The sequence below is a fragment of the Pseudomonas sp. LH1G9 genome (genome assembly GCF_002949975.1).
GTDB lineage: Bacteria > Pseudomonadota > Gammaproteobacteria > Pseudomonadales > Pseudomonadaceae > Aquipseudomonas > Aquipseudomonas veronii.
Genome location: NZ_CP026880.1, coordinates 4,442,723 through 4,554,322, shown reverse-complemented (window position 1 = coordinate 4,554,322; position 111,600 = coordinate 4,442,723). Strand labels below are relative to the sequence as shown.

Here is a 111,600-nt window from a genome sequence, read left to right as displayed (position 1 = left end):
ACCAGCGTCAACACCGCCTGCATGGCAATCGCCGCGTCGATCGCCGAACCGCCCTGGCGCAACATCTCGCGCCCGGCTTCGGCCGCCAGCGGGTTGGCCGCCGCCGCCATATGCTGCGCGGCGTGGCGCGGGCTGAGGTCGGTGCGATAGCCCGAGCCCAACTCCGGCGCTGCTGGCGGTTCGTTGACCGGGGAGTGGCAGGCCACCAGGGCCAGGGCTGCGGCAATGACCGTCAGGTGACGGCGGGCAATCGAAAACACGCGCTGAACTCCGTTCATTTTGCGAATGATCTGTCGTTCTTGGGGAGTGCGTTTTACAGGTAGATCGAGCCCTGCATATACAGCACAGCCTTGCCGGAAATAATCACCCGGTCGCCCTTGAGGGCACAGCGCAACTGGCCCTTGCGCGTGCCGCCCTGCTCGGCGCTCAGGCTTGTCTTGCCCAGGCGCTCGGCCCAGAACGGCGCCAGCGAGGTGTGCGCCGAACCGGTGACAGGGTCTTCATTGACCCCCACATTCGGGCCGAACCAACGGGAAATGAAATCGAACCGCGCACTCTTGGCCGTCACCGCAATCCCGCGTTTGGGCAGGCCCTTGAGCCGGGCGAAATCCGGGGTGAGCGCGGCGACCTGGGCTTCGTCGTCGAGCAACACGATGTAGTCATCGGTGCCGAACACCTCGGCGCGTTCAATCCCCAGCGCGCTCAACATTCCGGCAGGCGGCTCGCACGCCTGTGGCGCTTTCGCCGGGAAATCCATCGCCAGTTCATCGCCCTCGCGGGTTACCCGGAGCTCGCCGCTGCGCGTTGCAAACCGCAGCACGTCAGGCGCATCCGCCAACGCATTGATCAACACCCACGCCGCTGCAAGCGTGGCATGGCCGCACAGGTCGACTTCGACGGTCGGGGTGAACCAGCGCAACTCATAAAAATCGTCACGCGGTACGAAGTAGGCGGTTTCGGACAGGTTGTTTTCGGCGGCGATGTTTTGCAGTTGCGCGTCGCTCAGCCACTCGGTCAGCGGGCACACCGCAGCGGGGTTGCCGCCGAAAGGGTGTTGGCTGAAGGCGTCGACTTGGTAGATGTCCAGTTTCACCGTGGTGTACTCCATGTGCGAGGGGGAGGCTGGACACTAACAGTGGGCTGCGGGGAGCGTCAAAATACAGATGGGCTGTTTTTTTGCGCGCATGCAGGATGCCGCGAGGGAGGCGGCAGGGCTTTTTCGATGTTGCGGAAAAAAATGCCCCGGCAGGCTGGGGCATTTTCAGCTCGCGGTGTTACATGCTCCGAGGTTATTTCTCCGCGCGGTTTTGCTGGCCGCCTGCCCCGCCCCGACCAGGACGGCCAGCAGGGTCAGCTGGTAAAACGCACGTCGGCACCGGTGTCGTCCTGTTGGGCGTACAGGTCGATCCAGCCGGCGAACAGGCTGCCGGTGCTGTAGTACTTGGTGCCGTTGGCGACCGATTGCTCGCCCTGGCGGCTGATGCGGGTAATCACCTGGCCGATCTTCACGTCACCGACTTCGGTCCAGGTATTACCGACCAGTTCCCCGGCCACAAACCGCTCGAACCAGGCATTCTGTGGGCTGAATGCCTGGGCGTTGAGGCGGTGTTCGGGTCAGATACGGAAACTGCCCACCAGATGCTTCAAGCGTGCCGCCTGCTGTTCCAGGTCGGCGCAGGCGCGCAGGGTCGACTGCAGGTTTTCCACGCCTTCCTGATTGAGCGTGTTGATTTCGGTGATGTCCATGTTGATCGACTCCACCACCGAGGTCTGCTCCTCGGTGGCGGTGGCGACTGACTGGTTCATCCCATCGATCTCGCCGATGCGCTGGGTCACGCTGTTCAAGCGTTCGCCGACCTGGTTGGCGATCTCTACGCTGTCGAGGCTGTGGCGCTGGCTTTCGCCCATGGTGTTGACCGAATCCCGGGCGCCGACTTGCAGCTCCTCGATCATCGTTTGCACCTGTTGCGCCGACTCCTGGGTGCGGTGCGCCAGGTTGCGCACTTCATCGGCCACCACGGCAAACCCACGCCCGGCGTCACCCGCCCGGGCGGCTTCGATGGCCGCGTTGAGCGCCAGCAGGTTGGTTTGCTGGGAGATGCTGGTGATTACTTCGAGAATCTGCCCGATATTCACCGTTTTGCTGTTCAGCGACTCGATATTCGTACTCGACGCGCTGAGCATTTCCGACAGCTGATTCATTGCACCGATGTTGCGTTCCACCACTTGCTGACCCTGCTCGGCCATCCCGCGCGCGTCGCTGGCCTGGTGCGAGGCCTCAGCCGCATTACGGGCTATTTCCTGAGCCGCGGCCCCCAGTTCGTTGATGGCGGCGGCCACACTGTTGGTTCGGCTAGCCTGTTCGTCGGAGTTGAGCATGGATGAGTTGGAGGCGCTGACCACGCGCATTGCCACTTCGTTGACGTGCTCGGTCGCCGACGAGACCTCTCGGATCGAGGTGTGGATACGTTCGACAAAACGGTTGAACGCATTGCCCAGCATGCCGAACTCGTCATGCGTGTGGATGACCAGGCGTTTGGTGAGGTCACCTTCGCCTTGGGCAATGTCCTCCATTGCGCGGGTCATCGCGTGCAGCGGTTGGAGCAATACGCGGATCAGCAGGCTCAGCAGGACGATGATGATGACCACCGCAACGATGGTGGCAATCACCGCCGAATAGCGGAACTTACTCAGCGTCGCGTAAGCCTTGTCTTTATCGATAGACAGGCCGATGTACCAGTTGGCCGAAGGGAGACCTTTGATCGGTGCGAAGGTCAGCAAGCGGGCTTGCCCGTTGACCTGGACCTCGGTCAGCTCGCCGGAAAGTTTCGGGGTGTGTGTAGGGTACAAATCCGAAAGCGACTTCATGACCAGCGCTTTGTCCGGATGGACCAGGATCTTGCCCTGATCGTTGACCAGGAACGCATACCCCATGCCGCCAAAGTTCAACGAGTTGATGATTTCCACCAGGCCATCCAGCGCCAGATCGCCGCCGACCACACCGATGTTGCTGGAAACCTTGCTGATGACACCAATGACCATCTTGTTGGTGGCCATATCGATATAAGGCTCAGTCAGCATGGCGCCGCTGGCGTTCATACCGTCCTTGTACCAAGCCCGGGAGCGCGGGTCATAGCCATCGGGCATCTTGGTGTCCGGACGAATACTGAAGCTGCCGTCGACCTTGCCTAGGTAGTCGGTGAGAAAACTTGAGGTCAGGACGCTTTCATCCATCAGCGTCTCGGCATTGGCAGGCTCCCTGGCAATGTTCTGCGCCAGGTTCGTCACCAGATTGATCCGCCCCTCCAGCAGGTTGCGAATATTGGTGGAGGTCGACTCACCCATTTCAGCCAAATAGTTTTCCAGGCTGGTGCGGGTGGCATTGCGCTGTAGATAGTCGTTGTACAGCGTGAACAGGGTGAAGGCGAGCATCACTATCAGCGACACGGCCAAAAGAATTTTATGACTGAAACGAAGGCTTTTATTCATGGCGTATTGAGTTCGCTAGGTCTTTTGCAGGGACTGTGGAAGCGTATCGGCTGGAGCCTGGTAAACCTTGAGATGCGAAGAGCCTGTTTACTGCGACGGAGGAAGGTAAAGGAGGCAAGGAGCGACCGCCAGAAACAACGAAGCCCGCAGGAGGCGGGCTTCTTGAGGGGCGTCATAGACTGCTGCACAGCGGCGGACGATTTCCGCTCATTCGGTCTTTAATCGATGCTCAGGGTCTTTCCAGCGGCTCAGGTATGAAGCCTTGCTCCCTGAGGGACTTGATTACACCTCGAATGAGATAGTTGTTGGAAAAACCGATCGTGTACTGCCTCGCGCCGGCGTTCAGCGGTAGAAGCATCCCTTGGTCCACCAGCTTTTTGATCAGGTAAGTCCGTTGATTGCTCGACTGCTGCGGGAGTACGGCTGCTACATCTGCCGATTTTACGACCTTCAGTTTTATTGCGGCCAACAGCACCGCTTCCTCTACCTCCGTGATCCATTTTCGTTCCCGTGCGAAGGCCACGGCAGGCACGAGTATGCATTTGGTCAGGTATGCGTAGTCTGTGAGGCGATCGACTTTCTCCAGCTCCTCACGAACCCCTTCCAGCACGTAGGTACACCACGCCTCCAGTCCGTCCTTTGTTCCTTTGTCGGCGGTGGCAAGCATTGCGTAATAGCGCTCACGATCGTTGCAGAATACCGCCGTAGGATTCAGGACACGGCCGCCGGCGTTGACGTTGAAACCATACTTGATCAGGAGTGCGTAGGTTAGCAGCCTGACCACGCGGCCATTGCCATTGCCGAATGGATGTATCCATCCAAATCTATGGTGAGCGAGCGCAACCTTCATGAGGTCGTATTTCGGGGGTGCTTCGTGATTCACGAATGCGACAAGTTCCTGCATATACGCTTGAACGTGGATGAAGTCAGGAGGCTGGTGATCAGACTGAGATATTCTGACCCCTCCACTGCGATAGGCTCCGGGCGTTTTGTCGCCCTCACGCACCAGATCGTCGACGGTCATCGCGTGCAGCTCTCGAATCATCTGCTCGGTCAGCGCTGCGCCGGGCGCCATGATCCGCTCAATGTAGTCCATCGCCTTTTCAATATTGGCCACCTCGCGCAACGGGTCCGTGTCCTGGGCCTTACCTTCGACCTTGCTGTCTATATAGTCCGCCAGCGTCGTGTGGTTGCCTTCTATGCGGGCAGAACCGAGGCTTTCCAGTGCATGGAAAAGCGATTTGAGTTGGTAGAACACCTGCGGCGGCGTATCACCTTCAAGCCTTAGGCGACGCAGATGCTCCAGTTCGCTCAGTACATCGACAAGGTCCGAGTCAAAGGATGGATTGAGAAGCTCAAGGTCGTGATGGATAAATGTAGGCATATGGAAAGATATCTCAAACCGGCCGAAAGGTTATCTTGAAAAAAATCAGGGAAGCTACCGTAATTAAGGGTGTTTGCTTGGAGTGCGCTAAACATTATCTTGAATTCAGGCTTAAGCTAACTCAAAAATGAGCAATGATTAAGTGAGAAATCTCGATGGTTAGCGGAGGGCATGGCGAGGATGTGCTTTCGGCAGGTCTGAATGATGGGGCCTTTGAGCGTCATGAATCGCCGCCAGGCCTTCAAGGTCAGCAACAAGGGCTGACCTTGGTATTGCAGGTGCTGGAAACTGCTACGGAAATAGCCGTTAGTTTGACGATGGCGGGAAGTCGATATCGGTAGCGGCGATGTTGTTCAAATAGTTGGTCAGGGTTAACAGCGTGATCTGTGCCACCACCTCCACGATCTTGCTATCGGTAAGACCGGCGTTGTGCGCTGCGGTGATCTGGGCATAACTCAATTGTCCGCGGCTTTCGGTGATTTGATGCGCCAGAGCCGCGACCGCGCTGAGTGTGCCCATGCGTGCTTTGCCAACGGCCTCCTCGCTCAAGCCAGCCTTGGCCCCAAAGAATGCATGTGCGGCCACGCAGTAGTCGCAACCGTTGACCTCTGACGCAGCGAGGGCAACGACCTCACGCTCAACGGCACTCAGTGAGGTTTTACCCAAGGCCTGAGCGAGGCTCTGGTAACCACTCAATGCGGCCGGGGAGTGAGCCAGGGTTTTAAATACGTTGGGAATAAACCCAAGACCTTTTTGGATACCTTCAAGAGCAGCGCGCGAGCCAGCAGGGGCTTGGTCCAGCGAGAGAGCAGCGATACGAGTCATGGTAATTCTCCAGTAGATTGATTAGCCGGCTTGTCGATCAAGCCTGGTGTCAATATTAGGGAGGCAGACTTTCCTTTCGGATTCAGATCGTCGAACTTATGCAACAGATCGTCTAAATTTGAGCGAGCCATGGACCGATTATCGACACTGCTTAAACACTTCAATCTGCACGCGTCCACGTTTCACCAGGGTGGTTTTTGCGGAACAACCAACCTCTATGGGCAGGGTAGTTTCGGACACGCACATTTACTGCGTTCGGGACGCCTGGCCCTAAGGGACAAGCGCGGCCAGCTCATTGAGTTGACGGAACCCAGCCTGATTCTGGCGGTGCGCCCGCAGGAGCATCAGTTGCTGGCGATCGAAGCAGATGAAGCGGAGTTGGTCTGTGCAACCTTGCAATTTGATGGCGGGGCGAACAATCCCCTGACTCTGGCTTTACCGGATTTCATCATCAAGCCACTTCGTGAATTGCAGGGGCTGAGTGGCACCCTCGACTGGCTATTTGAAGAAGCCTTCGGCGACGAGTGTGGCCGTGATGTCATCCTCAACCGTCTGTTCGAGCTGATGGTGATTCAGCTGCTTCGCCACCTCATCGCCAGTCGTAGCATTGCGTCAGGGATGATGGCCGGATTGGCTAATGCTCAGCTGTCCCGCGCGCTTGTAGGCATCCACAACGAACCACAGCGCAATTGGTCCGTGGCGGAGTTGGCGGATCGCTCAGGTATGTCACGCGCCAGCTTTGCTGCGCACTTTCGCGAGACGGTGGGTAGTACCCCTGCAGATTATCTGGCGAACTGGCGAATCAGCTTGACGCAGAAGCGCCTGCGTGAAGGGCGCCCCATCGCGTTGATTGCCGATGAGGTTGGCTATGAAAGTCCGTCTGCGTTAGCCCGTACTTTTCGGCGCAAAGTTGGTGCAAGCCCGAAGGAATGGCTCCAGCACACCAGGGGATGACGTCTAACCGATTGGTGGCGCAATCGCAGGAATGATCACGGTCCTGGGCTCAGTGTGGAAACCCTCACAGGTGTGCCCGGAGAAAATCGATGAACGCCATCGTCCGCGCTGAATGTCGCCGCTCACGACTGAACACGGCACTTACAGGCAGCGCGGTGTTCTGATAATCGTTGAGCACGCTACGAACGTTGCCTTGTTCGACGTCAGCTGCGAACAGCCATTCTGGAGAAAGAGAAATGCCCAGGCCGCAGAGGACCATTTCACGGATGGCATCGCTGCTGTTGCTGGTGACGTTGCCTTTGATAGCCACATCGAACTCTCCTGCACCGTGCTTGAAGTGCCAGGTGTCATAGTGCTCCAGCAACGTGAAACCGATGCAGTTGTGGCCTGTCAGGTCATCGGGCTCGCGTGGCAGACCGTGTAGATCCAGATAGGCGGGCGCGGCATAGACCCGCCGCGTGCTGGTACCCAGAGACATTGCCACCAATCCCTCGCTCTTGACCGTCCCGATCCGGATCGCAAGGTCGATGTTTTCCTTGAGCAGGTCTTCATTGTAATCGCTCAGCCGCAGGTCAATCCGGACCTCGGGATAGCGCTGCAGAAAAGGCCCTACCAGCGGCGCTATGCATAACCTCCCGTAACTGACCGGTGCCGTTACTCTCAGGGGGCCTGCGATCTGCTCCTGGCCGCAGGCAAAGCTAAGCGTGGCGGTTTCGAGGTGGCCGAGAATTTCTTGGCAGTGGCTGTAGAAGCGTTGCCCTTGGTCGGTCAGGGCCAGGTGCCGGGTGCTGCGGGCGAACAATGGCCCGCCCAGATACTGCTCCAGCGCGCGGACCTGCTTGCTCACTGCCGGCTGCCCCATGTTCAGCTCTCGAGCTACCGCAGAAAACGACCCGCGCTCCACGACGCGTACAAAGATGTGCATGTTGTCGAACAGGTCCATCGGCAATTTGGCCTCTTTGTGGAATAAGTCATATGCAAATTCAGTTTCTTATCGGAACAATGAAAGCGCGGCAACCTGTAAGCGTCCATTCAATCATAGGGTTTGCGTCATGAATCACACCATGCTTGCCGCTATCGCCGAATCTGCCCAGGTCCCTCTGACCGTCCGCCACATCGCTCGCCCTGTTCCAGGTAAAGGGCAGGTCCTGATCAGGGTTCACGCCGCGGGGGTCAATCCTCTCGATACCAAGATCGCGATCGGCGCAGGCGCCCACGCCCGTCAGGCGCTGCCGGCAGTACTCGGCCTGGATCTCGCCGGAACGGTCATCGAACTGGGCGAGGCGGTTGAAGGCTTCACCCCTGGCCAGGAAGTCTTCGGTATGGCCGGCGGGATCGGCGGCGCCCAGGGCACTATGGCCGAGTACATTGCTGTGGATGCACGTCTGATCGCGTTAAAGCCGCACAGACTCGACATGCGTGAGGCGGCCGCATTGCCTTTGGTATTCATTACTGCGTGGGAAGGGTTGGTGGATCGCGCCAATGTCCGTGCAGGTCAACGTGTGCTGATTCATGGCGGTGCAGGCGGGGTCGGCCAAGTGGCTGTGCAACTGGCAAAGGCTCGCGGTGCCGAAGTCTATGCCACCGGTTCGGCGGCGAGTCTCGACTTCATTCGCTCACTGGGTGCAAGGGCTATTGACTACCGTGCGCAGAGCGTAGATGACTATGTCGAGCAGCATACGGCGGGGGAAGGTTTCGACATCGTCTACGACACGGTGGGAGGCAGCACCCTGGATGCGGCGTTCAAGGCAGTGAAGCCTTATACCGGGCACGTACTGAGCTGCCTGGGTTGGGGGCAGCACAGCCTCGCGCCGCTGTCGTTTAAAAGCGCAACCTACTCGGGCGTATTTACTCTGACGCCGTTGCTCACAGGCAAGGGGCGCGAAAACCACGGGGCTATCCTGCGCGAGGCCGCCGCGCTGGCAAATGCCGGGCAACTGACGATCCGGATAGATCAGCAGCCATTTGGACTGAATGAAGTCAACGAAGCGTTTCGCCAGGTCGCGGAAGGCCGCGGCAAGGGCAAGACGGTAATCCATTTGGTGAGCGAATAGTCCCCAACGACTTCAACGGTGTGCAGCCCTCCGTGAATGGTTCATACCGCATTACGCACTCACATTTTCCGGTCTTAAAAATGCCTTTATTTTGTCATGTTCCTGCAATGAACTCATGCGAGTTTGGTCGCCGGAAAATAGGACGCAACCGAGTGTTTCAGTGCGCTAATACGCTGTTTTAAATATGGAAAATTGATTTTAATGTCGATGTTTTGTCAGAGCATGGATAAGTCTGAGAGTGGTGGGGGCGGGTGCAAAATCCCATCCAATGTATTGACGAAGATTCTGTCGCAAACAGCCGCGGCCACGCTGCGCATTTCCATCGACGAAGAACCGTGTCAATTGGCGTATGAGCGGTTTCTGGAGGGGATCGCCCAAGCGCTGAAGCGGCCTTCGACTGTCTCGACAACTCACGCTGTGGCCCACGTGTCATGAAGGTGGTGACCTCAGGCTCGGCCTACCTGGACATCGACGCGTATGCCTGTTGCATTGCGTACGCCGAGCTGTTGAATCTGCAGGGCGTTGATGCTCGGGCCGTCAGTAGCGCCCCGCTCAATGCCAGCATCTCCAAGACCGTGCTCGGATGGCAATCCTCTCTGGACGATTATCTGCCGAGGGCGGGTGATGAGTTCGTGTTGGTGGATGTCTCCGACTACCAACATTTCGACCCGGCGGTGGTGCTTGAACAGGTGGTGGAGGTCATTGACCATCACCCAGGCTTTGAAAACTATTGGGCGCAGAAGCTCGGATCTGCGGCGGACATCCTGCCGATCGGCGCAGCGGCGACTCTGATTTTTCAGCGTTGGGAGTCGGCAGAGCTGTTGCCGCTGATCAGCAAAAAAAGTGCGGTGTTGCTGGCCACGGCGATTCTGGACAACACTCTGAATTTCACCGGGCAGTTGACCACCCAATCGGATATTCGGGCTTATGAAGCCCTCGCACAGCGGGCGAAACTGGAAGCGGACTGGCCTGAGCGGTATTTCGCCGAGTGCCAAGCCACTATCGAGTCAGACCTGATTGGCGCATTGGCGGTGGATATGAAGCGGCTGAAAGCCGATAGCAACCTGCCGCAGGTTTTTGCGCAGATGGCGGTGTGGGATGCCAGTTCGCTGATCCGAACGCATCGTTCAACGATCGGTCACTGGTTGGCGGCGCAGGGTGGCGACTGGCTGTTGAACGTCATCAGCATCCGCGAGTGCAGAAGCTACTTTCTGGCTGAGCCCTTGGTCAGTCAACAAAAGTTGAGCCAATTGCTGTCGATCGAATGGCATGCCGGAATGGCTGTGCTTGAGCGCGCGCTGCTACGTAAGGAACTGTTGAAGTTGGGGTTGGAGCGCATCTCGGTTATGAGTAAACCCCCTCTGGTTTTGTAGCCACGTCGAAGGGCTGTTTCTGGCTGTTTTCTACCTGCCGTAACTGCTTGAATCCACCGCCAAAAGACGTCATTCAAAGGTGTTTGGGAACTAGGGGCTATTAGGGGAAGGGGACGGAAGGAGCCACGCTCCTTCCGCGGGTTCAGCTAATCAGTTCGTACCAATGTAGGGGTCCCATTGGATGAAACGTGTCGATGGCCGAAGCCCTCCAGAGGTCACCTTGACCTGGATCTGGTAGGTGGTCTGAGACGATGCGTTGCGAGCCAGGCCCACCCAATAGTTACCCGCGGCACCGACTTGCATCGGGTAGCCATCGCTGCCGAACACACTGCCCTGGGAAATTTGGAAGCCGGTGATGGACACCGTGTCGCCAGCGTTCGGATCGATCGGAACCACCTCGAAGCCGAGGTAGTCCCCGATGTTGCAGTGGGTGCGCAGTTCCAGCGTTCCTTCGCCGCTGCTGTCATTGCTCAGACGATTGTCGAACATGTACACACCGGTGGAAATGTTCCCGCCACCAGTGCCGAGTACATATGCGGTATCGATGGCAATGGTGATTGCGGTTTGCGGATTGGCGATGCCGGCTAGCACCTGCGAATCAGCCGTCCACACCTGGGCAGTACTTTTTTGGCCACTCATTGTCGTGCTCCTTCCTTAGGCAGAGACAGTCACGCTGGGGTTGAGCTTCACGGTGATACCGGAGCCGCCCGCCACCTGTACGTTGAGGGATACCGGGTAGGACGCGGTACCTGCGTTCTGCACGGTGCCGGTGTACGCGCTCGCGTTATCCGAAGCGGTTTGCGGCTGGCCACTGAAGCCCCAGGCGCTCGAGTTACCGAAGGCGGCAATGGAGACCTGCGAGGTCGACTTGGGATTGATCAGGAACACTTGCCAGCAGACATTGCTGCCTTTGGACGCAGCAGTATTCAGGTTGGCGGTGCCTTCGTGGGTGGTGCCAGCAGAGATACGGTTATCGACCAGATAGACCCCAGCGGTGGAGCCATTGGTCACTGCATTGTCGTCGACCCAGATTTGCACCTGGACGTCACAACTGGTGGTAGGAATTGCCATGAGAGAACTCCTTGTAAGGTTTCGACGCAAGCGTCGGGCGTGCCCTATGTCGACCCCACACGCTTACCTGCAGGCGTGGTGCCGAACCACCTTGAGCCTTGTGGTCGCGAGGACCTTGGCAAAGCATCTCGGTCAGGCGAGTGGGAGGATAGACAAAGCAAATAAAGGCAACTTGCCATTACGCTATTGGCAGTAGAGCCATTCGAAATAACTGCCGCGACAGCAGCCGCAAATCGCCTTGGGACGGCTTGGCGAAACCGCGGAATACAAGGTTCTCGAGATTGCAGGCATGGCAACCTCAATGCCGAAACGGCTGGCGATGACCTTGCGCCCGCTCCTCGGCAGGTCAGTGCATGGCTGTCTAGGTTCTGGGTTAGTCACTGGGGATTGATGGCTAACTTCTGTCGGTCGCGACAGGTAGAAATCGGCCGATTGTGTTGAAAAAGACGGTTTTCCCAAAACACTCGAATATTGATGGATGAAACACCTCTGTTGCACGCTGCTACGCGAAATTCGAGTCCTGAACCTTCTGCCAAAAGTTCAGATTTCAATCTCAGGCGCGTACCTTTCTGGCGTGGAATTCGAAGCCGTCTTTTTCAACAGAATCGGTCGAAAGCGGTCACTTGCAAGCGTTCGCTTCTGGCCCAGAGTGTGTAAAAACGCTTCGCCAAAATTGAAGTGTCCGCATCTACGTTAAATCTAAAATTTATCGGCACGTCTGCAGATGTGGATTTCGCGTAGAAACGCGATTTTTAGTCCGGTTTTGAGCACCTGACGCGCTCAAAACCGTTTTTACACAGCCTCGGCCGTTAGCGACCACTGCTCTTGCTAGCCATCCTTATCCTCCCACACGCGGAGGACTTGCCATGAACACCATCGCTACCTGCAGCCGTAAACCCTGGAACAAAGGAAAATTGGTAGGACAGAAAACCCCGCTCCGACTCAGAGATATCTGGGCCATCCGAGTAAGACTTCAAATTGCAGAAAGAACCCGGGATCTGGCTCTCGTCGATCTGGCTATCGACAGCAAGCTTCGAGCCTGCGACTTAACCAAGCTCCGTGTGCGCGACGTTACACATGGCGAGCACGTGTCATCACGAGCCATGGTGATGCAGCAGAAAACGCAGCGGCCAGTGCAGTTTGAGATCACTGAGCAAACACTGTCTGCTCTCGCGGCCTGGATACATCAAGCCCAACTCCGCAACGAGGACTGCCTTTTTCCGAGCCGGTTGCATGCCTCCGACCATCTATCCACTCGTCAATACGCTCGTATCGTCAAAGGCTGGGTAAAAGCCGTAGGCCTTGATCCAGCCATGTATGGCACTCACACAATGAGACGTACGAAGGCATCACTGATCTATCGCAGGATGAAGAACCTGCGGGCGGTTCAACTGTTGCTCGGCCATACGAAGCAGGAGAGCACCGCTCGATATCTAGGGATTGAGGTTGATGACGCTCTGGAGATGGCGGAACAGACCGAGGTTTGACCATGCATAGCGACGGTCGAAGCCAAGCCGTCGCTAACCGGCCATGTGCGGACGCGGCGGACGCAACGGTTTCCGCCCCGTAGAGGAGCCAAATCCAACCGCACTGCCACCACTAGGCGGACGCTATTAGTCGCTGCGCTGACCAACAGCTAACCCAGGCAGTGTGTCGCGCATGATGTACATCAATCTTATTGCAGCAATTACGAGTACGTTGCAGATAACAGTAATCGACGTTAAGCGATGTACCAGCTCCTGTGGAGCGTCGGCGATGGTTGCTCATCGTGCGAAACCATCTATTTGTCGTATGGATTGGGAGCGTGCTCGATGGACCGTGAACTTGTACTTGCGATGGCTGTGCTCGGCTTAGGTTCGATCACGCCAGCCAGCGCGGCTCCTATCAGCGCCACGCTGAAGAAGGCCGACACGCGCGAATTTCCTGGCCTGCCTATCGGCACTTTCGTCGCACTTCCTCAGGTCGTGCTTTCAGCGACCCGCGACGACAACATCTACGCCCAGCGTACCGATGAAACCGAAGACACCATCTTCACCCTGTCACCGTCGCTGCTACTGCAATCGGACTGGGAACGGCACGAACTGAGCGTGGATCTCGGCGCCGACCTCGACCGCTATCAGGACGCCGATTCCGAAGACGTGGAGGACTTCTGGTTGGGCCTCGACGGTACCCGCGAGTTGACCGAGCAAACGCAAGTATTCGGGGGCGTACGCCACACCCGCGATCATGAGGATCGCTATGTCCCCGGCGCTGCCTGGCCGGAGTTGCAACGCGAGCCCACCCGCTACGAGCACGATGAAGCATACCCGGGGGGTGCCAGCGAGATCGGCCGCCTGCGTCCTACGACAGCGACGACTACTACAACGCTCGCACCCTCGCCGGCGGTCGCATCGACAATGCTGATCGCAAGCACAACCTGAGTTCGCTAGCTGCGGTAAGGGACCGAAGTACATGGGCGACCAGCCCAGCGATGAGGAATCATCGCACCACCCCGACGACGAAGAGCACGAGCGTTGATGCGTCGCCGGTAATATTCAGACGAGGAGATACCCATGAAAAGCATCAAATTCGCCATCGGCCTTTCAATGGCCCTACTATCCGGTGCAGCGTTGGCGCAGTCCTCCGACGTCCAGGGCGCGGCCGGTAACAGCGAGCAGGTCTTCGGCTCGCAGATCATGACCCAGCAAGAACGCCTGGAATACCGCAACCGCATGCGCCAAGCCACCACTCAACAGGAGCGCGAGCAGATTCGCGTCCAGCACCATGAACAGATGCGTGAGCGAGCCAAAGAACGGGGTGTGACGTTGCCGGAAGATCCACCCGCGCGCGGCATGGGCGGCGGCATGGGCGGCGGCGCAGGCGGTGGTATGGGTGGCGGCATGGGTAAAGGGGGAAGCTGAATCGACTTACGAAGTTGGGCGCGCTGAGCCACTTACGGGCGCTTTATTACGGGCGGTCCGTGGGTTCTAGTTTCACCGCGCTACGCCCGTGCTCGCAAAGCGACGCCCAATTCGCAGCTTGAAGTAAAGGCAGTACTGGTCGAACGCAGCGCCTTTCAGCGTCTGCTTCTGGCCGAGGCTGTGTAAAAACGTTTTTGAGCGCGGCAGGTACTCAAAACCGGACTGAAAGTCGCGCTTCTACGCGAAATCCACATCTGCTGACGTGCCGATAAATTTCAGATTTAACGTAGATGCGGACACTTCAATTTTGGCGAAGCGTTTTTACACACTCTGGGTCGAAAGTGGCCACGACGCGTCAGGCCTGCGATGTCGGAATCAGCCCCGCTTCCCGGTAGCTGAGGATAAGATCGTCGAATAGGCCAATATCGAGCCGAGTCCGGGCAATCAATTGAGCGCCGGCAACGGAGGTGTAAATGGCGCGGGCACGTCGTTCACAACTTTCTGCGCTGCCCATTCCTGCGTCAGCCAGCACCTGTGTCAACCACATCACATTGATGTCTGCAAACGCCTTGACCTCGCGCCTGACCTCCTCGGGCAAATCTTCGTATTCCGCTGCCATGAAGCTGGACAGACAAAGCCTGTTGCCGTCTTCCAGCGATGTTCGAAAGATCGACGGGTAGATTTCCAGGCAACGAATCGGATCGGGGTTCGACTCGCGAATCGCTTGCAAAACGCTGGCGGTGTCTTGCCAGTAGCGTGCAGCAACTGCAACGCCAAGGTCGGCCTTGCTCGAGAAGTGGTAATAGATACTCGCGTTTTTGATCCCCACCGCGGCACCGATACTTCGAAAATTTATGCCGTTGTATCCATGCCTCTGCGCCGCCGTTTTCGCAGCCGCCAAGATGGCTTCCCGCGCGTTTTCGCTCACGTTTGTGTCCTCAGGTCATCCAATGAGGTGAATTCTACTCGCTGCCTCGAATACCTGCCAACTGGAAGGTAGGGGTTGACGGCGCAAAAACAAGCGCCCAATCTTTACCTACCAACTGACAGGTAGATAGGTGAATACCATGAACTCTTCAGAACCGCAGTTAGACGTATCCATGCTCCCTATGATGAAAATCCACGACTGGTTCGATGGCCCCTACCCCGCTCGCGTGCGCATCGCATTGGCAGAAAAAGGCATGCTTTCCCGAATCGAATTTGTATCGGTCAACCTATGGAAAGGCGAACACAAGAAACCTGAGTTTCTGGCCATCAATTACTCCGGAACGCTTCCCGTGCTGGAGTTGAACGACGGTACGCTCATTGCCGAATGCACGGCCATTACTCAGTACCTGGACGTGCTGGATGGTAGCCCCATCCTTACCGGGCAAACGCCTGTAGAGAAAGGCCTCATCCACATGATGACCAAGCGTGCTGAAATCGAGTTTCTCGATGCGGTCAGCGTGTACTTCCATCACGCTACCCCGGGCCTTGGGCCGCAGGTCGAGCTTTCTCAAAACGCCGAATGGGGCGGTCGCATGCGCGACAAGGCGGTCAGGGGCATGCACTATTTCGATAGCCTTCTCAAACATCAGTCTTTCATTGCCGGTGACACGTTTTCGATGGCCGATATTGCGGTTCTGGGAGGCATGATTTTCGCCTCGCTGGTCAAACTCCACGTGCCTGATGAATGTGAAGCGTTGCGGGAATGGCATGCCAGGATGCAAGAAAGGCCGAGCGTGCAGGAATGGCGAGCGATGGTTGAGCATGGCGCGCCGCAAAGTTGAGGGGGCGCGCGCACCTGCCATCCCTGACCCGGGTGGCGGATGCAGTTCAGCAGGAACTGGTAAGCCGCTTTGGCTACCATTTTGAATGGTTGGGTGACTGGCAGCGATCGACCCAGAGTTGACTGTCGACAAGAGCCCGAATCAGCTCAAGCAAATAGCAATTTTTGATTGCTATGTATTCCTTGCAGGACTACGCCACATAAAATTAATGAATTTTTATTATCGCTGTGTCTGGCGTAGCTTGATTTCAGGACATGGAGAACCGTCTTGAAATCATCCCCTCTCAACTCAGCTGAAAAATTTGATACCTCACGAGCCAATGAGTACGGACGACAGAGCCGTATTGCGCTAGCTGGATATGACGCCTGCCAAGACTTGGCTGCGTGCATGCTGGCGGCGAGCCTGGGCAATACACGTTCGGCAAAAATACTGGTCGTTGGCGCTGGCGGTACGGCGCAGGAGATTATTGCGATGGCCACGCTTGAACCGAGTTGGTGCTTCATGGCCGTTGACCCATCCGAGCCGATGCTGGAGGCAGCGAAGCAGCAGTTAGAGGCAAACAACTTGCTTGAAAGAACGGCCATGCATCTTGGGCAAGTTGAAGACCTGGCAGCAGACGAGTCATACGACGCAGCGACCTTGATCGGTGTGCTCCATCATCTCGAGGGAGATGAAACCAAGCGACAAATTTTACGATCCATTCGGGCTCATCTAAAACCGGGTGCGCCGCTGATTGTCGCGGGGAATCAATACGCTTATGCCAGCCAGCCGTTACTGCTTGCGGCATGGGGGCAGCGGTGGCGGCAGCATGGGGCCAGCGCGGATGAAGTGAAGGTCAAGCTTGGGAAAATCCTTCAAGGCGCTGATCCTCCACATTCCGAGGCGGCAGTTCAAAAACTCTTGCATGACGCCGGGTTTGGAGACGCTACCCGTTTCTTCAGCAGCCTTTTCTGGGGGGCGTGGTTGACGTGCAAAGTGGTCTGAACATGGCCGCGCATGACTGCTTCTGGCCGATTGTGTTGAACAAGTTGATCATCCAAAACTGCGTGACCATTGACCATTGACCATCGAGAACGCCATTTTTGCACGCTGCTGCGTGAAATCCGCGTCTGGAAACCTCTGCCAAAACTAAAGATTTCAATCTCGGACGCGTACTTTTCTGCCGTGGAAACCATGGCCGACTTTTTCAACGGAATCGGCCGATGTCTTCCAGTGAGCATGGGGTGTATCAGTATTCTTATGAGTTACCGGCGCAGCGCTGTGACCGCAGCCGTCACACCCTGCGCAGCGAGGACAAGATCTGCTGCTCGTTCGGCGATGACGACGCACGGCGCCATCGTGTTGCCAACGGTAATTCGCGGCATGATCGAGGCATCAGCAATGCGCAGTTTATCGATGCCATACACGCGCAGTTGATGGTCGACCACCGACATCGTATCTCGGCCCATTTTTGCGGTGCAGGATTGGTGCCAGTAAGTCACGGCAGAGTTGCGGATGAACTGCTCCATAGCGCGATGTTCTTTGGGCCCGGGCACAACTTCGCGTTTGACCAGCCCGTTGAAGGCTTCGCTGTTACCGAGCGCCCTGCACAGGTCGATCGACGCATACGCCGCGGTCATATCCTCGGGCGCGCTCAGCGAGTTCGGCTCAATGAGTGGGACATCCAGTGGCCCGGCACCCGACAGGCGCAAGCGTCCTCGACTGGCAGGCCTGGCCAGCCCAGCGAACATTGTCCAGCCATGTTGTGGCGGCTCAATCGCGACCTCAGGCGGAGAGGGTACCGCAAACGCCAGTTGACACTGCAACAGGTCCGGGACATCCAGGCGAGTGTCGCTTTTCCAGTACAAGGTGGTTTCGCACCCGCCGCTACTGACTGCCTGGGGTTGCAGGTACTCCCACGTACAGCCAAAGGCGAGATGGTCCTGAAGATTCTGGCCCACGCCGGGAAGGTGATGGGTCGGTGCGATGCCGTGGTTTCGCAGTTCATCTTCCGGGCCGATTCCCGATTGCATGAGCACCTTGGGTGTCTGCACCGCGCCCATGGACAGGATGACCTCGGCTGCGGCATAGAAGCACTGCCGTTCGCCGGCGATCACCACTTCGACACCGATAACCCGTGTACCGATAAGCAATAGGCGGGTCACCAATGCCCCTGTCAGCACCGTCAAGTTCGGATAGTGCAACCGTGGCCGGATGTAGGAGTCGTAAACAGATTCGCGCTTGCCCTGGTTAATGCGCAGGTCGGTAATAGCGATCCCGCCCGGGCCTTCCATCATCTCGCCATTGGGACTGTCGAATCGGGGGATACCCAGACGGCTGGCCGCCTCCAACGTTGCCCACGCGAGGGGCTGAGGCGTGGCCGGCTGTTCGACATGCACGGGGCCACCCGAACCACGCCGAGTGGCATCAGGGCTGCCTTGCCAGTTCTCGATCCTGCGGTAGTAATTGAGTACCGAATCGTAGCCCCAGGCCGGGTCGCCGGACTCGGCAGCGAAATGGTCCCAATCGGAGCGGTGCCCGCGCGACCAGACCATCACATTGATGCTGGAGCCGCCGCCGAGTCCCTTACCCATGCTCAGGGATAGCCGTCGACCATTGAGGTGTGGATTGGGTTGCCCCTCGAATGCCCAGTCGCGCTTTGAACCGAGGTTCATCGGCCATTGCGCCGGTTCGGCAACCTCAGGGCCCGAGTACTCCTCGCCAGCTTCAATCAGCAAGACGCGTGCGCTTTGCTGGTCGGCGAGACGAGCTGCGACCACGCAGCCCGACGTACCTGCACCGCACACAATGAAGTCATAGTGTTGATCACGCAGATGATTCATGCACACGCTCCGTATCGATGCAGCGATTGAGTTTGCGGTTATCAGTGGCGTCATTTCCCGGCGATCATTTCTCGCCAACGCTGTGCACTGCCTTGAGAATCACTGCGGCGACCTCGGCCGGCTGTGACTGCTGGGGAACATGGCTGGTATGCACCTCGGCGAGGGTGGCACCGATACGCTTGGCGGCAGAGCGCTGGACGTCGGGGTGGATCATCCGGTCTTCTGTGGCTAGCAGATACCAGGACGGTTTGGCCTTCCAGGACGACACGGTCGTTTTATCGTCGAAGGCCGATGCCTTGATGGGACCTTGCGTGGCGGTCATGACGGCGGTCTGCGCTGCAGGGAGATCCTGGGCGAAGTCCTTGGCCATGCCTTCCGGCGTCAAATAGAGAAAACCGTTGCCGTCTGCCTTGATCTGACTGATGCCAGGGGGCGTGGGCGCGCCTTTACCTTGTTCGCCGCTGGTTTGCCCGGCCTCCGGCGCGAAGGCGGCGACATACACCAGCGCGCTGACCTTCGGGTCGCTACCGGCCTCGGTAATCACGGTGCCGCCCCAAGAGTGCCCGACTAGAACCACCTTGCCCTGCTGGTTGCTCAACACGCGGTGCGTAGCGGCAACATCGTCGGCAAGTGAGGTGAGCGGGTTCTGCACAACCGTAACGGCCACCCCTTGGGCTTGGAGCAGTGGCACCACTTTGGCCCAATCGGAGCCGTCGGCGAACGCGCCGTGTACGATCACCACGGAGGGCGTTGTATCCTGCGCATGACTGGCGCTTGCGATGAAGGTGCCGGCTAGGGCAAAGGCGACGGTAGCGATTTTCGATTTGAATGTTTTCATTGGATGAGCTCCTGTTCGGGAGTTCAAATTCTGCTGACTAGCCTGCGGTGTGGGCATCGGTCAATTATCCGACCCTGGGACATTTCTCATGGATAGTGTGTTGCAACTGGACATCTCCCTGGGCGGGGCGCTGGCGACGATCGCCCAGATCGGTGACCTCAGCATGGGACAACCACTCGGTCATTCCCGGCGTGTTGCCGCACTGGCGCGGATGCTGGCGCGGGCCCGGCACGGCGACGGTGAGCATCTGAGGGTAGCGGAACAGGTTGCCTTGCTGCGCTGGTCCGGTTGCACCGCCAATGCCGAAGGCTTTGCGGATCTGCTGGGCGACGACGTCGATGGCCGCCGCGCGATGCTCGATTTGACGCTGGGCAATGAGCAAATGAACGCGGTGCATCAGGCAACCCCGCTTGCCGTCGTGCACTGTGAGGTGTCGGGAGCAATCGCCAAAACCCTCCAGCTCGGTGCCGCCGTCGAGGCAGGCTTGTGTCGCGTGTTCGAAACCTACGACGGCACTGGCCGGCCGCTGGGCCTGACCCATGAGCACATTCCGGAAGTCGCCTATCAGGTAGTACTTGCAGGTGATCTGGATATTCTCAGTCGTGCACACGGCCTGGACGCGGCGCTACGCTGGATCAGAGAGCAGTCGGATCGGCGCTATCCCGCGTCGCTAGTATCGTTGCTTCTGGGGAACGCAAAGGACTGGCTGGCGGATTTGGAAACGCTTTCGAAAACGGTTGACCACGCGCATGAGCAGCGTTGTGTCTCACTGACGCTGGTGGGAGACATCATCGACTTGAAGCTCCCGTGGTTGGCAGGGCATTCGCGGCAGGTAGCGCATGTCGCCGTGGAAGCTGCACGCCTGTGGGGGCTGCGGGAGCCCACTTTGACAGAAATTGGCAAGTCCGCGCTCATCTACGGTCTCGGCCGGGCAGCCGTTTCGAACCACCTTTGGAATACCGCAGGGACGCTGCCATACGGCGCTGCGGAGCGGGTGCGCCTTGTCCCTTACTGGACACAACAGGCGCTTAGACCTATCACTGAACTGGCCGTGCCCGCAGAGATTGCATCCCATGCTTATGAACGGCTCAACGGCAGTGGCTATTTTCGAGGCGTGGCGGGTGATGCACTGTGTGCCGAGCATCGCCTGTTCGCCACATCGGTCGCCTGGGTCGCGCTAAGGGAAGCCAGGCCATGGCGATCGGCCCACGGCGAAGCGGATGCAGCCAGGTTACTCAAACAGGATGCTGGCAGTGGCTTGTTCGACAACGATATTTGCGAAGCAGTAATTGCCGCCGCAGGTGGTGAGCGTCGGATGCGTCAACCGAAGGCTTCGATACTCACGACTCGCGAGTGCCGCATCCTGCTGGAGATCAGCCGTGGCGCCAGCAACAAGCAGGTGGCGCGGCTGCTGGACATCAGTCCGAGCACGGTTCGCACGCACATGGAAAGCATCTTTCGCAAACTGGAATGCTCGACCCGGGCAGCCGCTACCTTGAAGGGACTGACACTGGGATTGATTGCCTGAGCCTGGTCCAGGTTAAGCCTGGATCATGCGAGCCCGCCCTGGACGGCTTGACTGGCGCGTGCCAGGTCGATGAATGCCTTGGCAGCCGCGCAGGGGTTGCGGCGGTTCGGGTAGTACAGGCACAGCTTGTCTCTGGGCGGTGTCCAGTCTTCCAGAGTCCGCACGAACTGTCCGGCACGGATTTCGTCGTGAACGTCCTGCTCCATGAAAAAGCCGAGCCCCATGCCCTCCTGCACCGCAAGCTTGACCACGCTGGATTCATCCAGCGTAAGCGGCCCGCTCACATCGAGACGAATCACTTCTGCGTCCCGCTCGAAATGCCACGGGAAAATCGCCCCATTCGGAAGTCGAACGCGGATGCATGGATGCTGGAGCAGCTCGGATGGCGTTCGCGGTTTGCCGTGTTTTTCGAAGTACGCCGGCGAACCGACCACAGCGTACCGTTGCGGCTGGCCGAGAGGGATCACAATCATGTCATTCGGAACGAGGTTTGCTGAGCGCACGCCGAAATCGAAGCCGTCAGCAACGATATCCACCAGACGGCCTTCGGTCACGAGGTCGATGTGTACTTTCGGATGATGCTGCAGGAATTTCATCACCAGTGGCAGGAGCGCCGATCGGGCAGCGCTGGCGAACGCATTGATACGCAGCGTGCCCGAGGGTCCGGCGTTATGTGATCGCACTGCATCGAGTGCAGCACGCAAATCCTGCAAGGCTGGCCCCACCTGCTCCAGAAATATCCTGCCCGCTTCGGTGATGGCCACGCTACGGGTAGTGCGATTGAACAGCCGCGATTCGAGGCGGGCTTCCAGTTGGGCAATGGTGTTGCTCAACGCGGTGGTGGAGACGCCGAGATCGATAGCGGCTTGCCGAAACGACCCCCTGCGTGCGACCGCTATAACAGCGTCCAGCTCACTGAGGCCTAAACGATCTTGTGACATTTATTGTCCTGAATTTCGGGATTGGTCATAAAGGTTTGTCCCAGTTGAGCAAACTATCCGTCAGGCAGCAAGATCGCTCCAGGAAATCCATCCAGGAGATCAGCAAATGAGCTTTCAACGTATCAGCGTTGGTGAGACGTACTTTGACATCGGCAGTAGAGGCGGTCTGGTTGCTGCTGAATGCTCGCCACCTCAAGCATGTGATGCATGGCTGAGGCTGGCCGCACACGGCGAGCACCAGGTTCAACCGCCTGGTGGGCTATTACTCACCGGGCGAGAGTGTCGCATCCTCAGGGAGATCAGCGCTGGCGCCAACAACAAGCAAGTGGCGAGGTTGCTGGAAATAAGCCCGAGCACCGTTCGCACGCACGTGGAAAGCATCTTCCGGAAGCTGGAATGCTCGACTCGAGCGGCCGCCACCTTCAAGGCCGCGAAACGGGGGTTGATCTCCTGATGCTCGGCCCGGGTGGATGCCTCATTGCATCAGGCTCACGAACAACAATGCACAAGATCGCTTCATACAGCCAGATTCTGGAGAACGAAAACATGACACCTCAGCTTCCCGACATCGTGCAGACGTACTTTTCGGTCAGCAATGGTGGCGATGCAGCGCAACTTGCGAGCTGCTTCCACTCTGACGCCACGGTTTGCGATGAGAGAAAAACATACGAAGGAACAGCTGCCATCGAAGCCTGGCAACTGGAGGCACGCAGAGCTTTCATCTATCAGGTCCAACCACTGCAAGCCCTGCAAGGGCAGGGCAGACTGACTGTCATTGCGCACCTTGTTGGGAATTTCCCCGGTAGCCCGGTTCAACTGAGTTACGTCTTCACGCTGGAGGGCGGTCGAATCCGTTCCCTGGAGATCACGCCATGCTGAATCTAGGTTTGACAGGCAAGCGGGTCCTGGTCACCGGTGGCACCAAAGGCATCGGCAAGGCTGTCGTCGAGTTGTTACTGGCCGAGGGCTCGAAGGTCATTACCTCGGCCCGGCAGGTGGACGTTGAAATGCCGGGCGCTCTTCTGATTGCGGCTGATCTTTCGACCCGGGAAGGTTGTGACGTGCTGATCGCCGCGATCCAACAGCGGCTGGGGGGCGTGGACATAATGATCCATGTCCTGGGTGGTTCGTCGGCACCCGGCGGCGGTTTTGCTGCGCTGGACGAGGAACAGTGGCAACGAGAGCTCAGCCTGAATCTGTTGCCGGCGGTGCGCCTCGACCGCGCCTTGCTCCCGGGTATGCTGGAGCGCAAGGAGGGGGTCGTCATCCACGTCACCTCCATCCAGAGTCGGCTGCCACTGCCGGAAGCTACAACAGCTTACGCGGCGGCCAAGGCCGCACTTTCGACGTACAGCAAAAGTTTATCGAAAGAGGTTTCGCCCAGAGGCATCCGCGTGGTTCGGGTTTCGCCGGGCTGGGTTGAAACCGAAGCGTCGGTCGCATTAGCCGAGCGACTCGCGCAGGAGGCAGGTACTGACTATCAAGGTGGTAAAGAGATCATCATGAAAGCACTTGGAGGTATCCCGCTCGGCCGCCCGTCGACGCCTTCCGAAGTTGCTGACCTGATCGGTTTCCTGGCTTCGCCGCGAGCAGCATCTATCACGGGAAGTGAGTTTGTGATCGACGGCGGAACGGTACCAACGGTTTAGCCGTCGGTTTGCAGGAAGGCGCAAAATACTGCCACAGCGGCCTCTCGTAAACACTGACACCACGGTCGTCACACCGCCCATTTTGCTCAACGTCAGAAGTTCTCAAGACTGACTTTGAGGCCCGCACGTCCGGCCAGCTCAATGGTTTCTTCCACCCGATCAGCGTCAACAACAAAACCATCGTAATTGTCACTTCCGGAGTCCAAGTGAAGATAACGCTTACCAGACCGAACCAACCATTGGTCGAATTCATCAAGCACCTCTGGCATTGATGAAGCGCTGTTTCGCACGTAGACGTAGGGCTCTTTCAAGCCGTTGGCGCTAACCAGATAGGGAGCCTGATACTCAAACACATCATAACTTTTCCAATCCAGACTCATTAGAACGAGGTGTTCAAGTTTTTGCCCCTTTGAATCATCCAACAATCCATCTGTGAGGGCACTGCATGCGTTATCTCCCATCGCGTATCTACGCATGACGCGCCTGACAAGTCTGGCGCCTTCTTTTTCCGGAACCACAGCCAGCAGCGCTCGGGCAAAAGTCTCGAGTGCCTTTTTCTGTGCGGGATCGGGTGGGCCGGGCCGTAGTTCTTTCATGATCGCTGAAGCGCTGAGGTTAGTTTCCTCGGGTGGAGGCATGGTAAAGCGCCCACCAAACAACCGATCCAAAATGCCCATACCACTCCTTGGAATATCTTGGGGAAAGCGACTTTTCTTTTACCGGCGACAGTCGCTGTTTGTTTTAAGAGTTGTCTTGCAGTTGAGCCTATGTCTCCAGGTGGGGTTTGTCGATAGACCGCCTTTTTGACTGCTGAACTGGACCTGATCCGACCGTCCGCTTCTGGCCGATTTTTGCCGTTTGTGACGGGCAGCCATCGGCCCAGAGTGTGTAAAAACGCTTCGTCAAAATTGAAGTGTGCGCGTCTACGTTAAATCTGAAATTTATCGGCACGTCAGCAGATGTGGATTTCGCGTAGAAGCGCGACTTTCAGTCCGGTTTTGAGTACCTGCCGCGCTCAAAAACGTTTTTACACAGCCTCGGCCAGAAGCAGCCGCTCAATGGTGTTTATCAAAACAGTGGGATGAATCTCCTGACGTCTCGGTTTAGGGCATAGAAGCGTCTACGAAATTCTGAGCGATTCAAAAAACTAAGACCTGATCTCGTAGTTATCGAGTTTTCGGTTGTGACTGTTAGATCAAATTCAGTTGAGCATTGCCTTGACCTGCTAAGACTTTGGTCACACAGAGCATCCAATCCTTCCAAATTGTCGGATCGGCAGTCTCGCCATCGGCAAGATAACTCATACTGCCCAACATTGAGCCCAACTCATCCGACTTCGTTCGCTGATAGATATCCACAAGAAATTCATACATTGCAAGATATGCGAGTTCAGGCGTTAAGTTTTCGGTGATCATTGCTATTTTCCTCTAGACACTCCAGTAGCTGGATTGAAGCTTGAGCGCGTTTAAAGTAGTGCCTCGCCCGCCACGGTTTCGAGCTATTACGATACTTACGACAACGCATGAGTGACCTTCGCAGCCATCTTTTCAGCACTGTTCATCCCGTCAAACCGTAAGACCGTAGCCGTTTGCTCTGTTATCCACGACTCGTGCCACGCTCGGTTGCGTCCTGAAAATTTCGGATTGTCATGCACACGAAGCACCAAAAATGTAAAACCGCAATTTTTCCTCCATGAATACAAGTCGGTTTCGAGGTCAGAACGATATCCCATACCCGCCTGAGTCTCACTTTTTTCTGGGCTGTAAATGACCGCTTCTGGCCGATGGCTGCCCGTTACGAAGGGCAGTAGTCGGCCAAAAGCAGCCTGTGGACACCCTAATGGCGAAACAGTAGCTTATGTTGCTAGCGGGCGAGAAATACTCAACAGCGGATCATCCCGCCCATGCCGCGTTTCACTTTGGACGATGTCGAGAAATGGGACCGAAAACTGAAGAGTTGATCTCCATTCTTGATCAGCTTGCAATCGTGCTCGAAAGCTATGGAGACACCCACTGGAGCTTTTGGATGCGTAAGGCAAGGGCACTATTGCTGGATTCTGATTACTCTGGGATTGAGTATCTACTGTCAGCCTATGGCGGAATGGGCTCATTAAATGATCTCATTCTTGGTCAAAGCTATGTCGATGGCGTCCTTTCTTGGAATCCAGGTCATGTCGAGCTAAACGAAAAATTCATTGAATTGCGGAACAACGCCGAACAGCTCGCCAACGCAATAAAACGCTCTCAAACTTGATCAGGCACCTAAACAACGCCCCCGCAGCCACGTTTGTGCATTCCCTTCGCGTCAAACCTTAGACGGCAATAGATGAACCCAACTCTCGACACGGCAGCCAATGGACATCTGACACTCAGTTTCAACGAGTTGTCAGACGCTTGTTGGCTATCGCTAGCTGAAAACCTGATCAAACGCCGAGGGTTCAAACGATTGGGTTCACCTGTCATATGCGTTGATGAAAAAATTCACCAGAATTTCCAATGTGCTGAGTTCAGCCTCGCAGCTGGCTGGGACAATTGGTCTGGGCATTATTTGCTATCCGACTCAGTGGCGGGCGATGTTTTTCTGCAAAAGCTATTCGACCAGCTCAGCTCCTGACAGGCGACTCAAGTCATTCGCTCCGTTTACTGGGAATGCATGCCTGGGCGTTCGGGAACGTCTGCAATGGGTGGGTTGTAGCCGGTCGCGAAAGACCGGAACCGGCCAAGAGGAGCCATTCGTGAGAATCCGCTCTCGACCCTAAGCGGGTAAATCGCTAGAACGGATGTTCGAATCGATTCGCTGAATTTCCGCCTCGCTCATTACTCGCCAATCATTTGGCAAAATACCGTACTCGAACTCAGCGCTTTCCAGGGCCTCATCCAATCCAAGTATCAAGTGGTCGCCTTCAATCTGGAGTTTTCCGTAGTCCTCAAAACGTATTAGCAGATACACCGGGTCATCGTCTTTTACCTCCAGGCCGAAAAGCACGATAGCGGTAACGTCAGGCCGGAAATCACTGACTGTCCTTACATAAGCGAACAGATGGCTTGTGGGCTGAGGCATGGCGTCGGCTGCATTTAATTGATGATGGGTTACGGCATTCTATATTACCGCTTCTGGCCGATTCTCGCCTGTGATGGTGGGCAGAAATCGGCCAAGGGCTGCCTTTCACCTGTCCACAGAAAGACACTCAATGTACCCTGCTGAAGAGACAACATTGAAAAGGACACAGACTTAAAAACTACTTACCTATCTGGAACGTACTCTTGCCTTTCAACTAATTTTAGCGCACCCAACATATCTCCCAAGAAGTGAGTTAGCTCCTCTTTAGATTCACAAACTGTTAGAGAAGCTATTTCCGAATCACAAAGGCGTTCTTTGATAATGCGCATGCAATCTGCATAAACCATTAGTTCCCCTTCAGACAGGCGCAAATCAAACAACGTTACACTGGCAATACACTCTTTTTTCAGAATATCCATTACTCACCATTTAACAGAGTCAGAAAATTTAGATTGAAATGCCTTAAGCCCGCCTGAATCGCCCCTGATTTCCTGGAGGCATCCGACTGGCTCCTTTTGGCCGATTGCTGCCCGTCACGAACGGCAGAAATCGGCCCAGAGTGTGTAAAAACGCTTCACCAAAATTGAAGTGTGCGCGTCTACGTTAAATCTGAAATTTATCGGCACGTCAGCAGATATGGATTTCGCGTAGAAACGCGATTTTCAGTCCGGTTTTGAGTAGAGGTCGCGCTCAAAACTGTTTTTACACAGCCTCGGCCAAAAGCAGCCGTTTGGAATAGACTGCTTCCGACCAATTTGGACTTAGTACGCCAATTTGCGCTGCTAGGTCCGCAGCCAATAGTAGAGTTCGTACTTCGACTTCATGTGTTGAGGATGCTGGTTGTCGGAGTCGGGATCTGGAATGGCGACTCGGCGAGTCCAGAGTGGGAACTACTCACCATCCCGCATATCGCTATCGCTAACCATTCGCACATTCTTCAACATGGTTCGCTCGCAGGCACCGAATTGGACGAAATTGACCTGCGCCTCGGCCAAGCTACATCTATTCGGTCCATCCACCTGGTGAGGGTAATAGAGTTGGAACACGTCATCCTCCCAGAAGCAAATTGGGCAAATGTCGTATGACCCTGGGTGTTCCTCGAAGACTGCATATCCGCAGCATGGGCAGGTAAACATCAGTTTTCACTTATGGGCGGCAGTCTATTCTTGGTCGATTTTAGCCAAATGCTGAACGGTTGCAATGGGTCGGTGGCTGCCCTTCATGACAGGCCGCAACCGGCCAGGAGCAGACATTCGAGACAGGCTAGCTATGGGCCATTTTCGGAGTTTGTTGATGGGGCTGGGGGGCTCCCTTGTCTCATTCTCCAAGGTCCCTCTCTAGGAGCCCTCATACGCCAGTCGTCGCTTCGGCGTAGCTAGGCTGGCTGATAACGCCCTTTTTTCAGCGCAAAAGGGCCAGCGTGAAAGTGGCTGCACAAACAGCAGCCATCCTATACCAGGCCCGGTCGGCTTATTGCCCGGCCTGGCTGACAGGGGTAACGCTGCGGGTGTGATAATCGCCCGACGAGTCCTGGATGCAGTAATTCGGGGACATCGGTTTTTCCTCGCCGGCTTTCAACTCAACCACCTCATTGCGGCACGTTGTCTGGAATGTTTGCGACTGGAATGCCTGCCGGACTTCATAGTCGGCGCCTGCGCGTGGCACGAAACTGACGGGTGCTGATGAGCAACTGGACCCGGACGTGACGAACGCCACAAACACGATCAGCGGCTGCCCGGCCGGGACCACACGTTCATCGAAGTACCTGCGCGTCTCATCGATCTTCGCGCTGACCGGGGAGGCCGGCATGCCGATGACATTGTTCTGGTAGTCGGAAGGCCACATGCCGAAGATATCCGTGCTCTGACCGCTGGGCACGATACGCGAAGGATTCCATCCTTGCGGCCGCTCGCGGGCGGCCAGCGCTTTTCTGTAAGTGTCGTTGAAATACTGCTCGCAACTTTGGCCGGATACGAAACCTGCGTATGCCCCTTGCCCGCTGATCAGGCGGATGCGCGCCGTACTGGCGGGGTCGTACTTGGCCATCTCGGCCGGGTTCTGGACATCGGTTTTCTTGAAGGTGCAGCCGCCGACAGCCAACGGCACGATGAGCAACAGCCCCAGGCGTGCGATGACAGTGCCCAAGCCGGTATGAATTGATGAGCGCTTGCTGGCGTCCTGCTTCATTATTTTCTCCCTGTTAGTGGCGCAACCTTGGTGATGGCGGGGTTTGGGCAGGCGTTTGCTTTCAAAGTTCGCGGGTTCGCATTGGATTGGATTGGGGCAAAGAAAGTATGGCGGCGGCCTTCTCTCTCCCCCGAAGTGTCGCGCGTACAGTCTACCCTGTTATGCTGATTCAGCAATCCGGCGTGTAGATAAGATGCTATACGGCATTAAGTGACAGGAATGTCGGCTAATTGATAGTTAGGGAAAACTGAGTATGCGTCGCTTAATAGCCAATGGGTTTGTGTTTTTCAGCATTGCGATACTCTGTTCCGGCTGCACATCTTATTCGTCCCAGCCGACAATCAACGAACCCGCTGAACCCGAAACACAAGAAATCATCTCCAGCTTCAGTTACGCAATAAACTCCCCATGGAAAGACAGTCGCTTCGGCAAGGACGCATACGCAGCGACACTCAAAGTTATTCCCGATGCACAGGATACGGGCTCCAGCCTTGCCGCCCCGACCCTACCGGCATTAGAAATAAAGATCTCGGAGTTCTCATCTGGCGGCGCTTGCGGACAAGATTACTTGACGGGCCTGAGTCTGGGTTTGATCCCCAGTTGGTGTACGCGGACAAACCTTTTCAAGTTTGATTTTATATTGAATAAGGATCAGCGCTTTTGCAGGCAGAAAACCTACTCGATAAACGCCACGTCGTTTTCACATCTCACGATGATTCCGTTTGCACTATTCAATACGGACAATCAGCCCTTGACGCTCTATCAGGCGGCGCTTAAAGATTTTCTTCGGATAGGTCAATGTGCGACGCGTTGAGATGCATGTTAACAGGCTTTGTTTTGCGGCTACGAGGGGCTCACTCCAGGCGTTGGGACGTTCGAAATTTATCTCTGGTGAGCGGCAGCTTTTGGCCGATATTTGCCCGTGGCGTCAAGCCAAAGTCGTCGCTTTACCCATGAGTCAGCCAAAAACCTAGCAGTCCAGAATAGAAGCGCACCGTACTTTCGGGCCAATCCCGTGCCGCATGCTACGGTCATACTTCTACAGGATGGGTGTCAGCCTGTTACCGGCACCCTGCCGGCCTCTTGGTAAGGTCAGGTGCGATGAAATTTCCTCGGACCCGTTGGGTTCATAGGCGTTTGCCGGTAACTGGTTATACTCACATGCTGCGGCCATCGTTGATGTGCGATCAAACTAAGTAGCGGAGCTTCTGTGAACGAATACGATTTTTCGCGGCTAAATGACAAAGAATTCGAAGTTTTTTGTACTGATTTGCTCAGCGCACGCGAAGGCGTCCGCTTCGAACGGTTCAAGCCTGGACGCGACTCTGGGGTGGATGGCCGCTATTTCAAATCTGACGGTAACGAGTGGGTTCTTCAATGCAAGCATTGGGTCGCTACGCCTCTGGAAAAGCTGGTTAAGAACATTGAAGATACGGAATATTTGAAAATTAAGAAGCTATCTCCCGCCCGATATATTTTAGTGTTATCGCATCCACTATCTCGGAACGATAAGACTATATTGATGCAAAAATTAGCGCCATTTGTGTTGACGCCAGATGATATTTTAGGTCGGGAAGATTTGAATGATCTGTTGGCTAAGTATCCTGATGTGGAGCGGAGGCATTACAAGCTCTGGATCAGCAGTTCAAATGTGTTGCGCTATCTTCTGAGTAAGCCAATACATGACAGGAGTGATTTTGCATTTAATGAGATAGTGGAGGACGCCAAGCTATACGTTCCTACTGCCAATCATGCGGACGCCATAGACAAGTTAGAATCTATGAATGTGGTAATCATCACCGGACCGGCTGGAATCGGTAAAACCACGCTTGCGGGGCAGTTAATCTTACATTATGTGTCGCAAGATTTCACGCTTGCTGTAGTGGCGGATGATATTAAGGAAGCAGAGGGTGTCTACGATCAAGAGGCTAGACAAATATTCTATTTCGATGACTTCTTGGGGCGTAACTATCTCGAAGCTCTTTCAGGACACGAGGGTGGGCAGATAGTTAATTTTATTAAGCGCATTGTTAAAGACCCTAATAAGCGTTTTGTCTTAACGTCAAGGACTACGATTCTGAATCAGGGCAAGATACTTAACGATGTATTTGAAAATCAAAACATTGCGAGAAATGAATTCGAAGTCACACTTTCATCTATGAAAGTCATGGATAAGGCTCGGATCCTTTATAACCATATCTGGCACTCAGAGCTAGAGGGCGATTATGTAGATGAACTTTATGCGCAGAAACGGTATCGCGATTTAATCGATCATCCTAACTTCAACCCTAGATTAATTCGTTTTATTACCGATGTCCAACGCTTAGAAGGCGTAGCCCCAAAGCTATACTGGTCTCACGCTATTAATTTGTTAAACAATCCCTCTCAGGTATGGGATAACCCATACCAAGCACAGTTAGACGACTGTGGGCGTGCAATGGTCTTACTCGTGACTATGAATGGTCGTCAAATTTCTGAGGTAGACCTTGCTGAAGCGTTTGCGAGATACCTTGGTGCTCCGGGGCTGGGAAGTCTGACAGGGAAGAAGGATTTTTTGTTAAATCTTCGTCACCTTTCGGGTTCTATGCTGACCCGATTTATAGTGGGTGACACGCAGCCATTCATTCGTCTCTTCAATCCATCGCTTGGTGATTTCGTACTAAATCGCTACGCGACCAACAAGCCGGCGCTGCGAATTTGTTTCAGCAGCCTGCAAACTCTATCTTCTTTGAATACACTCAAGGATATGGTAGCTAACAAAATCATTCCTGCGAGCACTGCTGTCGATGTGGCTGATTATATATTTAGATGTATATGTGAATTAAGATTCTTGAGTTGTGAGTCCGAATTCGTTGCGCGACTATGCATGATGAGGGCTGAGTTAGGTTTGGTTTTCAGTACTTCAGATCAAAGCTTTTTGGATGCGATAGAATTCATTATTTCTTCTGATTGCGCCGGGTTATTTTTATCTTCTGCTAATGTAGTGTTATGGGCTCTCGAAAATGAGTGCGTAGGTATGGGCCCCGTTGAAAGATTTTTAGAGACTGCATGCTCCAGCAATCCCTCCTATGATGAACTATTAGTGCTAGGTGAAATAATTTCTCATTTTGGTGCTTCTGAATATGAAGCACTCACTGTGACTTACGATGAGGCAGTCACCACTTACTTGATTGAGTCTGTCGAGGATGAGTTTCCAGAGTCAGCTGTATTCAACGATTGCAGCTCGGAGTCTCAGGCGCGCAGGAATTTTAGAGAGCTGATGGAGGAGCAAGCTGGTCAGCTGGGTGCAACTGATTTGTCCGCAGTGGTAGACAGTGTCGAAGAATCAATCAATGTTGAAAAACATTATGACACTTACTTTTACGGGGGAGAGCCTGAGCCTGACTATGAGTACCGTCGAGACCAACGCATGATCTGGCCCGGCCCGTTACGCGATGAAGTCGACCCTGTCGACGATTTATTCTCGCGGGACTAAGATTTACAGTTTTTCTTCGACATTAGGTATCACCCATCAGCTTTCTTTAAGTTGCATAACTCCTGAGTTATGCAACGACTCATTCGGGCCTGATAGCAAAGGCATTGCGATGCCGCGTGAGTCTGTCGCAGGTACTCAATTACCTGCGACATGACGTGTGACAAATGTGGCATTGAGACGGAGTGATGTACCGATACCGGTCACGACTGACAGAAAATGGCCGACTTCTGCCTGTCACGAAGGGCTGAAGTCGGCCAGAAGCAGTTGCTCATGAGCCTAGAAATATATAAAAATGCTAACCTCGCATGGGCGAAGTAGCCTCAAAAGGTCATAAAAAACTCGGGGAATCGAAATGGAGGAAACGTTTTTCGGTGCTCAATTTAATGCTTTACAGAAAGGAATCGTGATGAAGTATTCCGCCATTTTTTTGTGGATTCCCGTTATAACACTTGCAGTCACATTGCCGGCCGCGGCCGTAGAACCCTCCCAGCGTCTTCAGCGCGCCTCAGGTTTGTGGAAGGTAACACCGTCCACCTCGCCGTTTTCCTGGGAGATTTGCGTCGATCAGCCAAAGGACAGGCTGATCGACGACGACTTATGGTCCGACTTCGAACAGGAATGCAAGATCGAATCGGAAAGCGGCAAAGGCGACGGCTACAATTTTAAATCAAGCTGCCCAGACGCGAAGCTGGCAGGCTCGTTCAGCGGCGATCTTGCGAAATCGTACGTACTGACGGCCGATACTTCGTTTGACTTAAACGGGAAAATCAAAACGCAGCACACCGTCATCAATGGCATCTTTCAAGGCGCATGCCCTGCGGACATGGAACCGGGGGTCAAAAAAATGCGCGGCGGTATGAAGATGAAGAGCCTGTACATTAACCGATAAGCGGTTAAAGGTTGTACATCGCATCAGCAAATTGACTGTTGCCGTCAGCATGAGAATGACCCATTTAGTAAAAAGTTGGTGATCCAAGCTCAGATAACTTGCTGGTAGCTGGCATGCATTTAGGAGCGCTCGGCTTTGCTCATATCAAGCGCTCAGGGAGCACCTACGCCATTGCTTACGAAAGGTGAGTCAAGTACGGGCAGCAAACTGTCTTTCGATAGTTTTCTTCGCGAATGAAAACTTGCCAGGAACGCTAAAGGGGGCACATTTTTCTGAACGACTCTGACGTCCGCTTCTGGCCGAGTCCCGCCTGTCCTGACCGGCAGTTGTGCGTCGATTCTGCCACCGTAATGTAAGCGTCCAGTCAAGTCATCTACCGATCCAGCTATCAGCACGAGGATGACTGCTTGCCGCCCATGCCGTAAGGTTCGCTACCAAAATCGCCACAGCCTTCCAGTGGTGGTAATACAGCAAGGAGAGCGAACAATGAACATCTTCAAATCATCAGTTCAAAACGTAGCTGCGGCCATAGGCCTCATCGCAGCAGTGACAGTCGGTGGATGCGTGATGATCCCTTACGACACGCCGGAATCAAAAGCCCAAATCCAGCGCGATCTGAAAATTGCACCATCGGATATTCAAGCCGTGTCGGAAACGAACTGGTGCTTGTTCCCATATGGAAGCGAAGGCAGCTGCAGAGCCACTCAAGGCTTGGGAGTGTTGACCAGCAAAGGCCTGATCCTCAGCCTCTACAACAACCACACCTACACTGAAACCGCACGCATCCTCCCAGAACAAGTGCAGTGCGTGAAGACAGTTGGTGGTCGCACTGGAGTCGAACCGTTCGTTGTATTCACCAAAGACCGAGCGATCATGCTCGCCGTCATTACGCCGGGTGGGCAAATGAATGCACCTGTGAAAGTCAGTTTCTTTGATTATCTGACGAAGCCAGGGCAGCACGTCTTCACTGGGACGGATGGCGGATATGTGCGCAAGTCGGGTCGACAGCAAACCGTAGGCGGAATGGTGTCAGGCACTGCCGTCCCGTGGCATACAACACTCGACGTAACCGAGGTTTTTAACCCTTGCCCGCAGGTTACAGATTAACGAGGAGTGGTGCGTTCCCTCGCAAGCGGTGCGCGCATGTCGAAGCCCGTAGGGTGAAGGATGAATGCCCGAAGGGCCGAGACGCCCCGGCGGCTCGGCTCGCGACAGCCGCCCTTGAAGAGGCACACCTTGAAACAGTCAGTACAGGGCTTTTAGCATCCGCTCAAGCGTTTGATGTCCCCAAGTCGACAGCAGCGCTACCCATTGACAATAATTGGTGCGGGAACCAGATCCGACCCTGGGCGTTGGGTCGCAAGAACTGGCTCTTTACAGGGTCGCTACGAGCGTTGCTGGGCTCGTTGAAGCATCCGCTGATCTTGGTCGATTGGTCTCGAATTGATGCCCCTGGTTGCGCTTTTTTGTTGAGAGCCGCAATCCCGCTGGCAGGTCGTTCGTTTCCTATTTATGAGCGTGTTCATGAGCGGGAAGGTTGCCCCAGGTATCAAAGTCGCCTGATTAAAACGCTGGCTGAATTGCTGCCTGATGGCTGTATCCCAATCTTGGTAACTGATGCAGGCTTCCGGCGGCCATGGATGAAGGCAGTAGTCGCGCAAGGTTGGTATTACGTGGCGCGCATACGTAACCGTGAGCTTTATCGTCGCGAAGAAAGTGAGTGGTTACCCGTGAAGAATTTGTATGCTCTGGCCACCTCATCGCCCAAGTCGCTGGGTCGAGTTGAGATGACCCGCAGCGCGCCTCACTTCATTGATTTGTACTGCGTTCGCCACTCTGCCAAGGGCCGTAAACATCAACGAGTCACTGGATCAATCGCCAAAAGCAAGTTCAGCCGGCAGTCCGCCAGTCGTGAGCGAGAGCCGTGGTTGCTGGCAAGCAATCTGAAGCAAAGCGAGTGGAATTCAGCAAAAATCGTGGCAATTTATAAGCCGGCGTATGCAGATCGAAGAAGGCTTCCGAGATGTGAAAAGTGAGCACTTGGGGCTGGGTTTGAATCTGCATCGAAGCAGGTGCCCAAAGCGAATAGAGGTGCTGCTGTTGATTGCTGCACTCGCCAACTATCTCCTCTTTTTAACCGGGCTTCAGGCGCGAGAACGTGATTTGGAACGACGCTATCAAAGCAACAGCCTCAAGGTGAAACGTGTACTTTCATTGTGGCGGCTAGGCATGGAATATTGGCGCAGTTGTACAGATTTTGGTGGGCGAGAAGGCTTGGAAGTGTTGGAGAAAGCCCTGCGTGATGAGGTGCGCCATCAGGCGCAGAGCCTGGAGTAGATTTGTGCGGATCCCTCAGGGACGGATCTGTTTTCTAAACGTCGGCGTCTGGCCGATGCTGTTGAAAAAGTAGCGCCCCTATCTGGCCTGCGGTGCTGCGGTTGTAGCAGACGCTGACCATACTGGAGCCCTGAACCCGCGTAGCCTTGATCGACATCTGTACAAGGCCCGCAACCTGGTGGTGCGCTTTTTCCTGAAGTTGAAGCAGTTCCGCCGGATAGCGACACGACACGATCGGCAGGCAAGGAATTACCCGTCGATGTTATCTCTTGTTTCTCCTGTCATATGGCTGGCCTGAATGAGCCCCCGCAGCACGATCCGATTTTTCATAAAATCCGAAACTGGTCGCTCATTGGCCTGCCCCCAACGACTAAACCTTGCCTTTCCACGGTACCAGCTTGCGTTCCAGCCAGCGCATGCCCAGGTCGAACAGCAGTGCCATGGCTCCAATTACCAGAATGCCCATGATCACCACGTCGGTGGCCATGAACTTGGAAGCTGTCAGCACCATAAATCCCAAGCCGGCGGTGGCGGCAACCATTTCAGCGGCAACCAGAGTGGTCCATCCAAAGCCGATGGCGATGCGCATTCCCGTTAACACTTCAGGCAGTGCCGCCGGCATAATCACATGCTTGAGTACCTGAGCGCGGCTCGCCCCCATGGAATACGCGGCGTGAATCTGTTCGATGGCCACAGACTTCACACCGGCCCGCGCACTCAGCGCCAGCGGAGCGAACATGGCGAGATAGATCAGTAAAATTTTCGAGCCTTCGCCGATGCCCATCCAGATCACCACCAATGGCAGATAAGCCAGCGGCGGCAGTGGACGATAAAACTCAACCAGCGGATCGAAGATGCCGCGAGCCACGCGATTGACGCCCATCAGGATGCCGACCGGAATGGCGGTCAGCACCGCCAGCACAAACGCACCAAACACCCGCAAGGCGCTCCAGCCAATGTGCGTGAGCAAAGTGGCATCGGCAAAACCTTCCTGGAATACATCCACCAATTGCGCCCACACCGCCTGTGGCGAAGGTAAAAACAACGGTTTGATCCAGCCTCCGTTGGTGGCGACGTACCATGTGCCGAACACCACGCAGAGGGTCGCTAGGCTCAATGTCAGGCTCGAGCCGTTACCAGGCGCGCCGTATTGCTCGCCAGGCCGGGCAGGTGCCGCGCGACGCAGCTCGCTCCAGGTGTGCATGACTGCGCGGCGTTGTTTTTCGTCGAACAGGCTCATGCGGCCACCTCATCACCATGAATTATGCTCAGGATCTGCTCGCGCAGCGCAATGAAGTCAGGGCTGGACTTGACTGATCGAGCATCGCGACAGGCGAGAAATCGCTTGCCGAAGTCCACCGGGAATTCGTGGGTGATACGGCCGGGACGCGGCGACATAATGATCAGGCGGGTCGCCATGAACAGAGCTTCCTCGACATCGTGCGTGATGAAAAACATCATTTTTTGCGTGCTGTGCCAGATGTCGAGAATCAACTCCTGTAAGCGCTCGCGCGTCAGCGCGTCGAGTGCGCCCAGCGGCTCGTCAAGCAGCAACATTTGTGGATCGTTGGTCAGCGCACGAGCGATTCCGACCCGTTGTTGCATGCCTCCTGACAGCTGATAGATCGCGTGTCCGCTAAAATCTGCCAGCCCGGTCAGCTCAAGAAAATACATGGCCCGCTGTTCCCGTTCGGTCTTGGACATGCCACGCAACTTCAGGCCAAAGGCGACGTTGTCGAGTACGTTGAGCCATGGAAGCAACGCATGTTTCTGGAACACCACCCCACGCTCGGCGCCGGGGCCGCAGACCTGATCGCGCAACTCTGCACCTCTGCCGAATTTTTCTGGCACTTGCCCTTGAAAGTCGCCCAGCGTGATCAGGCCGCTGCTGGGCTGGATGAACCCCGCCATCAAATTCAGCAGCGTGGTTTTGCCACAGCCTGATGCGCCTAGCGCAACGACAAAGTCGCCGGCGGCAATGTCTAGGTTAACGCCGGCCAGGGCGCTGACCTGTTGGCCTTTCTGCTGCCCAGGATAGAGCACCGAGACATCGTGGATCTTGAGGCTCAGGGTCATGATGGTTCCTCATATCGGGTTCGGCATCGGGCGATCACTGACTGATCGGCCCGTGCAGGTTTTGCTCCGGATTACTCGGCGGCTTGAACGAAGTCGGGAGTGATGGCGACGCTGTAGTCCGGCAGTACGGCCGACACTTTTTTCTGCGCCTTGAGGAACTCCGCCGTTGCTGCCAGCGCCTTGGCTGCTCCGCCGTCTTTGCCGTTGCCCAGCCACTTGTTGCTGGCCTGTTCGGACGCCAGCGGAAACTGATACAGCGCCAGCACCGGCGGAACTTCGTCTGGCTTGGCGCCAGACTGTTTGGCGATATTGATCACTTGCGGCGAGCTGGCGGTCCAGGTGTCCGGCGCCTTTACGTAATCGCCAGTGCTGGACTGCAGCACTTTGGTGAACGAGGTCATACCGTCCTTGTTTTTGGCCGCGAATTTTTTGTCGACAACAATGCCGTCGAAGGTGGCTTTGCCCCAGTTGGTCAGATCGCCAGAGGTCAGTAATACGTGACCACTTTGTTTCAAGCGACCCAGCGCCGGGTCCCAGATGAAGGCTGCGTCGATGTCGCCACGCTCCCACGCCGCCGGAATGTCCGAGGGTTGCAGGTTGATGACCTTGACCTTACCGGTTAGGCCGAACTGCTCAAGGGCAAACAAGGCATGAAAATGCGTCGTGGACACGAAGGGTACCGCCAAGGTTTTACCCGCCAGGTCCTGCGGCGCGACGATGCCACTGCCATTACGCACTACCAGCGCTTCAGCGCTGGCGATGTTGTCGAGAATCCAGAACAACTGCGCATCGACGCCACGGCTGACCGCTGCGGCGATCGGGCTGCTGCCGGCCACGCCGATCTGCACGTCACCTGAGGCCATCGCCAGCATCACATCGCCGCCGCTATCGAAGTTGCGCCACTGGATATCCCAGCCGGTGGCTTTCTCGAATTCTTTCTCGGCTATAGCGTTTTTCCACGGCGCAAACATGCTCTGCACGCCGATGGTCACAGTTTGGGCATGAGCGGTGGCAGCGAGGCCGATAGTCAGCGGCAACAGGAGTGAGTGGCGAATCCATTTATGCAGAGGTTTAAGCATGGTGGAACTCCAGAATGGGACGACAGGTTTGAAGTCCATGCGATCTTAGTGCCGGCTCGAAACTTGCTTTAGATCCAGTTGCTACAGCCTTTAGTGCCAGCGGGTTTCAGCCCGTCATGGGATAAGGCCTATAGCATTTTCGGTGCGTCATAAGGGGGCGTCGAGGCGGGAGTCCGGACCATGTTGGAGCGTTATTTACATCCGTTCGAAGCGGGGCGGGGCTTGCAGGAACAATTGCGCGAGCGGCTTCTCAACGCGATCCTTGACGGCGCGATGCCGCCCAGCGAGGCAATGCCGTCATCGCGCAAGCTCAGCGAACTTCTGAAGATATCTCGCAACACCGTGGTTCTCGTTTACGAGCACTTGGTGCAGGACGGTTACCTGATCCCATCCGACCGGCGGGGTTACTTTATCAACGAGAAATTCCTGCATCAGCAACTGAACGTCAGTCTGCGTGCTTCCAGTCAAAAACTCTTCGACCGGCCGGATCATGCGCCGGACTGGGGGCGCCGAATGCAAACCGAATCGGCGCAGATGCGCGCGATCATCAAACCACGCAATTGGCGTGAGTACCGTTACCCTTTTATCTATGGGCAGGTTGAAGCCGATGAGCAAACTGCGGTGCGCTGGCGTGACTGCGCGCGCATCGCGGCCATGGGGGCGCACATGCGTTGCTGGGTCGACGATCAGGTGACGCTGGATGATCCGCTGCTAGTGGAACAGATCATCGCGCGTGTGTTGCCCAAACGCGGAATAAAAGCCGGACCGGAAGAGATTCTGGTGACCATTGGCACACAAAATTCGCTGTACATGCTCGCGCAGTTGCTGGGGCGACCGGGGCTGATCATGGGCCTGGAAGATCCGGGCTACGTCGACGCTCGCAATATTTTCGGCTTGAGTGGTTGTGACTTAAGGCCCTTGCGCATCGACGGCCAAGGTCTGGTGGTGGACAAGCAACTCGATGGCTGTGACATGTTGTTTTGCACGCCCAGCCATCAATCGCCCACGGGCGTGACAATGCCGGTGTATCGCCGTATGGAATTGCTGGCCAGCGCCCGAGAGCGGGATTTCCTGGTGATCGAAGACGATTACGAAAGCGAGCAGAACTACTTGGGAAGCAACCATCCGGCGTTGAAGAGTTTCGATGACAGCGGTCGTGTGATCTACCTTGGTAGCCTGACCAAAAACCTGCTGCCTGGGCTGCGTCTGGGATTTATTGCGGCAGATCCCGAACTGATTCATGAGTTGCGGGCGTTGCGGCGTTATATCTATCGTCATCCCCCCTCCAACAATCAGCGCACGCTGGCGCTGTTTCTGTCGATGGGGCACTACGACGCCCATGCTCGCCGCCAGCGTGACCGATTGGCCCGTAAATGGCGGTTGATCAGCCGTGCATTGGCCAAGCATTTACCGGATTGCCACACCAGCGGAATGGCCGGTGGCTCGTCTCTATGGGTGACCGGCACACCGGAACTGGATGCATGGAGGTTGCAACGATTGGTGGCCAAGCGTGGTGTATTGATCGAACCGGGAGATATTCATTTTCTGGGCAGTGAGCGCCCGCAATACCATTTCAGGCTAGGGTTTGGGGCGATCGCAGAGGAGCTGATCGAGCCGGGGATTGTTGCCCTGGGAGAGGCTTGGCGAGAGATGCAAGGCCAGTTGCAGGCTGAGCCTGCCACGAGTATGTAGATGCCGCCGAAAGGCTGCGATTGTCCGTCAAACGGATCGCCGCCTTTGGCCGTTACGCAGAGTTGAGTGCTCGATCAGGCGTTATAGATTTTCCTGACCCAGCGTGGTCTTGAGGATATCGATCATGGCATCCACATGCTGGCGCTCAGCTACCAATGCCGGGGCGAAAATGATCGCGTCCCCGGTGGTTTTTACGTGCAGACCTGCTTCATACAAGGCTCGCTGCACACGGTTTCCTTTCGCTCCCGGTGTTTCTCCCGGCGTCAGTTGAATACCGCTGAGCAAGCCGTAACCACGGAGGTCGCTGACCTGCGGCAGACCGCGCAACCCACTCACACACTCAAGGAAGTATGGCGACAGCTTCTCGCCCTTGGCGAACAGGTCTTCATCGCGGTAGATGTCCAGCGAAGCCAGCGCTGCCGCACACGCCACGGGATGTCCCGAGTAAGTGTAACCGTGGAAAAATTCTGGCCCAGCGCCTTTGCTGGCGCCGACGACGGTGTCGAAGATTGCCTGATCCACCGCCACCGCCCCCATTGGAACCGCCCCGTTGGTCAGCGCCTTGGCCATAGTGATGATATCGGGCTTCACGTTGAAGCTCTGCGCGGCGAACGCCTTACCCGTTCGACCGATTCCCGTAATGACCTCGTCGAACACCAGCAGAATGCCATGCGTGTCGCAGATGTCCCGCAGACGCTTCAGGTAACCGGCGGGTGGCACGTAAACGCCAATGGAGCCGGCAATCGGCTCGACGAAACAGGCCGCGATGCTGTCGGCTCCGTGGGTGGCGATGATCCGTTCCAGATCGCTGGCCAGGTCAGTGTCGCTGTTCGGCTCGCCCAGTTGAAAACGCTGTTCTTGCTGCCAGGTGTGGCGCATGTGGCTGACGTGAGGCAGTCCGCCTGCCGCGAAGGTCTGCCGGTTACGCATCATTCCGGACAGCGCCACGCCACCAAAGTTGACGCCGTGATACGCCCACTCACGCGACACAAAACGTGTGCGCTGCCCCTCTCCGCGAGCGCGATGATAGGCCAGGGCAATCTTCATCGCGCTGTCCACTGACTCGGAACCGGAGTTGGTGAAGAACAGCTTGTTCAGACCCTCAGGCAGCAATTCGCTCAGTCGCTCGGCCAGTTCGAACGAAAGCGGCGAACCGCGCTGAAAATGAGGGGTGAAGTCCAGGGTCATCAATTGCCTCGACACGGCCTCGGCGATTTCCGAACGTCCGTGGCCCGCAGCGCTGCAAAACAGGCCTGAACTGCCGTCCAGCAGTTCGCGTCCGTCAGCGGTCCAGTAGCTCAGTCCCTTAGCCCGAACAAACAGCTGTGGAGCACGCTGAAACTCACGATTGTCGGTGAAAGGCATCCATTGATGATCAAGGTTCGTTGTCATGGGTTCATTCCTGAAGGTGGACACGGTAAAGGTCGATGGTCATCAGCCTAGCCATGCACCTCTTCGAGCCTTAGAGCCAGATGGGGGATTCTATGGAGCCAGGTTTTGCCCAACGTTCTGGCTCCATAAAAATAGCTGTCTGGATCTAAAGTGAGTCCCGGCGCTTGAATAGAGTGGCACCCTACTATTAGGGAGGCCGACAGTGAGTCCTGAACTGAGTTTTGTCCTGAGCGCCCTGTGTGTACTGGTTGCGGCGATTATTCGCGGCCTGACCGGATTCGGCTTTGCCGCCATCGCGGTCGTTGGTCTGGCAATGCTCGGCCCTCTGAATCAGGCTGTACCGCTGGTGCTGTGTCTAGAAGTCTTGTCGAGCCTGATGCTCTTGCGCGGGGCCTTGCCACAAACCGATTACCCACAACTCAAGCGCCTGTTGATGGCCGCCGCTTGCGGTGTGCCCTGCGGCATCTGGTTGCTGACTGGGATGAACAGCGACGGGTTGACCATCGGCGTCTATTTGCTCATCGGGCTACTGGCGTTGCTCGGACTGGTGCGGGTCACGCTGCCGATGGGCAAAGGGCAAGTGGGCGGCTGGGTGGTTGGCGCCAGTAGCGGCGCCTTGATCGCGGCATTTTCTATCGGCGGCCCGCTGGTTGTTGCCTGGCTCAGTCATGTTGGGCTGAAGGCCCTGGCATTGCGTGCCACCCTGATTCTGTTCTTTTTTGTCGTGGACCTGGTGGCGATTTCGGGGCTGGGACTGGCCGGAGCGATCCCGAATCAGACATTGACTCATGCTCTGTACCTGGTGCCTGCCTTGCTGGTGGGGTTGTGGATCGGTCAACAGTTGTTCATCTACATACGTGCCGAAACGGCGGCGCGTTTTACTCAATGGCTGTTGCTGGCGCTGGCAGGCTTCGGCTTGCTCGGTCATGCATGGTCCTGAATCGAAGGAAGTCCTGATGACCCCGACACTCTTTATCACTGGTGCCACGTCCGGTTTCGGCGAAGCGTGTGCTCGACGATTTGCCGCAGCAGGCTGGTCGCTGATTCTGACCGGTCGCCGCGAGGAGCGTCTGCACTCATTGGCGGATGAACTCTCGGCGCAGACTGACGTGTTGCCGCTGGTGGTGGATGTGCGTGACCGACTGGCCATGCAAGAAGCCATTCTTAGTCTCCCCCCCAGGTTCAGCACGCTTCGCGGACTGATCAACAACGCTGGATTGGCGCTCGGCACCTCGCCAGCGCAGGACTGTAACCTGGACGATTGGGACACCATGGTCGATACCAACATAAAAGGCCTGATGTACACGACCCGTCTGCTGCTACCACGGTTGATTGCCCATGGCGCGGGTGCCAGCATTGTCAATCTGGGTTCAATCGCCGGCAACTGGCCGTATCCCGGCAGCCACGTATACGGCGCCAGCAAGGCGTTTGTCCGTCAGTTCTCGCTCAGCTTGCGTTGCGATCTGCAAGGCACCGGCGTCCGCGTGACCAACCTCGAGCCGGGTCTATGCGAGAGCGAATTCTCTCTGGTGCGCTTCTCGGGCGATCAGTCGAAATACGATGCGGTTTATGCGGGAGCCAATCCGATCCAGCCAACGGATATCGCAGAGACGATCTTCTGGGTCTTCAACCAGCCTGCCCACATCAACATCAATAGCCTGGAATTGATGCCTATCACCCAATCTTGGAACAACTTTGCGATCACACGGGGCTCAGCCAATGGTGTGTAAATATGGATCAACGAAGCCAAGTGCGGCGGTTATCGGATTCTTGCCTTCTGCTGCATCCGATCTTCATTCGGCAGTCTTTTGCCGGGCAAGGGCGCCGCTGACTTCTGGATAACCGCCAAACCCGAGCCACGACCATTTGCCGTCGGGCTTCTTACAGCGCAACTCCCACGATTTCTGCCCGTTAGGCTTTATTCTGAAACACAGGTCTGAGCTGTCTAACCCACGGTATGCCCTTGCTTCAGGAGCCAGGTTGGCCAGTGTGGTATCGGAGAGGGGAGCATATACGATGTGAAGGATGCGGGCAGATCAGGATGCCCACCAATTGGATGTCTAACACATTTGGGTTGTATGCCCGTGGTTGGCTTAAGACGCCGTTAGCTTATCTCGCCCCATCTCGTGAGATGCGAAGATCATTCGGATGGCCAGCATTGCGCCTGTTAACACTGCAGTCATACCTAGGGCTTCATACAGCGTTGGTAAACGTTGTTCAAAAAGCAATCCGAATAGGGTCGCGAAAAGGGATTCGAGAGCAATTAGTTGCCCCGAAAGCACCATGGGTAAATACCGAGACGCTTTGTTCCACGCCCATGCCCCCAATACGGACGACAAAATTGCAATTAGAAATGCCCACACATAAAGGCCTCCAGCATTGGCAAAGTTAGCGCCCTGAGAGGGCATTTCAAAAAGGTTAAACGCATACCCCAAGGGCATTACCAGAAGCATACCCAGCGCGCTCCCGACCATCATGAGACCGGTCCACGCGCTGGTGGAATGTGCTGGGATTTTGCTCAGGCCTTTTTGGTTCAGCACACTGAACGCCAACCAAAACGCCACGGCACAAACAGAAAAAAGCACCCCGAACACGGCGGTGCCTTGCGAGGCGAGCGGGGTGTCATTAGCCATAACATTGATGAGCAGCAGGCCGAACACCAGCATGGATAAAGGCAATGCCAGTTTTCGCCACGCCAATATCTTGTTTTGCGCATTTCCAAGCAGAGCCAGCATCACTGGCACCACCGCAATGAATGCTGGCGTCAGGACGGGGCCGCTGATCTTAACACCGCATGCAATGCAGACGCTGTACCCTAGATAGCCTATGGCTCCCAGCGTCAGCGCCACCGTCCGCATAGGAAGTGTCAACTCTCGAACACTGGTGCGGTCGACGAACATCCAAACGACACCGATTACTCCAACGATCATGAATTTAACTGCCAGAAAGTCAAATATGCTGTAGTTCCCTGTGACATACGGAACGATAAAATTCGACCCCCAGCATAATGTTGCAAATACCGCAAAAAATACGCCGAGGGCAAAAGGATGAGCTGATGTGTTCATAGGCGACTCCAAGGCTGGTAATCGCAAGTTTGAACGTTTCCGGATGTATGCTACAAACGAGTTCTCAGCCCTCAATGCATAATCCATGGTTATGAATTTACTCGGTAAGTCACTTCCTCCTCTCGCTAGTTTGTTGCCTTTTGAAGCGGCTGCCCGTCTGGAAAGTTTTTCACGAGCAGCTGACGAACTTCATATCACTCAAGCAGCGGTAAGCCGTCAGATTCGTGGGCTGGAAGAGGATCTTGGTGTAGCACTCTTCGACAGGCGCAATCGTGCGGTCTTTTTAACGCCAGAAGGACGGCAGCTTGGGCTTGTCGTGAATGCCGCGTTAAACCAAATAAGTTCTGTCGCTGAGAGCTTGCGAGGCGCGGCCCGCAGGCATCAGGTCGTATTGCTCTCCCAGCTTTGTGAAGCGTTTTACTGGCTAATGCCGCGCCTTTCTCGCTTCCACCAACGCCATCCGGATATCGAAATTCAAGTCGTTACCACTACCCAACCGTTGACGGAGTTCGGTGGTCATTTTGACGTTGCTCTCCACTGATAGAGTGGCTCAGGATTGAACTGTTAGAGGCGATAGATTAGACGCACGAGTTCCCTGATCGAAACGCGACCGATTCGACTACCGGTTGCCACCTATGCGGTAGCAACTCGGAAATTTCACTCGCCCGCTGCGTCGGCAGGCGCGTGAGGACGTCCTTCAAATGAGCATACGGATTGCTGATCAACGCGAGGATTACTGGAAGAATCGAGTTCAGCCATTCTGGCAGCATATCTGGCCGAAAAACCGAGAGTTCGCAACCAGTGGAATAGCCGAGTCTTTGGTTAGATTAAGTATTGCTGCGGGCCCTGAGTTTTCGAGTGCGTTTTTGGCTGTACAGGATTGGTTGCTCCCGATAGAACATCCGCACTACGTAGTGCATCAATTGCATGAGTCAGGGTTATGCAACAGCTTTCCTATGGATGCCTTGCGACTTCTAAACGCAATCATTGATGATCAGCCGTGGGCTCCCCCGTGAGTTGCAGCAATGTCTCAATGCGATAGCGCAGACAAGCCCTTTGCTGACTCATGAAACCCAGTATCAGCGGCTTACCGAGTACTCTCGCAGACGGGGAAGGTCATTCAGTAAAGGCGGCTAAACGGCCTTTCTAAAAAGGTCGTTGAAGTTTGCTTTAGCAAGGAAAAAAATAATCTGAGCATCTTCGATTTTTGAGTTGGGCATTAGTTGGAAAGGGCGTAGTGACCTTCTACGGTGGGTACTAGAGTGGATATTGTTCGATCTCAGTCTAGTCCGCGGTATGCCCCAGCCTCAGGTTCCAGGCTGGAAAGTGTCGTGTCAGCGAGAGGGCGTCGCTTGATATCGGCGCGTTTCATCCTTGTATGCCTTCAGTTCAATTATTTATGAAGCATTCACGTGGGCATACACGGTGGGAGGCGAACAGCCAGAAACAAGAAAGCCCGCACGAGGCGGGCTTCTTGAGGTGATTCATAGACTGCTGTAGACATCTATGGATCGTACACTGAGTGTCGATTTCAACACGCAGAAATCTGACATTCAAATCGCTGGCGGTGGGTCATTCATGGGGTTTGTTTCGCAAACTGGCGTTGGCGATCAGATAGGGGAATGAGCCTCTGAGCCTCGTGACACATCCCGCAATATTCTGTTGCTCAGCCTAGCGGCGAGCTAGCCGATAGGTATCCGTAGGTAAACGCAATCTGCTGCTTGGAGCATGTATGTTCGACTGGATCAGCAATATCCGTATAGGTACGAAACTCGGTTTTGGCTTCGGCCTAGTGTTGGCGCTAACTTCTCTGCTCGCTCTCACTGGCTGGATAGCAATCAATAGTCTTGATGAGCGGGGCCTCAAGATTGAGAGTATTGCTCGCGTCGCCGAGATGACCAAGGACTTGCGCGTTCATCGTTTGCAGATAGAGCTCAACCGCAAGGGAGATGGCGCCCAGTTGATCCTTCAGACGCTTGAGAAGCTAACTGTGCATTTGAACACTGCGCGTACTCATCTGACCTCTCCCAGCGATTTTGCGCTGATTGACCAGCAGATAGCCGCAGTTAATGCGTACCGCGATGCCCAGCCTGCTTTAAGCCAAGCGGGAGCCGACCTGACTCCAGTGTTTGCCCGAATGAGTGAGCAAGGTGAAATCTTGCTCAATACTGCGCAGCAGTTGATAGCGTCGCAATCCGCCAAGCGCGAGGCCGATTCTTCTTTTGCTAAAACCCTGCTTGCGAGTATCGCTGCGCTGGCGTTGCTGCTCGGCGCCGTCGCGGCCTGGATTATTACCCGGCAAATCGTTACACCGTTGCAGCATGTCCTCAAGGACGTCGATCGTATTGCCTCAGGCGATTTGAGTCAGGATCTGGAGGTCAACCGTCGCGATGAGTTGGGGCAATTGCAGAGAAGCCTGCAAAAGATGACCACCAGCTTGCGCGAACTGATTGGCGGTATCGGCGCTAGTGTCATTCAGATCGCTAGTGCTGCCGAAGAGTTGTCAGCCGTCACTGAGCAGACCAGTGCGGGTGTGAATAGCCAGAAAGTCGAAACCGATCAAGTTGCTACTGCCATGAACGAAATGACTTCCACCGTGCAAGAGGTAGCGCGTAATGCTGAAGAAGCGTCTGACGCCGCGGCCGCCGCAGATCGGCAAGCTCAAGAGGGAGACAAAGTTGTTGGTGAGGCCGTGGCTCAAATCGAACGCCTGTCTATCGAAGTCGGCAACTCCACCGTGGCTATGAGTAATCTCAGAGAGGAAAGCGACAAAATCGGCGGCGTGCTCGATGTTATTAAAGCGGTTGCACAACAAACCAACCTACTCGCTCTCAATGCCGCCATTGAGGCAGCGCGAGCGGGTGAAGCTGGACGAGGTTTTGCGGTAGTTGCCGATGAAGTTCGTAGCCTGGCGCAGCGTACCCAGCAATCCACCGAAGAAATTGAAAAACTAATCTCCAGCTTGCAAAGCGGCACTCTAGAGGTATCCGCCGTTCTGGAGAGCAGTCGTATATTGACTGATAGCAGTGTTGAGTTAACTCGTCGTGCCGGAGCATCTCTGGAAAATATCACCCGCACGGTGTCTACAATCCAGTTGATGAATCAACAGATTGCCTCAGCTGCTGAACAGCAAAGCGCAGTGGCTGAAGAGATCAACCGTAGCGTGCTGAACGTGCGTGATATCTCTGAACAAACCGCTGGCGCTAGTGATGAGACAGCCGCCTCAAGTATCGAGTTGGCACGCTTAGGTCATGAACTTGACGATTTGGTTAAGCGCTTTCGATTATAGGGCTGATCTAAAGCGCTCCCCAATCAGCGAGCCAGCATAGGAATAGATTGAAGCTTCGCGAGCATTGCATTGCGGGGGGGATTACATGTAGCGCTTCACCGCTTGGTGTAGCGCTTTACATAAAACATCCGTGATGTTTGTTTAGCCAACGGCCAGGTTGCCAGTCAAAACACCTGATTTTGGTGGAAACCACAGTGGAGACCATCGCCTGGCTACCATAACTTTTGATAACAGGCTGGCGGCATGGTTCGCACCAGGTTCACATAAGAGGGTGCGAACCAGAAGTGCGAACCTCAGTGCGAACCTGCTGCCAGTACGCACCCGAATGCGTACCAACCGTGCGTACTGATCTGCGTACTTGCTGTGCGCAATTTGCGCAATTTGCGCAGTACTGCGCAGTCCGGTGGCGAGCCGTCGCTGGCGCTGGGGAGCCTACATGCCGGCCCGGGCATCACGCGGCCCAGTGCGTGAATATGCTGCGTGAAGGGTGCGTTAAACCTTGGCGGGGGAGGGCTTCGCGCAAAGGCCAAGTGCGCGATGGGCGTGCGCGAAGCACTGCGCGAAAACACGCAGATATGCGGCATTCGTCCCCTCTCGATGTGAGGTATGGGGCTTTCATGCGCCAGCAGTTTCCACTGCGCGACGGGATGGTGACGATCCGATTGTTGTTGACGCTCCAGAAGGCACACCGTAAATTATTAGGAACGATCATTCCAATTAGATGGATTGCCATGCGTACCAAGGAATTTGAACCAGACGAAATCGCCGATGCTGCCATGCGCGTTTTTTGGGCGCGTGGCTATGCCGCGACCTCGGTGCAGGATCTGGTCGAAGGCACGGGGCTGTCGCGCAGCAGTCTCTACAGCACGTTCGAGAGCAAGCAGGGGCTCTATCAGCAGGCGTTGCGCCGCTACCAAGCCATAACTACGGCCAATGTGGAGCTGATGGCCAGCCCCGGCTCGACAAAAGATGTGATCCGGCAGCTTCTGATGCGCATTGTGGAGGACGAACTGGGCGATCCGCAGCGGCGCGGCTGCCTGGTTGCCAATGCGACGCTGGAGCTGGCAGGCCATGACGAGTCGGTGGCCGAACTGGTGGCCGACAACTTCCAGCGCCTGCAGAAAGCGTTGGAGAAGCTGATCGTCCGGGGACAGCAATCAGGCGAGGTTGCTGTCGAGAAGAATCCGCGCGCGCTGGCCCGTTTCTTCGTCAGCACCATGCAGGGCATGCGGGTACTGAGTAAAGGCAGTCCCGCGCGGCAGCGTCGCCAGTGTCTGCTGGATGTGATCGACGTAGCGCTCGATACGCTATAACCACCCGCCCGCCGTCCTTGCGCATCGAGGTGCGCAAGGATGTTGGGTTTTTTTTGGTCTAAATTGGAATGATCATTCCATTTAGAGAGTTTTCATCCACTATCAAAAGGAGTTCACGTGAGCACTGACCCAAAAACCACCATCGCTTTCCTCCGTACCGGCCTGATCGGCGCTCCCGTCGCGCGCAATCTGCGTAAGCGGGGGGGGCCGTGCATGCCTGGAACCGCACCGCGGCCCAGGCCGGTCTTTGGCGCTTCGAGCGTGAACTGGAAGCTGAGCGCGGTGCAAAGGACATGGCGGCGCCCTATCTCGCCTGACATACATAAGGACGAACACCGTATGAACATCCGAAATCACAAGACACCCGCGTCGGTACCTGAAGCAATCGTTGGAGGGCTACCTGTCTGGAAGCTACTGGCGTTCACGATGGCGGGTTTCCTTGCCATCATGACCGAGACCATGCCGGCCGGCCTGTTGCCACAGATCAGCCAAGGCCTGGGCGTCTCCGAAGCCTTGGCGGGCCAATTGGTGACCCTCTATGCGCTGGGGTCAGTACTGGCCGCAATCCCGATCATCGCCGCCACACGCAGTTGGAACCGTAGGCCGTTGCTACTGCTGGCCATCGGCGGTCTGCTGATCTTCAATTCCGTCACGGCCTTGTCCGCCCACTATGGGCTAATTTTGGTAGCGCGCTTCGTCGCTGGTATGGCGGCCGGCGTGATATGGGGGCTGCTGGCCGGCTATGCGCGGCGGATGGTTCCCCACCGCCAGCAGGGACGCGCACTGGCAGTTGCGGGCGTTGGTCAGCCCATTGCCTTGGCCATCGGCGTGCCGTTGGGAACGTGGTTGGGCACCTTGTTCGATTGGCGAGGTGTGTTCTGGATCATGTCGGCGCTGTCACTGCTGCTGTTTGTCTGGGTGCGTCTGGCGGTGCCGGACTTTGCAGGACAATCCGCCAGACAACGCGTGCCGATTCGACGCATCTTCCTGATGCCCGGCATCCGCCCGATACTGCTAGCGCTGTTTGTTTGGATATTGGCGCACAACATTCTCTACACCTACATCGCTCCCTTCCTGGCCTCGGTGGGGCTGGGGCATCGGGTGGACGCCGTGCTGCTGTTGTTTGGCGCAGCCTCCATTATGGGAATCTGGATCACCGGTGTGCTGGTGGACCGATGGCTACGCGCACTGACCCTGCTGAGTCTGGCCGTGTTCACCGTAGCGGCGCTGACGTTGGGTTTCTCGGGCGGCTCGGCACTGGTCGTGCTACTGGGCGTTGCGACATGGGGGCTGACCTTTGGCGGCGCACCAACATTGCTGCAGACCGCGCTGGCTGATACGGCGGGCGATGGGGCCGATGTGGCGCAATCCATGTTGGTGACAGCCTTCAACCTAGCAGTGGCCGGCGGCGGTGCGGTGGGCGGTGTCCTGCTGGAGCGTCTCGGGCCTGCCTCTTTCCCTTGGGCATTGGTGGTGTTGGCGCTGCTGGGCTTGTCGGTGGTCTGGTCGGCTGGGGCACATGGCTTCCGGCCAGGCCATCGCATCGCTGCTTCTTGATCGAGGACATCCCATGGAAAGGACCTCGATGAACACCTAGCGCGACTTAGCGCTGATGTAGGCCTTCCATGGGGTTGTTTCGCAAATTGGGCATCCTGGTGGTTGTGACTAGCCCCAAGTGGTCACTGATGTTGGTCACCGCGCCTGGTCACCACCCTGGTATCCGGCGTAGATCAACGCCAAACCGTGGATACCAGAGTGGCTACCGCCCGATCTGGTCAGCGCCAGCGACTTAACAAAACTTAACCTTTTTTAGGTCGAACACCTGTCATCGAGCGCATCGTACTAACGGCTATCTGGACAGTGATGGCTTTGAGTCTATATCTGTCTAGAAGTCAGTGGGAAGCACCCAGTCAGGCTCGCTTGCCGAAGTCGCCTTGGACAACAACGCCACCGGCGAGGCCGTCGAGGTAGTTCGCATACCATTGCATCATCTTCGTGCGCTGCGGCAGATACTGGGCCTTGTTGTAGACGCCGGAAACGCCAGGCTTTTTGTGTGAAAGCTGGGCCTCGACGTGGTTTTCGTCGAACCCGTTCTCGTTGAGCACTGTCGACGCGATATGCCGGAAGCCGTGACCGGTTTGCCGGCCTTCATATCCCATACGGCGCAGCGCCATCAGAAACACGGTGTCACTGCGTGGTTTGGTGTGGTCGCTGCGGCCAGGGAATAGAAGGGGATAGCTGCCGGTGTACTGGCGTAGTTCCTCCAGCGCCTCGATCGCTTGCGACGAAAGCGGCACCAGGTGCTCAAGTCCTTTCTTGCGGCCTTTGCGCTCGACGGGGATCGTCCAAACCTTCTTGGCAAAGTCGAACTCAGACCACTGAGCTTCGCGTAGCTCGCTTGGACGCACGGCGAACAGGCTCAGCAGCCGCAGGCCGAGGCGCACGTCGTGGGCGTGTGGATAGGCTGCGATGGCTCGGATCAGGCCGGGAAGTTCATCGGGTGAGACGTGGGCGTAGTTCTCGGCCTTGCCGGACTGGAGATATTTTTGCAGCCCCTCGAGCGGGTTATGGGTGGCCCGGCCGGTTACCCTGGCCAAGTCGTAGGCGTCTCGGCAGTACGAGCGCACTCGGCTCATTTGCTCAAGGATTCCCTGCCGCTCCATGCCGCGCAGAAACTCCATCCACTCAAGCGGAGTGATATCGGCATAGGGGCGCTTGCCGAACACCGGGAATACGTGACGTTCCAAGGCGCCGATGATTCGCTTGGCGGTGCCAGCGTCCCAGTTGGTGGGACGTGAGGCGTACCACTCTCGCGCCAGTGGCTCGAATGTCTCGCTGGCGATATCCCTTTCTACTTTCTTGCGGACTTGCTTGGTAACGATCGGGTTTTTGCCGTCGGCGCCGTCGGTGCGTAACTCGGCAGCTTTCTGCCTGGCGACTGATCTGCTCACCTCGGGGTAACCGCCAAGCCCAAGCCATGACTATTTGCCGTCAGGCTAGCTGCCAGGGCTTTTGGCCATCAGGCTTCACGCGGAAATAAAGGCCGCTCCCGTCCAGCTCGCGATACTCGTTGGCATCAGGCTCCAGGCCGGCCAATGCGGTGTCGGAAAGGGGGGGCGTTCTATCTCGGAGCGCTTCATTTGGGCTCGTATCCCCTCGGTTCAATTATTTGTCGAGGAAGCACAGAGGATACACGGAGGACGGTATAGGGGGGATACAAGGAGAGACAGCCAGAAACAAGAAAGCCCGCACGAGGCGGGCTTCTTGAGGTGATTCATAGACTGCTGTAGACGTCTATGGATCGGTACTTGGTGGCTACACAGGGACTTGAACCCCGGACCCCAGCATTATGAATGCTATGCTCTAACCAACTGAGCTATGTAGCCAAGTGGCGCGCATTATTCGCGGAGAACGACAAAGCGTCAAGCGTTTTTATTGAATTTTTATCTACGCTTTCAATTGTTTAACGAAAAGCCCTGGCTGGGCCGACGGGTGGCAGGGGGATTTGCAGGTCTTTATGGCACGCCCCGGTCTCCCACATTTGATCGGCGTTGGCTGTCAGGACGTGCGGGGCATGCAGTCGATGGAGCGGTCGACCACGGTCTTGGCCATTTCCAGCAGGTGCCACACGGCGTGGATCTTGGCGCGGTCGTGGAGGGGCAGGTGGTCGCCGCAGTCCAGCACGGTGGCCGAGGCGCTGTGGATCAGGTGGGCGATGTAGAGCTGGGCGTCTTCGAAGCTGAGGTGTTCGTTGACGGCGAGGCAGTCGACCGGGGGATCGGGGAGTGCTTTGGTCATGGTGTAGCTCCTATTGAACCAGAGAGCGACCCCCCACGCTGCTAAACGAGGGGTGGTAGCTGTACGCGGGTTAGCAGACCGGTCAATAGGAAAACCAGCGCACCCGAAGGCGCCCCACGCACAGCCACCATAAGCGGTGACATGAACCATGCGTCTATTGAAACGGGCTGCTAAACCCGATCACTGATTCCAGTGACGGATCGAAGACTAGCCAGCGGTTTCCACAGGCACAAGGCGCCGGGGATTGTCTAGGAAACATCCTTCAAATTAAAGCGATCCACCCTGCTGGCCTTTTACAAAGCGTGACCGCTACAGTCGTTAGCTCCCTAACGGGATAGCCTTGCCATGGGCAAAAGTGGCACATTGTCGCACCTGCACCTGTGCATTCCCCCGCTGTACGGAACCCTCTTATGGCTCTTAGCAATTCCCCCGCCGCCGGGCAGACCAGCCCGCTGGTCATGCGGATCATCGGCGCGGTGGCGCTGGCGCATTTGATCAATGACTTGATCCAGTCGGTGCTGCCCTCGATCTACCCGATGCTCAAGGCCAGCTATGGCCTGACGTTCACCCAGGTCGGGCTGATTACCCTGACGTTCCAGCTCACCGCGTCGCTGTTGCAGCCGTGGGTGGGTTTTTACACCGACCGTCATCCCCAGCCGTTTCTGTTGCCGTGCGGGATGGTCTGCACCCTGGTGGGGATTGTGATGATGTCCCAGGTCGGCAGCTTCCCGCTGATTTTGCTGGCGGCGGCGTTGATCGGGATCGGTTCGTCGACCTTTCACCCCGAGGCGTCCCGCGTGGCGCGGCTGGCGTCGGGCGGGCGCTATGGCCTGGCGCAGTCGACGTTCCAGGTCGGCGGCAACGCGGGCTCGGCGTTCGGCCCGTTGCTGGCGGCGGCGATCATCATTCCGTTCGGCCAGGGCAATGTGGCCTGGTTCGGCCTGTTCGCGGTTTTTGCGTTGGTGCTGCTGTATGCGATCAGCCGCTGGTATCGCACGCACTTGAACCTGTTCAAGCTCAAGGCCGGTCAGGCGGCGACGCATGGCTTGTCGAAACGGCGCGTGATGGCGGCGCTGGTGGTGCTCGGGCTGCTGGTGTTTTCCAAGTATTTCTACATGGCGAGCATCACCAGTTACTTCACGTTTTACCTGATCGAGAAGTTCGACCTGTCGGTGGCCAGCTCGCAGTTGCACCTGTTTCTGTTCCTCGGCGCGGTGGCGGCGGGTACGTTCTTTGGCGGGCCGATTGGCGACCGCATCGGGCGCAAGGCGGTGATCTGGTTTTCGATCCTCGGCGCGGCGCCGTTCACGTTGTTGATGCCCCATGTGGACCTGTTCTGGACCAGCGTGCTCAGCGTGATCATCGGCTTTGTACTGGCCTCGGCGTTCTCGGCGATTGTGGTGTACGCGCAGGAGTTGGTGCCGGGCAATGTGGGGATGATCGCCGGGGTGTTCTTCGGGCTGATGTTCGGGTTTGGCGGGATCGGGGCGGCGCTGCTGGGGCACCTGGCGGACAGTCACGGCATCGAGTACGTGTACCGCTTATGCGCGTTCTTGCCGTTGTTCGGGCTGCTGGCGATCTTGCTGCCGCGCACGAAAAAGGTCTGATACGGTTGGGCAGATATCCCTCTCGCCCAACGGTTGCCAGCTAGGGCTGGACTACGGTTGCAACGGGTTGCGGGTGGCGCGCTTGAGGTGTTCGCGGGCCCGGGACAGGCGTGAACGCACGGTGCCGATGGGGATGTCCAGGGCGTCGGCGGTGTCCTGATAGCTGCCATCGGTTTCCAGCGAGGCGTACAGGGTTTTACGCATCTCGGTGGGCAGGTCCTTGATGGCGACCAGGGTTTTTTCCAGGCGGCGGTTGACCTCGAACTCCCAATCCAGGTTCTGGCTGTCTTCCTGGCCGTGCCACAGCGCTTCATCGAATTCGCAATGCACCGGTTTGGCGTACATGCGCCGGAAGTGGTTGCGGATCAGGTTCTGCGCAATGCCGCACATCCACGTGCTAAGGGTTGCCTGGCCGCTGAAACGCTCCCTGCTGCGCCAGGCCTCCAGGTACGTCAACTGCAGAATATCGTCCGCATCTTCCGGGTTGAGTACGCGCTTGTGGATGAAGCGCCGGAGTTTTTTTTGCTGGTCGTCCGTCAGGTGGAGCATGAATTGAGGCGAGTCGCCAACAAAGTGAGCTAAAGCACCAATAGGGATATCCATGATTTTTTCCTCAGGGTGGGCGCGATCGAAATGGTTTCGATGGGAACCCCTTTAGCACCGGCTGTGCCAAACAGAAAAAAATCGCAACTGGTTGATTTATATAAATAAATATTTTTTGTTCTGAGGGTTTTGTGCGGTTTCTTGCAAAAGCCCAGGCGGGTTTGTGCCGGTAATTTCAAAACACCGCAGAGGGGAAATTTGTTGGAACCGTAAAGCCAGCGTTTGCCACATAGGGACACAATCTCTTTGTCCTGGCCTGCCCCATGAAAGTCGAATCGATCAACGATGTGCAACCGCTCCAACGCGTGGACCCACCCCGCGTCAGCCCTGAAAAAACAGCGGCCGCAGCGACGGGCTTCGATGAGGTTGCGCAGGTTTTCAATCAGGAAGTTGCGCTCAACAATCAAGCATTGAACCGGCGCTCGATGGGCCTGGCGGTGCCTGCCGTCGAGCAGCTCGTGCGGCTCTATGATCAGCTTGGCCATCCGGCCCAGGAGACCATCGCGTCCATGGCGCGCCGGGTGCGTTCGCAACTGGCGCACAACGTCAGCGCGGACAAGTGGCTGGCGCTGACCGGCGGCGACCCGGCGCGGGCGTTCGTGGTGCTCAAGTATGTGGCCGCGCAAGCCGAAGCCCGCGCCGCCGACGTGGCCTTGGCGCAAGAGGCGATCGATCGGTTGCAGGTGCGCTACAGGGGCGAGATCCAGGCCGGCCTGAACATTGCCGCCGTGCTGGAGCAGGCCGCCGGCGACCCGCAAGAGCGTCAGGCCGTGCGTGGGCTGTACTACGCCAGTGTGGTCACGCGCCAATCCCTGACCTCGATGATGCAATCGTTGTTGGGGCTGTTCGGCGGGGACCGCTTCGCAGACGGCCTCAACGTGATGCGCCGGGCCCTGGCCGATGACATCGCCGCCCACTCGCCTTCGGTGCCCACGGCGCAGTTGCGCACGCTGCTGTTGGGGTTGCAAAGCTGCGCTCAGTTGGGCGGGGCGTTAGCCAATTGCCAGGCATTGCTGCAGCGCCTGAGCACCGATCAGGACTCGGTAAGTCTGTTGCAGCGCCTGTTGGGGTATACCGCCACGGGTGTCGATTCGGGCGAGGTATTGCGCCTGGCCGAAGACCTCGGTGGCGAGCTGGCGAGCGGCCAACTGGTGTCCCTCAACGCCCTGTACCCGGTGATCCAGCGCCTGCCGCAGACCTTGTGGCGTGACAGCCGGGGGCGCCAGGAGGCGCTGCACAAATTCTTGTTGGTGATGGACGAGTTCGCGCGCGTGGAGCGGGGCAGCCCCCGCATTGCCGGCGAGTCGAGGGGGAACGCATGACGGTGCTGGCGACCATCAACGCTGCGTTGCTCAAGGTGGCGCGGCGTGCCGAAGTCTTGGGCGCGGTGGTGGTCATGGCCATTGTGTTCATCTTCATCGTGCCGTTGCCGACCTGGCTGGTGGATATTCTGATCGCGCTGAATATCTGTATTTCCTGCCTGTTGATCGTGCTGGCGCTGTACCTGCCCGGGCCGTTGGCGTTCTCTTCCTTTCCCTCGATTCTGCTGCTGACCACCATGTTTCGCCTGGCGCTGTCGATTGCCACCACGCGCTTGATCCTGTTGGAGCAGGACGCGGGCGATATCGTGGAAGCGTTCGGCAACTTTGTGGTGGGCGGCAACCTGGCGGTGGGGCTGGTGATTTTCATGATCCTCACGCTCGTCAACTTTCTGGTGATTACCAAGGGCTCGGAGCGGGTGGCCGAAGTGGCGGCGCGCTTCAGCCTCGACGCGATGCCGGGCAAGCAGATGTCCATCGACAGCGATCTGCGCGCCGGCTTGATCGACGGCGGCCAGGCCCGCGACAAGCGTGAACAACTGGGCCGCGAGAGTCAGTTGTTCGGCGCAATGGACGGCGCCATGAAGTTCGTCAAGGGCGATGCGATTGCCGGGCTGGTCATCGTGGTGATCAACCTGTTGGGCGGGTTTTCCACCGGCATGTTCCAGCACGGCATGAGCGCCGGCGATTCGATGGCGCTGTATTCGGTGCTGACCATCGGTGACGGCCTGATTGCGCAGATCCCCGCGCTGCTGATCTCCCTGACCGCCGGCATGATCATCACCCGTGCGGCGCCGGATGGGCGCAAGGGTGCCAATAACATGGGCGCGGAAATTGCCCGGCAGATGACCAGCGAGCCCAAGAGCTGGATGATCGCGTCGGTGGGCATGCTGGCTTTCGCCGCCTTGCCTGGCATGCCGACCGTGGTGTTCATCCTCATTTCGCTGATGACCGGCGCCCTCGGTTATTACCTGATGCGCCAACGCCAACGCGAGGAACAGCCCGAAGCCGAAGCCACCGAGGCGGTGCGCCCCGAGGACAACGGCGACGAGGATTTGCGCGGGTTCGATCCGTCGCGGCCGTACCTGTTGCAGTTCTCCCCGGTTCTGCAAGGCTCGCCCGAGGTCACGGAACTGATCCACGGGATCCGTCAGGCGCGTAACGCGATGGTGGCCCATATCGGTCTGACGCTGCCGCCGTTCGAGGTCGAACTCGATGCCTCGCTGGCCGACGATGAGATGCGTTTTTGCGTTCACGAAGTGCCGATGATCAAGGCGTCGGTGGTCACGCTCGTGGCGGTGGAGCGCAAGGCGCTGGCGTCCGAGCCGGCCCACGCGGTGCCGGGGTTGCCCGAGCGCGACGAGCAGGACTGGCTCTGGCTGCCGCCCGACGATCCGCTGCTGGATGACCCGCAGTTGGAACGCTTCAGCGCCACCAGCCTGATCATCGACCGCATGAAGCAGGCCATGATGCTCAGCGGCCCTCAGTTTCTCGGGATTCAGGAGAGCAAGGCGATCCTCGGCTGGCTTGAGCACAACCAGCCGGAGCTGGTGCAGGAGCTGCAGCGGATCATGCCGCTGTCGCGCTTCTCGGCGGTGCTGCAGCGCCTCGCGGGCGAAGGCGTGCCGTTGCGTGCCGTGCGCCTGATCGTCGAGTCGCTGATCGAGTACGGCCAGCATGAACGTGAGCCGGACGCCTTGGCGGACTATGCGCGCATCGCCCTTAAATCGCAGATTTTCCACCAGTACAGCGAGGCGGACGGTCTGCATGCCTGGCTGTTGTCGCCGCAGACCGAAAACGTGCTGCGCGAGGCACTGCGCCAGACCCAGACCGGGGTGTTCTTCGCCCTCGATAACGACAGCAGCGCTTCGCTGATCAACCTGCTTAACCAAGCGTTTGCCGTGCGGCCCAAAAGCAAGCGCGTGATGTTGGTCGCCCAGGATCTGCGCAGCCCCTTGCGGACCTTGCTGCTGGAAGAGTTCAGCCATGTGCCGGTGCTGTCGTTTGCTGAGCTGGGAAGTGCATCGAAGGTCAAGGTGCTGGGGCGCTTTGACCTGGGCCAGGACGAACTGATGCGAGGAGCGGCAGCATGAGTGCAACGTACATACCCACGCCAGGGAGGGCTTGCTGATGTTTGAACTGCGCGTGTTGGAGGGTTTGAATCAGGGCGCTGCGCTGCCGTTGTTTGGCGAGCAGTGGAGCCTGGGGTGTCACACGGACGCCGACCTGCTGCTGACCGATGCCGGGGTGGTCGAGCATCATGCGCGGCTGCGGTTGATCGACGGGTTCTGGTCGGTGCAGGCGGAAGCCGGGCTGTTGCAAAGCAGCACCGGGCAGGCGCTGGCACAGATCGCCGACCTGGCGCTCAATACGCCTTTTTCGCTGGGCAGCATTCGCCTGTGCGTCGCCTTGGCCGACCAGCCTTGGCCCCGGGCGGCGGTCGCGCAGGTCACGCCAGCCGCCGAGCCACGCCAGGAGGCGCCGCCCGCGCTGGTGCTGTCGTCCATCCCGCCGTTTCAGCAGAAGCGCCTGATCAGCCTGGTGCTGGTGTGTGCGGTGATTATCGTGGCGGTCGGCATGGCGTCCACCGGCGAGCATGAGGCCCAGGCGTCGTTGATGCCCGTCGAGCCGCAAAAGCCCAACCTCGGTTCACCGCTCGAGGTGCGTCAGCAGTTGCTCAAGATGCTCGGCGAGCGCGAGCTGGACCATCGCGTCGGCTTGCAGGTGATCAATGGGCAGATCGCCCTCAATGGCGATGTGTCCCAGGAAGAGGTCGAACTCGTGGCGCGCATGCTCAGCCGCTTTGCTGAACAGTTCGATACCGCCGTGCCGGTGATCAGTCGTGTGCGGGTACGTGACAACATCCTGCCGTTCAAGATCTTGCAGATCGTCGGCGGGCCGAGCGGTCATGTGGTGTTGGAACACGGCGACCGTTTGTTCGTCGGCGATGAAGTGGACGGCCTGCGGCTGGTGCTGATCGACAACAGCAAGGTGGTGTTCGACGGCGCACAACGCTATGAGGTGCGCTGGTGAGCGGCACGGTGCAGGAGCGTCTCGACGCGTGGCAATTGATTCAGTCCCAGGGCCTGGCCCGTTTCGCGCCGGTGTCGATGCGCGGGCGTATCCAGCGTGTCAACGGCATGCTGTTGCAGTGCCGGCTGCCCCAGGCGCGTATCGGTGATCTGTGCCAGGTCGAAAAAAAGCCTGGCGATTACATGCTGGCCGAAATCATCGGGTTCGATCAGCAGGATGCGGTGCTCAGTGCCCTGGGCAATCTGGAGGGGGTGCGTGTCGGCGCCGCGGTGGAGCGCCTGGGGGTGCCGCACCGGGTGCGGGTCAGCGACGAGCTGTTGGGCCAGGTGCTGGATGGTTTTGGTCGGCCGATTGCCGGCGAGGGCCCCAGTGCGTTCGTCGAGGCCGATACGCCCGACGCGACCACGGTGTTGTGCGAGGCGCCATTGCCCACGGAGCGCCCGCGCATCAGTCGTGCGTTGGCCACCGGCGTGCGCTCGATCGATGGCTTGATGACGTTGGGCGAGGGCCAGCGCGTCGGGCTGTTCGCCGGCGCCGGTTGCGGCAAAACCACGTTGTTGGCCGAGATCGCCCGTAACGTGGAATGCGATGTGATTGTGTTCGGCCTGATCGGTGAACGGGGCCGCGAATTGCGCGAGTTCCTCGATCACGAACTGGATGACCAGTTGCGTGCCAAGGCCGTGCTGGTGTGCGCCACGTCCGACCGCTCCAGCATGGAGCGCGCGCGTGCCGCGTTCACGGCGACGGCGCTGGCCGAAGGTTTCCGGCGCAAGGGCAAGCGGGTGTTGTTGCTGATCGACTCGTTGACCCGTTTCGCCAGGGCCCAGCGTGAAATCGGCCTGGCCGCCGGCGAACCGTTGGGCCGCGGTGGTTTGCCGCCGTCGGTGTACAGCTTGTTGCCGCGCTTGGTGGAGCGCGCCGGGTTGACGCGCGAAGGCGTGATCACCGCGATCTACACCGTGCTGATCGAGCAGGACTCGATGAGCGATCCGGTGGCCGATGAAGTTCGTTCGCTGCTCGACGGCCATATCGTGCTGTCTCGCAAGCTGGCCGAGCGGGGCCACTACCCGGCTGTGGATGTGCTGGCCAGCCTTTCGCGAATTTTGAGCAACGTTGCCGAGCCTGGGCACATCCAGTCGGGCACGGCGTTGCGCCGCCTGTTGTCGGCTTACCAGCAGATCGAGTTGATGCTCAAGTTGGGCGAGTACCAGCCCGGCAACGATGCGCTGACCGATCTGGCCGTGGACAGCCGCCAGGCGGTGGATGACTTCCTGCGCCAGGACCTGCGTGAACCCTCGCCCATCGCCTCGACCCTGGATCACCTGATGGAGCTGACTGCCTATGTCCCTTTCTGACGTATTGCCGAGTGACATCGACACCTTGCGGCGCTTGCGTCGATACCGCGCAGACCGCGCCGAGCGGGCGCTGCGCGAGGCCAAGCGGGCGCACCAAACGCTGGTCGCGCATATCCAGCAGGCCCAGGAGACGCTGGAGCAAACGCGCCAGGAAGAGGCCCGGCAATGCGCGCAACTGTTGAATGAACACCAGGGCCAGGTGGTGACCTTCAAGGCACTGAAAACCTGGAGCGCCAAGGAGCAGCACTTGTCGGCCGGCACCCGCCGCGAAGAAAGCCAGTTGAAGACCCTGCAAGGGCAACGCGAAGAGCAGGCGGTGCAGGTCGGCAGTGCGCAAAAGCACGTGACCTTGTGTCTGCGTCAGGTGGAAAAAATCCAAGAACTCTCCCATTTACTCGCGCAGGAACCGCTATGAACCACGTTTCAGTCAACCCGTCTGAGCGCCAGTACCCGCTTGAGTTCTGGGGCGACCGTGTGCCGGCAATCGATGCGCTGGCGCCTTGGGAGCAACGGCTGTTTGCCCAGTTGTTGAATGATGACAGCGACGACGCGAGCCAATGGCAGTTCCTGGCCGGAATCAAGGCTTCGGGGGAAACCGCCAGGGTCGATGCGTTGAGCGAGCAATTGGTTTCGCGGATGGACGGCGTGTCGCAGTGGCCGCTGACGGCGGTCTTGTATTTGCCGCACCTGGGGCGGATCGACAGCAGCATCGGCCGAGAGCAGGGCGCCTGGAGGGTTGAGTTGCGCGCCGAGCGAGAGGGCACGACGCGCTGGCTCAGCGGGGTACGGCAACAGTTCGAGCAAAGGCTCGCCGCGAGCCTGGCACGGCCGGTCAGCGTGCATTTGGCACATACGGCGCTGGCATGATGATGCCCTCCCTGGCGTTACCCACGGTCAAGGGCGATGTGGCGGCGGCCCGGCGACGGTTGGGGCGCGGATTGCGCATGTCGTACCAGGTTGGCGAGCTGCGCGGAGAGTTGCGGCTGGAGCCCGGGGCGGCCCCCATGGGCGTCCAGCCGCTCTGTTTCGAAACAGCCTGCGGCGTATTGGGGTTCAGTGAACCGGGGCCGCAATTCAGCTTGCTGGGCGAATGCCCGGTGACGTTGGCGCAGGCGGGCAACGATCCGGACTCCTGGTTCTGGGCCCTGTTTCAACATCATTTGAGTGCCCAGGTGCGGGCGCTGTTGGGGCATCTGCGGCTATTGCCCTCTGCCCGGCCGTTGAACTTCGGTTGCCGGTTGTGCGTGACGCTCGGCGCTTCCCACGTGGTGGGCTATCTGTGGCTGTCGACCGAGAGCTTTCTGGCGTTGTGCGAGGCCGGGCCGTGGCGCCGCATGGCCAGCCCGATGCCGACGCGTTTTCAGTTGGCGCTGCCCGTGACGATCGGGCGCCTGCGCGTGCCCCTCAGCCAATTGCGCGGCCTGCGCGCCGGCGATGTGCTGATGTTCGAGCAGGTGTATTTCCAAGCCCATGGCAACGGCCATGTGCAGGTCGGCAGGCAGCGCCTGTGCGTGTTTATTGATGATGAATCCGGGCCTGTCTGCCTGACCCTTACTTCGATCGAGGAAGCGCCTTTGGAAGAGGATTTCGCAACACCGCCCTATGCAGGGCATGAAGACGACACGCCGGTGGTGGATGTCTTCGGGCATGAACCGTTCGACGAACTGAGCATGGCGCTCAATGTGCGATGCGGCACGCTCAACCTGACCCTCGGCGAGCTGCGCAACCTGGCGCCCGGCGCGGTGCTGGGCATTTCCGGGTATGCGCCGGGCATGGCCGGGTTGTATTACGGCGACCGCCCGCTGGGCGTGGGGCAATTGGTGGAGGTGGACGGTCGCCTGGGGTTGCAGATGTCTCGTGTGATTTTTTCCCGATGAGTTTTCAAGGCGTAGACCCGATTGTCCTGGCCGTGTTCGTGGGTGCCTTGTCGTTGATGCCCATGCTGTTGATCGTCTGCACCGCGTTCTTGAAGATCGTGATTGTGCTGATGATCACCCGCAACGCGATCGGTGTGCAGCAGGTGCCGCCCAGCATGGCCATCAACGGCATCGCATTGGCGGCGACGCTGTTCATCATGGCGCCGGTGGGCTATGAGATCGCGGAGGTCGTCAAGGTATCGCCCCTGGACTTGAGCAACGTGAGCACGCTGCAACAGACCGGGCTTGAGGCGGTGCAGCCGTTGCGGACGTTCATGGTGCGTAACAGTGACCCGGACATCCTCACCCACCTGCTGGAAAACACCGCGCGCATGTGGCCGCCGGCCATGGCGCAGGAGGTCCAGCGCGAAGATCTGATCCTGCTGATCCCGGCGTATGTGTTGTCGCAGTTGCAGGCGGGGTTCGAGATCGGCTTCTTGATCTACATCCCCTTTATCGTGATCGACCTGATTGTCTCCAACCTGCTGCTGGCGCTGGGGATGCAAATGGTCTCGCCCATGACCATTTCCCTGCCGCTCAAATTACTGCTGTTTGTGATGGTGTCCGGCTGGTCGCGGCTGCTGGACAGCCTGTTCCTTTCCTATCTCTGAGCTGCCTATGGAACCGATCGTACTGTTCAAACAGGGCATGCTGCTGGTGGTGGTGCTGACGGCGCCGCCGCTGATTGTCGCGGTGATCGTGGGCGTCCTGACGTCACTGATCCAGGCGCTGATGCAGATACAAGACCAGACGCTGCCTTTTGGCGTCAAGCTGGTCGCCGTTGGCGTCACGTTGGTGGTGACCGGGCGTTGGATTGGCCTGGAGTTGGTCCAGTTGATCAACCTGACGTTCGACATGATCGCCCGTTCGGCCTTGAATTGAGGCGTGCCCATGCTGCTCTATCTTGATTTACTGCCAAGCCTGCTGATTGGCATGGCACGCATCTACCCCTGCGCTTTTCTGGTCGCGGCGTTCTGTTTCCAGCACATTCGCGGCATGCCCAGGCACGCCGTGGTGATGGTCATGGCGTTGATGCCCGCGCCGGGTATTCATGCGGCGCTGATGGGGCAGGAACTCTCCGCGATGATGTTGGGCGCGCTGGTGCTCAAAGAGGCGATCCTGGGCGTTTTGCTGGGGGTGTTGCTGTCGATGCCGTTCTGGATGTTCGAGTCGGTCGGGGCGCTGCTGGACAACCAGCGCGGGGCTTTGGCCGGCGGTCAACTCAACCCGTCGCTGGGCCCCGACGCCACGCCGATCGGGCATTTGTTCAAGCAACTGGCGATTTTTTTATTGATGGCCAGCCTGGGCCTGGGCGCACTGACCCAGGTGATCTGGGACAGCTACCTGATCTGGCCGCCGACCGTGTGGTTTCCGTTGCCGGCGGCCAATGGCCTCAGTGTGTTTGTCGAGTTGGTCGGCGACACCTTCACTCACATGATGCTGTACGCCGCGCCCTTTATCGCCGTACTGCTGTTGCTCGAGTTCGGCGTGGCACTGTTGGGGATCTACAGCCCGCAACTGCAGGTGAGTACGCTGGCCCCGCCGATCAAATGCCTGGCCGGCATCGGTATTCTGCTGCTGTATTTCGCCCTGCTGCAGGACTTGATCGTCGGGCGCATGGCGCTGCTGAGTGACCTCAAGCATTCCCTGGGCCTGCTGTTCAAGGGGCCTTTTACATGAGTGACTCAGGGGAAAAGAAACACCCCGCCAGTGCCAAGAAACTGCGTGACCAGCGCAAGAAAGGCCAAGTCGCGCAGAGCCAGGACGTGGGTAAGTTGTTGGTGCTGACGGCCTTGAGCGAGATCGCCTTGTTCACGGCCGACACCAGCATGCAGCGCTTCCAGCAGATGATCGCACTGCCGCTGGCGCGCATAGGGCAACCCTTTGCGCGCGCCCTGGAAGAAGTGCTGACGGAGGCGCTGGTGTTGTTTTTCTCCTTCGGCCTGCTGATGGTCGGGGTCGCGATCGGGGTGAAACTGATCAGCAGCTGGATGCAGTTCGGCTTGCTGTTCGCCCCCGAATCCCTGAAGTTGGACTTCAACCGGTTGAACCCGCTCACCCAGCTCAAGCAGATGTTCTCCGCCCAATCCCTCATGAACTTGTTGATGGGCATCGGCAAGTCATTGCTCCTGGGCTTGATACTGTACGTGGTGATTGGCCCGTCGCTGGGCGCCCTGATTAACCTTGCCAACAGCGATCTGCAAAGCTACATCCTCGCGCTGATCACACTCTTCCGGCACTTGTTGCATGCGTGTCTGGGGGTGCTGCTGGTGCTGGCGCTTATTGACCTGACGTTGCAGAAGTACTTTTTTGCCAAGCGCATGCGTATGACTCAGGTCGAGGTGGTCAAAGAGTACAAAGACATGGAGGGCGATCCCCACGTCAAGGGCCAGCGGCGCTCGTTGGCTTATCAGTTGGCCCAGGAAGAACCCAAGGTCAAGCTGCCCAAGCTGGAGGAGTCGGACATGCTGGTGGTCAACCCGACGCACTTTGCCGTCGCGTTGTATTACCGCCCCGGCCAAACGCCGCTGCCGAAACTGGTGGCCAAGGGCACGGACGCGAATGCGCGTAAGCTGATTGATCGAGCCAAGGCGGCGGATGTCCCGGTGATTCAATGCGTATGGTTGGCCCGCACGCTGTACGAGGCAAAACTGGGGGCGGGCATTCCGCGTGAGACCTTGCACGCGGTGGCGTTGATCTACCGTACCTTGCGCGACCTCGACGATGAGGCCAAGCGTGAAACCCTCGAGTTGCCGGAGCTGGAGCAGCGCTGATCAGCGGTTGGCGAAACCATCCAAGGCGTCGAGGTCGGCCAGCGACAGCATTCGGCTGAGGACTTGATCCACGGCCTGAAGCTCGGCGGGCAGGGCGTGCCAGATCACCAGTGCGCTCTGGGCATCGAGGTAGATATAGCAGCCATCAAATACCACTGCCTGATCGAAGCGGCGCTCCAGCACGCGTTGCAGTTGCCCGGCTTGCAAGGCCGCCTGGCTGATGTGCAATGCCAACCCCGGGCGGGCGTTGGCGTGCCGTGTGTGCAGGGCGATGCCCAGGCACAACGGCAGGTGAGCGGCATCGCCGCTCACCAGGCTATCGAAGAATGCCTGCCGATGCCGCTCATCGTCCGGCACCCTCCCGGCGTTCATCGTTCCAGCGACACCGTTTGATAGTCCGAACGCTCCCCGGCCGGGCCGGGTTCGACGCGCATGTGCGGCGGCCACCAGATCACCAGCTTATCGCTGGTCGATTGTGGGCGTGAGCAGGAGTCCCCTTTGCAGGTCGGGGTGCAACCGCTGATGAACAACGCGGTAATCATCAGAGTGGCGCACAACAGTCTTGGCTTCATGGCGTGGTCTTCCGGGTTGGCGTGAGCAGGGACGGGCGCGGCACACTCAGGTGTTCATCCTTCACCACCGGGCGCATGGCGATGAACACTTCGGCTTCTTCGCCCGGCTTGAGCCAGGCGCGTGGCCAGACGGTGACCGCCAGGGTCTCGGAGTTGCTGCATTCTTTTTCATCGATGCGGACATTGCGCTTGTACTGATTGCGCAGCACCACCACTGCCACGTTGAACTGCGGGCCGGCATACCACTGGCTGCGCTCGGTATTGAGCGCCAACAGCTCGCGAGGGGTACACAACGTGTTCAACGCCAGCGGCATCGGTGCGGCCTTGAAGGCTTTGGGCACTTGCCCGCTGACCAGATGCGCCAGGATGCTGGTGATGTCGCTGCGGTTGATCACCGGCTGATGTGGGGCCAAGCGCGGTGCCAGGGGGTTGAGGGCGGCCTGCAACTCGCTCTGGTCGGCCTGCGGCAAGTAACGTGATGGGTCGGACTGATCGCCGATCACGCGCGGGGTGAGAATGAACAAACGTTCGCGCCGGTTGTTCTGGCGTTCCGTCGAAGAGAACAGCGCTTTGCCCAGCAACGGAATGTCCCCCAGCAAGGGGATCTTGTTTTGCTTGTCCGCGCTGTTCGTTACGTGGAAACCGCCCACCACCAGGGAGCGTTTTTCCGCCATGACGGCCTGGGTGCTGACCTTGCCTCGACGCACATCGGGGCCGATGCGTTCGGGGTTGGACTCGTCGAAGTTACCGTCTTCGATATCCACCGCCAGATGGATCTGATGGCCACCGCGGCTGGTGATGACGCGAGGCACGACCTGGAAACTGGTGCCGACGGTGATCGGCAGGATGGTCGCGTTCTCGTTGCCGGCCGTCAGGTACTGGGTGCGGTTGAAGTCGATCACCGCCGGTTGGTTTTCCAGGGTGAGCACCGATGGGTTGGAGACCATGGTTGCCAGCCCGCGCGCTTCCAGGGCGCGCACGTCGGCGTAAAAGCGGTCGCGGTTTTCGATCGACAATTGTGATGAGGTGCCGGGCGCCATGTTGACCGCGCCGCGGAAGCGACTGTTTTGAAAGCCCCAGTTGACGCCGAACTCACGTAATTGGGTGCGTTCGATGTCGAGGATGATGGCGTCGATTTCCACCAGTTTGCGCGCCACGTCGAGCTGACTGATCAGCTCGCGGTACATCCCCTGACGCTCCGGCAGGTCATAGATCAGAATCGCGTTGTTGCGCACATCGGCCTCGACGCGGATTCGGCTGGGGTTGACCGGTGCCCGCGACGTCAGCGCTATGCCGGCGTCCACCGGCCCGGTTGGCGCGGGTGTGCCGAGCATCTGCCCCAGCAGCGGGTTGCTCAGGCGCGGGAACGCTGGCGTCAGGGGCGCGGGCTGGGACTGCGCGGGGGAGCGCTGAGTCATGCCGGCGAGCATCGCGGGATTGCGTGGGTCGAGCAGCCCGCGCAGCATGGTGGCCACGCCGGGGATGGTGATTCTTTCGTTGCGGTATTCCATTTGGCGGTCCGCGGCGTTGGCGAACTTGAGCGGATAGCTCAACACGCTCTGCTTTTCGTCCGGTGAACGGCGCTGGCTGCTGAACTGCTTGATCTGTCCGATATAGCGCCGGGGGCCGGAGACCAGGACGACACCGTCCTCCGGCAATTCGCCCCAGCCGAAACGACTGTCGAGCAGGCCGATATCGGTCAGCGCCTGCTTGAGGTCGGCAATGGTTTCGGACGACACCTCCAGGCGTGCGGACTCTTGCTGATCGAGGGTGCTGATGTGCAGGGTGTTGTTGTAGAGATACCATTGGAAGCGGTGTTCAACACCCAGCCTGTCGAGCAGCGACTGCGGGGTATTGGCGCGTATCTTGCCGTTGACGTTGCCCTCCAGCAGGCCCTCGATCTGGAGTTGGGTGCCAAATGTCTGGGCAAAATCTTCCAGGACTTCACGTAACGGCTTGTGCTGGGCTTCATAGGCGTATGCCGTGTTCTTCCATTCGGCGGGGATGGCGGCGAGGGCACCTGGCGCCGGGGCCAGCAAGCAGGTCAGGGCGATCAGGCACCGCCAATCGGCGCGTCTGGATGAAGTTTCGGGCGGGTCAATGCGCAAGCTGTCGCGCTTGTGGATCTTGTTATGCATAGAAGCTTCTCTGATTAGTACAGCAACGAACGTAGGGAGGTGGGGTTGCGTCGAGGTGCCGGTCTGTGGAGGCGCGCGACGGTGGCGCGCCAGGTATCGCGTTGGTTGAGCAGGGACTCGAGGCAGAGCTGCAGCTGCTGTTCATCGTGCTTGTCATGCAGGCAATGCATCAGCCAGAGCGCGCCACTGGCCGGCGCCTGGGCGAGAGCGCCTGGAAAGTGTTCCAGGCTGACCTCGCCCAGGCGCAGCCAGCTCAGCAGCAATGATTTGTCCGGGCGAAGTGGCGTCAACTGGACACTGAGCAACAGGCTGTTCGAACAATGACGCAGGATAATTTCGTCATTGTTTTCGAATAACCTCAATTCTCCGGAGCCGCGTTTCAAACACTCGGCCAGCAGCGCGTTCAAGTTACTGACCGCTGTCCAGGCCTGACTTCAGGAGCATATGTTTGACGCGGGCATGCTCATTGAAGACGTATTCGGAAGTTCGATGCTTGGCGACAAGATCGAAAAAAAAGGCAAGGTCTTCTTCAGACCCGGAATTGGTTTCTGCGGCGAGGTTGAGGTCACGTTTAACCTCCCTTGCGTCGTTTAAAAGCCGATTGCTGTAACCGTCGTAATAGTTCATGGATTCACTCCGTTGGGATGTTCTCCTTTTTGGTTTGTATTTCGAATTGGTTCCATGTGCGGCAATTTTTATTTCATGAAGTGTGTTTAAAACCCGTTGTCTGAAGGGCTGTCATCGGGCTTCATGAAAATATTGATCAAGGACGTCCAGTCAATCCGGAAGTCCCCTTCTTCGGTGGTCAATATGAGCGATTGCAGTTTGATCGTATCGTCGGCGCGCAGCGTCCAGTGCGTGCTGCCGCGGTTGGTCAGGCATGCCCGCACCGCCTCCAATTCGAGCGGGTGGCAAACCAGTGTTGCCTTCACCGCTGGCACATGGCTCGCCAGTAATTGCTTGATCAGGGCGGCCATGCGTTGGGGGGCGGGGGTGTCTTCAAGCAGCAGGTGAATAGCCTGGTTGGCGATCGAGGTGGCGTATTGTTCAAGGCTGTCGCACAGGGCCTGACGCTCGATTTCCCAGCGTTTGAGTTGTGCATTGGCACGTTGCCATACTTCAACGCTGACTTTTTCCAGCAGCGCTTCACGTTGGGCGTGTGCCGTCTTCAGCAACTGCCTGGCCTCGGCTTTTGCCTGGTCCACCACATTGCTGGCCTGGGTATAGCTCGCCAGTGTTTCGCAAGAGATCAGGCTCCCCGGCAAGGGCGGCGCGCCCCCGGGCGAGCTGATTTTATATCGGCATAACATCGTTAATCTCCGTGCCCCTCTGAGGCGGCAGCGCTACTGTTCCTGTTCATCGCGCCAATGCGCCACGCCACCGCATGCCAAAGGGTATCGAGGCGGCTATGGGAGTCGCCGAGCGACAGGGCTTTTTCGTCCAGATCCAAAATGCGCCGGCGCGCAAAACGCAACCGGATGCGCTGCCAGGTGGCCGGCGTGACCCAGGCGCGGAGCAATTGCAGCGGGTCATTATCGGGTTGCACCATATCCAGGGGCAGGGCCTTGGCCAGCCTGTTGCACCACTGTCGATGGTTGTCATCGAGTGCGGTGGCATAGGCGGGACGGCAGATGCCGTCAATCAGGGCGAGCCCCAGGTCGAGTTGATCCGTGGGGGCGAGTGCCAGTTGCAGGAGTGCGGGGTCGGGCATTGGCGGCAGGCAAGGGGCAACGCCATAAGGCGTGCCCGTGACGACCTGCCGGCTGCGGTGCAGCTCATTCAGCGCGGCGTGTTGAACGGGGGCTTTCCAGTCTTCGTGGGCACACAACCAGGGCGCGGACCACCATTGGGCCCATGAGAGATTACTCATTGCGGGCCTGGACAGGCGCATCCGGGGATGGGCCGTCTGACAGCGCGTCTGCGGCTCTTTGTGTGCGTTTATGCCAGAACATGCCCGCCGCGATCATCAGCGCCAGGGCGATCAGCCCGAATGTCACACTGGCCCGCCAAAAACCGATGTCATCTCCCGGAACCAGGAACGGCCCGAAGTAAGCCAACCGTTGCTGCTCTAAGTAAGCGGTTGCCGGCACGAAGACGACCGTCAGTTTTTGCGGGTTTTCCACCGCGGCGGTCATCCCCGGAATACTGCTTGCAACCATCCTGCGCACCCGGGCCCTGATATTGTCGGGGTCGAGTCGCGGGTCATGCTTGATGAACACCGAGGCGGAGGCGGGTTGTACCGGTTCTCCCGGAGCGACGCGCTCGGGCAGCACCACGTGTACGCGAGCCACGATGACGCCATCGATGTTCGACAGCGTGGTCTCCAGCTCCTGGGACAGGGCATAGATGTAGCGTGCTCGTTCTTCAAGCGGGGTGGAAATAACCCCCTCTTTGCGAAAGGTGTCGCCCAGCGTCGCGCGCGCGACCCGCGGGAGGCCGGCGGCCTCCAGCGTTCGCACAGCGCGGCCGATATCAGTTGAGTTGACCACCACCACAACGCCATCTTTCGCGGGAACCTTGGTGGCGCGGATATGTTTGTCCGCCAGTTCCGCAACGACCTCATTGGCCTCTTGTTCGGTTAACTGACGATGAAGTTCGACACGGTCACTGCAGGCATTGAGCAAGAATGAGAGCGACAGGATTACTAGGATAAGCCGCGGGCGAGTCATGTTGGCCTACTGGAGGTTGCTGATTTTATCGATGCACTGCGCGGTTTTACCGACGCTCTTCGACAACATGTGCGTCAGCAGGAGTGCGTCGGAAAGTTGCCCCGGATATTTTCGCGCCTCTTCCAGTTTGTTCTTGCTGCTTAATGCACGCAGGCTTTTGGTCATACGCTCAGTCATGGAATTGAGCTTGCCTGCGGCTTCGGAAAGCATATTCGGTGGCAGCGCATGATCGACCGCGGTATTCGCAATTGGGGAAGGCATGAGCGTTGAGTTGAAAAAGCTGACATCGGTGGCCGAGTGGGAGGCCTCCTGTATGCCCGAGGTGCCAGGGAGTTGATTGATTTCAGTCGTGCGGATGCTGCCTATCATCATGTTGCCCTGTCAGATAAGGGTTAGAAGATGAGCGTGTATATGACAACGCTCGTGGCGATGTGGCCTTCCCGGCATCGACTGTCGAGAAGGCCAGCAAGCGTTCAGCTATTACAGGCGGAGCATGTCAGCGGCTGCTTTAATACCGTTGGTATTAGCGTTCTCTGCTGCTTTATATGCGTTTTTTACACCATCTTTGCGCTTCTTTGATTCTACAGCCTCCATCCCAGCATCTGCTTCATCAGCAGACATATTGTTGGCGTCACCGCCACCATAGGAGGCGCCAGAATACGAGCCAATCGAACCGATAGTCATGTTGTTTTCTCCGTGCTTAACGTTAGTTTCACTGGAGTCAGCGATACATCAAAAGACGCTGTTGCACACCTGTATCGCTGTTCCATGACTTATGTGGCTAAACGGATTCATGCGTTCCATATGTTGCGGGAAGGTATGTTTCAAAAGATGTTATTGCGTTAACAGGGGGCGGCACCCTGTTTCAGTTAAGTGATATTCCCAAATGCTTTATTCGGTGGTACAGCGTTCGCTTGGCGACGCCTAAAGCGATTGCCACACTGTCCACACAGTGGTCGTGTTGACGAAGCGATTCTTCAATCAGCGATTTCTCCATCTGTTGCAATCGTGTCTTCAGGTTCAATTCAAGTTCATGTCGGTTGATCACCGCGGTGGATAACGGCGGCAGGCCCAACACGAAGCGCTTGGCCGTCGAGCGCAGTTCGCGCACGTTACCCTTCCACGGGTGGCACAGCAGTTGTTGCAATAACTGCTTGCTGGGGGGCGATGGCGCGGCGAGCCGGAAGTGATCGGCCTCTTGCTCAATCATGTCCAGGAACAAGGGAATGATCCGCTCTCGCCGATCCCGTAAGGCTGGTAGGTGGATATTGACCACATTCAGACGGAAGTAGAGGTCGCGTCGGAAAGTGCCTTGCTCGACCATTTCGTGCAAGGCGTGCTGGGCCGAGGCGATCACACGCATGTCTACCGGGATAAATCGTGTAGACCCCAGGCGTTCGACCCCGCGCGATTCCAGTACACGTAACAGCTTGGCTTGCAGCGACAGCGGCATGCTGTCGATTTCGTCGAGGTATAGGGTGCCCAGATGGGCGGCTTCGACAAACCCCGCGCGAGATTGCATGGCGCCCGTGTAGGCGCCGCTGTTGACGCCGAACAGTTGGCTTTCGGCCAGGGTTTCCGGGATGGCGGCACAATTAACTGCTACGAAGTTTCCTTTGCGACGAGACAGCTGATGGATGCGTTGCGCCAACGTATCTTTACCTGTGCCGGTTTCTCCCAAGAGGAGAATATCGATATCGAGAACGGCCGTATTGTTCACGGTCGTTTCGATGGCCGGGCAATCGCTAAAGGTCATGTCCGTTATAAGAACGTTTTCGCAGAGCGTCGACATCGTGTTGTGCTCCGATACTGTTGCCACTTCAGGGAGGGCAATTAACCTATGGGCCGGCACGCAGTTAAACAGGAAAGCTTAGTGTTGTCATGATGCGCAGCCGGCGTTAAGAGTGGCACCGGGTATAGGGAGGGCAAGTGCTCTGAAGTTGCAAGTGCTAGTTGAGATGGTTATCCGTGGTCGGCGTAAGATTATTCTTAGAGTGGTGAAGAATAGTTGGGAAGTTTTAATGCTTCGCAGATATGTTGCGGTGTGTGTTCTAAAGTCCTCTTATTTATAATGTATGGCAATGTTTCGCTCTCATGAGTCTTTCACCCACAAAAAAGCCGATGCAGGGCATCGGCTTCTTTATATCGCGACGTCTGCCGCGATCAATGTTTACACGTTGAAACGGAAGTGCATCACATCGCCGTCCTTGACGATATATTCCTTACCTTCCAGGCGCCATTTACCGGCTTCCTTGGCACCGGCTTCACCCTTGTACTGGATGAAGTCGTTGTAGGCGATCACTTCGGCGCGGATAAAGCCTTTTTCGAAGTCGGTGTGGATCACGCCGGCGGCCTGTGGCGCGGTGGCGCCGACCTTGACGGTCCAGGCGCGGACTTCTTCGACACCGGCGGTGAAGTAGGTCTGCAGGTTGAGCATTTCGTAACCGGCGCGGATCACGCGATTCAGGCCAGGCTCTTCCAGGCCCAGGGCCTCGAGGAACATGTCTTTTTCTTCGCCGTCATCGAGCTCGGCGATTTCCGCTTCGATCTTGTTGCACACCGGAACCACGATCGCGCCTTCTTCGTCGGCGATGGCCTTGACCACGTCGAGCAGCGGGTTGTTCTCGAAGCCGTCTTCGGCGACGTTGGCGATGTACATCACCGGCTTGGTGGTCAGCAGGTGGAAGCCCTTGACCGCGGCCTTCTCGTCAGCGCCCATGGTCTTCATCAGGCTGCGTGCCGGCTTGCCCAGGGTGAAGTGGGCGATCAGCTGCTCCAGCAGGCCTTTCTGGACCACGGCGTCCTTGTCGCCACCCTTGGCGTTACGCGCGACTTTCTGCAGTTGCTTCTCGCAGCTGTCGAGGTCGGCGAAGATCAGTTCCAGGTCGATGATCTCGATGTCGCGTTTCGGGTCGACGCTGTTGGAGACGTGAATCACGTTCTCGTCTTCAAAGCAGCGGACCACGTGGGCGATGGCATCGGTTTCGCGGATGTTGGCCAGGAACTTGTTGCCCAGGCCTTCACCTTTCGACGCACCGGCCACCAGGCCGGCGATGTCGACGAATTCCATGGTGGTCGGCAGGATGCGCTTGGGGTTGACGATCACCGCCAGGGCGTCCAGGCGTGGGTCCGGCATCGGCACGATACCGCTGTTGGGTTCGATGGTGCAGAAGGGGAAGTTCTCCGCCGCAATACCGGACTTGGTCAGCGCGTTGAACAGGGTGGATTTGCCGACGTTGGGCAGGCCGACGATGCCGCAATTGAATCCCATGGTGTTTCCCCTCGGAAAAGAGTCAGGCCTTCTGGCTGTGCAGGTTTTTCATCGCGCGGTTCCATTCCCCGGCGAGGATATCCGGCAGCACGCCGAGGGCAAAGTCGATGCAGGCATCGAGTTTTTCCTGTTCGGCGCGTGGCGCACGACCCAGGACGAAATTTGAAACCATACTGGCAACGCCTGGGTGGCCAATGCCGAGCCGCAGACGGTAAAAGGTATTCTGATTGCCCAGCTGCGCGATGATGTCGCGCAGGCCATTGTGCCCGCCATGCCCGCCGCCTTGCTTGAGCTTGGCAACGCCGGGAGGCAGGTCCAGTTCGTCATGGGCCACCAGGATTTCTTCGGGTTTGATCCGGAAGAACCCCGCAAGCGCCGCGACAGCCTGGCCGCTGCGGTTCATGTAGGTGGTGGGAATCAACAGACGAACATCCTGACCCTGATGCGAAAAGCGTCCGGTCAGGCCGAAATACTTGCGATCGGCCACCAGGTTTACACCTTGGGCGTGGGCGATGCGCTCAACAAAAAGGGCCCCCGCGTTATGCCGGGTCTGTTCGTATTCTGCGCCTGGATTTCCCAGGCCAACGATCAGTTTAATGGCAGTCACGACAGGGGCCCTTCCTTTGGAGTTGTGGATAACAATGCCGACCTGAGTGCGGCGAAAGTGGACGACAAGGGATCATTTACTCAAGAGTAAACGTCGCGTTATCGCCCGCTTTCTCGCTACGTTTCGGTCCGCGATGTTTCCTCAAGCTCCGGCAATACAGAGTGAATTACTCTGCAGCGCCTTCTTCAGCTTCTGGAGCAACGCGTGGAGCGTGAACGTTGGCAACCGCTTTGTCATCACCGTGAACCAGTGCGACAAACTCAACGCCTTTAGGGGCTTTGAGGTCGGACAGGTGCAGGATTTCGCCGATTTCCAGAGCCGACAGGTCGACTTCGATGAACTCAGGCAGGTCTTTCGGCAGGCAGGTCACTTCGATCTCGGCAACAACGTGCGAAACTTCGCCGCCTTTTTTGATCGGAGCTTCTTCACCAACAAAGTGTACCGGCACAACGGCGGTCAGTTTCTGGCCGGCAACGACGCGAACGAAGTCAGCGTGCAGCACGTGGCCTTTAGCTGGGTGACGTTGCAGGGCCTTGATGATGACGTTCTGCTTGGTGCCGCCGACGTTCAGCGAAATGATGTGGCTGTAGGCCGCATCGTTTTCCAGCAGTTTGGCAACTTCTTTGGCCAGCATGCTGATGGATTCAGGGGCTTTGTCGCCACCGTAAACTACAGCTGGAACCAGGCTTGCGAGACGACGCAGGCGGCGGCTCGCACCTTTCCCCAGGTCGGAACGCACTTCAGCATTCAGAATAAATTCGTTCATGTTGTATCTCCAAAATAACCACATTCGCCCCAGCGTTTGCGACCAGCGCTAAAGGCGATATGGGCAAAAAAGCCCCGCCCCGACAATATGCCGGGGCGGGGCGCTTTTCGTCAGTGAGGTGATCCGAAGGTTTGACCCTTAACGGAACATCGCGCTGATCGATTCTTCGTTGCTGATGCGGCGAACCGCTTCGGCAACCACCGGTGCGATATCCAGTTGGCGGATACGCGGACAGGCTTGAGCTGCAGCGGACAACGGGATGGTGTTGGTCACCACCAGTTCGTCCAGCATTGAGTTCTCGATGTTCTCGATCGCTCGGCCCGACAGCACAGGGTGTGTGCAGTAGGCGAAGACTTTTGCCGCACCGTGCTCTTTCAAGGCTTTCGCCGCGTGGCACAGGGTGCCGGCGGTGTCGACCATGTCATCAACCAGAATACAGGTACGCCCTTCGACATCACCGATGATATGCATCACTTCAGAGTGATTGGCTTTCTCGCGGCGTTTGTCGATGATCCCGAGATCAACGCCCAGGGATTTGGCGACAGCCCGTGCACGCACGACGCCACCAATGTCCGGGGACACGATCATCAGGTTTTCAAAGCGCTGGTCTTCGATGTCATCCACCAATACGGGGGAGCCGTAGATGTTATCTACCGGAATATCGAAGAACCCCTGGATTTGGTCAGCGTGCAGGTCAACCGTGAGAACACGGTCGATGCCTACCACGGTGAGCATGTCAGCCACGACTTTCGCGCTGATAGCTACACGTGCGGAACGCGGACGGCGATCCTGACGGGCATAACCAAAGTAAGGGATTACAGCTGTGATTCGAGTCGCTGAGGAGCGGCGGAAGGCATCAGCCATCACGACGAGTTCCATCAGGTTATCGTTGGTCGGAGCGCAGGTCGGCTGGATAATGAAGACGTCTTTACCGCGGACGTTTTCATTGATCTCGGCGGTAATTTCGCCGTCGGAGAATTTACCGACAGAGATGTCACCGAGAGGGATATGCAGCTGACGAACAACACGTCGAGCCAGATCGGGGTTGGCGTTCCCCGTAAAGACCATCATCTTGGACACGCGCAGTACCTAGAGGCTGAGGGTAACCTGGATGAGTAAAGGAAAATGGCAGGGGCGGCTGGATTCGAACCAACGCATGGCAGGATCAAAACCTGCTGCCTTACCGCTTGGCGACGCCCCTGTATCTGTTGCAACGAGTACCCAGTACTCGGTTCCTTTTAGAGCAGACTTTGCAGCTTGCGATGCAACATCGAAACGTTGCTTCCTTTCGCTACAAACCCTGTAAGGGTCTCTGTAAGAAGGGCCGAGACTTTATCAGCTTCAGCTTTGTTTGGGAAGCCCCCAAACACACAACTTCCAGTGCCGGTTAATTTTGCTTCGGTAAATTTACCTAACAAATTCAAAGCGTTACGTACTTCTGGATAACGCCTTGCTACAACCGGTAAGCAGTCATTTCGACTGTTTCCCTTGGGAACGGGGCGCACTTTAATGGGAGGAGAGTTACGTGTCAACAGTGGATCTGAAAAAATTTCTGCTGTACTTACAGATACTTGCGGGACAAGCACGACATACCAAGGCTCTTCGGGGTTTTCCGGGGTGAGTTTTTCTCCCACGCCCTCGGCAAAAGCCGCGTGCCCACGCACGAAAACCGGGACGTCGGCGCCCAGTGTCAGGCCCAGCGTGGCCAGGCGATCGAGGTCCCAGCCGAGCTTCCACAAGTGGTTCAGGCCCAGCAGTGTGGTCGCGGCATTCGAGCTGCCGCCACCGATGCCGCCGCCCATGGGCAGGATTTTATCGATCCAGATGTCGATGCCCAGGGCGCAACCGGATTGCGCCTGAAGTTTTTTCGCGGCCTTCACGATCAGGTTGCTGTCGTGGGGCACCCCTTCGAATTCGGTGTGCAGTCGGATCACGCCATCGTCGCGCACGGCGAATGTCAGTTCATCGCCGTAGTCGAGAAATTGAAACAGCGTCTGCAACTCGTGGTAGCCGTCTTCGCGGCGCCCCAGGATGTGCAGCATCAGATTGAGTTTGGCCGGGGAGGGCAGGGTCAGTTTCTCTACGGTCACGTTATTGCCCCAGCTTGCGTGGTTGCCAGTCCTTGATCACCAGCGTGATATCAAGGTCGGTGCCGTGCAGTTTGATCCGCTCGGGCAGCCAATAACCGCTCTGTTGCACGTAGCTCAGGTATTCGACCTGCCAGCCGTCCTGCTCCAGGGAGGCCAGGCGGCTGTCGCCATTGAGGCTCAGGCGGCTTTTGCTGTCGGGGGCGGGCAAGCCGCGTACCCACCAGACCAGGTGCGACACCGGCAGTTTCCAGCCGATCTGCTCTTCCAGCAGCGCCTCCGGGGAGACGGCTTCGTAGCGACCCTGGTTGGCCACTTCGAGGCTGACTTGCCCCGGTCGGCCGGTCAGGCGGGCGGCGCCGCGCCCCAATGGGCCGGACAGGCGGATATCGTAGTAGTCCTGGCGTTGCAGCCAGAACAAGGTGCCGCTGCCGGAATCTTTCGGCGCGCGTACCCCGACTTTTCCTTCGATCTGCCAGCCATCGATGCTGCTGAGCTGGGCCTTGTGCTGTTTCCATTGCGCCGGGTTGCCCTGGCCCTCAACGGATTCGCGGGCACCGAAGCCCGCGCAACCGGCGAGCAAGGCGATGAAGCTGAAAACGATAAAGTGGCGCAAGAACATAAACTTAAAGGGTCTCGGAACCGGTCAGGCGCTTGATGGTGCCGCGCAGGATGGGGCTTTCGGGTTGTTCCTTGAGGAACTTCTCCCAGATTTGCCGGGCTTCGCGCTGTTTGCCATTGGCCCAGAGCACTTCGCCCAGGTGGGCGGCGACTTCCTGGTCGGGGAAGCGCTCCAGCGCCTGGCGCAGCAGGCGCTCAGCCTCGTCCAGGTTGCCCAGGCGGTAGTTCACCCAGCCCAGGCTGTCGAGTACGGCCGGGTCTTCCGGGTTGAGCTTGTGGGCCTGTTCGATCAGCACCTTGGCTTCGGCGTAACGCGTGGTGCGGTCGGACAGGGTGTAGCCCAGGGCATTGAGCGCCATGGCGTTGTCCGGGTCGCGCTTGATGATCAGGCGCAGGTCTTTTTCCATCTGCGCCAGGTCATTGCGTTTTTCCGCCTGCATCGCACGGGTGTAGAGCAGGTTCAGGTCGTCAGGGTATTGCAGCAAGGCTTGTTGCAAGACTTTCCAGGCGCGCTCGGCCTGATTGTTGGCCGACAAGGTTTCGGCCTGGATCAGGTACAGCTGGATCGCGTAGTCCGGTTCCGCCTCGCGCGCCGCGACCAGACGTTTTTCCGCCTCGTCGGTGCGCCCGTTGCTCATCAGGATGTCGGCCTGGCGCAACTGGGCGGGCAGGTAGTCGTTGCCGGGGCCGACCTTGGCGTATTCGAGCAGGGCGGCCTGGGGGGCGTTGTTTTCTTCGGCGATGCGGCCGAGGTTCAGGTGCGCCGAGTCCACATGGCTTTCGCGCTCGATCAACTCTTCCAGATAGCCCTTGGCCTCGTCCCAGGCCTTGGCTTCCAGGCACACCAGCGCCAGGGAGTAGCGTAATTCGTCATCGTCCGGGTATTGCTGGACCAGGTTGGCGAACTGCACTTTGGCGTCCTCCATGCGGTCCTGCTCCACCAGCGTGCGCGCGTAAGTCAGGCGCAGGCGTTTGTCGTCCGGGTACTTCTTGATGCTTTTTTCCAGCAGCGGAATCGCTTCCTTGCCGCGATTGAGGTTCTGCAACAGGCGTGCGCGCAGCAGGATCGGCGCGATCTCGCCTTCTTCCGGCGGGTTCTGTTCCAGCAGCTTCAGCGCGGCTTCGGCTTCGTCGTCCTGTTGCAGCAGCAAGGCCTTGCCGAACACGAGCTGGCTGTTCTTCGGGTGTTTTTGCAGCAGGCGGTCGAAACTCTTCATCAGCCCGTTGCGCGTGTCCTGGTCGGTATCGGCCGCCGACAGCGCAAGAAAGTCGAAATGCGTGTCGCCCTTGCCCTGCAGGACTTTCTCCATATAGGTCATGGAGTCGTCGTAGCGCCCCGAGCGCGCCAGTTGAATGGCTGCCGCCCGTTGTGCTTCCAGGTCGTGCGGCGCGTTTTTCGCCCAGATCAGCGAGGTGTCCAGCGCAGCCTGGTCGGCCCCCAGGTACTCGGCGATGCGAAACGCCCGCTCCGAGATGCCCGGATCTTGCGTATTGATGGCCTGGGTCACGTAATTATCCAGCGCAATATCGAAACGATTGCGCTGGCCGGCCAGTTCTGCAGTCAGCAGGCTGTACACCGTATCTTCAGTGAACGAGGAGTAAACCTTGGGCTTTTCAGGGGCTGGGGTGCTCTCTTCCACCGGCGGTGTACCGTCGGTCGACACGGGGGCCATGGCCTGGCAGCCGTTGAGGAAGACAAAAGCGAGGAGCAACGCGGAGGATCTATTCATATAGGAAGAGGACGACTAACCTGCGGTCGGATCATCATGACACAAGCCTTCGGCCAAACATAACCGAGTCTCAGTGGATGCCTTTATAGGCACAACATATAGGGACAATAGACGACGGTGGTTGTTCTGAATCTATCGAAGTAGGACAATTGTCGGCTTCCCGACATCATCAGCGATATTGAATGGCCTTCCTCGCACTCGGTATTAACCACAAGACTGCCTCCGTAGACGTGCGCGAGCGCGTGGCGTTTACGCCTGAGCAGTTGGTTGAGGCCTTGCAGCAGCTCTGCCGACTCACCGACAGCCGCGAAGCTGCGATCCTTTCCACCTGCAATCGCAGCGAGCTTTATATAGAGCAGGAGCATCTTTCAGCGGATGTCGTGCTGCGCTGGCTGGCCGATTACCACCATTTGGACTTCAATGACCTGCGCGCGAGCGCTTATGTGCATGAGGACGATGCGGCAGTTCGTCACATGATGCGTGTGGCGTCCGGTCTCGATTCGCTGGTCTTGGGCGAGCCGCAGATCCTCGGCCAGATGAAATCCGCCTACGCCGTGGCGCGTGAGGCTGGCACCGTGGGGCCGCTGCTGGGGCGCCTGTTCCAGGCCACGTTCAATTCCGCCAAGCAGGTACGCACCGACACCGCCATCGGGGAAAACCCGGTGTCCGTGGCGTTTGCCGCCGTCAGCCTGGCCAAACAGATTTTCAGCGACTTGCAGCGCAGCCAGGCCTTGCTGATCGGTGCCGGCGAGACCATCACCCTGGTCGCCCGTCACCTGCACGACCTCGGCGTGAAGCGTATCGTGGTGGCCAACCGCACCCTGGAGCGTGCCAGCATCCTCGCCGAACAGTTCGGCGCCCACGCCGTGCTGCTGGCCGATATCCCGGCCGAGTTGGTGCGCAGCGACATCGTCATCAGTTCCACCGCCAGCCAGTTGCCGATCCTGGGTAAAGGCGCGGTAGAAAGCGCGCTGAAGCTGCGCAAGCACAAGCCGATCTTCATGGTGGATATTGCCGTTCCCCGGGATATCGAGCCTGAAGTCGGCGAGTTGGACGACGTTTACCTGTATAGCGTCGACGATCTGCACGAAGTGGTCGCCGAAAACCTCAAGAGCCGTCAGGGCGCAGCCCAGGCCGCCGAGGAAATGGTCAGCGTCGGCGCCGAAGACTTCATGGTGCGCCTGCGCGAACTGGCGGCGGTGGACGTGCTCAAGGCGTATCGTCAGCAGGGCGAACGCCTGCGCGATGAGGAGTTGAGCAAGGCCCAGCGCTTATTGGCCAATGGCGGCAACGCCGAAGACGTGCTGATGCAACTGGCCCGCGGCTTGACCAACAAGTTGCTGCACGCTCCCAGCGTACAACTGAAAAAACTCACTGCCGAAGGCCGCCTCGATGCGCTGGCCATGGCGCAGGAACTCTTTGCCCTCGGTGAGGGCGCGTCAGATAGCTCTTCGGATAAAAAACCGTAATGAAAGCGTCACTGCTCAACAAACTGGACGTGCTCCAGGACCGTTTCGAAGAACTGACCGCGTTGCTCGGCGACGGCGAGGTCATCTCCGATCAGGCCAAGTTCCGCGCTTATTCCAAGGAATACGCCGAAGTTGAGCCCATTGTGCTCACCTATCAGAACCTGTTGAAAGTACAGGCCGACCTGGAGGGCGCCCAGGCCCTGCTCAAGGACAGCGACCCGGACATGCGTGAAATGGCCGTGGAAGAAGTCCGTGAAGCCAAAGACAAACTGGCCGAGCTCGAAGGCGACCTGCAACGCATGCTACTGCCCAAGGACCCCAACGACGGGCGCAACGTCTTCCTCGAAATCCGCGCCGGCACCGGCGGCGACGAGGCGGCGATTTTCTCCGGCGACCTGTTCCGCATGTACTCGCGTTATGCCGAGCGGCGTGGCTGGCGCGTCGAGATCCTGTCCGAGAACGAAGGGGAACACGGCGGTTATAAAGAAGTCATCGCCCGCGTCGAAGGCGACAACGTGTACGGCAAGCTGAAATTCGAGTCCGGCGCGCACCGCGTGCAACGGGTGCCGGCCACCGAATCCCAAGGCCGTATCCACACCTCGGCGTGTACCGTGGCGGTGTTGCCCGAGCCGGACGAGCAGGAAGCCATCGAGATCAACCCGGCGGATCTGCGCGTCGACACCTACCGTTCATCCGGTGCCGGTGGTCAGCACATCAACAAGACCGACTCGGCGATCCGCATCACGCACTTGCCGTCGGGCATCGTGGTTGAATGCCAGGAAGAGCGTTCGCAGCACAAGAACCGGGCGCGGGCCATGTCCTGGCTGTCGGCCAAGCTGAATGACCAGCAGACCAGCGCCGCCGCCAACGCGATTGCCAGTGAACGCAAACTGCTGGTGGGCTCGGGCGACCGTTCCGAGCGCATCCGCACCTACAACTTTGCCCAGGGCCGGGTCACCGACCACCGGGTCAACCTCACGCTCTACTCCCTGGACGAGATTCTCGCCGGTGGCATCGACGCGGTGATCGAGCCGTTGCTCGTCGAATACCAGGCCGACCAATTGGCGGCGATAGGTGAATAAATGACCATCATCGCCAGCCTGCTGCGCGCCGCCGACCTGCCCGACTCGCCCACCGCACGCCTGGACGTGGAGCTGTTGCTCGCGGCTGCCCTGGGCAAGTCCCGCAGCTACCTGCACACCTGGCCGGAAAAAATCGTCAGCAGCGAAGCCGCGCTGACCTTCGCCGATTACCTGCAACGCCGCCGCGCCGGTGAGCCGGTGGCCTACATCCTCGGCCAGCAAGGTTTCTGGAAGCTGGACCTGGAAGTCGCGCCCCACACGCTGATCCCGCGCCCGGACACCGAACTGCTGGTCGAGGCGGCCCTGGAATTGTTGCCCGCCACGCCGGCCAAGGTGCTCGACCTCGGCACCGGCAGCGGCGCCATCGCCCTGGCCCTGGCCAGCGAGCGCCCGGCCTGGCACGTCACCGCCGTCGACCGCGTGCTCGAAGCCGTGGCCCTGGCCGAACGCAATCGCCAGCGCCTGAACCTGCACAATGCCACTGTGCTCAACAGTCATTGGTTCAGCGCGTTGCAAGGCCACACCTACGACCTGATCATCAGCAACCCGCCCTACATCGCCGCCAACGATCCGCACCTGGCGGCCGGCGACGTGCGCTTTGAGCCGGCCAGCGCGCTGGTGGCGGGCCATGATGGGTTGGACGACCTGCGGCTGATCATCGCCGAGGCGCCGGCCCACCTCAATGCGGGCGGTTGGTTGTTGCTGGAGCACGGTTACGACCAGGCCGCGGCGGTGCGTGACCTGCTGCTGAGCCAGGGCTTTGAAGGCGTCCACAGCCGCATCGACCTCGGCGGCCACGAACGCATCAGCCTGGGGCGCCGGCCATGCTGAGCGACCAGGAGCTGTTGCGCTATAGCCGACAGATTCTGTTGAAACAGGTCGACATCGACGGCCAATTGCGCCTGAAAAACGGTCGCGCCTTGATCGTCGGCCTCGGCGGCCTGGGCGCGCCCGTGGCGCTGTACCTGGCGGCCGCCGGGGTCGGCGAGTTGCATCTGGCGGATTTCGACACCGTCGACCTGACCAACCTGCAACGCCAGATTATCCATGACACGGACAGTGTCGGGCTGAGCAAGGTCGATTCGGCCATCCGCCGTCTGACCGCGCTCAACCCCGAGGTCAAACTGCTCACCCATCGCACTGCGCTGGATGCCGACTCCCTGGCCGCGGCAGTGGCGGCGGTAGATGTGGTGCTCGATTGCAGCGACAACTTTTCCACCCGCGAAGCGGTCAACGCCGCCTGCGTGGCCGCCGGCAAGCCGTTGGTCAGCGGCGCGGCGATCCGCCTGGACGGGCAGCTGTCGGTATTCGACCCGCGGCGCGCCGACAGCCCGTGCTACCACTGTTTATACGGGCACGGCAGCGACACCGAACTGACCTGCAGCGAAGCCGGCGTGGTCGGCCCGCTGGTCGGTCTGGTCGGCAGCCTGCAGGCCCTGGAAGCATTGAAGTTGCTCGCCGGTTTCGGTGAGCCTCTGGTCGGACGCTTGTTGCTGATCGATGCCTTGACCACGCGCTTCCGTGAGTTGCGCGTCAAGCGCGATCCCGGTTGCAGTGTGTGTGGGACGCAGCATGGTTAAGGATGCACCGATCGGTGTGTTCGACTCCGGTATCGGCGGGTTGACGGTGCTCGAGGAAATCCAGCAACTGTTGCCCCATGAGTCGCTGCTGTACGTCGCCGATTGCGGGTACATCCCCTACGGTGAGAAAACGCCGGCCTTTATTTGCGAACGTTTACACCGGGTTGCAGAGTTTTTCCGCGAGCGCGGCGCCAAAGCCTTGGTGATTGCCTGCAACACGGCGACCGTCGCTGCCGTGGCTGACTTGCGCAAGAGCTACCCCGACTGGCCGCTGGTGGGGATGGAACCCGCCGTCAAACCCGCTACCGCTGCGACCCGCAGTGGCGTGGTCGGCGTACTCGCCACCACCGGCACCCTGCAGAGCGCCAAGTTCGCCGCGTTGCTCGACCGTTTCGCCACCGATGTACGGGTGATCACCCGGCCGTGCCCAGGCCTGGTGGAACTGATTGAAACCGGCGACCTGGGCAGCCCGGCCCTGCGCCAGTTGTTGCAAAGCTATGTCGAACCGTTGCTCAGCGCCGGCTGCGACACCATCATCCTCGGTTGCACCCACTACCCCTTCCTCAAGCCGCTCCTGGCGCAGATGCTGCCCCCCGGCATCAGCCTGATCGACACCGGCGCTGCCGTGGCCCGCCAGCTCAAGCGCCTGCTCGGCGAACGCGATCTGCTGGCCGCCGGCACTCCAGGCCCTGCCCAGTTCTGGACCAGCGGCGATGTGTGTCATCTAAGAAATATCCTACCGACACTATGGAAACATCCCGGAGTTGTGAGAAGCTTCGGCTCGTGAAAATTTCGTCAAAATTCGCCGTTAGACGCTGAATTTCTGGCAGTAAGTCGGCTTCTATAAGCGAGATTTCCCTGTGTAAAAACCTATAACTTCGTTCGGAAAGGATGTTTCTTATGAAGCGCTTGTTCTGTTTGGCCGCGATTGCGGCCGTTGTGGTGGGACACTCTTTTTCGGCGCAAGCCGCCGGCCTTGAGTTTGGCCTGGGGACCACCGGTGATTCGACGCTCACCTATCGATTGGGGCTGACGTCGGATTGGGATAAGAGCTGGATGCAGAGCGACGTCGGTCGCCTGACTGGCTATTGGAGTGGTGCATACACCTATTGGGAAGGTGATCACCGTGCAGGCGCGAGCAGCCTGTCGTTCTCCCCGGTATTTGTGTATGAGTTCGCCGGGGAATCGGTAAAACCTTACATCGAGGCCGGGATCGGGGTGGCGGCATTCTCCCGCACGCGGTTGGAAGACAACAACCTCGGCCAGGCCTTCCAGTTCGAAGACCGCCTGGGCTTCGGTTTGCGCTTTAACGGCGGGCATGAAGTGGGCATTCGTGCCATGCACTACTCCAACGCCGGGCTCAGCGACCATAACGACGGCATCGAAAACTACTCGTTGCACTACACGATGCCGCTGTAACTTCAGAACCCTGCAAAACCCTGTGGGAGGGGGCAAGCCCCCTCCCACATTGAGATATTCATCGGCCTGAGATCCGCGGTAAGCGGTCGCGAATCCCTTCGCGTTCGGTGGCATCGAAAACTACTCGTTACCCTGCAAAACCCTGTGGGAGGGGGCTTGCCCCCGATAGCGCAGTGTCAGTCGCAGAATTTGCCAACTGACCCACTGCTATCGGGGGCAAGCCCCCTCCCACATTGAGATATTCATCGGTCTGAGATCAGCGGTAAGCGGTCGCGAATCCCTTCGCGTTCGGCGGCATCAAAAACTACTCTTTGCACTACACGATGCCGCTGTAACTTCAGAACCCTGCAAAGCCCCCTCCCACATTGAGATATTTGTCGGGCTGAGATCAGCGGTAAGCGGTCGCGAATCCCTTCGCGTTCGGAGGCATCGAAAACTACTCGTTGCACTACACGATGCCGCTGTAACTTCAGAACCCTGCAAAACCCTGTGGGAGGGGGCTTGCCCCCGATAGCGCAGTGTCAGTCGCAGAATTTGCCAACTGACCCACTGCTATCGGGGGCAAGCCCCCTCCCACGTTGAGATATTTGTCGGTCTGAGATCAGCGGTAAGCGGTCGCGAATCCCTTCGCGTTCGGTGGCATCGAAAACTACTCGTTGCCCTGCAAAACCCTGTGGGAGGGGGCTTGCCCCCGATAGCGCAGTGTCAGTCGCAGAATTTGCCAACTGACCCACTGCTATCGGGGGCAAGCCCCCTCCCACATTGAGATATTCGTCGGCCTGAGATCAGCGGTAAGCGGTCGCAATCCCTTCGCGTTCGGCGGCATCGAAAACTATTCGTTACCCTGCAAAACCCTGTGGGAGGGGGCTTGCCCCCGATAGCGCAGTGTCAGCCGCAGAATTTGCCAACTGACCCACTGCTATCGGGGGCAAGCCCCCTCCCACATTGAGATATTCGTCGGTCTGAGATCAGCGGTAAGCGGTCGCAATCCCTTCGCGTTCGGTCAGGCATTCCGGCGCGCCCATCTCGAATTCCCGGCAGATCAGCGGCCGACGCGTATAAATCGTACACATCATCGTGTCCCGGTCCAGCGCCGCGCACCAGCCGTCGTCCAGGCGCAGCATGACTTCGCCGCCCCAATCGTCGGTGTCGATAAAGCGCTCGGGCACGCCCGTGTCGGTGATCAGCATGACTTCCAGCTGGCAGCAGCAGGCCGCGCACGTCGAGCAGGTGACGGCGGGGGTGGTGATTTGGGTGTGGGGGATGTTGGTCATAGGCACGCAGTGTAAGGCAAGCGGGTGACACAGGTGTGAAAGGGCTGACAGACGTTAGCGTACCCGGCGCATTGGTTAAGCACTGAAACGCCCAAGCAACGGCGGGTTGATGGCTGCCGGCTTGGCCAGCAGCAACTGCGCGGTGCCGATGGTGCGCTCCATAAAGCCGCCTTCGCAGTAGCACAGGTAAAACTCCCACAACCGCAGGAAGTATTCGTCGTAGCCCAATTCCATGAGGCGGCCGTGGGCGCGGCGAAAGTTCTCATGCCACAGGCGCAGGGTTCGCGCGTAATGCAGGCCGAAATCTTCCATGTGCAGCAGGTTCATGTCGGTGTCGCGGCTGATGATCTGCAGCATGTTCTGCACACAGGGCAAGGCGCCGCCGGGGAAGATATAGCGCTGGATGAAGTCGACGCTGTTCTTGGCCTGTTCAAAGCGTTGCTCACGGATGGTGATGGCTTGCAGCAGCATCAGCCCATCGCTCTTGAGCAGGCGCGCGCACTGTTTGAAGTAGGTCGGCAGGAAGCGATGGCCCACCGCTTCGATCATTTCGATGGACACCAGCTTGTCGTATTGGCCGCTCAGGTCGCGGTAGTCCTGCAACAGCAGCGTCACCTGGTCTTGCAGCCCCATGGCGGCGATGCGTTGCTGGGTGTAGACAAACTGTTCCCTGGACAAGGTCGTGGTGGTGACTTTGCAGCCATAGTGCCGCGCCGCGTACAACGCCATGCTGCCCCAGCCGGTGCCGATCTCCAGCAGATGGTCGGTGGGTTTAAGCGCGAGTTTCTGGCAGATGCGTTCCGGCTTGTTCAGTTGCGCCTGTTCCAGGGTGTCTTCGGCGCTCAGGAACTGCGCCGCCGAATACATCATGGTCGGGTCGAGGAATTCTTCGAACAGGTCGTTGCCCAGGTCATAGTGGGCGGCGATGTTCTTCTGCGAACCCTTGCGCGTATTGCGGTTGAGCCAATGCAAGCCTTGGGTGAACGGCCGCGCCAGCTTGGCCAGGCCGCCCTCCAGCGCGTCGAGCACTTCCAGGTTGCTGACCATCACACGCACCACGGCGGTCAGGTCCGGGCTGCTCCAATAACCATGGATAAACGCTTCGCCCGCACCGATCGAGCCGTTGGCCGCCACCAGGCCCCACACCGCCGAATCGAGGATCTGGATCTCGCCCAGCAGATGCGCTTCGCGGGCGCCGAACACTTGGCGTTCGCCGTCTTCGATCAGCACCAGTTGGCCGTGGCGCAATTGACTGAGTTGCCGCAGCACGGCTTTGCGCAGCAGTGCGGTGGTCACGCCGTTGACGTTCAGGCGGTTGGCCTTGACCGATAAGCTAGGGGATTTCATGGCGGCGATCCTTGGTGTACCCGACGGCGGTGCGAGAGGCGCCATCGGCGGCCTGATGGGGAAAAATTGGTGTGCGTTTGAGCAACAGGCGCAGGGCTTGCCAATAAATCGCCAGGCAGGTCTTGGCGGTCATCCACGGAAAGCGCCACAGATAGCGGTGCAGGCTGGCGCGGCTGAGGGCTTCGCGCTGCAGGCTCAAGGTGGCGTCGAAGACTTTCCGATCGCCCTGCCAGTCGGCCATGTGGACCCCAAGCGTGGCGGCGGGCGGGCTGAAGCTCATGCGGTATTCCAGGTCGGGCGGCAGGAACGGCGATACATGAAACGCCTTGGCCACGGCGAAGTGCTGATGCTCGTCGGCGCCCAGCGCCAGGGCCGGCAGCACGTAGTGATAGCGCTCGCGCCATGGGGTGTTGGTCACTTCACACAGGATCGCGGCCAATTGTCCGTCGGCCTCGAAGCAGTAGAAGAAACTCACCGGGTTAAACGCCAGGCCCCAACTGCGGGCCTGAGTCAGTAGGCAGATAGCGCCCTGGGGTGTGCGCCCCAGCGCCTTGCCGACGTGCTGGCGCACGGCATCGCTCAGGCTCATGCCGTGACGGGTGAATTCACGCAGGTAATCCTGCTGGCGAAAGCCGAAGGCGGCCAGGCGACCTGCGCCGGCCAGGGGCGACAGCCCGAGCACTGCGTCCTGTTCGCTCAAGTCCAGGTACAGCAAGCCGATGCGGTAGCGAAAGGCGTGGGCCTTGGGCGCAAACCGGCGATGGGCGATCCAGCCGCTGTACAAGGCGCTGTTCACAGGGCTTCTCCAAACGCCTGGGCCACGCGCAAGGCGCTGATCACGCCGTCTTCATGGAAGCCGTTGGCCCAATAGGCGCCGCAATAATACGTATGCTGCGCACCGCTCAACTCTTCCCAACGCGCTTGCGCAGCCACGGCCGCCAGGCTGTATTGCGGGTGGGCATAGGTGTAGCGGGCGAGGATCTTCAGCGGGTTGATCATCGATGTCTGGTTGAGGCTGACGCAAAAGGTCGTGGCGCTGTCGATGCCTTGCAGGATGTTCATGTCATAGGTCACCGCCGCCTGGCTCTGCGCATTGCCGCTGAGCCGGTAATTCCAGCTGGCCCAGGCCAGTTTGCGGTCTGGCAGCAGGCGCGTGTCGGTGTGCAGCACCACGTCGTTGTCGGCGTAGGGCAGGGCGCCGAGGATCTGCTGCTCGGCACTGCTCGGCTCGCCCAGCAGGGCCAGCGCCTGGTCGCTGTGGCAGGCGAACACCACTTTGTCGAAGGTTTCGGTGCCCGCGGCGCTGTGGATCGTCACGCCCTGTGCATCGCGCTCGACCCGATGCACGGGGCAATCGAGGCGAATCCGTTCACGAAAGCCGCGGGTCAGCGGTTCGATGTAGCGGCTTGAGCCGCCCTCGATCACGCACCATTGCGGGCGGTTGCTCACCGACAGCAAGCCGTGGTTCTTGAAGAAGCGCACAAAGAACTGCAAGGGGAAACCGAGCATGTCCGCCAGGGACATCGACCAGATCGCAGCGCCCATCGGCACGATGTAATGCCGGATGAATCGCGGGCCGTAGCCGCCGGCGTCGAGGTAGTCACCCAGGGTCATGTCGGCACTGATGCGTTGCGCTTGCAGGTCCGCCGGCGCCTCGCGGTTGAAGCGCAGAATATCGCGCAACATGCCCCAGAACCCCGGCGACAACAGATTGCGCCGCTGCGCAAACAGGCTGTTGAGGTTATTGCCGTTGTACTCGAACCCGCTGCGGCGGTCGCACACCGAAAAGCTCATCTCGGTGGGTTTGAACTTCACGCCGACCTGACCCAGCAGGCGGATGAAGTTGGGGTAGGTCCAGTCGTTGAATACGATAAAACCGGTGTCCACCGCATAGCTTTTACCCTCGACGGTGACGTTGACCGTGTGGGTATGCCCGCCGATGCGATCGCCCGCTTCGAACAGGGTGATGTCGTGGCGACGGCTGAGCAGGTAGGCGCTGGTCAGCCCGGCAATGCCGCTGCCGATAATCGCGATCTTCACAGGTCGTCCTTTTTCGGTGGCGGGCTGCGCAGCATGCGTTTGCCGATGATCAGTTGCGCGCGATTCGGCAGTTTCGACAACGGCCACAGGGTGGCGATGAACATCGCCGGGAAGGCGATTTCCAGTGGGCGTTTGTCCAACTTGGTGAAGATATGCCGGGCCGCCTTGTCGGCAGACCAGGCCAGGGGCATCGGGAAGTCATTGCGCTCGGTCAGCGGGGTGTCGACAAAGCCCGGGCTGATCACGGTGACGTCGATGTTTTCCGGCGACAGGCTGATGCGCAGGGATTCGAACAGGTAGCGCAAACCGGCCTTGGACGCGCCATAGGCTTCGGCGCGCGGCATCGGCAGGTAGGTCACGGCGCTGGCCACGCCCACCAGGTGCGGTGCGCGCCCGGCGCGCAACAGTGGCAGTGCGGCTTCGATGCAATAACTGCTGGCGAGCAGGTTGGTGCGTACCACGTGTTCGACGATCGACGCGTCGAATTGCTTGGCATCGACATATTCACAGGTGCCGGCATTGAGGATCACGGTGTCCAGCGACCCCCAGACCTGGGCGATGTGTTCGCCGATTTCGCGCACGGTCTGGCTGTTGGTCAAGTCGCCCGCCACGACCAGCACTTGGCCGGGAAAGCGTTGGGCGAGCGCTTGCAGCGGGCCTTTGGAGCGCGAGCTGAGAGCGACGTGGGCGCCGCTGTTGAGCAGCTCCACGGCGAGGGAGGCGCCGATGCCACTGCTGGCGCCGGTCAGCCAATAACGACGGGGCGGTGTGAGGTTCATCCGACTCTCCTTTTCAGCCAACTGATCACACGGCCGAACACCGGCAAGTGTTCGTAAAGCATTGCGCCGGCATCGAAATAATCCCGATGGCGGTACACCTTGTCGCGCCACATCAGGTGCGAGCAGCCTTCCACTCGGATCACCTTGCCCTTGGCCAGGCGCGGGTGGCAAAAGCTCATTTTCCAGCGCAGGTAACCTTCGCCTTCGGCCACCTGGTCGAAGCCGTGGAAGTCGAAGCGCAACTGGCTGACATTACCGTACAACTGCGCGAAATAGTGGTGCAGCGGCGTGAGCCCGTGGACCTCGTGCAGCGGGTCGGTGAAGACGATGTCCTTGCTGTACAGGCTGTCGAGCAGGTGCAGGTTGTGCTTGTCCAGAGTGGCGAAGGCCTGGGCAAAGCGGCGCAGGAAGTCACTCATGTTCGGCTCCGACGGCCTGGCGCGACGGCAGGCTGCGGAATGCCGCCAATGCACGTTCGCGGGAGTGTTTCAGGTCGACGATCGAGCGCGGGTAGTCGGCCGCGCCGAACAGGCCGCCGGCGGCCTGCGGGTTGTGTACGTCGTTTTTATTCAGCGTCGCCAGTTGCGGCAGCCAGTGCTTGATGAATACGCCGTCGCGGTCGAATTTCTGCGACTGGCTCAGCGGGCTGAAAATCCGGAAATACGGCGCCGAATCGGTGCCGGTGGAGGCGCTCCACTGCCAGCCGCCATTGTTGGCTGCCAGGTCGCCGTCGATCAGGTGGCGCATGAAAAAGCGCTCGCCTTCGCGCCAGTCGATCAGCAGGTTCTTGGTCAGGAACATCGCCACCACCATGCGCAGGCGGTTGTGCATCCAGCCGGTTTCCAGCAGTTGGCGCATGGCCGCGTCGATGATCGGCAAACCGGTGCGCGCCTGCTGCCAGGCGGCGAGGTCGTTGGGCGCATCGCGCCAGGCCACCGCCTCGGTTTCGGGGCGGAAGGCGCGGTGGCGGGACACCCGCGGGTAGCCCACCAGGATGTGCTTGTAGAACTCACGCCAGAGCAGTTCGTTGACCCAGGTGATCGTGCCGATATCGCCGCTTTCGAACTCGCCCTGGTTGCGCTGCAGTGCGGCATGCAGGCACTGGCGCGGCGAAACCACGCCCGCTGCGAGGTACGCCGACAGCTGGCTGGTGCCGGGCTTGGCCGGGAAGTCGCGCTCATCCTTGTAATAGCTGATCTGCTGCGCGGCGAATGCGTCGAGGCGGCGGCGCGCTTCGTCTTCACCGGCGGGCCAGAGGGCGCGCAACGTTTCGCTCGGCGTTTCGAAACCGTCGACCTGTTGCGGTACCGGGTCGCTGGTCTGCGCGAGGGCCGCTTGGGTCTTGGGCGTGGCCACCCGCCGCGGCAGGGCGCTGTGCAGGCGGGCGTAGCACACCTTGCGGAACTGGCTGAACACCTGGAAGTAGGTGCCGGTCTTGGTCAGCACGCTGCCGGGCTGGAAAAACAATTGGTCCAGGTAACGGTGGAAGCTCACGCCGTCGGCTTCCAGGGCCTTGGCCACCGCCGCATCGCGACGGCTTTCGTGGATGCCGTATTCCTCGTTGACGTGGACCGACTCGACCGATAGCTCACGGCACAGCTGGCCGAGTACGGCGGGCGCCTGGTCCCAGGTCGCGGCGCGGCGGATCAGCAAGGGAATATTCAGCGCGCCGAGGGCCTGGCTCAAGTGCTGCAGGTTGCGCAGCCAGAAGTCGACTTTGCACGGCGCATCATCGTGGGCCAGCCATTGCTGCGGGGTGATCAGGTACACGGCCGCCACCGGGCCGCGCTGGCTCGCGGCGGTCAGGGCGGTGTTGTCATGCAGGCGCAGGTCGGTGCGCAGCCAGATCAAGTGCATTTAAACAAGTCCATGCTGGATCAGTATCTGGTGAGCCGCCAATGGGTCTTCGGCGACGAACAATTCAGGGGTGTCGCCAGCTAATGCCGTCAGCTCGGCCTGGTGGATGCATACCGTTGGTCCGACGATCAACTTTGGGCAAGCGATGCCGCCCAGAAGTTTTGCGAGTGCCGACAAATGGAGCGCCTGGCTGGAATACAGCAGCACCGCCCGCGGTTGCAGGTGTTCCACGGCCAGCGCCAGTTCACCGGTCGGCAGCGGCCAGTCGAAGACTTCCACCGGGCAGTCGGCGCTGCTGGCCAGCCAGGCGCTGAGCCACAGGTGCGGTGCCAGGGGCAGGTCGGAATGATTCACCAGCAGCAGCGGTGCGCCGTGCAACTGGCGATTGTTGTGATAGATCCGCGCGCCGAACTTGCTGCGCAACCAGGACAGGAAGAACACCCGTTCCATCTGCGCGCCGAATTGGCCCTGCCAGCGTTGCTCCAGTTCGCGGAGCAGCGGCAGCAGCAGTTGTTCGCACAGGGTGCGCGGCGGGTAGAGCGCCATGGCCTGGTTGAAGGCATCGTCGACCCGGCGTTCGGCCAGCTCGCTGATGGCCTGCACCAGGGTCTGGCGCAGGGTGTGCCATTCGTTTTCGACGGCGTCGGGAGCGACGTGCGCGGAGTCGATCAGGTTTTTCACCTGGCTGACCGGCACGCCGCGATTGAGCCAGGTGAGGATGGTGTGGATGCGTTGCACATGGTCGTGGCTGAACAGCCGGTGGCCCTTGGGCGTGCGCTGCGGCACGATCAGGCCATAGCGGCGTTCCCAGGCGCGCAGGGTCACGGCGTTGACGCCGGTCTGGCGCGCCACTTCGCGAATCGGCAGCCAGCCGTCCTCGAGGGCTTGGGCGATATCTTCGCCGGGTTCGTCTTGCAAGGCTGCGGTCATGAGGTTTTTCATGGTTCAGATCGCATTGCGCAGGCTGAGATTTTCCGGGTGTGGCTGCAAGTAAGCCTGCTGCGCGATGTAGCGGTCCGGGTGGAGGCGAAAGTGGTGCTTGAGCAAGGTCAGCGGTACCACCAGCGGCACGATGCCTTGGCGGTATTGGCCGATCACGGTTTGCATTTCCTGTTTGTCGTCGGCGCTGATGGCCTGCTTGAGGTAACCGCTGATGTGTTGCAGCACATTGGTGTGGGTGCCGCGGGTGGCGCACTTTTTCAGGCCGCTCATCAGCGCGCTGAAATAGCCGCTGCCTAATGCGTCGAGGTCCTCGCCCTTGGCCATGCCGCCGAGCAGGTTGCCGAGGCTTTTGTAATGCGCCGGGCTGTGGGCCATCAGCAGGTATTTGTAGCGCGCGTGAAAGGCCAGCAGGCGATGGCGGCTCAGGCCTTCGCCGAGCAATTGTTGCCAGCTGGCGTAGACGAAGACGCGGGTCAGGAAGTTTTCCCGCAGCACCGGGTCATTCAGGCGGCCGTCTTCTTCCACGGGCAGGTTGGGGTGGCGCGCGCAAAAGGCTTGGGCGTAGATGCCACGCCCGCCGCCGTCCACCGGTGCGCCGTTTTCACGGTAGACCTTGACCCGTTCCAGGCCGCAGGACGGCGATTTCTGCATGAAGATATAGCCGCACAGGTCGCTGTGCTCGGCGGCCATTTTTTCGCCGTATTCACCCAGCGGCGCGGTGACGTTCAGCTCGCGATGCACGCTGCCCACGGCTTGAGGGGACGCGGCATCACCCACCAGGCGAATGGTCTCCCGGGGAATGCCCAGGCCGATCGCCACTTCCGGGCACAACGGCACAAAGTCGAAGTATGCAGCGAGCACCTCGCTGCAGAGTTGCGATTGCTTGTGGCCGCCGTTGAAACGGACGTTCTCGCCCAGCAGGCAGGCGCTGATACCAATCTTCGGCTTGAAGGACGGGGTGCTGGACATGGGCAAACCTCTGCAAGATTCCTGTACAAGCGTAAAAGCATGTACAGCTAAATCTCATCATAGGTTTGATGCTGTACAAGTCAAATGGTTTGTACAAGTATTTGCGCGAGGGCTATTTCCAGCCGATTCGCCAGTCCTCGGCGCTTTGCAGGGTTTGCCAGGGCAGGCGTTCACCGCGCCGGGTCATGACGGCTTGCAGCTCGATGTCGAGCACGTTGCCTTCTTCATCACAAAACAATTCGGTGACCAGGAAGTGTTTTTCCTTGTTGCGCGGGTGTGCTGCTGTCCACTTCGACAGCAGCAATTTAGCGGGGTTTATGCGGTTCATTACAGGTGCTCGATCAAGCGTCGCGCGGCTTCCTGGCCACTGAGCCAGGCGCCTTCCACGCGGCCCGACAGGCACCAGTCGCCACAGACGTACAAGCCCAGGTCGGCGTCGGCCAGCACGCCGAATTCATGGGCGCTGGACGGTCGTGCGTAGAGCCAGCGGTGCGCCAGGCTGAACGAGGGCGCGGGCATGGCGCTGTGCAGCAGTTCGGCGAAGGCGCCGTGCAGGTGTTCGATCACCGCTTCTTTGGGCAGGTCCAGATGTTCTTTGCTCCAGGCGCTGGTGGCGTGCAGCACCCAGGTGTCGAGGACGGTGTCGCGCCCCGGTTTGCTGCGGTTGCGGGCCAGCCAGTCGAGGGCGCTGTCTTGCACGAAGCAGCCTTCCATCGGGGTTTCCAGCGGCTTGTCGAAGGCCAGGGCAATGGCCCAGGTCGGGTCCATCTTCACGCCGGCGGCGGCACTTGCCAGCTTCGGTGCGGCGGCCAGCAGGGCGGTCGCTTGCGGGGCGGGCGTGGCGATGATGACGTGGCTGAACGGACCATGGTTGCCGCCGTCGGCGTCCAGCAGGTTCCAGTGCCGTTTGCCTTGGAACACTTCGGTGATACGGCAACTGAACTGCACCGGCAGGTCGTCGAGCAGGGCGCGGGTGATGGCGCTCATGCGCGGCGTGCCGACCCAGCGGATCTGTTCATCGGGGGAGGGCGTGAGTTCGCCGGACTTGAAGTTATACAGCTGCGGCTTCCATTGCTCGGCCCAGCCATTGCTTTGCCAGCGCTGCACTTCGTTGACGAAGCGGCGGTCGCGGGCGGTGAAGTACTGCGCGCCCATGTCCAGTGCGCCGGCGTCGCTGCGCTTGCTGGACATGCGGCCACCACTGCCGCGGCTTTTATCGAAGAGTTGTACAACATGCCCGGCGTCTCGTAACGCTCGGGCGGCGGAGAGACCGGCGATGCCGGTGCCGATGATCGCGATGGGGACAGTCATGGGAGGCCTCGTTTTACCGTTGGGTACAGACTACGCCGACACCAATAGCTGTACAATATTGTTTTTTGGTATAAGTTTTGGCGTACCTGATCGTTTGGAGTGACCTATGGTTAAAGCTGAGGCTTAAATCAATGTCACGCCCGATTGCAAATGATCCCTGCTTATAAAATAGACCAGTGATCGGTGGCGAACGTTACATGAGGAAGATCCCATGCATATTTTGCTGACCGGCGGTACCGGCCTGATCGGCCGTCAACTCTGCCAACATTGGCTGGCGCAAGGGCATCGCCTGACGGTGTGGAGCCGTCGCCCTGAACAGGTCGCCCGGTTATGTGGCGATGCGGTGCGCGGTGTCGCCAGCCTGCAAGAGGTTATCGGCCCGGTGGACGCGGTCATTAATCTGGCCGGCGCGCCGATCGCCGATCGCCCCTGGACGCATAAACGCAAGGCGCTGCTGTGGAGCAGCCGCATCAGTCTGACCGAAACCCTGCTGGTGTGGCTGGAAGGCCTGGCGGAGAAACCGGCGGTGTTGATTTCCGGTTCTGCCGTGGGCTGGTACGGCGACGGCGGCGAGCGCGAACTGACCGAAGCCAGCGGCCCGGTGCAGGACGATTTCCCCAGCCAGTTGTGCGTCGCCTGGGAAGAAACCGCCCAGCGCGCCGAAGCCCTGGGCATTCGCGTGGTGCTGGTGCGTACCGGGCTGGTGCTGGCGGCGGAGGGCGGCTTTTTGTCGCGGCTGTTGCTGCCGTTCAAGCTGGCACTGGGCGGGCCGATTGGGAATGGCCGGCAGTGGATGCCGTGGGTGCATATCCACGATCAAATCGCGCTGATAGATTTTCTTCTGCACCAGCACGACGCCCGCGGTCCCTATAATGCCTGCGCGCCGCACCCGGTGCGTAACCGCGAGTTTGCCAAGACGTTGGGCCAGGTGCTGCACCGCCCGGCGTTCATGCCCATGCCGGCCTTTGTGTTGAAGGTGGGGTTGGGCGAGTTGTCCGGTTTGTTGCTGGGCGGCCAGAAAGCTTTGCCCGAACGCCTGTTGGCGGCCGGTTTCACTTTCCAGTTCACTGAGTTGAAGGCGGCCTTGGACGACTTGTCCAGCCGCCTCTAGAGATAGGATGTTGCATGACGGATCACGCGTTGTTACTGGTCAACCTGGGGTCACCGGCGTCTACTTCGGTGGCCGATGTGCGCAGCTACCTCAATCAGTTCCTGATGGACCCTTACGTGATCGACCTGCCGTGGCCGGTGCGGCGCTTGCTGGTGTCGCTGATCCTGATCAAGCGTCCCGAGCAGTCGGCCCATGCCTATGCCTCGATCTGGTGGGAGGAAGGCTCGCCGCTGGTGGTGCTCAGCCAGCGCCTGCAGCAGAAAATGACTGCGCAGTGGACCCAGGGTCCGGTGGAGCTGGCGATGCGTTATGGCGAGCCGTCCCTTGAAACGACCCTGACGCGCCTGGCCGCCCAGGGCGTTCAGAAAATCACCCTGGCGCCGTTGTACCCGCAGTTCGCCGACAGCACCGTGACCACGGTGATTGAAGAAGCCCAGCGGGTGGTGCGCGACAAGAAGCTCAAGGTGCAGTTCTCGATCCTGCAACCGTTCTACGATCAGCCGGAGTACCTTGATGCGCTGGCGGCGAGCGTGCGGCCTTACGTGGCGCAGGAGTACGACCACCTGCTCCTGAGTTTCCACGGCCTGCCCGAGCGTCATCTGACCAAGCTCGACCCTACCGGCGCGCATTGCTTCAAGGATGCCGATTGCTGCCGCAACGCTTCGCCGCAGGTGCTTGCCACGTGTTACCGCGCACAGTGCTTCAGCGTCGCCCGCAATTTTGCCGAACGCATGGGGCTGCCGGACGGTAAATGGTCGGTGGCATTCCAGTCGCGCCTGGGCCGGGCGAAGTGGATCGAACCCTACACCGAGGCACGCCTGGAAGCGTTGGCCCAGCAAGGCGTGAAAAAGCTGCTGGTGATGTGCCCGGCGTTCGTGGCCGACTGCATCGAGACGCTGGAAGAGATCGGCGACCGTGGCCGGGAGCAATTCCGCGCAGCGGGCGGCGAGGAGTTGGTGCTGGTGCCGTGCTTGAATGACAGCGAGCAGTGGGCGGTGGCGCTTAACACCCTGTGCGAGCGGGCCCCCGTGGCACTGTAATGTGGGAGGGGGCAAGCCCCCTCCCACAGGTTTGACCGTGTTACAGGTTGAGGGTCAGGCTGACCGTGAAGTTGCGCGGTTCACCGGGGCTGACCCAGTAATTGCTGTAGGCGCGTTCGTAGTACTTTTCATCAAACAGGTTGTTAAGGTTCAAACCCACGGTGACGTTGTCGGTGGCTTTGTAATGCGCCAGCAGGTCCACGGTGTGATAAGCGGGCAGTTCGAAACTGCCGCCGGCTTCACCGGAGCGATCACCGACATAGGTGAACGCCGCGCCCACGTCTGAACCGCGCAACGTGCCGTCCTGGAATTCATACACGCCCAACAGGCTGCCGCTGCGCTTGGCCACGCCGAGAATGCGGCTGCCGGTGGGGATGGCTTTATCGCCCTTGGTCACTTCGGCATCAATGTAGGCGAACGCGCCGATCACGCGCACCGCCTCGCTCAGTTGCCCGCTCAGTTGCAGGTCAAACCCTTGGCTGCGTGCCTTGCCCATGGCGCGTTGGGTGTCGGTGGCCGGGTCCACGGTCAGCACGTTTTCCTTCTCGATGTGGAACGCGGCGAGGGTGGCGCTGAGGCGCTCGTCGAACAGCTCGCTCTTGATCCCCACTTCATACCCCACGCCCTCTTCAGGCTTGAAGGATTGGCCGCCAGCGTCCAGGCCGTTGTTCGGCTTGAATGAGGTCGAGGCGTTGGCGAACACCCCGACTTCAGGTGTGAGCTGGTAGAGCAGGCCGGCGCGCTGGGTCAGGGCATCGTGGGTCTGGCGGCTCTTGGCGTGATGACGGGTGAAGTCGTCGGTGTGTTGCTCGAAGTGCTCGAAGCGCGCGCCGAGCATGCCGCGCAGGCGTTCGGTGAAGACGATCTGGTCTTGCAGGTTCAGTGCCTGGCTTTTTACCTGTTCGGAGAAGTCAGTGCCGGAGCGCTCGCCATTGGGTTTGGGCTGGCCGTAGACCGGGTTGTAGATGTCGATCGCGTAGGGGCTGCCGGCGATGGCGGTCACGCGTTCCTTCTTGTGGTAATCCTCGTACTCGGTGCCGATCAGCAGCTCATGTTGCCAACGACCGATGTCGAACAGACCGCGCAGTTCCAGTTGGGTGATGCTGTCGTGCCAACCCATGGAGCGTTCGCGGTAGCGGCGGTTGACGGTGTGGCCGTCGCTGTTCAGCGCGCGGTTTTCCGAAGCGTCGCCCCACAGGCTGCCTTGTTTGTAATGGCTGGCCAGGCGCAGGGCCCACGTGTCGTTGAGGTGATGTTCGAGGGTGGCCTGGAGGCGGTTGTTGTGGTTGTTGATGTCGCCGTCGTTGGGCTCGCCGAGGAAGGTGGAGCGCGACATGCCGCGCGGCGCGACGATGCCGCGGTCGAAGGTGGAGCGGTGGCGCACGAATTCGCTTTCCACCAGCAGGTGCGTGTCGGGGGCCAGTTGCCAACTGAAGGACGGCGCGACGAACACCCGCTTGGCGTCTACGTGATCGCGGAAACTATGGTTGTCTTCCACCGCCAGGTTGACCCGCGTCAGCAGCTGCCCTTCGCTGTCGAGCGGGGTGTTCACGTCCAGCGCGGTGCGATAGCGGTCCCAACTGCCGGCGCTGGTTTGCAGGGTGGTGAACGCGTCGGGCTGGGGTTTCTTGGTGACGATATTCACCGTGCCGCCGGGATCGCCGCGCCCGTACAGGCTGGCGGCGGGGCCTTTGAGCACTTCGATGCGTTCGAGATTGGCGGCGTCCGGCGTGCTCGGGTAACCGCGGTTGGCGCTGAAGCCGTCCTGGTAGAACTCCGACGTAGTGAAGCCGCGCACGCTGTATTCATAGAGGGTGAGGCCGCCGAAGTTGTTCTGCTTGGAGACGCCGCCGGCAAATTCCAGGGCGCGTTCCACGTCGGTGCTGCCCAGGTCGTTGAGCACGTTGGCGGGAATCACGCTGATGGATTGCGGGATGTCGCGCAGCGCGGTGTCGGTCTTGGTTGCGCTGGCGGAGCGGGTGGCGCGATAGCCGTTGACCAGGCCGGTGGCGGATTCGTAGGCGTCGGTGGTGACGCTGATGGCGTCCAGTTCAATGCGGGTGTCTTCGGCGCAGGCGGGGTCCAGCAGCAAACCCAAGGCCAGGCCGGCCAAGGGGGAAAACGTGCGAGGCGACATGATAGAGCGTTCCAATAGCGATATTGAAACAATATAACATGTCATTATGTCGGCGATTCGGTTCTGAAATATGTGCTTACAGGTGCCCGCGAACGGGCACCCGGAGGGCGCAGGTTATTCCTCTTCCGTCACCGGCGCGGGCGGTGGGCGCAGGCCGATTTCCGCCGTCAGGTTGAGCTCTTTACCGTTGCGCATCACCTGGATCGTGACCTTGTCGGTCGGCTTGATCCGCGCCACTTGGTTCATCGACTTGCGGCCATCACCGGCCGGTTCGCCGTCGATGCTGAGGATCACATCGCCCAGTTGCAGGCCGGCCTTTTGCGCCGGGCCATCGCGGAAGATCCCGGCGACCACGATGCCCGGGCGCCCGGTCAGGCCAAACGACTCGGCCAGTTCCTTGCTCAGCGGCTGCACTTCGATCCCCAGCCAGCCACGGATCACCTGGCCGTGCTCGATGATCGACTTCATCACTTCCATCGCCAGCTTGACCGGGATCGCGAAACCGATGCCCTGGGAGCCGCCGGACTTGGAGAAAATCGCCGTGTTGATGCCGGTCAGGTTGCCGTTGGCATCCACCAGCGCGCCGCCGGAGTTGCCCGGGTTGATCGCGGCGTCGGTCTGGATGAAGTCTTCGTAGCTGTTGAGGCCCAACTGGTTACGCCCGGTGGCGCTGATGATGCCCATGGTGACCGTCTGGCCGACGCCGAACGGGTTGCCGATGGCCAGCGCGACATCGCCGACCCGCAGCCCTTCGGAGCGGCCGATGGTGATCGCGGGCAGGTTTTTCAGGTCGATCTTCAGCACCGCGAGGTCGGTTTCCGGGTCGCTGCCGACCACGCGGGCCAGGGTTTCGCGGCCGTCGCGCAGGGCTACCACAATCTGGTCGGCACCGGTGGTCACGTGGTTGTTGGTGAGGATGTAGCCTTCCGGGCTCATGATCACCCCGGACCCCAAGCTGGATTCCATGCGTCGCTGCTTGGGGCTGTTGTCGCCGAAATAGCGGCGGAACTGCGGGTCTTCGAACAGCGGGTGCGCCGGCTTGTTGACGACCTTGGTGGTGTACAGGTTGACCACCGCAGGGGCGGCGATGACCACGGCGTCGGCGTAGGTCACCGGGCCTTGCACCATCGTATTGGTTTGCGGGGCCTGTTGCAGGTTCACATCAAGGCTCGGTAAGCCCACCCACTGGGGGTAACGCTGAATAATCATCATCGCGATCAGCACGCCAGCCAACAATGGCCATCCAAAAAAACGCAGTGCCTTGAGCATCAAGTAAGTCCTGACAGGTTGCAGGGGGCGGGGGAGCGCCCATAATGTCGCGCATTATACGAGGCTGCGAGCGCCTCGGAACGGGATATTTAGGAGTCTTTTATGGCCGTTGCTTTGAGCACCCTCGTCGAGGAAGCGGACCGCTACCTTGGCAGCGCAAAAATTGCCGATTACTGCCCCAACGGCCTGCAGGTCGAGGGGCGCCCGCAGGTGATGCGTATCGTCAGCGGCGTCACCGCCAGCCAGGCATTGCTGGACGCCGCCGTCGAGGCCCAGGCCGACCTGGTGCTGGTCCACCACGGTTATTTCTGGAAGGGCGAGAACCCGTGCATCACCGGCATGAAGCAGCGCCGCCTGAAGACCCTGCTCAAGCACGACATCAGCCTGCTGGCCTACCACCTGCCGCTGGACTTGCACGCCGAGGTCGGCAACAACGTACAGCTTGCTCGGCAGTTGGACGTCACCGTCGAAGGCCCGCTGGACCCGGCCGACCTCAAGATCGTCGGGCTGGTCGGCTCCCTCGCCGAGCCGCTGTCGCCGCGTGACTTCGCCCACCGCGTGCAGAGCGTGTTGGGGCGCGAGCCGCTGCTGATCGAAGGCAGCGAGATGATCCGCCGCGTCGGCTGGTGTACCGGCGGTGGCCAGGGTTACATCGATCAGGCGATTGCGGCCGGCGTCGACCTGTACCTGAGCGGCGAAGCCTCCGAACAGACCTTCCACAGCGCCCGCGAAAACGACATCAGCTTTATCGCCGCCGGCCATCACGCCACCGAGCGTTACGGTGTGCAGGCGTTGGGCGATTACCTGGCGCGGCGTTTCGCCCTGGAGCATTTGTTCATCGATTGTCCCAACCCGATCTAACGCACACCACCCTCCCACATTTGGGAGGGTTCGGCCGCCCATCGCCGCCAAACCTCGGGGCATATCCATATACCGTTTCGATCTAGTCGGCGCCCTGAATAGAAGCAGGTGCTGTGCTAGCATGCCTCGCTCGAACACGGCCCGCTGGCCGTCCATAAGATCGTTTTTCCGTGAGTAGCCATGGTCGACAAACTGACGCATCTGAAACAGCTGGAGGCGGAAAGCATCCACATCATCCGCGAGGTCGCCGCCGAGTTCGACAACCCGGTGATGCTCTACTCGATCGGTAAAGACTCCGCCGTGATGCTGCACCTGGCACGCAAGGCCTTCTTCCCGGGCAAGCTGCCGTTCCCGGTGATGCACGTCGACACCCAGTGGAAATTCCAGGAGATGTACACGTTCCGCGACCGCATGGTTGAAGAACTGGGCCTGGACCTGATCACCCACGTCAACCCGGACGGTGTGGCGCAGGGCATCAACCCGTTCACCCACGGCAGCGCCAAGCACACCGACATCATGAAGACCGAAGGCCTCAAGCAGGCCCTGGACAAGTATGGTTTCGACGCAGCCTTCGGCGGTGCCCGTCGCGATGAAGAGAAATCCCGTGCCAAAGAGCGCGTGTACTCGTTCCGCGACAGCAAGCACCGCTGGGACCCGAAAAACCAGCGCCCGGAGCTGTGGAACGTCTATAACGGCAACGTCAACAAGGGCGAGTCGATCCGTGTGTTCCCGCTGTCCAACTGGACCGAACTGGACATCTGGCAGTACATCTACCTGGAAGGCATCCCGATCGTGCCGCTGTACTTCGCCGCCGAGCGCGATGTGATCGAGAAAAACGGCACGTTGATCATGATCGACGACGACCGCATCCTCGAGCACTTGTCCGACGAAGACAAAGCCCGCATCGTCAAAAAGAAAGTCCGTTTCCGTACCCTTGGCTGCTACCCGTTGACGGGCGCGGTGGAGTCCGAAGCGGAGACGCTGACGGACATCATTCAGGAAATGCTCCTGACGCGAACTTCCGAGCGCCAGGGCCGGGTCATCGACCACGATGGTGCCGGCTCGATGGAAGATAAAAAACGTCAAGGCTATTTCTAAGGGGTTGTCATGTCGCATCAATCTGATTTGATCAGCGAGGACATCCTCGCCTACCTGGGCCAGCACGAGCGCAAGGAAATGTTGCGCTTCCTGACCTGCGGCAACGTCGACGACGGCAAGAGCACCCTGATCGGGCGCCTGCTGCACGACTCCAAGATGATCTACGAAGATCACCTGGAAGCCATCACCCGCGATTCGAAGAAGGTCGGCACCACCGGTGACGACATCGACCTGGCTCTGCTGGTCGACGGCCTGCAGGCCGAGCGCGAGCAGGGCATCACCATCGATGTCGCCTACCGCTACTTCTCCACCGCCAAGCGTAAATTCATCATTGCCGACACCCCCGGCCATGAGCAGTACACCCGCAACATGGCCACCGGTGCGTCCACCTGTGACCTGGCGATCATCCTGGTCGACGCGCGCTACGGCGTGCAGACCCAGACCCGTCGCCACAGCTTCATTGCCTCGTTGCTGGGCATCAAGCACATCGTCGTCGCCATCAACAAGATGGACCTCAACGGTTTCGACGAAGGCGTATTCGAGCAGATCAAGGCCGACTACCTGAAGTTCGCCGACGGTATCGCCTTCAAGCCGAGCACCATGGCGTTCGTGCCGATGTCGGCGCTCAAGGGCGACAACGTGGTGAACAAGAGCGAGCGTTCGCCGTGGTACACCGGCCAGTCGCTGATGGAGATCCTCGAGACCGTCGAGATCGCCAACGACCGCAACTACACCGACCTGCGTTTCCCGGTGCAGTACGTCAACCGTCCGAACCTGAACTTCCGCGGTTTCGCCGGCACCCTGGCCAGCGGCATCGTCCACAAGGGCGACGAAGTCGTGGTGCTGCCGTCGGGCAAGAGCAGCCGCGTCAAATCCATCGTCACCTTCGACGGTGAACTGGAACACGCCGGTCCCGGCCAGGCCGTGACCCTGACCATGGAAGACGAGATCGACATCTCCCGTGGCGACCTGCTGGTGCATGCCGACAACGTGCCGCAAGTGACCGACGCCTTCGACGCCATGCTGGTGTGGATGGCCGAAGAGCCGATGCTGCCGGGCAAGAAATACGACATCAAGCGCGCCACCAGCTACGTGCCGGGTTCCATCACCAGCATCGTGCATCGCGTGGACGTGAACACCCTGGCCGAAGGCCCGGCGAGTTCGCTGCAGTTGAACGAAATCGGCCGGGTCAAGGTCAGCCTCGACGCCGCCATCGCCCTGGACGGTTACGCGAGCAACCGCACCACCGGCGCGTTCATCGTCATCGACCGCTTGACCAATGGCACCGTGGCCGCGGGCATGATCATCGCGCCGCCGGTCAGCCACGGCAGCGTTGCGCAGCACGGCAAGTTGGCCCATGTGGCCACCGAAGAGCGCGCCCAGCGCTTCGGCCAGCAGCCGGCCACCGTGTTGTTCAGCGGCTTGTCGGGCGCCGGCAAAAGCACCCTGGCCTATGCGGTTGAACGCAAGTTGTTCGACATGGGCCGCGCGGTGTTTGTACTGGATGGCCAGAACCTGCGCCACGACCTGAACAAAGGCTTGCCGCAGGATCGCGTCGGGCGTACCGAGAACTGGCGTCGTGCGGCTCACGTCGCGCGCCAGTTCAACGAAGCCGGCCTGCTGACCCTGGCCGCGTTCGTTGCGCCGGATGCCGAAGGGCGTGAACAGGCCAAGGCACTGATCGGTGCCGACCGCTTGCTGACGGTCTACGTGCAGGCTTCGCCGCTGGTGTGCGCCGAGCGCGATCCACAAGGCTTGTACGCGGCCGGTGGGGATAACATCCCTGGCGAGTCCTTCCCCTACGACGTGCCGTTGAATGCCGATCTGGTGATCGACACCCAGGCCCTGTCGCTGGAAGACAGCGTCAAGCAAGTGCTGGAGCTGTTGCGTCAGCGCGGCGCGATCTAAACCTCGCCGCTACAAAAAAGCCCGCCACCGAGTGATCGGTGGCGGGCTTTTTCACATCCTCAAGATCGGGCTCGGTCAAATGTGGGAGGGGGCTTGCCCCCGATTGCAGAGTGTCAGTCAGAGCATCGGGTGACTGAACCACCGCTATCGGGGGCAAGCCCCCCTCCCACCTTTTGATCAGTGGCGGCCTGGGTAGTCGGTGTGCAACTGTTCCAGCAGCGCATCCTTGTCTTCCCACAACCGGTTGATCCAGGCCTGGAACGCCAGCCGATACTCACTATCCTGCTCATAATTCTTGCCAATGAACTCGGCCGGAATCTGCACTTCTTCGAACTGCACCACCACGTCTTGCACATTCCCACACAACAAGTCCCAGTAGCCTGGGCGCCCGGCGGGGTAGTGGATGGTCACATTGACCAACGACTTGAGCTGCTCACCCATGGCATCCAGCACAAACGCGATACCGCCAGCCTTGGGCTTGAGCAGGTAGCGAAACGGCGACTTCTGCTGCGCATGCTTGCCGACGGTAAACCGCGTGCCTTCGGCAAAGTTGAAAATGCCCACAGGGTTGGCGCGAAACTTCGCGCAGGTCTTGCGGGTGGTTTCCAGGTCCTTGCCTTTCTTCTCCGGGTGTTTTTCCAGGTAGGCCTTGGAGTAGCGCTTCATGAACGGAAAGCCCAACGCCCACCAGGCCAGGCCAATCACCGGCACCCAGATCAGTTCCTGCTTGAGAAAGAACTTCAGCGGGCGAATCCGGCGATTGAGCACGTATTGCAGGACCATGATGTCGACCCAGCTCTGGTGGTTGCTGGTCACCAGATAAGAGTGCTGGTAGTCCAGCCCTTCCAGGCCTTTGAGGTGCCAGCGGGTGCGCCGCACCAGGTTCATCCACGCCTTGTTGTTGCTGATCCAGGCTTCATGGGTGTGGTTCATCAGCCATTCGCTGAAACGTTTGGCGAACGGCAGGGCCTTGAACAGCGCGACGATGAACAGGAACGAACACAGCAGGATCGTGTTCAGCGCCAGCAGCAACGACGCGATTACCCCGCGCACGGCGGCAGGTAGAAAATCCAGCATTTAGATATCCATAGGTCGGTTGGCGGCTTGAATCGCGGTCAGGGCGATGGTGTACACAATGTCGTCGACCTGGGCGCCGCGCGGCAGGTCGTTCACCGGTTTGCGCAGGCCCTGGAGCATCGGCCCGAGGCTGACGCAATCGGCGCTGCGTTGTACCGCCTTGTGGGTGGTATTGCCGGTGTTCAGGTCGGGGAACACGAAGACCGTGGCCTTGCCCGCCACCAGGCTGTTGGGCGCCAGTTGCCGGGCGACGGTTTCGTTGGCGGCGGCATCGTATTGCAACGGGCCGTCGATCAGCAGCGAACTTTGCTGTTCATGGGCGAGCAGGGTGGCTTCGCGGACTTTTTCCACCTCTTCGCCGCTGGCCGACTCACCGCTGGAATAGCTGATCATCGCCACCCGCGGGGTGATACCGAACGCGGCCGCCGAGTCGGCGCTCTGCAGGGCGATTTCCGCCAGTTCGACGGCGCTCGGGTGCGGGTTCATCACACAGTCGCCGTACACCAGCACCTGTTCGGGGAACAGCATGAAGAACACCGACGACACCAGGGTGCAGCCCGGCGCGGTCTTGATCAGTTGCAGGGCCGGGCGGATGGTGTTCGCGGTGGAGTGGATAACGCCGGAGACCAGGCCGTCGACTTCATCCAGGGCGAGCATCATGGTCGCGATCACCACGGTGTCTTCGAGCTGCTGTTCGGCCATCGGCGCGTTGAGGCTTTTGCTTTTGCGCAACGCGACCATCGGTTCGACATAACGCTCGCGGATCAGGTCCGGGTCGAGAATCTCCAGGCCTTCGGGCAATTCGATGCCCTGGGCGCGGGCGACCGCTTCGACGTCCGCCGGCTTGGCCAGCAACACGCAGCGGGCAATGCCACGGGCCTGGCAGATCGCGGCGGCTTGCACGGTCAACGGCTCGCTGCCTTCGGGCAGGACAATGCGCTTGTTGGCGGCCTGGGCGCGTTGGATCAACTGGTAGCGGAACACTGCCGGCGACAGGCGCATCTCCCGTGGCGTGCCGCAGCGTTGGTGCAGCCAGCGCGCATCGAGGTGGCTGGCGACGAAATCGGTGATGATCTCGGCCCGCTCGCGGTCATCGATGGGAATTTCCTTGTTCAGGTTGTTGAGCAGGTTCGCTGTCTCGTAGGAACCGGTACTCACCGACAGCACCGGCAGCCCGGCCTGAAAGGCGCCTCGGCAGAGGTCCATGATGCGCGGGTCGGGCAGGGTGTCGCTGGTCAGCAGCAGGCCGGCCAGGGGCACGCCGTTGATCGCCGCCAGGCTGACGGCGAGGATGATGTCGTCGCGGTCACCCGGTGTCACCACCAGCACGCCCGGCTTGAGCAGTTCCACGGTGTTGCGCATGGTGCGGGCGCAGATGATGATCTTGGTCATGCGCCGGGTTTCGTAATCCCCGGCGTTGAGGATCTGCGCGCTCATCAGGTCGGCGACGTCACGGGTGCGCGGCGCGTTGAGTTCGGGCTGGAAAGGAATGCAGCCGAGCAGGCGGAAATCCCCGCTGCGCAGCAACGGCGAATGCTCCTTGAGGCGCGCCGAGAAGGCCTCCATGCTTTCATCGGTGCGTACCTTGTTGAGGATCACGCCGAGCACTTTCGGGTCCTTCGGGCCGCCGAACAGTTGGGCCTGCAGCTCCACGCGGCCGGAGAGTTCGGTGAGCACTTCGTTTTCCGGCGCCGAGACCAGGATCACTTCCGCATCCAGGCTCTTGGCCAGGTGCAGGTTGACCCGCGCCGCATAGCTGGCGCTGCGGGTCGGCACCATGCCTTCGACGATCAGCACGTCCTTGCCCACGGCGGCCTGCTGATACAGGGTGATGATTTCTTCGAGCAACTCGTCGAGCTGGCCGTCGCCGAGCATCCGCTCGACATGGGCCAGGCCCAGGGGCTGCGGCGGTTTGAGGCCGTGGGTGCGCGCCACCAGCTCGGTGGAGCGTTCGGGGCCGGTGTCGCCGGGGTGCGGCTGGGCAATCGGTTTGAAGAAGCCGACTTTCAATCCGGCACGTTCAAGGGTGCGGACCAGCCCAAGGCTGATAGAGGTCAGACCCACACCAAAATCGGTGGGCGCGATAAAAAAAGTCTGCATGCGAATTCTCTGGAGGTGCATGGCTTCGGTGGCGCTCTATGGTTGAGTGCCTACCGGGAATCAGGCGCCAAGGTTATCGTTATTCGCGCTCCTGCGCACACCAGCCGCAGGCAAAGGGCTGGCCTATTTTTTCCAGGCGGCGTGCGGGGTCGAGCACCCAGGCGCGCGATTGCCAGGGCGGCTGGTGGCGCAGGTGCTGGGTGTGGCCGCAGGACAGCTCGGCAACCCAGTGCCGGTCGTCGTCCTGGTGGAATCCGATGATGACGACGGCCGTTGATTGGTCCCGTCCGTCCGGGTTCTGTTCGCTTTCGGGCAAATCCTTGTTTAGACTTGTCCGTTCTTCATTCTTATGCAAAAGGTCTCGCCCCATGACGATCGCCGCTAACAAGGCTGTCTCCATCGACTATACCCTGACCAACGACGCTGGTGAGGTCATCGACAGCTCAGCCGGCGGCGCGCCGCTGGTCTACCTGCAAGGCGCAGGCAACATTATCCCGGGCCTGGAAAACGCCCTGGTCGGCAAGAGCGTCGGTGATGAACTGACCGTTGTCGTAGAGCCTGAAAATGCTTACGGCGAATACTCCGCCGAACTGGTCAGCACCCTGAGCCGCAGCATGTTCGAAGGTGTCGACGAACTGGAAGTGGGCATGCAGTTCCACGCTTCCGCGCCGGACGGCCAAATGCAGATCGTCACCATCCGTGATCTGGACGGCGACGACGTCACTGTCGACGGTAACCACCCTCTGGCAGGCCAGCGCCTGAACTTCCAAGTGAAGATCGTTGCCATCCGCGACGCTTCCCAGGAAGAAGTCGCTCACGGCCACGTCCACGGTGAAGGCGGTCATCACCATTGATCGATGTTTTGATCAGGTGGTAGCAAAAACGCCCCGACTGGTTCGGGGCGTTTTTTTGTGCGTGCAATAAAGATGTATGGCGCCCAAACAAAAATGCCCCGGACCTTTCGGTACGGGGCATTTCTTAACTGTTACGCAGGTAAACCTGCGTGGCAGTTTATCGCTTAGGCTGCAGCAGCAAGGTTCAGAGCCTTGATGTGGCCGTTCAGGCGACCTTTATGGCGAGCAGCTTTGTTCTTGTGGATGATGCCTTTATCGGCCATACGGTCGATAACTGGCACAGCCAGAACGTAAGCAGCTTGAGCTTTTTCAGCGTCTTTTGCGTCAATGGCCTTAACTACATTCTTGATGTAGGTACGAACCATGGAACGCAGGCTGGCGTTGTGGCTGCGACGCTTCTCAGCCTGTTTTGCACGTTTTTTGGCGGAAGGTGTGTTGGCCACCGTCGAGCTCCTCGAAAGACTTTTTAGGAAATAGCAAACAAAATAGGCCGCGAATCATGCCGATGAGTTGATGGGTTGTCAAGGGCGGTTGATGCGAACTGCTGAGTGGTCGATCTGAAGAGGCGGGTGATTTATTTCCGGCGCTTGACCTGTAAACTCGCGAGCTTTGGCGCTGTGCTGTTGCAGGCGCGCAGTATCGCATAAGTAGGCGCGTAGTTCGCCTGCTCTTTATCTATAGGCGCAAACTCTTTCAATGAATCTGCTCAAATCGTTGGCTGCCGTCAGCTCAATCACGATGATTTCCCGGGTATTGGGGTTTGTGCGTGACACCTTGTTGGCACGCATTTTCGGCGCCAGCATGGCCACGGATGCGTTCTTCATTGCCTTTAAACTGCCCAACCTGTTGCGGCGGATCTTCGCCGAGGGCGCGTTTTCCCAGGCGTTCGTGCCGATTCTGGCGGAATACAAGACGCAGCAGGGCGAGGAGGCGACCCGCACATTCATCGCCTATGTCTCGGGCTTGCTGACCCTGGTGTTGATGCTGGTGACTGTGGCCGGCATGCTCGCCGCGCCGTGGGTGATCTGGGCCACGGCGCCTGGTTTTGCCAATACGCCGGAAAGATTCGCACTGACCACTGATCTGCTGCGGGTGACTTTCCCCTACATATTGCTGATTTCCCTGTCATCCCTGGCTGGCGCCATCCTCAATACCTGGAACCGTTTCTCGGTGCCGGCGTTCGTGCCGACCCTGCTTAACGTCAGCATGATTATTTTCGCGCTGTTCCTCACTCCCTACTTCGATCCGCCGGTCATGGCCCTGGGCTGGGCCGTCCTGGCCGGCGGCCTGGCGCAATTGCTCTACCAACTGCCGCACCTGAAAAAGATCGGCATGCTCGTGTTGCCGCGCCTGAACCTCAAGGACACCGGCGTCTGGCGTGTGATGCGCAATATGCTGCCGGCGATCCTCGGGGTGTCGGTCAGCCAGATTTCGCTGATCATCAACACGGCGTTCGCCTCATTGCTGGTGTCCGGTTCGGTGTCGTGGATGTACTACGCCGATCGCTTGATGGAGCTGCCGTCCGGCGTCCTCGGCGTGGCCCTGGGCACGATTCTGCTGCCGACGCTGGCGCGTACTTACGCGAGCAAGGACCGCCATGAATACTCGCGCATTCTCGATTGGGGCCTGCGCCTGTGCTTCGTGCTGGTGTTGCCGTGCTCCCTGGCCCTGGGAATCCTCGCCGAGCCGCTGACGGTGTCGTTGTTCCAGTACGGGCAATTCGGCGCACACGATGCCTTGATGACTCAGCGCGCGCTGA

At 58.9% G+C, this 111,600-nt stretch carries 109 protein-coding genes, 2 tRNA genes and 10 pseudogenes (2 of these 121 only partly in view); 52 read left to right on the top strand and 69 right to left on the bottom strand.

Translation table 11 applies throughout. From position 1 onward, the window contains the following. From ggt to C5F70_RS21150, 7 genes and pseudogenes are all read right to left on the bottom strand, one after another. Positions 1-278: the start of a gamma-glutamyltransferase gene (gene ggt, locus C5F70_RS21175; protein ID WP_104904006.1), read on the bottom strand. 1,552 nt of this gene lie to the left of the window's left edge; 278 of the gene's 1,830 nt are visible here — the first part of the coding sequence; the start codon lies at positions 276-278; its stop codon lies off the left edge, out of view. A 35-nt stretch (positions 279-313) separates the two neighbouring features. After that, a complete protein-coding gene (locus C5F70_RS21170; RefSeq protein ID WP_017844482.1) occupies positions 314-1,093 on the bottom strand; it encodes a PhzF family phenazine biosynthesis protein in 780 nt (259 codons plus the stop codon). Between the two features lie 272 nt (positions 1,094-1,365). Beyond that, positions 1,366-1,611, bottom strand: a pseudogene (locus C5F70_RS21165) (monooxygenase); the annotation flags it as partial. Positions 1,612-1,614: 3 nt separating this feature from the next. Then, positions 1,615-2,379 (bottom strand): methyl-accepting chemotaxis protein, encoded by a 765-nt coding sequence (locus tag C5F70_RS31610; RefSeq protein WP_371920077.1) that lies wholly within the window; start codon positions 2,377-2,379, stop codon positions 1,615-1,617. Positions 2,380-2,520: 141 nt separating this feature from the next. Next, positions 2,521-3,345: pseudogene (locus C5F70_RS31605) on the bottom strand (cache domain-containing protein); the annotation flags it as partial. Positions 3,346-3,718: 373 nt separating this feature from the next. Next, positions 3,719-4,873, bottom strand: a complete 1,155-nt coding sequence (locus C5F70_RS21155) for a Fic family protein (protein ID WP_104904005.1) — start codon at positions 4,871-4,873, stop codon at positions 3,719-3,721. Positions 4,874-5,179: 306 nt separating this feature from the next. Continuing rightward, the gene (locus C5F70_RS21150; RefSeq protein ID WP_104904004.1) at positions 5,180-5,698 is read right to left on the bottom strand and encodes a carboxymuconolactone decarboxylase family protein; all 519 of its coding nucleotides are present in this window, start codon (positions 5,696-5,698) and stop codon (positions 5,180-5,182) included. Positions 5,699-5,827: 129 nt separating this feature from the next. Between C5F70_RS21150 and C5F70_RS21145 the strand changes: the two genes are divergently transcribed. Next, positions 5,828-6,652 (top strand): AraC family transcriptional regulator, encoded by an 825-nt coding sequence (locus C5F70_RS21145; protein ID WP_102618047.1) that lies wholly within the window; start codon positions 5,828-5,830, stop codon positions 6,650-6,652. Positions 6,653-6,716: 64 nt separating this feature from the next. Here the strand turns inward: C5F70_RS21145 and C5F70_RS21140 are convergent, their stop codons facing one another. After that, complete coding sequence (locus C5F70_RS21140; protein ID WP_104904003.1) at positions 6,717-7,595, bottom strand: LysR family transcriptional regulator; 879 nt, start codon at positions 7,593-7,595, stop codon at positions 6,717-6,719. A 109-nt stretch (positions 7,596-7,704) separates the two neighbouring features. Here C5F70_RS21140 and C5F70_RS21135 point away from each other — a divergent pair, with 109 nt between their 5' ends. Further along, a complete protein-coding gene (locus C5F70_RS21135) occupies positions 7,705-8,706 on the top strand; it encodes a zinc-dependent alcohol dehydrogenase family protein (protein ID WP_102618049.1) in 1,002 nt (333 codons plus the stop codon). Positions 8,707-9,137: 431 nt separating this feature from the next. Further along, complete coding sequence (locus tag C5F70_RS21125; protein ID WP_104904002.1) at positions 9,138-10,079, top strand: DHH family phosphoesterase; 942 nt, start codon at positions 9,138-9,140, stop codon at positions 10,077-10,079. Between the two features lie 150 nt (positions 10,080-10,229). Here C5F70_RS21125 and C5F70_RS21120 read toward each other — a convergent pair whose 3' ends face one another. Then, positions 10,230-10,718: a hypothetical protein gene (locus tag C5F70_RS21120; protein WP_017844471.1), complete on the bottom strand. Its 489-nt coding sequence runs from the start codon at positions 10,716-10,718 to the stop codon at positions 10,230-10,232. A gap of 15 nt (positions 10,719-10,733) precedes the next feature. Beyond that, a complete protein-coding gene (locus C5F70_RS21115) occupies positions 10,734-11,150 on the bottom strand; it encodes a hypothetical protein (RefSeq protein WP_017844470.1) in 417 nt (138 codons plus the stop codon). A gap of 866 nt (positions 11,151-12,016) precedes the next feature. Here C5F70_RS21115 and C5F70_RS21110 point away from each other — a divergent pair. From C5F70_RS21110 to C5F70_RS21100, 3 genes are all read left to right on the top strand, one after another. Continuing rightward, positions 12,017-12,637 (top strand): tyrosine-type recombinase/integrase, encoded by a 621-nt coding sequence (locus C5F70_RS21110; protein ID WP_104904001.1) that lies wholly within the window; start codon positions 12,017-12,019, stop codon positions 12,635-12,637. Positions 12,638-12,961: 324 nt separating this feature from the next. Continuing rightward, entirely contained in the window at positions 12,962-13,570 is a 609-nt protein-coding gene (locus C5F70_RS21105; protein WP_158683876.1) for an outer membrane beta-barrel protein, read from the top strand. A gap of 132 nt (positions 13,571-13,702) precedes the next feature. Further along, complete coding sequence (locus tag C5F70_RS21100; protein WP_017844468.1) at positions 13,703-14,050, top strand: hypothetical protein; 348 nt, start codon at positions 13,703-13,705, stop codon at positions 14,048-14,050. A 355-nt stretch (positions 14,051-14,405) separates the two neighbouring features. Here C5F70_RS21100 and C5F70_RS21095 read toward each other — a convergent pair whose 3' ends face one another. Further along, positions 14,406-14,978 carry a TetR/AcrR family transcriptional regulator gene (locus C5F70_RS21095; protein WP_104903999.1) on the bottom strand — a complete coding sequence of 191 codons (573 nt, stop codon included), beginning with the start codon at positions 14,976-14,978 and terminating at the stop codon, positions 14,406-14,408. A gap of 184 nt (positions 14,979-15,162) precedes the next feature. Between C5F70_RS21095 and C5F70_RS21090 the strand changes: the two genes are divergently transcribed. Continuing rightward, positions 15,163-15,819 (top strand): glutathione S-transferase, encoded by a 657-nt coding sequence (locus tag C5F70_RS21090; protein WP_104904584.1) that lies wholly within the window; start codon positions 15,163-15,165, stop codon positions 15,817-15,819. A gap of 267 nt (positions 15,820-16,086) precedes the next feature. Continuing rightward, entirely contained in the window at positions 16,087-16,803 is a 717-nt protein-coding gene (locus tag C5F70_RS21085; protein WP_104903998.1) for a class I SAM-dependent methyltransferase, read from the top strand. A gap of 260 nt (positions 16,804-17,063) precedes the next feature. On the opposite strand, the gene C5F70_RS21075 is transcribed toward C5F70_RS21085, so the two are convergent. Both C5F70_RS21075 and C5F70_RS21070 read right to left on the bottom strand, forming a co-directional pair. After that, on the bottom strand, positions 17,064-18,641 hold the full coding sequence (locus tag C5F70_RS21075; protein WP_104903996.1) for a GMC family oxidoreductase: 1,578 nt from the start codon (positions 18,639-18,641) through the stop codon (positions 17,064-17,066). Between the two features lie 64 nt (positions 18,642-18,705). Continuing rightward, positions 18,706-19,479, bottom strand: a complete 774-nt coding sequence (locus C5F70_RS21070) for an alpha/beta hydrolase (protein ID WP_104903995.1) — start codon at positions 19,477-19,479, stop codon at positions 18,706-18,708. A gap of 88 nt (positions 19,480-19,567) precedes the next feature. Between C5F70_RS21070 and C5F70_RS21065 the strand changes: the two genes are divergently transcribed. Beyond that, positions 19,568-21,007 carry an HD domain-containing phosphohydrolase gene (locus C5F70_RS21065; protein ID WP_104903994.1) on the top strand — a complete coding sequence of 480 codons (1,440 nt, stop codon included), beginning with the start codon at positions 19,568-19,570 and terminating at the stop codon, positions 21,005-21,007. 23 nt (positions 21,008-21,030) lie between these two features. Here C5F70_RS21065 and C5F70_RS21060 read toward each other — a convergent pair whose 3' ends face one another. Beyond that, on the bottom strand, positions 21,031-21,948 hold the full coding sequence (locus tag C5F70_RS21060) for a LysR substrate-binding domain-containing protein (protein WP_104903993.1): 918 nt from the start codon (positions 21,946-21,948) through the stop codon (positions 21,031-21,033). Positions 21,949-22,141: 193 nt separating this feature from the next. On the opposite strand from C5F70_RS21060, the pseudogene C5F70_RS21055 reads away from it, so the two are divergent. The 3 genes and pseudogenes from C5F70_RS21055 to C5F70_RS21045 form a co-directional block, all read left to right on the top strand. Then, a pseudogene (locus C5F70_RS21055) lies at positions 22,142-22,402 on the top strand (response regulator transcription factor); the annotation flags it as partial. A gap of 47 nt (positions 22,403-22,449) precedes the next feature. Further along, positions 22,450-22,827 carry a nuclear transport factor 2 family protein gene (locus C5F70_RS21050; RefSeq protein ID WP_256588304.1) on the top strand — a complete coding sequence of 126 codons (378 nt, stop codon included), beginning with the start codon at positions 22,450-22,452 and terminating at the stop codon, positions 22,825-22,827. Further along, positions 22,821-23,597 (top strand): SDR family oxidoreductase, encoded by a 777-nt coding sequence (locus C5F70_RS21045; RefSeq protein ID WP_104903991.1) that lies wholly within the window; start codon positions 22,821-22,823, stop codon positions 23,595-23,597. Before C5F70_RS21050 ends, C5F70_RS21045 begins: the two co-directional genes overlap by 7 nt. 92 nt (positions 23,598-23,689) lie before the next feature. Here the strand turns inward: C5F70_RS21045 and C5F70_RS21040 are convergent, their stop codons facing one another. From C5F70_RS21040 to C5F70_RS31215, 3 genes and pseudogenes are all read right to left on the bottom strand, one after another. Next, positions 23,690-24,274 (bottom strand): hypothetical protein, encoded by a 585-nt coding sequence (locus tag C5F70_RS21040; RefSeq protein WP_104903990.1) that lies wholly within the window; start codon positions 24,272-24,274, stop codon positions 23,690-23,692. Between the two features lie 513 nt (positions 24,275-24,787). After that, positions 24,788-25,012 (bottom strand): hypothetical protein, encoded by a 225-nt coding sequence (locus C5F70_RS21035; protein ID WP_177410564.1) that lies wholly within the window; start codon positions 25,010-25,012, stop codon positions 24,788-24,790. A 95-nt stretch (positions 25,013-25,107) separates the two neighbouring features. Further along, positions 25,108-25,248, bottom strand: a pseudogene (locus tag C5F70_RS31215) (adenylate kinase); the annotation flags it as partial. A 206-nt stretch (positions 25,249-25,454) separates the two neighbouring features. Here C5F70_RS31215 and C5F70_RS21025 point away from each other — a divergent pair. Both C5F70_RS21025 and C5F70_RS30655 read left to right on the top strand, forming a co-directional pair. Beyond that, positions 25,455-25,850, top strand: coding sequence for a hypothetical protein (locus tag C5F70_RS21025; protein WP_371920053.1), 396 nt, complete (start codon positions 25,455-25,457; stop codon positions 25,848-25,850). 72 nt (positions 25,851-25,922) lie between these two features. Further along, complete coding sequence (locus C5F70_RS30655; protein WP_158683875.1) at positions 25,923-26,210, top strand: hypothetical protein; 288 nt, start codon at positions 25,923-25,925, stop codon at positions 26,208-26,210. Positions 26,211-26,351: 141 nt separating this feature from the next. Here C5F70_RS30655 and C5F70_RS21020 read toward each other — a convergent pair whose 3' ends face one another. The 4 genes from C5F70_RS21020 to C5F70_RS30650 form a co-directional block, all read right to left on the bottom strand. Then, positions 26,352-26,657 carry a hypothetical protein gene (locus tag C5F70_RS21020; protein ID WP_053129460.1) on the bottom strand — a complete coding sequence of 102 codons (306 nt, stop codon included), beginning with the start codon at positions 26,655-26,657 and terminating at the stop codon, positions 26,352-26,354. 182 nt (positions 26,658-26,839) lie between these two features. Next, a complete protein-coding gene (locus tag C5F70_RS21015; RefSeq protein ID WP_104903988.1) occupies positions 26,840-27,076 on the bottom strand; it encodes a hypothetical protein in 237 nt (78 codons plus the stop codon). Between the two features lie 471 nt (positions 27,077-27,547). Continuing rightward, complete coding sequence (locus C5F70_RS21010; RefSeq protein ID WP_256588303.1) at positions 27,548-27,793, bottom strand: CPCC family cysteine-rich protein; 246 nt, start codon at positions 27,791-27,793, stop codon at positions 27,548-27,550. 334 nt (positions 27,794-28,127) lie between these two features. After that, positions 28,128-28,844: a hypothetical protein gene (locus tag C5F70_RS30650; RefSeq protein ID WP_017844467.1), complete on the bottom strand. Its 717-nt coding sequence runs from the start codon at positions 28,842-28,844 to the stop codon at positions 28,128-28,130. A gap of 253 nt (positions 28,845-29,097) precedes the next feature. On the opposite strand from C5F70_RS30650, the gene C5F70_RS20995 reads away from it, so the two are divergent. The 6 genes and pseudogenes from C5F70_RS20995 to C5F70_RS31205 all read left to right on the top strand — a co-directional run. After that, entirely contained in the window at positions 29,098-29,658 is a 561-nt protein-coding gene (locus tag C5F70_RS20995; protein ID WP_017844466.1) for a hypothetical protein, read from the top strand. A gap of 396 nt (positions 29,659-30,054) precedes the next feature. Beyond that, complete coding sequence (locus C5F70_RS20990; protein ID WP_104903986.1) at positions 30,055-32,319, top strand: restriction endonuclease; 2,265 nt, start codon at positions 30,055-30,057, stop codon at positions 32,317-32,319. A gap of 352 nt (positions 32,320-32,671) precedes the next feature. Next, a complete protein-coding gene (locus C5F70_RS20985; protein WP_226927612.1) occupies positions 32,672-33,208 on the top strand; it encodes a hypothetical protein in 537 nt (178 codons plus the stop codon). Positions 33,209-33,694: 486 nt separating this feature from the next. Then, positions 33,695-34,315 (top strand): hypothetical protein, encoded by a 621-nt coding sequence (locus C5F70_RS20975; protein WP_017844463.1) that lies wholly within the window; start codon positions 33,695-33,697, stop codon positions 34,313-34,315. 197 nt (positions 34,316-34,512) lie between these two features. After that, positions 34,513-34,602: pseudogene (locus tag C5F70_RS31600) on the top strand (transposase); the annotation flags it as partial. Then, positions 34,594-35,545, top strand: a pseudogene (locus C5F70_RS31205) (IS4 family transposase); the annotation flags it as partial. The pseudogenes C5F70_RS31600 and C5F70_RS31205, both read left to right, overlap by 9 nt. 370 nt (positions 35,546-35,915) lie before the next feature. On the opposite strand, the gene C5F70_RS20955 reads toward C5F70_RS31205, so the two are convergent. The 3 genes from C5F70_RS20955 to tauA form a co-directional block, all read right to left on the bottom strand. After that, positions 35,916-36,749 (bottom strand): ABC transporter permease subunit, encoded by an 834-nt coding sequence (locus tag C5F70_RS20955; protein ID WP_032804179.1) that lies wholly within the window; start codon positions 36,747-36,749, stop codon positions 35,916-35,918. A 32-nt stretch (positions 36,750-36,781) separates the two neighbouring features. After that, complete coding sequence (locus C5F70_RS20950) at positions 36,782-37,621, bottom strand: taurine ABC transporter ATP-binding protein (protein WP_017844460.1); 840 nt, start codon at positions 37,619-37,621, stop codon at positions 36,782-36,784. Between the two features lie 71 nt (positions 37,622-37,692). Then, positions 37,693-38,700, bottom strand: coding sequence for a taurine ABC transporter substrate-binding protein (tauA, locus tag C5F70_RS20945; protein ID WP_017844459.1), 1,008 nt, complete (start codon positions 38,698-38,700; stop codon positions 37,693-37,695). A 180-nt stretch (positions 38,701-38,880) separates the two neighbouring features. Between tauA and C5F70_RS20940 the strand changes: the two genes are divergently transcribed. Then, positions 38,881-40,392 (top strand): PLP-dependent aminotransferase family protein, encoded by a 1,512-nt coding sequence (locus tag C5F70_RS20940; RefSeq protein ID WP_017844458.1) that lies wholly within the window; start codon positions 38,881-38,883, stop codon positions 40,390-40,392. A gap of 81 nt (positions 40,393-40,473) precedes the next feature. Here the strand turns inward: C5F70_RS20940 and C5F70_RS20935 are convergent, their stop codons facing one another. Further along, positions 40,474-41,784, bottom strand: a complete 1,311-nt coding sequence (locus C5F70_RS20935) for an aminotransferase class III-fold pyridoxal phosphate-dependent enzyme (RefSeq protein WP_046489630.1) — start codon at positions 41,782-41,784, stop codon at positions 40,474-40,476. Positions 41,785-41,986: 202 nt separating this feature from the next. Here C5F70_RS20935 and C5F70_RS20930 point away from each other — a divergent pair, with 202 nt between their 5' ends. Continuing rightward, positions 41,987-42,724: a sulfite exporter TauE/SafE family protein gene (locus tag C5F70_RS20930; RefSeq protein WP_017844456.1), complete on the top strand. Its 738-nt coding sequence runs from the start codon at positions 41,987-41,989 to the stop codon at positions 42,722-42,724. A 16-nt stretch (positions 42,725-42,740) separates the two neighbouring features. After that, complete coding sequence (locus C5F70_RS20925; RefSeq protein ID WP_017844455.1) at positions 42,741-43,514, top strand: SDR family oxidoreductase; 774 nt, start codon at positions 42,741-42,743, stop codon at positions 43,512-43,514. A 66-nt stretch (positions 43,515-43,580) separates the two neighbouring features. Here the strand turns inward: C5F70_RS20925 and C5F70_RS20920 are convergent. After that, positions 43,581-43,811, bottom strand: a pseudogene (locus C5F70_RS20920) (Arm DNA-binding domain-containing protein); the annotation flags it as partial. Between the two features lie 66 nt (positions 43,812-43,877). After that, a complete protein-coding gene (locus tag C5F70_RS20915) occupies positions 43,878-44,849 on the bottom strand; it encodes a DMT family transporter (RefSeq protein ID WP_104903983.1) in 972 nt (323 codons plus the stop codon). 91 nt (positions 44,850-44,940) lie between these two features. On the opposite strand from C5F70_RS20915, the pseudogene C5F70_RS20910 reads away from it, so the two are divergent. Next, a pseudogene (locus C5F70_RS20910) lies at positions 44,941-45,384 on the top strand (LysR family transcriptional regulator); the annotation flags it as partial. Positions 45,385-45,427: 43 nt separating this feature from the next. Here the strand turns inward: C5F70_RS20910 and C5F70_RS20905 are convergent. Further along, positions 45,428-45,565: pseudogene (locus C5F70_RS20905) on the bottom strand (transposase domain-containing protein); the annotation flags it as partial. A 1,016-nt stretch (positions 45,566-46,581) separates the two neighbouring features. On the opposite strand from C5F70_RS20905, the gene C5F70_RS20900 reads away from it, so the two are divergent. From C5F70_RS20900 to C5F70_RS20885, 3 genes are all read left to right on the top strand, one after another. Beyond that, complete coding sequence (locus C5F70_RS20900) at positions 46,582-48,138, top strand: methyl-accepting chemotaxis protein (RefSeq protein ID WP_104903982.1); 1,557 nt, start codon at positions 46,582-46,584, stop codon at positions 48,136-48,138. Positions 48,139-48,755: 617 nt separating this feature from the next. Beyond that, the gene (locus C5F70_RS20895; RefSeq protein ID WP_232925466.1) at positions 48,756-49,451 is read left to right on the top strand and encodes a TetR/AcrR family transcriptional regulator; all 696 of its coding nucleotides are present in this window, start codon (positions 48,756-48,758) and stop codon (positions 49,449-49,451) included. A 339-nt stretch (positions 49,452-49,790) separates the two neighbouring features. Beyond that, on the top strand, positions 49,791-51,008 hold the full coding sequence (locus tag C5F70_RS20885) for an MFS transporter (protein ID WP_104903980.1): 1,218 nt from the start codon (positions 49,791-49,793) through the stop codon (positions 51,006-51,008). Positions 51,009-51,361: 353 nt separating this feature from the next. Here C5F70_RS20885 and C5F70_RS20880 read toward each other — a convergent pair. The 3 genes and pseudogenes from C5F70_RS20880 to C5F70_RS20870 form a co-directional block, all read right to left on the bottom strand. Beyond that, positions 51,362-52,591 (bottom strand): annotated as a pseudogene (locus C5F70_RS20880) (tyrosine-type recombinase/integrase). A 169-nt stretch (positions 52,592-52,760) separates the two neighbouring features. Then, positions 52,761-52,837: transfer RNA gene (locus tag C5F70_RS20875), tRNA-Met, on the bottom strand. Between the two features lie 172 nt (positions 52,838-53,009). Then, positions 53,010-53,249, bottom strand: coding sequence for a hypothetical protein (locus tag C5F70_RS20870; protein WP_104903979.1), 240 nt, complete (start codon positions 53,247-53,249; stop codon positions 53,010-53,012). A gap of 410 nt (positions 53,250-53,659) precedes the next feature. Here C5F70_RS20870 and C5F70_RS20865 point away from each other — a divergent pair, with 410 nt between their 5' ends. Continuing rightward, a complete protein-coding gene (locus C5F70_RS20865; protein WP_104903978.1) occupies positions 53,660-54,856 on the top strand; it encodes an MFS transporter in 1,197 nt (398 codons plus the stop codon). Positions 54,857-54,907: 51 nt separating this feature from the next. Here C5F70_RS20865 and C5F70_RS20860 read toward each other — a convergent pair whose 3' ends face one another. Together C5F70_RS20860 and C5F70_RS31200 are read right to left on the bottom strand one after the other, a co-directional pair. Then, the gene (locus tag C5F70_RS20860) at positions 54,908-55,459 is read right to left on the bottom strand and encodes an RNA polymerase sigma factor (protein ID WP_026139726.1); all 552 of its coding nucleotides are present in this window, start codon (positions 55,457-55,459) and stop codon (positions 54,908-54,910) included. Further along, complete coding sequence (locus C5F70_RS31200) at positions 55,435-55,944, bottom strand: hypothetical protein (RefSeq protein ID WP_256588302.1); 510 nt, start codon at positions 55,942-55,944, stop codon at positions 55,435-55,437. Before C5F70_RS31200 ends, C5F70_RS20860 begins: the two co-directional genes overlap by 25 nt. On the opposite strand from C5F70_RS31200, the gene C5F70_RS20855 reads away from it, so the two are divergent. Genes C5F70_RS20855 through sctU form a run of 11 tightly spaced genes read left to right on the top strand, consistent with a single transcriptional unit; the run spans position 55,918 to position 65,856 of the window. After that, positions 55,918-56,781 carry a TyeA family type III secretion system gatekeeper subunit gene (locus C5F70_RS20855; protein ID WP_232591228.1) on the top strand — a complete coding sequence of 288 codons (864 nt, stop codon included), beginning with the start codon at positions 55,918-55,920 and terminating at the stop codon, positions 56,779-56,781. The two genes, C5F70_RS31200 and C5F70_RS20855, sit on opposite strands and share 27 nt — an antisense overlap. Further along, on the top strand, positions 56,778-58,871 hold the full coding sequence (gene sctV / locus C5F70_RS20850; protein WP_017844429.1) for a type III secretion system export apparatus subunit SctV: 2,094 nt from the start codon (positions 56,778-56,780) through the stop codon (positions 58,869-58,871). Before C5F70_RS20855 ends, sctV begins: the two co-directional genes overlap by 4 nt. Before the next feature lie 37 nt (positions 58,872-58,908). Then, positions 58,909-59,811 carry an FHA domain-containing protein gene (locus C5F70_RS20845; RefSeq protein ID WP_102618061.1) on the top strand — a complete coding sequence of 301 codons (903 nt, stop codon included), beginning with the start codon at positions 58,909-58,911 and terminating at the stop codon, positions 59,809-59,811. After that, positions 59,808-61,166: a FliI/YscN family ATPase gene (locus C5F70_RS20840; RefSeq protein WP_017844427.1), complete on the top strand. Its 1,359-nt coding sequence runs from the start codon at positions 59,808-59,810 to the stop codon at positions 61,164-61,166. The genes C5F70_RS20845 and C5F70_RS20840 overlap by 4 nt, the downstream gene beginning before the upstream one ends. Further along, on the top strand, positions 61,153-61,581 hold the full coding sequence (locus C5F70_RS20835) for a YscO family type III secretion system apparatus protein (protein ID WP_079442815.1): 429 nt from the start codon (positions 61,153-61,155) through the stop codon (positions 61,579-61,581). The genes C5F70_RS20840 and C5F70_RS20835 overlap by 14 nt, the downstream gene beginning before the upstream one ends. Further along, positions 61,578-62,033 (top strand): type III secretion system HrpP C-terminal domain-containing protein, encoded by a 456-nt coding sequence (locus C5F70_RS20830; RefSeq protein ID WP_046384776.1) that lies wholly within the window; start codon positions 61,578-61,580, stop codon positions 62,031-62,033. Before C5F70_RS20835 ends, C5F70_RS20830 begins: the two co-directional genes overlap by 4 nt. After that, entirely contained in the window at positions 62,030-63,043 is a 1,014-nt protein-coding gene (locus C5F70_RS20825; protein WP_046488026.1) for a FliM/FliN family flagellar motor switch protein, read from the top strand. Before C5F70_RS20830 ends, C5F70_RS20825 begins: the two co-directional genes overlap by 4 nt. Beyond that, on the top strand, positions 63,040-63,693 hold the full coding sequence (sctR, locus tag C5F70_RS20820) for a type III secretion system export apparatus subunit SctR (protein ID WP_046384774.1): 654 nt from the start codon (positions 63,040-63,042) through the stop codon (positions 63,691-63,693). Before C5F70_RS20825 ends, sctR begins: the two co-directional genes overlap by 4 nt. A 7-nt stretch (positions 63,694-63,700) precedes the next feature. Continuing rightward, a complete protein-coding gene (gene sctS / locus C5F70_RS20815; RefSeq protein ID WP_017844422.1) occupies positions 63,701-63,964 on the top strand; it encodes a type III secretion system export apparatus subunit SctS in 264 nt (87 codons plus the stop codon). 9 nt (positions 63,965-63,973) lie between these two features. Beyond that, positions 63,974-64,762, top strand: coding sequence for a type III secretion system export apparatus subunit SctT (sctT, locus tag C5F70_RS20810; RefSeq protein ID WP_017844421.1), 789 nt, complete (start codon positions 63,974-63,976; stop codon positions 64,760-64,762). Next, positions 64,759-65,856, top strand: coding sequence for a type III secretion system export apparatus subunit SctU (sctU, locus tag C5F70_RS20805; RefSeq protein ID WP_017844420.1), 1,098 nt, complete (start codon positions 64,759-64,761; stop codon positions 65,854-65,856). Before sctT ends, sctU begins: the two co-directional genes overlap by 4 nt. Here the strand turns inward: sctU and C5F70_RS20800 are convergent, their stop codons facing one another. The 19 genes from C5F70_RS20800 to C5F70_RS20710 all read right to left on the bottom strand — a co-directional run bounded on the left by C5F70_RS20800 (position 65,857) and on the right by C5F70_RS20710 (position 80,317). Further along, a complete protein-coding gene (locus tag C5F70_RS20800) occupies positions 65,857-66,228 on the bottom strand; it encodes a transcriptional regulator (protein ID WP_104903977.1) in 372 nt (123 codons plus the stop codon). After that, positions 66,225-66,428, bottom strand: a complete 204-nt coding sequence (gene hrpT, locus C5F70_RS20795; protein ID WP_057005746.1) for an HrpT family type III secretion system protein — start codon at positions 66,426-66,428, stop codon at positions 66,225-66,227. The genes C5F70_RS20800 and hrpT overlap by 4 nt, the downstream gene beginning before the upstream one ends. Further along, on the bottom strand, positions 66,425-68,566 hold the full coding sequence (gene sctC, locus C5F70_RS20790) for a type III secretion system outer membrane ring subunit SctC (RefSeq protein WP_104903976.1): 2,142 nt from the start codon (positions 68,564-68,566) through the stop codon (positions 66,425-66,427). Before sctC ends, hrpT begins: the two co-directional genes overlap by 4 nt. A gap of 14 nt (positions 68,567-68,580) precedes the next feature. Next, positions 68,581-68,973, bottom strand: coding sequence for a hypothetical protein (locus C5F70_RS20785; RefSeq protein WP_046488034.1), 393 nt, complete (start codon positions 68,971-68,973; stop codon positions 68,581-68,583). A gap of 1 nt (position 68,974) precedes the next feature. Then, entirely contained in the window at positions 68,975-69,193 is a 219-nt protein-coding gene (locus C5F70_RS20780; RefSeq protein ID WP_026139725.1) for a hypothetical protein, read from the bottom strand. Positions 69,194-69,279: 86 nt separating this feature from the next. Beyond that, positions 69,280-69,876: a type III secretion system stator protein SctL gene (gene sctL, locus C5F70_RS20775; RefSeq protein ID WP_017844414.1), complete on the bottom strand. Its 597-nt coding sequence runs from the start codon at positions 69,874-69,876 to the stop codon at positions 69,280-69,282. A gap of 2 nt (positions 69,877-69,878) precedes the next feature. Continuing rightward, a complete protein-coding gene (locus C5F70_RS20770; RefSeq protein WP_046488039.1) occupies positions 69,879-70,436 on the bottom strand; it encodes a hypothetical protein in 558 nt (185 codons plus the stop codon). Then, a complete protein-coding gene (sctJ, locus tag C5F70_RS20765) occupies positions 70,429-71,235 on the bottom strand; it encodes a type III secretion system inner membrane ring lipoprotein SctJ (RefSeq protein ID WP_026139723.1) in 807 nt (268 codons plus the stop codon). The genes C5F70_RS20770 and sctJ overlap by 8 nt, the downstream gene beginning before the upstream one ends. A 6-nt stretch (positions 71,236-71,241) precedes the next feature. Then, on the bottom strand, positions 71,242-71,604 hold the full coding sequence (locus C5F70_RS31195) for a hypothetical protein (RefSeq protein WP_256580898.1): 363 nt from the start codon (positions 71,602-71,604) through the stop codon (positions 71,242-71,244). Between the two features lie 111 nt (positions 71,605-71,715). Beyond that, entirely contained in the window at positions 71,716-71,919 is a 204-nt protein-coding gene (locus C5F70_RS20755) for a hypothetical protein (RefSeq protein WP_017844410.1), read from the bottom strand. A gap of 181 nt (positions 71,920-72,100) precedes the next feature. Beyond that, on the bottom strand, positions 72,101-73,027 hold the full coding sequence (locus C5F70_RS20750; protein WP_017844409.1) for a sigma 54-interacting transcriptional regulator: 927 nt from the start codon (positions 73,025-73,027) through the stop codon (positions 72,101-72,103). Between the two features lie 378 nt (positions 73,028-73,405). Further along, positions 73,406-74,506 (bottom strand): redox-regulated ATPase YchF, encoded by a 1,101-nt coding sequence (ychF, locus tag C5F70_RS20745; RefSeq protein ID WP_046384760.1) that lies wholly within the window; start codon positions 74,504-74,506, stop codon positions 73,406-73,408. Positions 74,507-74,528: 22 nt separating this feature from the next. Then, on the bottom strand, positions 74,529-75,113 hold the full coding sequence (gene pth / locus C5F70_RS20740; RefSeq protein WP_017844407.1) for an aminoacyl-tRNA hydrolase: 585 nt from the start codon (positions 75,111-75,113) through the stop codon (positions 74,529-74,531). A gap of 166 nt (positions 75,114-75,279) precedes the next feature. After that, positions 75,280-75,879, bottom strand: a complete 600-nt coding sequence (locus C5F70_RS20735; protein WP_017844406.1) for a 50S ribosomal protein L25/general stress protein Ctc — start codon at positions 75,877-75,879, stop codon at positions 75,280-75,282. A gap of 138 nt (positions 75,880-76,017) precedes the next feature. Further along, positions 76,018-76,959 (bottom strand): ribose-phosphate pyrophosphokinase, encoded by a 942-nt coding sequence (locus C5F70_RS20730; protein ID WP_017844405.1) that lies wholly within the window; start codon positions 76,957-76,959, stop codon positions 76,018-76,020. A gap of 46 nt (positions 76,960-77,005) precedes the next feature. Next, positions 77,006-77,080 (bottom strand) — tRNA-Gln (locus C5F70_RS20725). A gap of 37 nt (positions 77,081-77,117) precedes the next feature. After that, positions 77,118-77,921 (bottom strand): 4-(cytidine 5'-diphospho)-2-C-methyl-D-erythritol kinase, encoded by an 804-nt coding sequence (ispE, locus tag C5F70_RS20720; RefSeq protein ID WP_186352149.1) that lies wholly within the window; start codon positions 77,919-77,921, stop codon positions 77,118-77,120. A 49-nt stretch (positions 77,922-77,970) separates the two neighbouring features. Beyond that, on the bottom strand, positions 77,971-78,588 hold the full coding sequence (gene lolB / locus C5F70_RS20715; protein ID WP_046488043.1) for a lipoprotein insertase outer membrane protein LolB: 618 nt from the start codon (positions 78,586-78,588) through the stop codon (positions 77,971-77,973). A gap of 4 nt (positions 78,589-78,592) precedes the next feature. Then, positions 78,593-80,317, bottom strand: a complete 1,725-nt coding sequence (locus C5F70_RS20710) for a tetratricopeptide repeat protein (RefSeq protein ID WP_104903975.1) — start codon at positions 80,315-80,317, stop codon at positions 78,593-78,595. A 182-nt stretch (positions 80,318-80,499) separates the two neighbouring features. On the opposite strand from C5F70_RS20710, the gene hemA reads away from it, so the two are divergent. The 6 genes from hemA to C5F70_RS20680 all read left to right on the top strand — a co-directional run bounded on the left by hemA (position 80,500) and on the right by C5F70_RS20680 (position 85,867). Beyond that, positions 80,500-81,786: a glutamyl-tRNA reductase gene (gene hemA, locus C5F70_RS20705; protein WP_017844401.1), complete on the top strand. Its 1,287-nt coding sequence runs from the start codon at positions 80,500-80,502 to the stop codon at positions 81,784-81,786. Beyond that, positions 81,786-82,868 (top strand): peptide chain release factor 1, encoded by a 1,083-nt coding sequence (gene prfA / locus C5F70_RS20700; protein ID WP_017844400.1) that lies wholly within the window; start codon positions 81,786-81,788, stop codon positions 82,866-82,868. Before hemA ends, prfA begins: the two co-directional genes overlap by 1 nt. Continuing rightward, on the top strand, positions 82,869-83,699 hold the full coding sequence (gene prmC, locus C5F70_RS20695; RefSeq protein WP_017844399.1) for a peptide chain release factor N(5)-glutamine methyltransferase: 831 nt from the start codon (positions 82,869-82,871) through the stop codon (positions 83,697-83,699). Beyond that, positions 83,693-84,448, top strand: coding sequence for a molybdopterin-synthase adenylyltransferase MoeB (locus tag C5F70_RS20690; protein ID WP_017844398.1), 756 nt, complete (start codon positions 83,693-83,695; stop codon positions 84,446-84,448). The genes prmC and C5F70_RS20690 overlap by 7 nt, the downstream gene beginning before the upstream one ends. After that, positions 84,441-85,235, top strand: a complete 795-nt coding sequence (gene murI / locus C5F70_RS20685; protein ID WP_104903974.1) for a glutamate racemase — start codon at positions 84,441-84,443, stop codon at positions 85,233-85,235. Before C5F70_RS20690 ends, murI begins: the two co-directional genes overlap by 8 nt. Before the next feature lie 113 nt (positions 85,236-85,348). Further along, on the top strand, positions 85,349-85,867 hold the full coding sequence (locus tag C5F70_RS20680) for an acyloxyacyl hydrolase (protein ID WP_017844396.1): 519 nt from the start codon (positions 85,349-85,351) through the stop codon (positions 85,865-85,867). A gap of 968 nt (positions 85,868-86,835) precedes the next feature. On the opposite strand, the gene C5F70_RS20675 is transcribed toward C5F70_RS20680, so the two are convergent. The 11 genes from C5F70_RS20675 to C5F70_RS20625 all read right to left on the bottom strand — a co-directional run bounded on the left by C5F70_RS20675 (position 86,836) and on the right by C5F70_RS20625 (position 96,386). Further along, positions 86,836-87,141, bottom strand: a complete 306-nt coding sequence (locus C5F70_RS20675) for a YkgJ family cysteine cluster protein (RefSeq protein WP_104903973.1) — start codon at positions 87,139-87,141, stop codon at positions 86,836-86,838. A 75-nt stretch (positions 87,142-87,216) separates the two neighbouring features. Next, entirely contained in the window at positions 87,217-88,488 is a 1,272-nt protein-coding gene (locus C5F70_RS20670) for a cyclopropane-fatty-acyl-phospholipid synthase family protein (protein WP_104903972.1), read from the bottom strand. Continuing rightward, positions 88,475-89,284 carry a DUF1365 domain-containing protein gene (locus C5F70_RS20665; protein WP_104903971.1) on the bottom strand — a complete coding sequence of 270 codons (810 nt, stop codon included), beginning with the start codon at positions 89,282-89,284 and terminating at the stop codon, positions 88,475-88,477. The genes C5F70_RS20670 and C5F70_RS20665 overlap by 14 nt, the downstream gene beginning before the upstream one ends. Then, positions 89,281-90,528, bottom strand: coding sequence for an NAD(P)/FAD-dependent oxidoreductase (locus tag C5F70_RS20660; protein ID WP_104903970.1), 1,248 nt, complete (start codon positions 90,526-90,528; stop codon positions 89,281-89,283). The genes C5F70_RS20665 and C5F70_RS20660 overlap by 4 nt, the downstream gene beginning before the upstream one ends. After that, positions 90,525-91,307, bottom strand: a complete 783-nt coding sequence (locus C5F70_RS20655) for an SDR family oxidoreductase (RefSeq protein WP_104903969.1) — start codon at positions 91,305-91,307, stop codon at positions 90,525-90,527. Before C5F70_RS20655 ends, C5F70_RS20660 begins: the two co-directional genes overlap by 4 nt. Continuing rightward, complete coding sequence (locus tag C5F70_RS20650; RefSeq protein ID WP_017845508.1) at positions 91,304-91,726, bottom strand: nuclear transport factor 2 family protein; 423 nt, start codon at positions 91,724-91,726, stop codon at positions 91,304-91,306. Before C5F70_RS20650 ends, C5F70_RS20655 begins: the two co-directional genes overlap by 4 nt. Next, on the bottom strand, positions 91,719-93,164 hold the full coding sequence (phrB, locus tag C5F70_RS20645) for a deoxyribodipyrimidine photo-lyase (RefSeq protein WP_104903968.1): 1,446 nt from the start codon (positions 93,162-93,164) through the stop codon (positions 91,719-91,721). Before phrB ends, C5F70_RS20650 begins: the two co-directional genes overlap by 8 nt. Then, complete coding sequence (locus tag C5F70_RS20640; protein ID WP_104904580.1) at positions 93,165-94,094, bottom strand: MerR family transcriptional regulator; 930 nt, start codon at positions 94,092-94,094, stop codon at positions 93,165-93,167. It lies immediately after the preceding gene. Positions 94,095-94,109: 15 nt separating this feature from the next. Then, positions 94,110-95,075 carry a DUF523 and DUF1722 domain-containing protein gene (locus C5F70_RS20635; protein ID WP_017845505.1) on the bottom strand — a complete coding sequence of 322 codons (966 nt, stop codon included), beginning with the start codon at positions 95,073-95,075 and terminating at the stop codon, positions 94,110-94,112. Positions 95,076-95,187: 112 nt separating this feature from the next. Next, positions 95,188-95,403, bottom strand: a complete 216-nt coding sequence (locus C5F70_RS20630) for a TIGR02450 family Trp-rich protein (RefSeq protein WP_017845504.1) — start codon at positions 95,401-95,403, stop codon at positions 95,188-95,190. Then, positions 95,403-96,386 carry an NAD(P)/FAD-dependent oxidoreductase gene (locus C5F70_RS20625; protein WP_057005761.1) on the bottom strand — a complete coding sequence of 328 codons (984 nt, stop codon included), beginning with the start codon at positions 96,384-96,386 and terminating at the stop codon, positions 95,403-95,405. The genes C5F70_RS20630 and C5F70_RS20625 overlap by 1 nt, the downstream gene beginning before the upstream one ends. Before the next feature lie 211 nt (positions 96,387-96,597). Here C5F70_RS20625 and C5F70_RS20620 point away from each other — a divergent pair, with 211 nt between their 5' ends. Both C5F70_RS20620 and hemH read left to right on the top strand, forming a co-directional pair. After that, on the top strand, positions 96,598-97,497 hold the full coding sequence (locus tag C5F70_RS20620; protein WP_046384748.1) for a TIGR01777 family oxidoreductase: 900 nt from the start codon (positions 96,598-96,600) through the stop codon (positions 97,495-97,497). Between the two features lie 14 nt (positions 97,498-97,511). Continuing rightward, positions 97,512-98,537, top strand: coding sequence for a ferrochelatase (gene hemH, locus C5F70_RS20615; RefSeq protein ID WP_017845501.1), 1,026 nt, complete (start codon positions 97,512-97,514; stop codon positions 98,535-98,537). A gap of 40 nt (positions 98,538-98,577) precedes the next feature. Here the strand turns inward: hemH and C5F70_RS20610 are convergent, their stop codons facing one another. Both C5F70_RS20610 and algW read right to left on the bottom strand, forming a co-directional pair. After that, a complete protein-coding gene (locus C5F70_RS20610) occupies positions 98,578-100,674 on the bottom strand; it encodes a TonB-dependent siderophore receptor (RefSeq protein ID WP_104903967.1) in 2,097 nt (698 codons plus the stop codon). Positions 100,675-100,788: 114 nt separating this feature from the next. Further along, positions 100,789-101,943, bottom strand: coding sequence for a Do family serine endopeptidase AlgW (algW, locus tag C5F70_RS20605; protein ID WP_017845499.1), 1,155 nt, complete (start codon positions 101,941-101,943; stop codon positions 100,789-100,791). Positions 101,944-102,045: 102 nt separating this feature from the next. Between algW and C5F70_RS20600 the strand changes: the two genes are divergently transcribed. The 3 genes from C5F70_RS20600 (at position 102,046) to cysN (ending at position 105,810) form a co-directional block, all read left to right on the top strand. Beyond that, positions 102,046-102,804, top strand: coding sequence for a Nif3-like dinuclear metal center hexameric protein (locus tag C5F70_RS20600; protein WP_104903966.1), 759 nt, complete (start codon positions 102,046-102,048; stop codon positions 102,802-102,804). A 180-nt stretch (positions 102,805-102,984) separates the two neighbouring features. Then, complete coding sequence (cysD, locus tag C5F70_RS20595) at positions 102,985-103,902, top strand: sulfate adenylyltransferase subunit CysD (protein ID WP_010565604.1); 918 nt, start codon at positions 102,985-102,987, stop codon at positions 103,900-103,902. Between the two features lie 9 nt (positions 103,903-103,911). After that, positions 103,912-105,810 (top strand): sulfate adenylyltransferase subunit CysN, encoded by a 1,899-nt coding sequence (gene cysN / locus C5F70_RS20590; protein WP_104903965.1) that lies wholly within the window; start codon positions 103,912-103,914, stop codon positions 105,808-105,810. A 177-nt stretch (positions 105,811-105,987) separates the two neighbouring features. Here cysN and C5F70_RS20585 read toward each other — a convergent pair whose 3' ends face one another. The 3 genes from C5F70_RS20585 to C5F70_RS20575 form a co-directional block, all read right to left on the bottom strand. After that, positions 105,988-106,887, bottom strand: coding sequence for an acyltransferase (locus C5F70_RS20585; RefSeq protein ID WP_017845496.1), 900 nt, complete (start codon positions 106,885-106,887; stop codon positions 105,988-105,990). Further along, positions 106,888-108,987, bottom strand: coding sequence for a phosphate acetyltransferase (gene pta, locus C5F70_RS20580; RefSeq protein WP_017845495.1), 2,100 nt, complete (start codon positions 108,985-108,987; stop codon positions 106,888-106,890). 79 nt (positions 108,988-109,066) lie between these two features. Then, a complete protein-coding gene (locus C5F70_RS20575; protein WP_046384743.1) occupies positions 109,067-109,357 on the bottom strand; it encodes a DUF3565 domain-containing protein in 291 nt (96 codons plus the stop codon). Between C5F70_RS20575 and C5F70_RS20570 the strand changes: the two genes are divergently transcribed. After that, positions 109,356-109,841, top strand: a complete 486-nt coding sequence (locus C5F70_RS20570; RefSeq protein WP_017845493.1) for a peptidylprolyl isomerase — start codon at positions 109,356-109,358, stop codon at positions 109,839-109,841. The genes C5F70_RS20575 and C5F70_RS20570 overlap by 2 nt on opposite strands. Before the next feature lie 164 nt (positions 109,842-110,005). On the opposite strand, the gene rpsT is transcribed toward C5F70_RS20570, so the two are convergent. Further along, positions 110,006-110,284: a 30S ribosomal protein S20 gene (gene rpsT / locus C5F70_RS20565; protein WP_003215870.1), complete on the bottom strand. Its 279-nt coding sequence runs from the start codon at positions 110,282-110,284 to the stop codon at positions 110,006-110,008. A 253-nt stretch (positions 110,285-110,537) separates the two neighbouring features. Between rpsT and murJ the strand changes: the two genes are divergently transcribed. Further along, positions 110,538-111,600, top strand: partial view of a murein biosynthesis integral membrane protein MurJ gene (murJ, locus tag C5F70_RS20560; RefSeq protein ID WP_017845492.1) — the 5' portion only. It continues 476 nt past the right edge of the window; the window shows 1,063 of its 1,539 coding nt (coding positions 1-1,063); its start codon is at positions 110,538-110,540; its stop codon lies beyond the right edge, outside the window.

What these genes read in the sequence shown, in the direction of transcription:
- C5F70_RS31610 (WP_371920077.1), bottom strand. Translation starts at nt 2,379, where the DNA reads ATGCTCAACTCCGACGAACAGGCTAGCCGAACCAACAGTGTGGCCGCC.
- C5F70_RS21155 (WP_104904005.1), bottom strand. Translation starts at nt 4,873, where the DNA reads ATGCCTACATTTATCCATCACGACCTTGAGCTTCTCAATCCATCCTTT.
- C5F70_RS21150 (WP_104904004.1), bottom strand. Translation starts at nt 5,698, where the DNA reads ATGACTCGTATCGCTGCTCTCTCGCTGGACCAAGCCCCTGCTGGCTCG.
- C5F70_RS21145 (WP_102618047.1), top strand. Translation starts at nt 5,828, where the DNA reads ATGGACCGATTATCGACACTGCTTAAACACTTCAATCTGCACGCGTCC.
- C5F70_RS21140 (WP_104904003.1), bottom strand. Translation starts at nt 7,595, where the DNA reads ATGGACCTGTTCGACAACATGCACATCTTTGTACGCGTCGTGGAGCGC.
- C5F70_RS21135 (WP_102618049.1), top strand. Translation starts at nt 7,705, where the DNA reads ATGAATCACACCATGCTTGCCGCTATCGCCGAATCTGCCCAGGTCCCT.
- C5F70_RS21125 (WP_104904002.1), top strand. Translation starts at nt 9,138, where the DNA reads ATGAAGGTGGTGACCTCAGGCTCGGCCTACCTGGACATCGACGCGTAT.
- C5F70_RS21120 (WP_017844471.1), bottom strand. Translation starts at nt 10,718, where the DNA reads ATGAGTGGCCAAAAAAGTACTGCCCAGGTGTGGACGGCTGATTCGCAG.
- C5F70_RS21115 (WP_017844470.1), bottom strand. Translation starts at nt 11,150, where the DNA reads ATGGCAATTCCTACCACCAGTTGTGACGTCCAGGTGCAAATCTGGGTC.
- C5F70_RS21110 (WP_104904001.1), top strand. Translation starts at nt 12,017, where the DNA reads ATGAACACCATCGCTACCTGCAGCCGTAAACCCTGGAACAAAGGAAAA.
- C5F70_RS21105 (WP_158683876.1), top strand. Translation starts at nt 12,962, where the DNA reads ATGGACCGTGAACTTGTACTTGCGATGGCTGTGCTCGGCTTAGGTTCG.
- C5F70_RS21100 (WP_017844468.1), top strand. Translation starts at nt 13,703, where the DNA reads ATGAAAAGCATCAAATTCGCCATCGGCCTTTCAATGGCCCTACTATCC.
- C5F70_RS21090 (WP_104904584.1), top strand. Translation starts at nt 15,163, where the DNA reads ATGAAAATCCACGACTGGTTCGATGGCCCCTACCCCGCTCGCGTGCGC.
- C5F70_RS21075 (WP_104903996.1), bottom strand. Translation starts at nt 18,641, where the DNA reads ATGAATCATCTGCGTGATCAACACTATGACTTCATTGTGTGCGGTGCA.
- C5F70_RS21070 (WP_104903995.1), bottom strand. Translation starts at nt 19,479, where the DNA reads ATGAAAACATTCAAATCGAAAATCGCTACCGTCGCCTTTGCCCTAGCC.
- C5F70_RS21065 (WP_104903994.1), top strand. Translation starts at nt 19,568, where the DNA reads ATGGATAGTGTGTTGCAACTGGACATCTCCCTGGGCGGGGCGCTGGCG.
- C5F70_RS21060 (WP_104903993.1), bottom strand. Translation starts at nt 21,948, where the DNA reads ATGTCACAAGATCGTTTAGGCCTCAGTGAGCTGGACGCTGTTATAGCG.
- C5F70_RS21050 (WP_256588304.1), top strand. Translation starts at nt 22,450, where the DNA reads ATGCACAAGATCGCTTCATACAGCCAGATTCTGGAGAACGAAAACATG.
- C5F70_RS21045 (WP_104903991.1), top strand. Translation starts at nt 22,821, where the DNA reads ATGCTGAATCTAGGTTTGACAGGCAAGCGGGTCCTGGTCACCGGTGGC.
- C5F70_RS21040 (WP_104903990.1), bottom strand. Translation starts at nt 24,274, where the DNA reads ATGGGCATTTTGGATCGGTTGTTTGGTGGGCGCTTTACCATGCCTCCA.
- C5F70_RS21035 (WP_177410564.1), bottom strand. Translation starts at nt 25,012, where the DNA reads ATGATCACCGAAAACTTAACGCCTGAACTCGCATATCTTGCAATGTAT.
- C5F70_RS21025 (WP_371920053.1), top strand. Translation starts at nt 25,455, where the DNA reads ATGTTGCTAGCGGGCGAGAAATACTCAACAGCGGATCATCCCGCCCAT.
- C5F70_RS30655 (WP_158683875.1), top strand. Translation starts at nt 25,923, where the DNA reads ATGAACCCAACTCTCGACACGGCAGCCAATGGACATCTGACACTCAGT.
- C5F70_RS21020 (WP_053129460.1), bottom strand. Translation starts at nt 26,657, where the DNA reads ATGCCTCAGCCCACAAGCCATCTGTTCGCTTATGTAAGGACAGTCAGT.
- C5F70_RS21015 (WP_104903988.1), bottom strand. Translation starts at nt 27,076, where the DNA reads ATGGATATTCTGAAAAAAGAGTGTATTGCCAGTGTAACGTTGTTTGAT.
- C5F70_RS21010 (WP_256588303.1), bottom strand. Translation starts at nt 27,793, where the DNA reads ATGTTTACCTGCCCATGCTGCGGATATGCAGTCTTCGAGGAACACCCA.
- C5F70_RS30650 (WP_017844467.1), bottom strand. Translation starts at nt 28,844, where the DNA reads ATGAAGCAGGACGCCAGCAAGCGCTCATCAATTCATACCGGCTTGGGC.
- C5F70_RS20995 (WP_017844466.1), top strand. Translation starts at nt 29,098, where the DNA reads ATGCGTCGCTTAATAGCCAATGGGTTTGTGTTTTTCAGCATTGCGATA.
- C5F70_RS20985 (WP_226927612.1), top strand. Translation starts at nt 32,672, where the DNA reads ATGGAGGAAACGTTTTTCGGTGCTCAATTTAATGCTTTACAGAAAGGA.
- C5F70_RS20975 (WP_017844463.1), top strand. Translation starts at nt 33,695, where the DNA reads ATGAACATCTTCAAATCATCAGTTCAAAACGTAGCTGCGGCCATAGGC.
- C5F70_RS20955 (WP_032804179.1), bottom strand. Translation starts at nt 36,749, where the DNA reads ATGCACACCTGGAGCGAGCTGCGTCGCGCGGCACCTGCCCGGCCTGGC.
- C5F70_RS20950 (WP_017844460.1), bottom strand. Translation starts at nt 37,621, where the DNA reads ATGACCCTGAGCCTCAAGATCCACGATGTCTCGGTGCTCTATCCTGGG.
- tauA (WP_017844459.1), bottom strand. Translation starts at nt 38,700, where the DNA reads ATGCTTAAACCTCTGCATAAATGGATTCGCCACTCACTCCTGTTGCCG.
- C5F70_RS20940 (WP_017844458.1), top strand. Translation starts at nt 38,881, where the DNA reads ATGTTGGAGCGTTATTTACATCCGTTCGAAGCGGGGCGGGGCTTGCAG.
- C5F70_RS20935 (WP_046489630.1), bottom strand. Translation starts at nt 41,784, where the DNA reads ATGACAACGAACCTTGATCATCAATGGATGCCTTTCACCGACAATCGT.
- C5F70_RS20925 (WP_017844455.1), top strand. Translation starts at nt 42,741, where the DNA reads ATGACCCCGACACTCTTTATCACTGGTGCCACGTCCGGTTTCGGCGAA.
- C5F70_RS20915 (WP_104903983.1), bottom strand. Translation starts at nt 44,849, where the DNA reads ATGAACACATCAGCTCATCCTTTTGCCCTCGGCGTATTTTTTGCGGTA.
- C5F70_RS20900 (WP_104903982.1), top strand. Translation starts at nt 46,582, where the DNA reads ATGTTCGACTGGATCAGCAATATCCGTATAGGTACGAAACTCGGTTTT.
- C5F70_RS20895 (WP_232925466.1), top strand. Translation starts at nt 48,756, where the DNA reads ATGCGCCAGCAGTTTCCACTGCGCGACGGGATGGTGACGATCCGATTG.
- C5F70_RS20885 (WP_104903980.1), top strand. Translation starts at nt 49,791, where the DNA reads ATGAACATCCGAAATCACAAGACACCCGCGTCGGTACCTGAAGCAATC.
- C5F70_RS20870 (WP_104903979.1), bottom strand. Translation starts at nt 53,249, where the DNA reads ATGACCAAAGCACTCCCCGATCCCCCGGTCGACTGCCTCGCCGTCAAC.
- C5F70_RS20865 (WP_104903978.1), top strand. Translation starts at nt 53,660, where the DNA reads ATGGCTCTTAGCAATTCCCCCGCCGCCGGGCAGACCAGCCCGCTGGTC.
- C5F70_RS20860 (WP_026139726.1), bottom strand. Translation starts at nt 55,459, where the DNA reads ATGGATATCCCTATTGGTGCTTTAGCTCACTTTGTTGGCGACTCGCCT.
- C5F70_RS31200 (WP_256588302.1), bottom strand. Translation starts at nt 55,944, where the DNA reads ATGGCCAAGCTGATCATAGAGCCGCACGAGCTGCTCGACGGCAGGCAC.
- sctV (WP_017844429.1), top strand. Translation starts at nt 56,778, where the DNA reads ATGACGGTGCTGGCGACCATCAACGCTGCGTTGCTCAAGGTGGCGCGG.
- C5F70_RS20845 (WP_102618061.1), top strand. Translation starts at nt 58,909, where the DNA reads ATGTTTGAACTGCGCGTGTTGGAGGGTTTGAATCAGGGCGCTGCGCTG.
- C5F70_RS20835 (WP_079442815.1), top strand. Translation starts at nt 61,153, where the DNA reads ATGTCCCTTTCTGACGTATTGCCGAGTGACATCGACACCTTGCGGCGC.
- C5F70_RS20830 (WP_046384776.1), top strand. Translation starts at nt 61,578, where the DNA reads ATGAACCACGTTTCAGTCAACCCGTCTGAGCGCCAGTACCCGCTTGAG.
- C5F70_RS20825 (WP_046488026.1), top strand. Translation starts at nt 62,030, where the DNA reads ATGATGATGCCCTCCCTGGCGTTACCCACGGTCAAGGGCGATGTGGCG.
- sctR (WP_046384774.1), top strand. Translation starts at nt 63,040, where the DNA reads ATGAGTTTTCAAGGCGTAGACCCGATTGTCCTGGCCGTGTTCGTGGGT.
- sctS (WP_017844422.1), top strand. Translation starts at nt 63,701, where the DNA reads ATGGAACCGATCGTACTGTTCAAACAGGGCATGCTGCTGGTGGTGGTG.
- sctT (WP_017844421.1), top strand. Translation starts at nt 63,974, where the DNA reads ATGCTGCTCTATCTTGATTTACTGCCAAGCCTGCTGATTGGCATGGCA.
- sctU (WP_017844420.1), top strand. Translation starts at nt 64,759, where the DNA reads ATGAGTGACTCAGGGGAAAAGAAACACCCCGCCAGTGCCAAGAAACTG.
- C5F70_RS20800 (WP_104903977.1), bottom strand. Translation starts at nt 66,228, where the DNA reads ATGAACGCCGGGAGGGTGCCGGACGATGAGCGGCATCGGCAGGCATTC.
- hrpT (WP_057005746.1), bottom strand. Translation starts at nt 66,428, where the DNA reads ATGAAGCCAAGACTGTTGTGCGCCACTCTGATGATTACCGCGTTGTTC.
- sctC (WP_104903976.1), bottom strand. Translation starts at nt 68,566, where the DNA reads ATGCATAACAAGATCCACAAGCGCGACAGCTTGCGCATTGACCCGCCC.
- C5F70_RS20780 (WP_026139725.1), bottom strand. Translation starts at nt 69,193, where the DNA reads ATGAACTATTACGACGGTTACAGCAATCGGCTTTTAAACGACGCAAGG.
- sctL (WP_017844414.1), bottom strand. Translation starts at nt 69,876, where the DNA reads ATGTTATGCCGATATAAAATCAGCTCGCCCGGGGGCGCGCCGCCCTTG.
- C5F70_RS20770 (WP_046488039.1), bottom strand. Translation starts at nt 70,436, where the DNA reads ATGAGTAATCTCTCATGGGCCCAATGGTGGTCCGCGCCCTGGTTGTGT.
- sctJ (WP_026139723.1), bottom strand. Translation starts at nt 71,235, where the DNA reads ATGACTCGCCCGCGGCTTATCCTAGTAATCCTGTCGCTCTCATTCTTG.
- C5F70_RS31195 (WP_256580898.1), bottom strand. Translation starts at nt 71,604, where the DNA reads ATGATAGGCAGCATCCGCACGACTGAAATCAATCAACTCCCTGGCACC.
- C5F70_RS20755 (WP_017844410.1), bottom strand. Translation starts at nt 71,919, where the DNA reads ATGACTATCGGTTCGATTGGCTCGTATTCTGGCGCCTCCTATGGTGGC.
- C5F70_RS20750 (WP_017844409.1), bottom strand. Translation starts at nt 73,027, where the DNA reads ATGTCGACGCTCTGCGAAAACGTTCTTATAACGGACATGACCTTTAGC.
- ychF (WP_046384760.1), bottom strand. Translation starts at nt 74,506, where the DNA reads ATGGGATTCAATTGCGGCATCGTCGGCCTGCCCAACGTCGGCAAATCC.
- C5F70_RS20735 (WP_017844406.1), bottom strand. Translation starts at nt 75,879, where the DNA reads ATGAACGAATTTATTCTGAATGCTGAAGTGCGTTCCGACCTGGGGAAA.
- ispE (WP_186352149.1), bottom strand. Translation starts at nt 77,921, where the DNA reads ATGCTGCACATCCTGGGGCGCCGCGAAGACGGCTACCACGAGTTGCAG.
- lolB (WP_046488043.1), bottom strand. Translation starts at nt 78,588, where the DNA reads ATGTTCTTGCGCCACTTTATCGTTTTCAGCTTCATCGCCTTGCTCGCC.
- C5F70_RS20710 (WP_104903975.1), bottom strand. Translation starts at nt 80,317, where the DNA reads ATGAATAGATCCTCCGCGTTGCTCCTCGCTTTTGTCTTCCTCAACGGC.
- hemA (WP_017844401.1), top strand. Translation starts at nt 80,500, where the DNA reads ATGGCCTTCCTCGCACTCGGTATTAACCACAAGACTGCCTCCGTAGAC.
- prfA (WP_017844400.1), top strand. Translation starts at nt 81,786, where the DNA reads ATGAAAGCGTCACTGCTCAACAAACTGGACGTGCTCCAGGACCGTTTC.
- prmC (WP_017844399.1), top strand. Translation starts at nt 82,869, where the DNA reads ATGACCATCATCGCCAGCCTGCTGCGCGCCGCCGACCTGCCCGACTCG.
- C5F70_RS20690 (WP_017844398.1), top strand. Translation starts at nt 83,693, where the DNA reads ATGCTGAGCGACCAGGAGCTGTTGCGCTATAGCCGACAGATTCTGTTG.
- murI (WP_104903974.1), top strand. Translation starts at nt 84,441, where the DNA reads ATGGTTAAGGATGCACCGATCGGTGTGTTCGACTCCGGTATCGGCGGG.
- C5F70_RS20680 (WP_017844396.1), top strand. Translation starts at nt 85,349, where the DNA reads ATGAAGCGCTTGTTCTGTTTGGCCGCGATTGCGGCCGTTGTGGTGGGA.
- C5F70_RS20675 (WP_104903973.1), bottom strand. Translation starts at nt 87,141, where the DNA reads ATGACCAACATCCCCCACACCCAAATCACCACCCCCGCCGTCACCTGC.
- C5F70_RS20670 (WP_104903972.1), bottom strand. Translation starts at nt 88,488, where the DNA reads ATGAAATCCCCTAGCTTATCGGTCAAGGCCAACCGCCTGAACGTCAAC.
- C5F70_RS20655 (WP_104903969.1), bottom strand. Translation starts at nt 91,307, where the DNA reads ATGAACCTCACACCGCCCCGTCGTTATTGGCTGACCGGCGCCAGCAGT.
- C5F70_RS20650 (WP_017845508.1), bottom strand. Translation starts at nt 91,726, where the DNA reads ATGAGTGACTTCCTGCGCCGCTTTGCCCAGGCCTTCGCCACTCTGGAC.
- phrB (WP_104903968.1), bottom strand. Translation starts at nt 93,164, where the DNA reads ATGCACTTGATCTGGCTGCGCACCGACCTGCGCCTGCATGACAACACC.
- C5F70_RS20640 (WP_104904580.1), bottom strand. Translation starts at nt 94,094, where the DNA reads ATGACCGCAGCCTTGCAAGACGAACCCGGCGAAGATATCGCCCAAGCC.
- C5F70_RS20635 (WP_017845505.1), bottom strand. Translation starts at nt 95,075, where the DNA reads ATGTCCAGCACCCCGTCCTTCAAGCCGAAGATTGGTATCAGCGCCTGC.
- C5F70_RS20630 (WP_017845504.1), bottom strand. Translation starts at nt 95,403, where the DNA reads ATGAACCGCATAAACCCCGCTAAATTGCTGCTGTCGAAGTGGACAGCA.
- C5F70_RS20625 (WP_057005761.1), bottom strand. Translation starts at nt 96,386, where the DNA reads ATGACTGTCCCCATCGCGATCATCGGCACCGGCATCGCCGGTCTCTCC.
- C5F70_RS20620 (WP_046384748.1), top strand. Translation starts at nt 96,598, where the DNA reads ATGCATATTTTGCTGACCGGCGGTACCGGCCTGATCGGCCGTCAACTC.
- hemH (WP_017845501.1), top strand. Translation starts at nt 97,512, where the DNA reads ATGACGGATCACGCGTTGTTACTGGTCAACCTGGGGTCACCGGCGTCT.
- C5F70_RS20610 (WP_104903967.1), bottom strand. Translation starts at nt 100,674, where the DNA reads ATGTCGCCTCGCACGTTTTCCCCCTTGGCCGGCCTGGCCTTGGGTTTG.
- algW (WP_017845499.1), bottom strand. Translation starts at nt 101,943, where the DNA reads ATGCTCAAGGCACTGCGTTTTTTTGGATGGCCATTGTTGGCTGGCGTG.
- C5F70_RS20600 (WP_104903966.1), top strand. Translation starts at nt 102,046, where the DNA reads ATGGCCGTTGCTTTGAGCACCCTCGTCGAGGAAGCGGACCGCTACCTT.
- cysD (WP_010565604.1), top strand. Translation starts at nt 102,985, where the DNA reads ATGGTCGACAAACTGACGCATCTGAAACAGCTGGAGGCGGAAAGCATC.
- cysN (WP_104903965.1), top strand. Translation starts at nt 103,912, where the DNA reads ATGTCGCATCAATCTGATTTGATCAGCGAGGACATCCTCGCCTACCTG.
- C5F70_RS20585 (WP_017845496.1), bottom strand. Translation starts at nt 106,887, where the DNA reads ATGCTGGATTTTCTACCTGCCGCCGTGCGCGGGGTAATCGCGTCGTTG.
- pta (WP_017845495.1), bottom strand. Translation starts at nt 108,987, where the DNA reads ATGCAGACTTTTTTTATCGCGCCCACCGATTTTGGTGTGGGTCTGACC.
- C5F70_RS20570 (WP_017845493.1), top strand. Translation starts at nt 109,356, where the DNA reads ATGACGATCGCCGCTAACAAGGCTGTCTCCATCGACTATACCCTGACC.
- C5F70_RS20575 (WP_046384743.1), bottom strand. Translation starts at nt 109,357, where the DNA reads ATGGGGCGAGACCTTTTGCATAAGAATGAAGAACGGACAAGTCTAAAC.